The 113,351-nt window shown below is 61.4% G+C and carries 113 protein-coding genes and 1 tRNA gene (2 of these 114 cut by a window edge); 54 read left to right on the top strand and 60 right to left on the bottom strand.

The features are described 5' to 3' along the window. Together SFY93_RS03480 and SFY93_RS03475 are read left to right on the top strand one after the other, a co-directional pair. Positions 1–723: the 3' end of a heme biosynthesis protein HemY gene (locus tag SFY93_RS03480; protein WP_320446074.1), read on the top strand. Its footprint begins 993 nt before the window's first position; only the last 723 of its 1,716 coding nucleotides appear in the window; its start codon lies beyond the left edge, outside the window; it ends in the stop codon at positions 721–723. A gap of 154 nt (positions 724–877) precedes the next feature. Continuing rightward, positions 878–953, top strand: a tRNA-Thr gene (locus tag SFY93_RS03475). Between the two features lie 56 nt (positions 954–1,009). On the opposite strand, the gene SFY93_RS03470 is transcribed toward SFY93_RS03475, so the two are convergent. The 6 genes from SFY93_RS03470 to SFY93_RS03445 are packed head-to-tail and all read right to left on the bottom strand — an operon-like array spanning position 1,010 to position 5,582. Then, entirely contained in the window at positions 1,010–1,816 is an 807-nt protein-coding gene (locus SFY93_RS03470) for an ABC transporter ATP-binding protein (RefSeq protein WP_320446073.1), read from the bottom strand. Beyond that, positions 1,813–2,622 carry a pyrimidine utilization protein D gene (gene rutD, locus SFY93_RS03465; RefSeq protein WP_320446072.1) on the bottom strand — a complete coding sequence of 270 codons (810 nt, stop codon included), beginning with the start codon at positions 2,620–2,622 and terminating at the stop codon, positions 1,813–1,815. The genes SFY93_RS03470 and rutD overlap by 4 nt, the downstream gene beginning before the upstream one ends. A 31-nt stretch (positions 2,623–2,653) precedes the next feature. Next, complete coding sequence (locus SFY93_RS03460; protein ID WP_089263216.1) at positions 2,654–3,445, bottom strand: ABC transporter permease; 792 nt, start codon at positions 3,443–3,445, stop codon at positions 2,654–2,656. 1 nt (position 3,446) lies between these two features. Further along, the gene (rutC, locus tag SFY93_RS03455; RefSeq protein ID WP_093757765.1) at positions 3,447–3,833 is read right to left on the bottom strand and encodes a pyrimidine utilization protein C; all 387 of its coding nucleotides are present in this window, start codon (positions 3,831–3,833) and stop codon (positions 3,447–3,449) included. Positions 3,834–3,840: 7 nt separating this feature from the next. Then, the gene (gene rutB, locus SFY93_RS03450; protein WP_089263220.1) at positions 3,841–4,569 is read right to left on the bottom strand and encodes a pyrimidine utilization protein B; all 729 of its coding nucleotides are present in this window, start codon (positions 4,567–4,569) and stop codon (positions 3,841–3,843) included. Then, the gene (locus SFY93_RS03445; protein WP_089263222.1) at positions 4,569–5,582 is read right to left on the bottom strand and encodes an ABC transporter substrate-binding protein; all 1,014 of its coding nucleotides are present in this window, start codon (positions 5,580–5,582) and stop codon (positions 4,569–4,571) included. The genes rutB and SFY93_RS03445 overlap by 1 nt, the downstream gene beginning before the upstream one ends. Before the next feature lie 142 nt (positions 5,583–5,724). Between SFY93_RS03445 and SFY93_RS03440 the strand changes: the two genes are divergently transcribed. The 3 genes from SFY93_RS03440 (at position 5,725) to SFY93_RS03430 (ending at position 8,668) form a co-directional block, all read left to right on the top strand. Beyond that, positions 5,725–6,639 (top strand): LysR family transcriptional regulator, encoded by a 915-nt coding sequence (locus SFY93_RS03440; protein ID WP_320446071.1) that lies wholly within the window; start codon positions 5,725–5,727, stop codon positions 6,637–6,639. Positions 6,640–6,715: 76 nt separating this feature from the next. Continuing rightward, on the top strand, positions 6,716–8,008 hold the full coding sequence (locus SFY93_RS03435) for a glutamate-5-semialdehyde dehydrogenase (protein WP_320446070.1): 1,293 nt from the start codon (positions 6,716–6,718) through the stop codon (positions 8,006–8,008). Positions 8,009–8,038: 30 nt separating this feature from the next. Then, a complete protein-coding gene (locus SFY93_RS03430; RefSeq protein ID WP_256461223.1) occupies positions 8,039–8,668 on the top strand; it encodes a nicotinate-nucleotide adenylyltransferase in 630 nt (209 codons plus the stop codon). Between the two features lie 80 nt (positions 8,669–8,748). Here the strand turns inward: SFY93_RS03430 and SFY93_RS03425 are convergent, their stop codons facing one another. Then, the gene (locus SFY93_RS03425; RefSeq protein ID WP_320446069.1) at positions 8,749–9,006 is read right to left on the bottom strand and encodes a hypothetical protein; all 258 of its coding nucleotides are present in this window, start codon (positions 9,004–9,006) and stop codon (positions 8,749–8,751) included. A 4-nt stretch (positions 9,007–9,010) separates the two neighbouring features. Between SFY93_RS03425 and rsfS the strand changes: the two genes are divergently transcribed. The 7 genes from rsfS (at position 9,011) to SFY93_RS03390 (ending at position 15,234) form a co-directional block, all read left to right on the top strand. Then, entirely contained in the window at positions 9,011–9,409 is a 399-nt protein-coding gene (rsfS, locus tag SFY93_RS03420) for a ribosome silencing factor (protein WP_414717051.1), read from the top strand. A 46-nt stretch (positions 9,410–9,455) separates the two neighbouring features. After that, on the top strand, positions 9,456–9,938 hold the full coding sequence (gene rlmH, locus SFY93_RS03415) for a 23S rRNA (pseudouridine(1915)-N(3))-methyltransferase RlmH (protein ID WP_320446067.1): 483 nt from the start codon (positions 9,456–9,458) through the stop codon (positions 9,936–9,938). Between the two features lie 51 nt (positions 9,939–9,989). Further along, positions 9,990–11,396 (top strand): murein hydrolase activator EnvC family protein, encoded by a 1,407-nt coding sequence (locus SFY93_RS03410; protein ID WP_414717049.1) that lies wholly within the window; start codon positions 9,990–9,992, stop codon positions 11,394–11,396. After that, a complete protein-coding gene (locus SFY93_RS03405) occupies positions 11,393–12,769 on the top strand; it encodes a S41 family peptidase (RefSeq protein ID WP_320446065.1) in 1,377 nt (458 codons plus the stop codon). The genes SFY93_RS03410 and SFY93_RS03405 overlap by 4 nt, the downstream gene beginning before the upstream one ends. Positions 12,770–12,914: 145 nt before the next feature. Continuing rightward, the gene (locus SFY93_RS03400; RefSeq protein WP_320446064.1) at positions 12,915–14,123 is read left to right on the top strand and encodes a divergent polysaccharide deacetylase family protein; all 1,209 of its coding nucleotides are present in this window, start codon (positions 12,915–12,917) and stop codon (positions 14,121–14,123) included. Between the two features lie 105 nt (positions 14,124–14,228). Continuing rightward, positions 14,229–14,732 carry an RNA pyrophosphohydrolase gene (locus SFY93_RS03395; RefSeq protein ID WP_068730156.1) on the top strand — a complete coding sequence of 168 codons (504 nt, stop codon included), beginning with the start codon at positions 14,229–14,231 and terminating at the stop codon, positions 14,730–14,732. A gap of 7 nt (positions 14,733–14,739) precedes the next feature. After that, positions 14,740–15,234 (top strand): RNA pyrophosphohydrolase, encoded by a 495-nt coding sequence (locus SFY93_RS03390; protein ID WP_320446063.1) that lies wholly within the window; start codon positions 14,740–14,742, stop codon positions 15,232–15,234. Positions 15,235–15,277: 43 nt separating this feature from the next. Here the strand turns inward: SFY93_RS03390 and SFY93_RS03385 are convergent, their stop codons facing one another. The 5 genes from SFY93_RS03385 to SFY93_RS03365 all read right to left on the bottom strand — a co-directional run bounded on the left by SFY93_RS03385 (position 15,278) and on the right by SFY93_RS03365 (position 20,456). Beyond that, the gene (locus SFY93_RS03385) at positions 15,278–15,685 is read right to left on the bottom strand and encodes a F0F1 ATP synthase subunit epsilon (protein WP_093757757.1); all 408 of its coding nucleotides are present in this window, start codon (positions 15,683–15,685) and stop codon (positions 15,278–15,280) included. 159 nt (positions 15,686–15,844) lie between these two features. Further along, entirely contained in the window at positions 15,845–17,287 is a 1,443-nt protein-coding gene (atpD, locus tag SFY93_RS03380; protein WP_089263243.1) for a F0F1 ATP synthase subunit beta, read from the bottom strand. A 76-nt stretch (positions 17,288–17,363) separates the two neighbouring features. Continuing rightward, complete coding sequence (locus tag SFY93_RS03375) at positions 17,364–18,239, bottom strand: F0F1 ATP synthase subunit gamma (RefSeq protein WP_068730146.1); 876 nt, start codon at positions 18,237–18,239, stop codon at positions 17,364–17,366. Between the two features lie 121 nt (positions 18,240–18,360). Further along, complete coding sequence (gene atpA, locus SFY93_RS03370) at positions 18,361–19,896, bottom strand: F0F1 ATP synthase subunit alpha (protein WP_089263245.1); 1,536 nt, start codon at positions 19,894–19,896, stop codon at positions 18,361–18,363. Continuing rightward, on the bottom strand, positions 19,896–20,456 hold the full coding sequence (locus SFY93_RS03365; RefSeq protein ID WP_320446062.1) for a F0F1 ATP synthase subunit delta: 561 nt from the start codon (positions 20,454–20,456) through the stop codon (positions 19,896–19,898). Before SFY93_RS03365 ends, atpA begins: the two co-directional genes overlap by 1 nt. 693 nt (positions 20,457–21,149) lie before the next feature. On the opposite strand from SFY93_RS03365, the gene SFY93_RS03360 reads away from it, so the two are divergent. After that, positions 21,150–21,641, top strand: coding sequence for a septal ring lytic transglycosylase RlpA family protein (locus tag SFY93_RS03360; protein ID WP_068730140.1), 492 nt, complete (start codon positions 21,150–21,152; stop codon positions 21,639–21,641). A gap of 192 nt (positions 21,642–21,833) precedes the next feature. Here the strand turns inward: SFY93_RS03360 and SFY93_RS03355 are convergent, their stop codons facing one another. Further along, positions 21,834–24,032, bottom strand: coding sequence for a primosomal protein N' (locus tag SFY93_RS03355; protein ID WP_320446061.1), 2,199 nt, complete (start codon positions 24,030–24,032; stop codon positions 21,834–21,836). Positions 24,033–24,177: 145 nt separating this feature from the next. Between SFY93_RS03355 and SFY93_RS03350 the strand changes: the two genes are divergently transcribed. The 3 genes from SFY93_RS03350 to SFY93_RS03340 all read left to right on the top strand — a co-directional run bounded on the left by SFY93_RS03350 (position 24,178) and on the right by SFY93_RS03340 (position 26,572). Next, positions 24,178–24,810, top strand: a complete 633-nt coding sequence (locus SFY93_RS03350) for a carboxymuconolactone decarboxylase family protein (RefSeq protein WP_320446060.1) — start codon at positions 24,178–24,180, stop codon at positions 24,808–24,810. An 84-nt stretch (positions 24,811–24,894) separates the two neighbouring features. Further along, positions 24,895–25,878: a tyrosine recombinase XerC gene (locus tag SFY93_RS03345; protein WP_320446059.1), complete on the top strand. Its 984-nt coding sequence runs from the start codon at positions 24,895–24,897 to the stop codon at positions 25,876–25,878. A gap of 103 nt (positions 25,879–25,981) precedes the next feature. Beyond that, positions 25,982–26,572, top strand: a complete 591-nt coding sequence (locus SFY93_RS03340) for a DUF4337 domain-containing protein (RefSeq protein ID WP_068730131.1) — start codon at positions 25,982–25,984, stop codon at positions 26,570–26,572. A gap of 4 nt (positions 26,573–26,576) precedes the next feature. On the opposite strand, the gene SFY93_RS03335 is transcribed toward SFY93_RS03340, so the two are convergent. The 8 genes from SFY93_RS03335 to SFY93_RS03300 form a co-directional block, all read right to left on the bottom strand. After that, on the bottom strand, positions 26,577–27,470 hold the full coding sequence (locus SFY93_RS03335; RefSeq protein WP_320447682.1) for an alpha/beta fold hydrolase: 894 nt from the start codon (positions 27,468–27,470) through the stop codon (positions 26,577–26,579). A gap of 27 nt (positions 27,471–27,497) precedes the next feature. Then, complete coding sequence (locus tag SFY93_RS03330) at positions 27,498–28,028, bottom strand: hypothetical protein (protein WP_068730456.1); 531 nt, start codon at positions 28,026–28,028, stop codon at positions 27,498–27,500. A gap of 38 nt (positions 28,029–28,066) precedes the next feature. Next, positions 28,067–29,470, bottom strand: coding sequence for a dihydrolipoyl dehydrogenase (lpdA, locus tag SFY93_RS03325; protein WP_320446058.1), 1,404 nt, complete (start codon positions 29,468–29,470; stop codon positions 28,067–28,069). Positions 29,471–29,515: 45 nt separating this feature from the next. Then, on the bottom strand, positions 29,516–30,262 hold the full coding sequence (locus SFY93_RS03320; RefSeq protein WP_231078686.1) for an SDR family oxidoreductase: 747 nt from the start codon (positions 30,260–30,262) through the stop codon (positions 29,516–29,518). Continuing rightward, a complete protein-coding gene (locus SFY93_RS03315) occupies positions 30,259–30,690 on the bottom strand; it encodes a VOC family protein (protein ID WP_320446057.1) in 432 nt (143 codons plus the stop codon). Before SFY93_RS03315 ends, SFY93_RS03320 begins: the two co-directional genes overlap by 4 nt. Before the next feature lie 12 nt (positions 30,691–30,702). Beyond that, entirely contained in the window at positions 30,703–31,947 is a 1,245-nt protein-coding gene (gene odhB, locus SFY93_RS03310; protein WP_315839855.1) for a 2-oxoglutarate dehydrogenase complex dihydrolipoyllysine-residue succinyltransferase, read from the bottom strand. Positions 31,948–32,062: 115 nt separating this feature from the next. Beyond that, positions 32,063–35,020, bottom strand: coding sequence for a 2-oxoglutarate dehydrogenase E1 component (locus tag SFY93_RS03305; RefSeq protein ID WP_320446056.1), 2,958 nt, complete (start codon positions 35,018–35,020; stop codon positions 32,063–32,065). A gap of 174 nt (positions 35,021–35,194) precedes the next feature. Next, positions 35,195–35,878 (bottom strand): TetR/AcrR family transcriptional regulator, encoded by a 684-nt coding sequence (locus tag SFY93_RS03300; RefSeq protein ID WP_320446055.1) that lies wholly within the window; start codon positions 35,876–35,878, stop codon positions 35,195–35,197. A gap of 237 nt (positions 35,879–36,115) precedes the next feature. Here SFY93_RS03300 and SFY93_RS03295 point away from each other — a divergent pair, with 237 nt between their 5' ends. From SFY93_RS03295 to SFY93_RS03255, 9 genes are all read left to right on the top strand, one after another. Continuing rightward, entirely contained in the window at positions 36,116–36,658 is a 543-nt protein-coding gene (locus SFY93_RS03295) for an OsmC family protein (RefSeq protein WP_089263266.1), read from the top strand. Between the two features lie 67 nt (positions 36,659–36,725). Further along, the gene (locus SFY93_RS03290) at positions 36,726–37,865 is read left to right on the top strand and encodes an acyl-CoA dehydrogenase family protein (protein WP_320446054.1); all 1,140 of its coding nucleotides are present in this window, start codon (positions 36,726–36,728) and stop codon (positions 37,863–37,865) included. A 145-nt stretch (positions 37,866–38,010) separates the two neighbouring features. Continuing rightward, a complete protein-coding gene (locus SFY93_RS03285) occupies positions 38,011–38,889 on the top strand; it encodes a sulfurtransferase (RefSeq protein WP_320446053.1) in 879 nt (292 codons plus the stop codon). A 317-nt stretch (positions 38,890–39,206) separates the two neighbouring features. Beyond that, the gene (locus SFY93_RS03280) at positions 39,207–39,953 is read left to right on the top strand and encodes a GntR family transcriptional regulator (RefSeq protein WP_320446052.1); all 747 of its coding nucleotides are present in this window, start codon (positions 39,207–39,209) and stop codon (positions 39,951–39,953) included. Between the two features lie 197 nt (positions 39,954–40,150). Then, positions 40,151–41,032 (top strand): transporter substrate-binding domain-containing protein, encoded by an 882-nt coding sequence (locus SFY93_RS03275; RefSeq protein ID WP_320446051.1) that lies wholly within the window; start codon positions 40,151–40,153, stop codon positions 41,030–41,032. A 63-nt stretch (positions 41,033–41,095) separates the two neighbouring features. Beyond that, complete coding sequence (locus tag SFY93_RS03270) at positions 41,096–41,749, top strand: amino acid ABC transporter permease (RefSeq protein WP_320446050.1); 654 nt, start codon at positions 41,096–41,098, stop codon at positions 41,747–41,749. 5 nt (positions 41,750–41,754) lie between these two features. Further along, positions 41,755–42,552, top strand: coding sequence for an amino acid ABC transporter ATP-binding protein (locus tag SFY93_RS03265; protein ID WP_320446049.1), 798 nt, complete (start codon positions 41,755–41,757; stop codon positions 42,550–42,552). A 5-nt stretch (positions 42,553–42,557) separates the two neighbouring features. Further along, complete coding sequence (locus SFY93_RS03260; protein ID WP_320446048.1) at positions 42,558–43,910, top strand: amidohydrolase family protein; 1,353 nt, start codon at positions 42,558–42,560, stop codon at positions 43,908–43,910. An 81-nt stretch (positions 43,911–43,991) separates the two neighbouring features. Beyond that, positions 43,992–44,783 carry an aspartate/glutamate racemase family protein gene (locus tag SFY93_RS03255; RefSeq protein ID WP_320446047.1) on the top strand — a complete coding sequence of 264 codons (792 nt, stop codon included), beginning with the start codon at positions 43,992–43,994 and terminating at the stop codon, positions 44,781–44,783. A 363-nt stretch (positions 44,784–45,146) separates the two neighbouring features. Here the strand turns inward: SFY93_RS03255 and SFY93_RS03250 are convergent, their stop codons facing one another. Both SFY93_RS03250 and SFY93_RS03245 read right to left on the bottom strand, forming a co-directional pair. Beyond that, positions 45,147–45,326: a recombinase family protein gene (locus tag SFY93_RS03250; protein WP_320447681.1), complete on the bottom strand. Its 180-nt coding sequence runs from the start codon at positions 45,324–45,326 to the stop codon at positions 45,147–45,149. A 51-nt stretch (positions 45,327–45,377) separates the two neighbouring features. Then, a complete protein-coding gene (locus tag SFY93_RS03245; RefSeq protein ID WP_320446046.1) occupies positions 45,378–46,787 on the bottom strand; it encodes a GGDEF domain-containing protein in 1,410 nt (469 codons plus the stop codon). A gap of 616 nt (positions 46,788–47,403) precedes the next feature. Here SFY93_RS03245 and SFY93_RS03240 point away from each other — a divergent pair. From SFY93_RS03240 to SFY93_RS03230, 3 genes are all read left to right on the top strand, one after another. Beyond that, positions 47,404–48,999, top strand: coding sequence for a putative bifunctional diguanylate cyclase/phosphodiesterase (locus tag SFY93_RS03240; RefSeq protein ID WP_320446045.1), 1,596 nt, complete (start codon positions 47,404–47,406; stop codon positions 48,997–48,999). A gap of 491 nt (positions 49,000–49,490) precedes the next feature. Further along, complete coding sequence (locus SFY93_RS03235; protein WP_320446044.1) at positions 49,491–49,952, top strand: mobile mystery protein A; 462 nt, start codon at positions 49,491–49,493, stop codon at positions 49,950–49,952. Beyond that, positions 49,949–50,542 (top strand): mobile mystery protein B, encoded by a 594-nt coding sequence (locus SFY93_RS03230; protein WP_320446043.1) that lies wholly within the window; start codon positions 49,949–49,951, stop codon positions 50,540–50,542. Before SFY93_RS03235 ends, SFY93_RS03230 begins: the two co-directional genes overlap by 4 nt. 1,155 nt (positions 50,543–51,697) lie before the next feature. On the opposite strand, the gene SFY93_RS03225 is transcribed toward SFY93_RS03230, so the two are convergent. Then, positions 51,698–51,913 carry a hypothetical protein gene (locus SFY93_RS03225; RefSeq protein WP_320446042.1) on the bottom strand — a complete coding sequence of 72 codons (216 nt, stop codon included), beginning with the start codon at positions 51,911–51,913 and terminating at the stop codon, positions 51,698–51,700. Between the two features lie 424 nt (positions 51,914–52,337). Between SFY93_RS03225 and SFY93_RS03220 the strand changes: the two genes are divergently transcribed. From SFY93_RS03220 to SFY93_RS03200, 5 genes are all read left to right on the top strand, one after another. Further along, positions 52,338–52,697: a hypothetical protein gene (locus tag SFY93_RS03220; protein ID WP_320446041.1), complete on the top strand. Its 360-nt coding sequence runs from the start codon at positions 52,338–52,340 to the stop codon at positions 52,695–52,697. After that, positions 52,694–53,995 carry an amidase family protein gene (locus tag SFY93_RS03215; protein ID WP_320446040.1) on the top strand — a complete coding sequence of 434 codons (1,302 nt, stop codon included), beginning with the start codon at positions 52,694–52,696 and terminating at the stop codon, positions 53,993–53,995. The genes SFY93_RS03220 and SFY93_RS03215 overlap by 4 nt, the downstream gene beginning before the upstream one ends. A 182-nt stretch (positions 53,996–54,177) precedes the next feature. Further along, a complete protein-coding gene (locus SFY93_RS03210; protein ID WP_320446039.1) occupies positions 54,178–55,173 on the top strand; it encodes an NrtA/SsuA/CpmA family ABC transporter substrate-binding protein in 996 nt (331 codons plus the stop codon). Positions 55,174–55,328: 155 nt separating this feature from the next. After that, positions 55,329–55,946: an ABC transporter permease gene (locus tag SFY93_RS03205; protein WP_320446038.1), complete on the top strand. Its 618-nt coding sequence runs from the start codon at positions 55,329–55,331 to the stop codon at positions 55,944–55,946. Then, positions 55,943–56,788, top strand: coding sequence for an ABC transporter ATP-binding protein (locus SFY93_RS03200; protein WP_320446037.1), 846 nt, complete (start codon positions 55,943–55,945; stop codon positions 56,786–56,788). Before SFY93_RS03205 ends, SFY93_RS03200 begins: the two co-directional genes overlap by 4 nt. 43 nt (positions 56,789–56,831) lie before the next feature. Here SFY93_RS03200 and SFY93_RS03195 read toward each other — a convergent pair whose 3' ends face one another. Genes SFY93_RS03195 through SFY93_RS03185 form a run of 3 tightly spaced genes read right to left on the bottom strand, consistent with a single transcriptional unit; the run spans position 56,832 to position 59,818 of the window. Continuing rightward, positions 56,832–57,809: a HEAT repeat domain-containing protein gene (locus SFY93_RS03195; protein WP_320446036.1), complete on the bottom strand. Its 978-nt coding sequence runs from the start codon at positions 57,807–57,809 to the stop codon at positions 56,832–56,834. A gap of 3 nt (positions 57,810–57,812) precedes the next feature. Continuing rightward, positions 57,813–58,046 (bottom strand): 4Fe-4S dicluster domain-containing protein, encoded by a 234-nt coding sequence (locus SFY93_RS03190; protein ID WP_320446035.1) that lies wholly within the window; start codon positions 58,044–58,046, stop codon positions 57,813–57,815. A gap of 29 nt (positions 58,047–58,075) precedes the next feature. Then, a complete protein-coding gene (locus SFY93_RS03185) occupies positions 58,076–59,818 on the bottom strand; it encodes a fumarate reductase/succinate dehydrogenase flavoprotein subunit (RefSeq protein ID WP_320446034.1) in 1,743 nt (580 codons plus the stop codon). 264 nt (positions 59,819–60,082) lie between these two features. On the opposite strand from SFY93_RS03185, the gene SFY93_RS03180 reads away from it, so the two are divergent. The 3 genes from SFY93_RS03180 (at position 60,083) to SFY93_RS03170 (ending at position 61,741) form a co-directional block, all read left to right on the top strand. Beyond that, positions 60,083–60,418: a DUF971 domain-containing protein gene (locus SFY93_RS03180; RefSeq protein WP_320446033.1), complete on the top strand. Its 336-nt coding sequence runs from the start codon at positions 60,083–60,085 to the stop codon at positions 60,416–60,418. Positions 60,419–60,560: 142 nt separating this feature from the next. After that, positions 60,561–61,355, top strand: a complete 795-nt coding sequence (locus SFY93_RS03175) for a Crp/Fnr family transcriptional regulator (protein WP_320446032.1) — start codon at positions 60,561–60,563, stop codon at positions 61,353–61,355. A gap of 206 nt (positions 61,356–61,561) precedes the next feature. Then, positions 61,562–61,741: a hypothetical protein gene (locus tag SFY93_RS03170; RefSeq protein WP_320446031.1), complete on the top strand. Its 180-nt coding sequence runs from the start codon at positions 61,562–61,564 to the stop codon at positions 61,739–61,741. A gap of 351 nt (positions 61,742–62,092) precedes the next feature. On the opposite strand, the gene sucD is transcribed toward SFY93_RS03170, so the two are convergent. The 6 genes from sucD to SFY93_RS03140 all read right to left on the bottom strand — a co-directional run bounded on the left by sucD (position 62,093) and on the right by SFY93_RS03140 (position 68,279). Beyond that, entirely contained in the window at positions 62,093–62,977 is an 885-nt protein-coding gene (gene sucD / locus SFY93_RS03165) for a succinate--CoA ligase subunit alpha (RefSeq protein ID WP_093757749.1), read from the bottom strand. Positions 62,978–62,981: 4 nt separating this feature from the next. Then, positions 62,982–64,178: an ADP-forming succinate--CoA ligase subunit beta gene (sucC, locus tag SFY93_RS03160; protein ID WP_089263274.1), complete on the bottom strand. Its 1,197-nt coding sequence runs from the start codon at positions 64,176–64,178 to the stop codon at positions 62,982–62,984. A gap of 206 nt (positions 64,179–64,384) precedes the next feature. Further along, positions 64,385–65,350 carry a malate dehydrogenase gene (gene mdh / locus SFY93_RS03155; protein ID WP_184512450.1) on the bottom strand — a complete coding sequence of 322 codons (966 nt, stop codon included), beginning with the start codon at positions 65,348–65,350 and terminating at the stop codon, positions 64,385–64,387. Positions 65,351–65,557: 207 nt separating this feature from the next. Beyond that, positions 65,558–66,742: a cell division protein ZapE gene (zapE, locus tag SFY93_RS03150; protein ID WP_320446030.1), complete on the bottom strand. Its 1,185-nt coding sequence runs from the start codon at positions 66,740–66,742 to the stop codon at positions 65,558–65,560. Positions 66,743–66,807: 65 nt separating this feature from the next. After that, positions 66,808–67,344: an RNA 2',3'-cyclic phosphodiesterase gene (gene thpR / locus SFY93_RS03145; protein WP_089263280.1), complete on the bottom strand. Its 537-nt coding sequence runs from the start codon at positions 67,342–67,344 to the stop codon at positions 66,808–66,810. 227 nt (positions 67,345–67,571) lie between these two features. Continuing rightward, positions 67,572–68,279 carry an arylesterase gene (locus tag SFY93_RS03140; RefSeq protein ID WP_320446029.1) on the bottom strand — a complete coding sequence of 236 codons (708 nt, stop codon included), beginning with the start codon at positions 68,277–68,279 and terminating at the stop codon, positions 67,572–67,574. On the opposite strand from SFY93_RS03140, the gene SFY93_RS03135 reads away from it, so the two are divergent. The 4 genes from SFY93_RS03135 (at position 68,278) to SFY93_RS03120 (ending at position 73,319) form a co-directional block, all read left to right on the top strand. Next, positions 68,278–69,018: an ABC transporter ATP-binding protein gene (locus tag SFY93_RS03135; protein WP_089263284.1), complete on the top strand. Its 741-nt coding sequence runs from the start codon at positions 68,278–68,280 to the stop codon at positions 69,016–69,018. The genes SFY93_RS03140 and SFY93_RS03135 overlap by 2 nt on opposite strands. 4 nt (positions 69,019–69,022) lie before the next feature. After that, positions 69,023–71,593 carry an ABC transporter permease gene (locus SFY93_RS03130; protein WP_320446028.1) on the top strand — a complete coding sequence of 857 codons (2,571 nt, stop codon included), beginning with the start codon at positions 69,023–69,025 and terminating at the stop codon, positions 71,591–71,593. 312 nt (positions 71,594–71,905) lie between these two features. Beyond that, positions 71,906–72,694 carry a Bax inhibitor-1/YccA family protein gene (locus tag SFY93_RS03125; protein ID WP_089263288.1) on the top strand — a complete coding sequence of 263 codons (789 nt, stop codon included), beginning with the start codon at positions 71,906–71,908 and terminating at the stop codon, positions 72,692–72,694. Between the two features lie 100 nt (positions 72,695–72,794). After that, a complete protein-coding gene (locus SFY93_RS03120; RefSeq protein WP_320446027.1) occupies positions 72,795–73,319 on the top strand; it encodes a GNAT family N-acetyltransferase in 525 nt (174 codons plus the stop codon). Between the two features lie 15 nt (positions 73,320–73,334). On the opposite strand, the gene SFY93_RS03115 is transcribed toward SFY93_RS03120, so the two are convergent. The 3 genes from SFY93_RS03115 to acnA form a co-directional block, all read right to left on the bottom strand. Next, positions 73,335–73,709 carry a DUF2794 domain-containing protein gene (locus tag SFY93_RS03115; protein ID WP_320446026.1) on the bottom strand — a complete coding sequence of 125 codons (375 nt, stop codon included), beginning with the start codon at positions 73,707–73,709 and terminating at the stop codon, positions 73,335–73,337. A 437-nt stretch (positions 73,710–74,146) separates the two neighbouring features. After that, positions 74,147–74,899 carry a DUF1223 domain-containing protein gene (locus SFY93_RS03110; protein ID WP_320446025.1) on the bottom strand — a complete coding sequence of 251 codons (753 nt, stop codon included), beginning with the start codon at positions 74,897–74,899 and terminating at the stop codon, positions 74,147–74,149. A gap of 167 nt (positions 74,900–75,066) precedes the next feature. Continuing rightward, positions 75,067–77,787: an aconitate hydratase AcnA gene (gene acnA / locus SFY93_RS03105; protein WP_320446024.1), complete on the bottom strand. Its 2,721-nt coding sequence runs from the start codon at positions 77,785–77,787 to the stop codon at positions 75,067–75,069. Between the two features lie 230 nt (positions 77,788–78,017). On the opposite strand from acnA, the gene ccmA reads away from it, so the two are divergent. From ccmA to SFY93_RS03080, 5 genes are all read left to right on the top strand, one after another. Continuing rightward, positions 78,018–78,620, top strand: coding sequence for a heme ABC exporter ATP-binding protein CcmA (gene ccmA, locus SFY93_RS03100; RefSeq protein ID WP_320446023.1), 603 nt, complete (start codon positions 78,018–78,020; stop codon positions 78,618–78,620). Further along, positions 78,617–79,285 (top strand): heme exporter protein CcmB, encoded by a 669-nt coding sequence (gene ccmB / locus SFY93_RS03095; protein WP_089263299.1) that lies wholly within the window; start codon positions 78,617–78,619, stop codon positions 79,283–79,285. Before ccmA ends, ccmB begins: the two co-directional genes overlap by 4 nt. A 123-nt stretch (positions 79,286–79,408) precedes the next feature. Then, positions 79,409–80,146: a heme ABC transporter permease gene (locus tag SFY93_RS03090; protein ID WP_320446022.1), complete on the top strand. Its 738-nt coding sequence runs from the start codon at positions 79,409–79,411 to the stop codon at positions 80,144–80,146. Continuing rightward, entirely contained in the window at positions 80,146–80,325 is a 180-nt protein-coding gene (gene ccmD, locus SFY93_RS03085; protein ID WP_068730071.1) for a heme exporter protein CcmD, read from the top strand. The genes SFY93_RS03090 and ccmD overlap by 1 nt, the downstream gene beginning before the upstream one ends. Continuing rightward, entirely contained in the window at positions 80,322–80,900 is a 579-nt protein-coding gene (locus tag SFY93_RS03080) for a DsbE family thiol:disulfide interchange protein (protein ID WP_089263305.1), read from the top strand. Before ccmD ends, SFY93_RS03080 begins: the two co-directional genes overlap by 4 nt. 3 nt (positions 80,901–80,903) lie before the next feature. On the opposite strand, the gene SFY93_RS03075 is transcribed toward SFY93_RS03080, so the two are convergent. Next, complete coding sequence (locus SFY93_RS03075; RefSeq protein WP_320446021.1) at positions 80,904–81,299, bottom strand: nuclear transport factor 2 family protein; 396 nt, start codon at positions 81,297–81,299, stop codon at positions 80,904–80,906. Between the two features lie 132 nt (positions 81,300–81,431). On the opposite strand from SFY93_RS03075, the gene SFY93_RS03070 reads away from it, so the two are divergent. Both SFY93_RS03070 and SFY93_RS03065 read left to right on the top strand, forming a co-directional pair. Then, a complete protein-coding gene (locus SFY93_RS03070) occupies positions 81,432–81,938 on the top strand; it encodes an Lrp/AsnC family transcriptional regulator (protein ID WP_320446020.1) in 507 nt (168 codons plus the stop codon). Between the two features lie 101 nt (positions 81,939–82,039). Continuing rightward, positions 82,040–82,411, top strand: a complete 372-nt coding sequence (locus SFY93_RS03065; RefSeq protein WP_089263307.1) for a ComEA family DNA-binding protein — start codon at positions 82,040–82,042, stop codon at positions 82,409–82,411. A gap of 75 nt (positions 82,412–82,486) precedes the next feature. On the opposite strand, the gene SFY93_RS03060 is transcribed toward SFY93_RS03065, so the two are convergent. Continuing rightward, positions 82,487–83,392 (bottom strand): LysR substrate-binding domain-containing protein, encoded by a 906-nt coding sequence (locus tag SFY93_RS03060; RefSeq protein ID WP_320446019.1) that lies wholly within the window; start codon positions 83,390–83,392, stop codon positions 82,487–82,489. A gap of 237 nt (positions 83,393–83,629) precedes the next feature. Between SFY93_RS03060 and katG the strand changes: the two genes are divergently transcribed. Both katG and SFY93_RS03050 read left to right on the top strand, forming a co-directional pair. After that, positions 83,630–85,834 carry a catalase/peroxidase HPI gene (katG, locus tag SFY93_RS03055; RefSeq protein WP_320446018.1) on the top strand — a complete coding sequence of 735 codons (2,205 nt, stop codon included), beginning with the start codon at positions 83,630–83,632 and terminating at the stop codon, positions 85,832–85,834. Positions 85,835–86,054: 220 nt separating this feature from the next. After that, positions 86,055–86,660: a glutathione S-transferase family protein gene (locus tag SFY93_RS03050; protein ID WP_089263313.1), complete on the top strand. Its 606-nt coding sequence runs from the start codon at positions 86,055–86,057 to the stop codon at positions 86,658–86,660. Positions 86,661–86,666: 6 nt separating this feature from the next. Here the strand turns inward: SFY93_RS03050 and fabI are convergent, their stop codons facing one another. From fabI to fabA, 3 genes are all read right to left on the bottom strand, one after another. Next, on the bottom strand, positions 86,667–87,473 hold the full coding sequence (gene fabI, locus SFY93_RS03045; protein ID WP_320446017.1) for an enoyl-ACP reductase FabI: 807 nt from the start codon (positions 87,471–87,473) through the stop codon (positions 86,667–86,669). 4 nt (positions 87,474–87,477) lie between these two features. Continuing rightward, positions 87,478–88,704, bottom strand: coding sequence for a beta-ketoacyl-ACP synthase I (fabB, locus tag SFY93_RS03040; RefSeq protein WP_068730055.1), 1,227 nt, complete (start codon positions 88,702–88,704; stop codon positions 87,478–87,480). 82 nt (positions 88,705–88,786) lie between these two features. Further along, a complete protein-coding gene (fabA, locus tag SFY93_RS03035) occupies positions 88,787–89,326 on the bottom strand; it encodes a bifunctional 3-hydroxydecanoyl-ACP dehydratase/trans-2-decenoyl-ACP isomerase (RefSeq protein WP_210269351.1) in 540 nt (179 codons plus the stop codon). A 307-nt stretch (positions 89,327–89,633) separates the two neighbouring features. Between fabA and irrA the strand changes: the two genes are divergently transcribed. Continuing rightward, on the top strand, positions 89,634–90,122 hold the full coding sequence (gene irrA, locus SFY93_RS03030; RefSeq protein ID WP_089263317.1) for an iron response transcriptional regulator IrrA: 489 nt from the start codon (positions 89,634–89,636) through the stop codon (positions 90,120–90,122). 22 nt (positions 90,123–90,144) lie between these two features. Here the strand turns inward: irrA and SFY93_RS03025 are convergent, their stop codons facing one another. Then, a complete protein-coding gene (locus SFY93_RS03025; protein ID WP_320446016.1) occupies positions 90,145–90,828 on the bottom strand; it encodes an SGNH/GDSL hydrolase family protein in 684 nt (227 codons plus the stop codon). Positions 90,829–90,938: 110 nt separating this feature from the next. After that, positions 90,939–91,439 carry an SH3 domain-containing protein gene (locus tag SFY93_RS03020; RefSeq protein ID WP_244628687.1) on the bottom strand — a complete coding sequence of 167 codons (501 nt, stop codon included), beginning with the start codon at positions 91,437–91,439 and terminating at the stop codon, positions 90,939–90,941. A gap of 251 nt (positions 91,440–91,690) precedes the next feature. Here SFY93_RS03020 and SFY93_RS03015 point away from each other — a divergent pair, with 251 nt between their 5' ends. Next, entirely contained in the window at positions 91,691–92,692 is a 1,002-nt protein-coding gene (locus SFY93_RS03015; RefSeq protein ID WP_120287607.1) for a 2-hydroxyacid dehydrogenase, read from the top strand. 28 nt (positions 92,693–92,720) lie between these two features. Here the strand turns inward: SFY93_RS03015 and SFY93_RS03010 are convergent, their stop codons facing one another. From SFY93_RS03010 to tsaB, 11 genes are all read right to left on the bottom strand, one after another. Beyond that, on the bottom strand, positions 92,721–93,479 hold the full coding sequence (locus tag SFY93_RS03010) for a tRNA (guanine(46)-N(7))-methyltransferase TrmB (protein ID WP_320447680.1): 759 nt from the start codon (positions 93,477–93,479) through the stop codon (positions 92,721–92,723). A 78-nt stretch (positions 93,480–93,557) separates the two neighbouring features. Continuing rightward, positions 93,558–93,974 carry a helix-turn-helix domain-containing protein gene (locus SFY93_RS03005; protein WP_068730045.1) on the bottom strand — a complete coding sequence of 139 codons (417 nt, stop codon included), beginning with the start codon at positions 93,972–93,974 and terminating at the stop codon, positions 93,558–93,560. Positions 93,975–94,247: 273 nt separating this feature from the next. After that, positions 94,248–95,855 carry an apolipoprotein N-acyltransferase gene (gene lnt, locus SFY93_RS03000; RefSeq protein ID WP_320446015.1) on the bottom strand — a complete coding sequence of 536 codons (1,608 nt, stop codon included), beginning with the start codon at positions 95,853–95,855 and terminating at the stop codon, positions 94,248–94,250. Further along, the gene (locus tag SFY93_RS02995; protein WP_093757734.1) at positions 95,852–96,967 is read right to left on the bottom strand and encodes a hemolysin family protein; all 1,116 of its coding nucleotides are present in this window, start codon (positions 96,965–96,967) and stop codon (positions 95,852–95,854) included. The genes lnt and SFY93_RS02995 overlap by 4 nt, the downstream gene beginning before the upstream one ends. Position 96,968: 1 nt before the next feature. Continuing rightward, a complete protein-coding gene (gene ybeY, locus SFY93_RS02990; RefSeq protein WP_093757733.1) occupies positions 96,969–97,481 on the bottom strand; it encodes an rRNA maturation RNase YbeY in 513 nt (170 codons plus the stop codon). Between the two features lie 65 nt (positions 97,482–97,546). Then, complete coding sequence (locus SFY93_RS02985; RefSeq protein ID WP_320446014.1) at positions 97,547–98,602, bottom strand: PhoH family protein; 1,056 nt, start codon at positions 98,600–98,602, stop codon at positions 97,547–97,549. 4 nt (positions 98,603–98,606) lie between these two features. Then, positions 98,607–100,025, bottom strand: a complete 1,419-nt coding sequence (gene miaB, locus SFY93_RS02980; RefSeq protein ID WP_320446013.1) for a tRNA (N6-isopentenyl adenosine(37)-C2)-methylthiotransferase MiaB — start codon at positions 100,023–100,025, stop codon at positions 98,607–98,609. 104 nt (positions 100,026–100,129) lie between these two features. Continuing rightward, positions 100,130–100,834, bottom strand: coding sequence for an HAD family hydrolase (locus SFY93_RS02975; protein ID WP_320446012.1), 705 nt, complete (start codon positions 100,832–100,834; stop codon positions 100,130–100,132). 13 nt (positions 100,835–100,847) lie between these two features. Continuing rightward, positions 100,848–101,300 (bottom strand): Fur family transcriptional regulator, encoded by a 453-nt coding sequence (locus SFY93_RS02970; protein WP_068730031.1) that lies wholly within the window; start codon positions 101,298–101,300, stop codon positions 100,848–100,850. A 42-nt stretch (positions 101,301–101,342) separates the two neighbouring features. After that, positions 101,343–101,828 carry a ribosomal protein S18-alanine N-acetyltransferase gene (gene rimI / locus SFY93_RS02965; RefSeq protein WP_320447679.1) on the bottom strand — a complete coding sequence of 162 codons (486 nt, stop codon included), beginning with the start codon at positions 101,826–101,828 and terminating at the stop codon, positions 101,343–101,345. Next, the gene (gene tsaB, locus SFY93_RS02960) at positions 101,828–102,523 is read right to left on the bottom strand and encodes a tRNA (adenosine(37)-N6)-threonylcarbamoyltransferase complex dimerization subunit type 1 TsaB (RefSeq protein ID WP_320446011.1); all 696 of its coding nucleotides are present in this window, start codon (positions 102,521–102,523) and stop codon (positions 101,828–101,830) included. Before tsaB ends, rimI begins: the two co-directional genes overlap by 1 nt. 377 nt (positions 102,524–102,900) lie before the next feature. Between tsaB and SFY93_RS02955 the strand changes: the two genes are divergently transcribed. After that, entirely contained in the window at positions 102,901–104,580 is a 1,680-nt protein-coding gene (locus SFY93_RS02955; protein ID WP_320446010.1) for a methyl-accepting chemotaxis protein, read from the top strand. A gap of 74 nt (positions 104,581–104,654) precedes the next feature. Here SFY93_RS02955 and SFY93_RS02950 read toward each other — a convergent pair whose 3' ends face one another. From SFY93_RS02950 to murJ, 4 genes are all read right to left on the bottom strand, one after another. Next, positions 104,655–105,224: a NifU family protein gene (locus tag SFY93_RS02950; RefSeq protein ID WP_089263329.1), complete on the bottom strand. Its 570-nt coding sequence runs from the start codon at positions 105,222–105,224 to the stop codon at positions 104,655–104,657. 136 nt (positions 105,225–105,360) lie between these two features. Further along, complete coding sequence (locus SFY93_RS02945) at positions 105,361–105,855, bottom strand: universal stress protein (protein ID WP_089263331.1); 495 nt, start codon at positions 105,853–105,855, stop codon at positions 105,361–105,363. A 157-nt stretch (positions 105,856–106,012) separates the two neighbouring features. After that, positions 106,013–107,065 (bottom strand): tryptophan--tRNA ligase, encoded by a 1,053-nt coding sequence (gene trpS / locus SFY93_RS02940; protein WP_320446009.1) that lies wholly within the window; start codon positions 107,063–107,065, stop codon positions 106,013–106,015. Between the two features lie 88 nt (positions 107,066–107,153). Further along, complete coding sequence (gene murJ, locus SFY93_RS02935; RefSeq protein WP_320446008.1) at positions 107,154–108,707, bottom strand: murein biosynthesis integral membrane protein MurJ; 1,554 nt, start codon at positions 108,705–108,707, stop codon at positions 107,154–107,156. A 159-nt stretch (positions 108,708–108,866) separates the two neighbouring features. On the opposite strand from murJ, the gene SFY93_RS02930 reads away from it, so the two are divergent. Further along, entirely contained in the window at positions 108,867–109,868 is a 1,002-nt protein-coding gene (locus tag SFY93_RS02930; protein WP_320446007.1) for an adenosine kinase, read from the top strand. Between the two features lie 50 nt (positions 109,869–109,918). On the opposite strand, the gene SFY93_RS02925 is transcribed toward SFY93_RS02930, so the two are convergent. Next, complete coding sequence (locus tag SFY93_RS02925; RefSeq protein WP_320446006.1) at positions 109,919–110,950, bottom strand: ISAs1 family transposase; 1,032 nt, start codon at positions 110,948–110,950, stop codon at positions 109,919–109,921. 423 nt (positions 110,951–111,373) lie between these two features. Here SFY93_RS02925 and SFY93_RS02920 point away from each other — a divergent pair, with 423 nt between their 5' ends. After that, positions 111,374–112,312, top strand: coding sequence for an IS110 family RNA-guided transposase (locus SFY93_RS02920; protein WP_320446005.1), 939 nt, complete (start codon positions 111,374–111,376; stop codon positions 112,310–112,312). 69 nt (positions 112,313–112,381) lie between these two features. Here the strand turns inward: SFY93_RS02920 and SFY93_RS02915 are convergent, their stop codons facing one another. Next, positions 112,382–113,351, bottom strand: partial view of a serine hydrolase domain-containing protein gene (locus SFY93_RS02915; protein ID WP_320446004.1) — the 3' portion only. The gene runs 215 nt beyond the window's last position; 970 of the gene's 1,185 nt are visible here — the last part of the coding sequence; the start codon falls outside the window, past its right edge; the stop codon is at positions 112,382–112,384.

The raw sequence follows: 113,351 nt of genomic DNA, 5'->3' as shown, positions 1-113,351 counted from the left end.
GCAATCGCCCGTGCGGCTATCGATGCCGCCGAATTCACGCGCGCCCGCGAAGCACTGGCGCCGTTTACGGCCGACTCCACCCAGCGCGTTGCGATGCTGATGGCGGAAATCGAACGTACCGAACATGGCGACAGCGGCCGCGCCCGCGCCTGGACATTGCGTGCCGTGCGCGCGTTGCATGACCCGGTCTGGACGGCGGACGGCTATGTGTCGGATCGCTGGCGGCCGGTGTCGCCGGTCACCGGCCGAATTGATGCGTTCCAGTGGCAGACGCCGCTGGCCGCACTGCCGTCGGACAGGGCCTCGACGATCGAGACCGAGATTTTGCGCGAAACCGTGCTGGCTCCGCCGCCCGCGATGCCAAAACCCGTGGTGCCCGTGCCGGTCGAAGTCACACCCTCCGCGCCGGCTCAGGACCTCGCGGTGGAACCTGAAGTACCAGCACAGCCCGAGCCGGTGGCCGATGCCGCGCCCGAGCCCGCCGAAGCGCCGCCGCCGCTCCCGAAACCGGCCCCCGCGCCGCCACCGCTGTTCCGCGACCGCAGCGATATCGCCAGCGCCGTGAAGCCCGCGGTGGCTATTCCGGCCGTCATTCCCATCGTCAGGCCCCCGGACGATCCGGGCGTGGACGAGGCGGACGATTATCGCGATGAATTCGCCGAGCTGAATGCAGGCCAGCAACAGGGTGGTTGGCGCGGGTTTCTACGGCGCTGGGGCGGATAACAGCCCCGATTCAGGCCCAAATGGCCGGTTTCAGTGGGTGGTTGGTCGCGCTTTTCGGTCGCCAGATTCGCCGCGGCTTCTTGCAAAGCAACGCCCCGGGCGATATCAGATGCCCCAGCGTTTTCGGCCGAAAAGCCGAATCGCCGCTTGGTTCGCCGCAATAGCTCAGTTGGTAGAGCACGTCATTCGTAATGACGGGGTCACAGGTTCGAGTCCTGTTTGCGGCACCAATTGCGCTCCGGCGCGATCCGTTTCAGTCGCAACAGTCAGTCGCAGCTTTGGTGCCTTACGCCGCGGTGGCAGGCATTTCCAGGTCGGCCCAGATCTTGGCGAAATAGGCCTGGAAGGCAGCGTCGGTGCGCAGCGCTACGGGATCGCGGCCTGCCTTGGGCAAATCGATGACATGAAGCGCCCGCACGGTCGCCGGGCGTGCGCTGAGTACCAGAACGCGGTCGGCCATGGCGATGGCTTCGCCGATGTCATGGGTGACCAGAATGGCGCTCTTGCCGTTTTCGGCGATGATGCGTGACACGTCGGCCTGTAGCAGCAGCCGGGTCTGGAAATCCAGCGCCGAGAACGGCTCATCCAGCAGGATCACCTGCGGATCGAATGCCAGCGTGCGCATGATGGCCACGCGCTGGCGCATGCCGCCTGACAAGGTTGCGGGCTTGGCGTTCTCGAAACCGGCCAGGCCGTAGGCACGGATCAGTTTCATGGCAATGTCGCGCGACGTCTGCCGCGGCGCGCCGCGCACTTCCAAACCGAGCATCACATTGTCGATGACGGAACGCCACGGCAGGAGCAGATCCTTCTGAAGCATGTAGCCGACGTGCCCCGCGGCGTCATCGACGCGGATGCCTGCGACCTCGACATGGCCGCGCGTCGGTTTCAGCAAACCGGCGATGACATTGAACAATGTGGACTTGCCACAGCCGGACGGGCCGACGATGGCCAGCGTCTCGCCCTGCCGCAGTTCAAAGCTGACGTCGCGGATGGCTTCGACATATTGCTTGCCGGCTCCGAACGATGCGCTGACCTGTTCGGCCTTGAGTACGGTGGCCGTTGTCGAGGCCGGTGTTGCGATTTGCGTCATGGCGTCCATGCATCCACCTCGCTGCAGAAGCCGAGCAGCATGTCATTGAAAACATCGGGGGTCACGGCGGTGAAGGCATGGGCGCCCCATTCCACTTCGTGAACGCGCGCGCCCGGAATGGCGGCAGCCAGTTGTTGCGAGAGATAGGCCGGCACCAGACTGTCGTCTCGCGATGAGGCCAGCAGTGTCGGCGTTGCAATGGTCGCGAGAGCGTCGCCGGGGTCGAAGGCGAGAAACATGTCGATCCGTGCGTTCATCGTCGCCGCTGTCGGGAAGTGTGCGAGGATGCGCTCTTCTTCCGCGTCAAGCTGCGCGGCATTGTCGGAAATCCATCGCGGCGGATAGAGAAACAGTGGCTGCGCACGCACATAGGCTTTCGGGCCGGACTGATTCAGGATCTGTTTGCGCACTTCAAAACAGCGCCGCAGGAACGGATCGGCGCGACCCCAGCCGTTCACCACCACCAGGCTGCGCAAGCGCGCGGGGTCGCGCAGGGCAAGTTCAATTCCGACGATGCCGCCGATGGCATGGCCCACTACATGCGCATTGCTGACACCGGCATGGTCGAGCACATGCGCGATGTCGTTGGCCATGCCCGAGATTGATCGTGGCGGCGCGGTGTTATCAGCGCTGCGGCCGGTGCCGACGTGGTCGTAGAGGATGACCTGGTGGCGCTGCGCGAGTGCTGCGACCTGTGGCGTCCAGAACGATCCGCTGCCGCCCATGCCGGCCGACATGAGGATCGCCGTTCCGTGTCCATGAGTTTCGTAATAGATGTCGGCGTCACCGCCGCTTGCATAGGGCATGGGTTGTCTTGCGGGTTCGAGCGATGGAAAGTCAGAAGCGCAGGCGGCGTTCGAGAATGTCGATCGCGCCGTACATCAGTAGCGCCACGGCCATGAGCGCGGCGATGCCGACCCACACGGCGTTCAAATCGTAGAGCACGCCGGCATAATAGATCATGTAGCCGAGGCCCTCTTTCGAGGCGATGTATTCGCCGACGACTGCGCCGATCAGCGCGAAGCCGACATTGAGACGGAAGGCGGACACGATCCACGGCATGGCGCCCGGAATGACGACAGTACGCCAGGTCTTCCATCGGCTGGCACCGAGCGAGCGCATCAACTTGATCAGGTCGCTATCGACTTCCTTGGCGCCCTGTTGCGCGGTGATCACCGCGACGATGAAGGTAATGATGGCGGCGATGGCGATCTTCGACGAGATGCCGATTCCGAACCACACGATAATCAAGGGTGCGAGTGCGATCTTCGGCAAGCCGTTGAGCGCGATGAGATAGGGGCGCAGCACCGCCGCGCTGGTGGGAAACAGCCAGAGCAGCAGCCCGACGGCGCTGCCGGCAATAGTGCCGATCAGGAATCCGGCGATGGCTTCCCAGGCAGTCAGCGCAGCATCGCGCAGGAGTTCTCCGTTGGCGATCAGAATAGAGGCCTTGGCGAAGATGCCGCTTGGCCGTCCGTAGAGATAGACCGCGATCCATTTGAAGCTGATCGCAATTTCCCAGGCAGCAAGTAACAGAGCTAGCAGTGCCACTTGCAGCAGCGCGATCCGCAGGACCGGCGGCATCAGCCGCCGCGCGACATTGGCTTGGGTGGCTTCGATGGTCGTCACATCAAGCTCGCTTGTGTGCGATCGACGCGATCTCGACGAGGCAATCCGGTTTCACCAGTCCGCACTGGATGCAGTAGCGAGCCGGCTTCTCGCCGGGGAAGTATTCGGCATAGACCTTATTGACGGCGCCGTAATTGGCCCAATCGGTTACGAAGATGGAGTTGAAGGTGACATCGGCCATCGTGGCGCCTGCGGCAGTCAGCACGCTCTTGATCGTCTCAAGGATGTGCCGGGTCTGCGCCGCCGCATCGCCGACATGAACGACGTCGTTGTTCTTGTCGAAGGCCAGCGTGCCGGACACATAGATCACGCCGTCGGCCATCATGCCGGGCGAGTAAGGTGCGAGCGGCGGATGAGTGCCGGGCGGAATAATCGCGCGATCTGTCATGGGATCCTCAGGCTTTCGTGGAGGTTTCAGTCTGCGCGAATGCGCGGCGGAAATCGGCCGTGCTGGAAACCCAGCCGAAGAAGGTTTCGATGTTGAAGACAGCGGCCTTCTGGACGTAGTCGGGGCCGGCCTGATGCGTCGCGTCTTCGAGCATCACGCCGAAATATTCGAGATGGAAGCCGTCGCGCAGGGTCGATTCCACGCAAACATTGGTGGCAACTCCGCAGAAGACGAGATTGCGGATGCCGCGCGCGCGCAGGATGCTGTCGAACTGGCTGTTGAAGAAGCCGCTGTAGCGCGGCTTCGGTACCACGATGTCGCCGGGCTGCGGCTGGAGTTCATCGACGAGCGCATAGTCCCAGCCACCCTTGGCGAGCAGGCTGCCTTGCAATTCCGGGCGCGCGCGCATGGTCTTGAGTGCGTTCGATTTGTGCCAGTTCGGGGAGCCCGGACCGCCGGCCTCGACATAGTCGGCGTCCCAGCCGTTCTGGAAATAGATCACAGTGACGCCGGCCTCGCGCGCGACCTCCAGCGTCTCCTTGACGGCCACGATCGCTGCCTTGGCGCCGGTCACGTCGAAGCCCGCGAGATCCAGATAGCCGTTCGGCGACGCGTAGGCGTTCTGCATGTCGACCACGATGACTGCGGTCTCCTCGACCGCGAGCCGCAACGGCTCGGGGCGTGCGGGCAAGGTGACGTAGCGCCGTTCAGGCGGAAAGCTGGTTGAGACCGACATCACGCCAATCCGAATTCTTTGGTCGCTTTCTCGGCGAAGCGATTGTCGACCATTTGTGCATAGGGAAGCGTCGTTGAGACTGCGCCGCCGCCTTGTTCCAGCAACATCGCGCGATCCCATTCCTCGGCGGAGATGGTGGGGTTTTTCGGGATAGCCGTCTTGCTGCCAAAGAAGTTCTTCGTCGCATTTCCGACCACCGACGGCGAGACTTTCGGAAAGTACTTCTCTGCGACCTCGGTGAAGACAGCATTGTTCTCGTGCATCATCTTCTGCGCCTCGGCGATGGCGTTACAGAAGCCTTGCACCGCCTCCGGGTTGGAGGCGATCACGTCTTCGGTGGCCATGGCCGTCGTGAAACACAGCGGACCAAGCAGATCGGCGAATGATAGCGACGGTACGAGGCCAAACTGTTCGGCGCCGATGCTGATATCCCATTCGAATGCGGTGGCGATGTCGGCACGGCCATCCTTGACGGCTGCGGCCTGGGCGCCCGGTGGCAATTCTAGGAAGGTGACGCCCGCTTCCTTGGGGTCGAACTTGCCGACCGTCTTCATCGCGTAAGTCGGGACCTGGATCGTCGAGGACGGAAATTTCAGCGTCGCGATGGTCTTGCCGCGGAGATCATCGATGGTGGTGATCTTGGTGTCCGGGCGGGTCATTCCCCACATCGATACGCCGCCGACGATCTTGGCGATATTCTTGAGCTTGCCGCCTTCACGCGTGGCGTTGACCGACATGCCAGGGCTGGTGACGCCGATCTGGCCGCGGCCGGACAGCAGGATCGGCACCGGCAGGGCGATGCCGCCCGCGGTCGACAGGTCGGTGTCGAGGCCATGTTTGGCGAACAGGCCCTTATCGGCGGCGACATAGAGCGAGGCATACATGCCGAGCCGGATGGCCTCGGACACCAGAACCTTGCGGCCGGCGGCAAAGGCCGGGCCTCCCAGGCCTGCGAACGGTGCCGTTGCGGCGCCGATGAGCGAATATTTGAGTAGGTTGCGCCTGTCGATCATGCCTCTGTCCCTCGCCGCCATTGCCGATGTCAGATGGTGCGCTGCATAGTTTTTAGCCGCAGCGCGTTTTCGCATAAAATTCTTGCACCCGTTAATTTCATTAACAAGTCGGGAAAAACAGATATATTTATCTGTAATGCTTATGAATATTGACCTCCGGCAACTCCGTGCCTTCGCCGAGGTGGTTCAGGCTGGCAGCTTCAGCCGGGCTGCGCGGAAACTTGGCGTTTCCCAGTCCGCCCTCAGCCAGGCCGTTCGCCAGCTCGAGGACGAGCTGCAGGTCCGGCTGCTGGACCGGACGACGCGCAGCGTTCAACTCAGCAAGGTCGGTGCCGAATTCCTGCCGGGGATCCAACGCCTGCTGGCGGATCTCGATCACCAAATTCAGGATTTACGCGATCTGCGCGAGCATCGCCGCGGCCATGTTACGGTGGCCTGCGTGCCGTCGGTGGCGTTGCGTCTGATGCCGGTGGTGCTAGCGAATTTCCAGCGCGAATATCCCATGGTGAGCGTGACGCTCAAGGAAGTGTCACGGCATCAGATCATTGCCGGGCTGCGCAGCGGCGACGCCGAGCTCGGCATCGCCAATGTGCCGGGTGAGGATGCGGATCTTGACGCGACGAAGCTGCTGACGGACCGTTTTGCGCTGGTGATGCGGCGGGATCATCAGCTGGCGTCACAAAGCACCGTGAACTGGATGGACGGCGTCGCTGCAGGGATGATCGCAATGGCGACCGGCACCGGCATCCGGCTGGAAATGGAACGCGGCCTGCAGGAACTGGCGCGTAGCAACCCGCTGCACGAGGCCGAACACCCGGCGACCCTGCTCGCCATGGTCGAGGCCGGCGTCGGCGTGGCGCCGCTGCCCGGCTTGGCGTTGCCGGCGACGGACCACCCCGTGCTGACCTTCCGCAGGCTGCTCGATCCGGTCATCGAGCGCGATCTGTATCTGATCCGGCGCGTGGGGCGTGACCTGTCGCCGGCGGGTCGTGCGCTTTACCGTGGCATCCAGCTCGTGGCGCAATCGATCCGCGAGCGCACTGCTGCCGGGTGGTAGCGAACACGCTTTGACCTTGCTCTCATGAGTCCCTATTTTGGGATGAACAATCCTATTCCGCTAATTTGAGCCCCTTATGACCGCCTCGCTGAAAGCCATCGACGGATCGGCAGATTTGCCTGTCCTGATGAACGACCTCGCCCGGAGCGCCCGTGCGGCTGCGCGTGCGTTGGCGGTGGCTCCAACGGAGCAAAAGAACCGGGCGCTTGCGGCCATGGAGCGCGCGATCCGTGCCGGTGCGCCGGCGATTCTGGCGGCCAATGCCGAGGATGTCGCCGAGGTGCGGGCCAATGGCGCCACATCGGCCTTTATCGATCGGCTGACCCTGACCGAGGCGCGCGTGCATGCGATGGCCGACGGCATTCGTGTGATTCATGACATCGCTGATCCCGTCGGCGCCGTCATCGAGAGCTGGCAGCGGCCGAATGGCATGACCATCGAACGCGTGCGGGTGCCGCTCGGCGTCGTTGCGGTGATTTTCGAGAGCCGTCCGAATGTTGCGGCGGATGCCGGCGTGCTGTGCCTGAAGTCCGGCAATGCGGTGATCCTGCGCGGCGGCTCGGACAGTTTCCGGTCGTGTCGCGCGATTCACGCATGTCTGGTGCAGGGCCTGCGCGAAGCCGGTCTGCCTGAAGCTGCGATTACGCTGGTGCCAACCCGCGATCGTGCGGCGGTGGGGTTGCTACTGACCGGACTCAGTGGCGGCGTCGATGTGATCGTGCCGCGCGGCGGCAAGAGTCTGGTCGCGCGCGTCGAGGCCGAAGCGCGCGTGCCGGTGTTCGCGCATCTCGAAGGCGTCAATCACGTCTATGTCGATCACGCCGCGAGGCTCGATATGGCGAAGTCGATCGTGCTGAATGCGAAGATGCGCCGTCCCGGTGTCTGCGGCGCGACCGAAACGCTGCTGATCGACCGCGCGGTGGCAGGTACGCATCTGAAGCCGCTGGTGGAAATGCTGATCGATGCCGGCTGCGAGGTGCGCGGTGATGCTGCCGTGCAGCAGGCCGATGCGCGCGTCAAGCCTGCAACGGACGAGGACTGGGACACCGAATACGAAGATGCGATCATCTCGGCCAGGGTCGTCGATGGTGTCGATGATGCGCTCGCGCATATTCGCGATCACGGCTCGCATCACACCGATGCGATCGTCACCGAGGACGTCGCGGTGGCCACGAAGTTTCTCAACGAGGTGGATTCGGCAATCGTGCTGCATAACGCCTCGACGCAGTTCGCCGACGGCGGTGAATTCGGCTTCGGTGCCGAAATCGGAATCGCCACCGGCAAATTCCATGCGCGCGGCCCGGTCGGTGCCGAGCAGCTCACCAGTTTCAAATATCGCATTCACGGCACCGGACAGACCAGGCCGTGATGATGTGCGTTTCGGCGCGTGGAGACTGAATTGGATTTGCATTCAGTCCCGCCGGCGCAGGGCATACCGCCACATAGTCCCGGTATGCGGATCGGTCTGCTTGGCGGATCGTTCAATCCGCCGCATGCCGCGCATCGGGCTATCAGCCTGTTCGCGATGAAACGGCTGCAGCTGGATCGCGTCTGGTGGCTGGTGTCGCCGGGCAATCCGCTGAAGGATCAGCGCAATCTGCACGATCTCGCCGAGCGCGCGGCTGCTGCGAAGGCGATGGCCGATCATCCGCGCATCGATATCACCTGTCTCGAGAGTGTCATCGGTACGCGCTATACCGTCGACACCATCAGCTACCTCCGACGTCGATGTTCGCAAGCACGATTTGTCTGGATCATGGGTGCCGACAATCTCGCCCAGTTTCATCGCTGGGAGAGCTGGCAGGTGATTGCCGGAGAGGTTCCCTTTGCGGTCATCGACCGGCCGCCGCAGAGCTTCCAGGGACTGGCGTCGACCGCCGCCCAGGCCCTCGGCCGTTACCGGATACCGGAGCAGGACGCTGGGTCATTGGCCGACCTGAAGCCCCCCGCATGGGTATTTTTGACCGGTTTGAAGCTAAATCTGTCCTCCACCCGGCTGCGGAACCCGGATGGCAGCTGGAAGACGTAATTCCACAACACTCGCCCGATAAGTGCTATAGGGCGGGCGCTGGAATATTGAATCCGGCATTCCCACATGCATACTTGATCTCACCGGGCGTCGGATTCGGCGTCCCAATACAGTGAAAGGAATGGTCCTCTGGCCACTTCTGTATTGTCCAAGACGGGCGCCAAGAAAGCCCCGTCAAAGGTTGCCCCACCCAAGAAGTCCGCTTCGGTAAAGAAGGCTGCCGCGCCTAAAAAGGCTGCCGCAACCAAAACCGCAAAGCCGAAGGCTGCAGCCAAGACACCTGCTGCGGCAAAAGCTGCACCGAAGGCTGTCACTTCGAAGAAGGTTGCTTCGCCCAATGCCGTGTCCAAGGTGGCAAAGAAATCTGCTGCGGCAGTGCGCGATAGCGCGACCGAAACGCTCAATCTCGTTCTCGCCCGCCTTGACGACATGAAGGCCGAGGAAACGGTGACCATCGACCTGCGCGGCAAGTCGGCTTTCTCCGATTACATGGTTGTGACCACCGGCCGGTCGAACCGCCATGTCGGCGCGGTGGCCGAAAATGTCGCCAAAGGTCTCAAGGAAGCCGGTCAGAAGAAGCTGCATGTCGAAGGCCTGTCCAATTGCGATTGGGTGCTGATCGATACCGGCGAAGTCATCCTGCATGTCTTCCGGCCTGAAGTTCGCGAATTCTACAATCTGGAACGTTTGTGGACCCAGAGCCCGTCGGATGAACCGCGGATCGATCTGAAGGCTGTTTGAGCCAGCGGGAATTCGGCAACGGCGCGACGCGTGCTAGTCTGCGCCGATGCATCTTCTTGTGATTTCCATCGGCAAGCTCAAGCAGGGTCCGGAACGCGAGCTCGCGGAACGGTACTGTGATCGTTTCGACGATATTGGCCGCAAGCTCGGTTTTCGCGGCCTTGCGATTCATGAAATTTCGGAAAGCCGCGCACGCGATGCGGCGACCCGGATCAATGAGGAAGCAGCGGCGATTTCGGCGCTGATTCCGGAAAAGGCTGTATTAGTAGCGCTCGACGAGCGTGGCAGCAGCGTGGACAGCGCCAGTTTCGCTCGCCATATCGGGAAGTGGCGGGACGAATCGGTGCCGCATAATGTTTTTGTCATCGGCGGGGCGGACGGACTTTCGCCCGAATTGCGGCGCAAAGCCAAACTGAGCATTGCATTCGGCTCGGCGACCTGGCCGCATCAAATGGTTCGCGTCATGCTTCTGGAACAGATTTACCGGGCAGCTACAATTTTAGCTGGCCACCCGTATCACCGCGTTTAGCTCGCTATATTGAGCGTATCGCGTTTGAAAGAAGGCGCTGTCGAAACCACGATGCTATCACCGCGGTCCATTCCATCTGAACACGCCGCCGTTCGCCGCGGGATGTCGAACGCATCGTCGTTGTCGATGATGGTACTATCAGCGACTCTTGTACCTGCGACTGTTGCAGGTTTTCTTGCAGGTTTGATGACGACCTCGGTCCGGGCGCAAACCGCTACGCCGATCCAGCAAGCGAATGCGCCGTCGCCTGATATCATTCGCCAGCGCGAGCAGGAGCTTGAAGCGGTCCGCGCGCAGCAGAAGAGCGCTGCGGAGCTGCAGGCGAAATTGAAAGCCGATATCGCGGCGATCGGACAGGATCGCGGCAAGCTCAGTCAGCAGCTCATCGATATTGCCGCCCGCGTCCGCAGCGTCGAAACCCGGATCGACGATGCCGAAGTACGATTGCGGCCGCTGGATGCGCGCGAGCAGAAGATCCGCGGCACGCTGGAATCGCGCCGCGGCGAAATCGTCGAAGTGTTGTCCGCCTTGCAGCGGGCCGGCCGCCGTGCGCCGCCGGCTTTGCTGGTGCGTCCCGAAGATGCGCTGAAGTCGCTGCGCACCGCGATGCTGCTCGGCTCCGTTGTGCCCGAGATGCGCGCGCGCGCCGAGCAACTGGTGGCTGACCTCAGCGAACTCGTGAATTTGCGCAAGGCGATCTCGACGGAGCGCGATCAGCTTGCCGGCGATCGCGACAAGCTGAAGGAAGAACAGACACGCCTCGCGTCCTTTACCGAGGAGCGCCAGAAGCAGCAGTCGGCTGCGGAAAAGGACATGGAAGCGGAAGCCGCGCGTGCGCTGACGTTGTCCCGTCAGGTCGACAGTCTGCAGGGCCTGATCGCGAAGATGGAGCAGGACTCCAAGGCGGCGGCGAAGGCGGCGGCCACAGCCAGTCTGCAGGGCACGCCGGCGGCGCTCAGCAACGGCAAGCCAAATATCGGCGCCTTCAAGGACCCCGGCAGGCTCAGTCCGGCGATCGCCTTTGCTTCGGCAAAGGGCATGCTCGCACTTCCGGTCAACGGGGTTAAAATTCGCAATTTCGGCGGTTCCGACGGTGTAGGTGGCGTCGAAAAGGGCATGTCACTGGCCGCACGGGCGGGTGCGCAGGTCACAACACCGTGTGACGGCTGGGTTGTTTATTCCGGTCCGTTCCGTAGCTATGGACAACTCTTGATCCTCAATGCCGGGGGCGGGTATCATGTCTTGATCGCCGGGATGGAGCGTATTTCGGTGAACATTGGTCAGTTCGTCCTTACCGGGGAACCGATCGCTGTCATGGGATCAACATCCCGGGTAGCATCCGTCCTTGCGGCCAATGCCAGCCAGCCTGTGCTTTATATCGAGTTCCGGAAAGACGGGACTCCCATTGATCCAGGCCCATGGTGGGCCGCTAACGAAGGCGAAAAGGTTCGCGGATGATGCGCAAGACTTCCATAATTCTGCTGAGTGCTGCCACTGGCGCCGCCTTGACGCTCTTCGTGACTCAGCCACGCGCCGTGTTCATGGGCACCAGTGCCCGCGCAGCGACCTCGGATACCTACCGCCAGCTCAACCTGTTCGGCGACGTGTTTGAGCGCGTCCGCAGCGACTATGTCGAGAAGCCCGACGACAGCAAGCTGGTCGAGTCGGCGATCTCCGGCATGCTCACCGGTCTCGATCCGCATTCCAGCTACATGGACGCCAAGAGCTTCCGCGACATGCAGGTGCAGACCCGCGGTGAGTTCGGCGGTCTCGGCATCGAAGTCACCATGGAAGACGGCCTGATCAAGGTGGTGTCGCCGATCGACGATACCCCGGCATCGAAGGCCGGTATCATGGCCAACGACATCATCACCAGCCTCGATGAAGAAGCCGTGCAGGGCCTCACCCTGAACCAGGCCGTCGAGAAGATGCGCGGTCCGGTCAATACGAAGATCAAGCTGAAGATCATCCGCAAGGGTCAGGATAATCCGCTCGATGTCATCCTCGTGCGCGACAACATCCGCGTTCGCTCGGTGCGTGCTCGCGTTGAAAGCGACGATATCGCTTACATCCGCATCACGACCTTCAACGAGCAGACCACCGAAGGCCTGAAGCGCGAGATCGCGGCTCAGACCGCGGCGATCGGTGCTGACAAGGTCAAGGGTTACATCATCGACCTCCGCAACAATCCCGGCGGTCTGCTTGAAGAAGCCGTCACCGTTTCCGACGCGTTCCTCGAGCGTGGCGAGATCGTCTCGACCCGCGGTCGTAACGCCGAAGAAACCCAGCGCCGCACGGCGCATGCTGGCGATCTGACCAAGGGCAAGCCGGTGGTCGTGCTGATCAATGGCGGTTCGGCTTCGGCATCGGAAATCGTCGCTGGCGCACTGCAGGATCACAAGCGTGCGACCACGATCGGTACGCGCTCGTTCGGCAAGGGCTCGGTGCAGACTATCATCCCGCTGGGCTCCGGCAACGGTGCGCTGCGTCTGACCACGGCGCGTTACTTCACGCCGTCGGGCAAGTCGATCCAGGCCAAGGGCATCGTCCCGGACATCGAGATCGTGCAGGACGTGCCGGACGAGCTGAAGTCCCGCGACATCAAGGGCGAGGCTTCGCTCCGTGGCCATCTGAAGAACGATGGCGACGAGAAGACCGGTTCGCAGTCCTACGTGCCGCCGGATGCCAAGAATGACAAGGCGCTGAAGGCCGCTGCCGATTTGCTCCATGGCATCAAGGTGACGTCGAACGCAATCATCACGCCGCCGCCGGGAGCCGCTGCTGCTGCGGACAAGCCAGCAGACGATAAGGCGGCCGCCAAGCCGAACTGATCGGCGAATACGCATCAATTCTGCGGAAAGGGCGGCCTTCGGGTCGCCCTTTTTGTTGCAATCCTTCCAGGTGATCCCGCGCCCTTCCGGGTGCCGTGGCCGCGACCGGGCGTGTTATTGTCCGGTCGGCTGATTCGGGAGATCCATGGCAGTGTCGGCGGACGATTTGAGCGCCCCGCTTGGACAAAAATCGACGCGTAAGCGGCGGTTCCGGCTGCCTTTTTCCGGAACGCAGGCGCTTGCCACGATCCTCGCCTTGCTGCTGCTCGGCTTTCTCGGTGTTGCCATCTTCAATAACAACCCGATGGGCGGCGAGCCGGTAGCGCGCGTAGCGATCAAGGCGCCTGCCGCGACTGATGATCAGAAGGTCGCCGCCAAGCCGCCGGTCGAGGTCAAGCACGGTACGCCCGAGACGGCCAAGGCACCCGAGGTTCCCGGCCAGAAGACCATTACCATCATCGACGGCTCCAGCGGCGCCCGTAAGGATGTCGTGGTGTCGAGCGAGGGGTCGGACAACGCTGCGGCCGATGTGTCGCCGCCGGTCATGACGGGGATCGATCAGAAACTGCTGGAGAAATCCCGCCACGGCATGGTGCCGATCGCCATCGGCGCGCTGAAGCCGGTCACGGCCTATGCCGCGGGTTCCGAGGCCGAGCGCACCAGGGCGATGAAGACGCCGAGCATTTCCATCGTCATTGGCGGCCTCGGCGTCGGTGCAGCCAAGACCACCGATGCCATCATGAAGCTGCCGCCGGCCGTGACGCTGGGCTTCACGCCCTACGGATCGGATCCCGGCAAACTGGTCGAACGCGCCCGTGCGCAGCGCCACGAGGTGCTGCTGCAGTTGCCGATGGAGCCGTTCGACTATCCCGACAACGATCCCGGGCCGCAGACGCTGTTGTCCTCGGCGACGGCCGAGCAGAACCTCGATCGCATGATGTGGCATATGAGCCGCTTCCAGGGCTATGTCGGCGTCGCCAATTTCATGGGCGCGCGCTTCATCGCCACTGACACGGCGATGCAACCCATTGCGCGTGAGGCCAGTAAACGCGGGCTTGCATTGTTCGACGATGGCTCGACGCCGCGCAGCGTTGCCGCCGCAGCCGCCGAAGGGCAGGGCATGCCCTTCGCACGCTCCGATGTTGCCATCGACGCGGTGCCGACCTCCGCAGACATCGACAAGGCGCTAGCGCGGCTCGAGGGGCTGGCCAAGGAGCGGGGTGTGGCTGTCGGCGTCGCTTCGGCGCTGCCGATCTCGATCGAACGTATCAGCGTCTGGGCGAAAACCCTTGAAAGCCGCGGGGTCATGCTGGTGCCATTGACAACAGCGATGCTGAAATCAAAATCAAGCTAGCGTCTTTGGGCTAGGGTGAATTCGGCACGGCCGAATCGCTGCGATTCAGCAAGGTCGAATCGCTGCGTAAAGAGTGCTCGAACGGACGCGAGAGGCATTGACGGAATGGCGCGCTACGAAGACCTGCCCTATCGAACTTGCGTCGGAATGATGCTGATCAACCCGCAAGGGCTCGTCTTTATCGGCCGACGTGCCGGTGGTATCGAGCACGTCGATGACATGCATGTCTGGCAGATGCCGCAGGGCGGCGTCGATCCCGGTGAGGACACCTGGGAGGCCGCCAAGCGCGAGCTCTATGAGGAAACCAGTGTCCAATCGGTCGAGAAGCTCGGCGAAGTGCCGGACTGGTTGATCTATGACATTCCCCGCACGGTGGCCGGGCGGGCCTGGAAGGGTCGCTATCGTGGCCAGCGGCAGAAATGGTTCGCCGTACGCTTCACCGGCGATGACAAGGAAATCAACGTCACGCATCCACCTGGTGGCCACAAGGCCGAGTTCATCAATTGGCGCTGGGAGCCAATGAAGAACCTTCCGGAGCTGATCGTGCCGTTCAAGCGCCCCGTCTATGAGCGGGTGGTGAAGGAATTCGCCGGTCTGGCGGACGGCTAGCGCCGGAATGACGGACAACCGGCCCTATCGCCCCAATGTGGGCGTCGCACTGTTCAATGCCGACGGCAAAGTTCTGATCGGCCGTCGTTTCAAGGATGACGGGCCAGAGATCATTCTGCCGGGCCTGGAATGGCAGATGCCTCAGGGTGGTATCGATCCCGACGAAGATCCTCGCGTCGCCGTGATGCGCGAATTATGGGAAGAGACTGGCGTCAGCCATGCCGACTATCTCGGCGAGACCGGCTGGATGACCTACGACTTCATCCCGTTCGAGAATCCCAGCCATCGCTTTGGGCAGTTCCGCGGGCAACGGCAGAAGTGGTTTGCGCTGAAATTCACCGGGGATGATGCCGAAGTCGATCCGCTCACGCCGCGCAACGGTCAACCGCCTGAATTCGACGCCTGGCGTTGGGAGCGGCTGGATCGCGTCGCGGATCTCGTGGTGCCGTTCCGGCAGGAGGTTTATCGCGCCGTGGCCGAGAGTTTTGCGAAATTTGTCTGAGGCGAAGCCCTGACGAAACGAAGCGCTACCCGGGCTATAGCGCTTAGTGCATCGCCGTGGAGGTGATGTGCTGCTGGATGACCTTGAAGTGGTCGAGGCGCTCGATGGCACGGTCCAGAGCGGAGCCTTCCTTCTCGGCCAGCTTCTCTTCCATCTCCGCGATGTCCTTGGCGAAAGCTTCGCGGTCAAGCTCGGCGATCGACGTCGCGACGTCAGCAAGAACCGTCAAGCCCTTGTCCGAGACTTCGGCAAGGCCGCCGAGCACAATGATCTTCTCATGCTTGCCACCGTTGGTGACAGTCATGATGCCCGGACGTAACGCAATCACCACAGGTGCGTGGCCAGCCATCACGCCGACATCACCCTCGGCGCCCGGGATATCGACCTGCTCGACTTCGCCTGTGAAAGCGAGCTTTTCCGGTGAGACGAGATCGAAGTGGAACGTGGCCATGTCGTTATCCGCTGACTGCTCCCTCCCCCCTTGCGGGGGAGGGTTGGGGAGGGGGGTAACCAAGGGCGAAGGCGCTTGTGGCACACTCACCCCGGCGCAAATGCGCCGACCCTCCCCGCCTAGCGAAGCTTTGCTTCGCGCGGGGGGAGGGTAAGAACTTTATGCCGCTTCAGCAGCCAGCTTCTTGCCCTTCTCGACGGCTTCTTCGATCGCGCCGACCATGTAGAAGGCGGCTTCCGGCAGATGATCGTACTTTCCTTCGCAGATCGCGCGGAAACCCTTGATGGTGTCGGCGAGCTCGACGAACTTGCCCGGCGAACCCGTGAAGATTTCAGCGACGAAGAACGGCTGCGACAGGAAGCGCTCGATCTTGCGGGCGCGGGCCACGGCCAGCTTGTCCTCTTCCGACAGTTCGTCCATGCCGAGAATGGCGATGATGTCCTGCAGCGACTTGTACTTCTGCAGCACCTGCTGCACCATACGCGCGGTCTCGTAGTGCTCCTGGCCGACGATCAGCGGGGACAGCATGCGCGAGGTGGAGTCGAGCGGATCCACTGCGGGGTAGATGCCCTTTTCCGAAATCGCACGGTTGAGCACGGTCGTCGCGTCCAAATGGGCGAACGAGGTAGCAGGCGCCGGATCGGTCAAGTCGTCGGCCGGAACGTAGATGGCCTGCACCGAGGTGATCGAACCCTTATGCGTGGTGGTGATACGCTCCTGCAGCGCGCCCATGTCGGTCGCGAGCGTTGGCTGATAACCCACCGCCGAAGGAATACGGCCGAGCAGCGCCGACACTTCCGAACCCGCCTGGGTGAAGCGGAAGATGTTGTCGATAAAGAACAGCACGTCCTGGCCCTGATCGCGGAAGTGCTCGGCGACGGTCAGACCGGACAGAGCAACGCGCATGCGGGCGCCCGGAGGCTCGTTCATCTGGCCGAACACGAGAGCGCACTTCGACTTCACGGCCGGATCCGGATTGTGCGGATCGGCGTTCACCTTGGACTCGATGAACTCGTGATAGAGATCGTTACCTTCGCGGGTACGCTCGCCGACGCCGGCGAACACCGAGTTGCCGCCGTGCGCCTTCGCGACGTTGTTGATCAGTTCCTGAATGAGAACCGTCTTGCCGACGCCGGCGCCGCCGAACAGGCCGATCTTGCCGCCCTTGGCGTAAGGCGCGAGCAGATCGACGACCTTGATGCCGGTGACGAGAATTTCAGCCTCGGTGGACTGCTCAGTATACATCGGCGCTTCCTGATGGATAGCGCGGTTGCCTTCCGAAGCGATCGGACCGCCTTCATCGATCGGCTCGCCGATCACGTTCATGATACGGCCGAGGGTGCCGACGCCAACGGGAACCTGGATCGGCGAGCCAGTGTCGGTGACTTCCTGACCGCGGACCAGACCTTCGGTGGTGTCCATCGCGATGGTGCGGACGGTCGATTCGCCGAGATGCTGGGCGACTTCGAGAACCAGGCGGTTGCCACCGTTCTTGGTTTCGATCGCGTTCAGAATTGCGGGCAGGTAACCTTCGAACTGCACGTCGACGACGGCGCCGATGACCTGGGTGATACGTCCGGTCTGGTTGGCGGATGCGGCCATGAAAACTTCTCCATAAACTTCAAGGACTCGGAAGTCCGAAACTTGAACGGCGGCCCATGAGGCCGGAAGGTTGTTATTAGATCGCCTCGGCGCCGGAGATGATTTCGATCAGCTCCTTCGTAATCATCGCCTGGCGGGTGCGGTTGTAGATCAATGTCTGCTTGCGGATCATGTCGCCGGCGTTGCGCGTAGCGTTGTCCATCGAGCTCATCTGCGCGCCGTAGAACGAAGCGTTGTTCTCGAGCAGAGCGCGGAAGATCTGCACCGCAAGATTGCGCGGCAGCAGGCCGTCGAGGATCTCATCTTCGGCGGGCTCGTAGTCGTAGCTCGGCGTTGGGCCGGCATCGGCTTTAGGCGCCTCGACCACCAAGGGAATGATCTGCTGGGCAGTCGGGATTTGCGCGATCACCGACTTGAAGCGCGAATAGAACAGCGTGCAGACGTCGAATTCGCCAGTGTTGAAGAGTTCGAGAACCTTCTTGGCGATGTCGTTGGCATTGACGAAGCCAAGCTGACGCACCGAACGCAATTCGAGATGACCGACGATCTGCTTGTCGAAATTACGGCGCAGTTGCTCGTAGCCCTTGCGACCAACGCAGAAGAATTTGACCGTCTTGCCCTGGTTCATCAGCGCCAGTGCGCGTTCGCGCGCCAGACGGACGATCGAGGAATTGAAAGCGCCGCACAGGCCACGCTCGCCGGTGCAGACCAGCAGCAGATGAACCTGATCCTTGCCGGTGCCGACGAGCAGCGCCGGGCCGGAGCCTGCCGTTGTAGCGCCGGCAATGCTGGCGATCACGGTATCCATCTTCTCGGCGTAAGGACGTGCAGCTTCGGCAGCGGTCTGCGCACGACGCAGCTTCGACGCTGCGACCATCTGCATCGCCTTGGTGATCTTCTGCGTCGCCTTGGTCGAGGCGATGCGGACGCGCATGTCTTTAAGTGAGGCCATTCTCAGTCCACCCCGGCGATCTGGCCGTTTGGCCGATCGCGAACCTCTCGTTCGAAACGCCCGACCTCGTGCCGGACATCAACGCGAATGGCCGGCAGGAGCCGGCCATTCATTGACAGTATTAAGCAGCGTAGGTCTTCGCGAAACCTTCGACGACGGCCTTGAGCTGGGCGGCGACGTCATCCTTGAGATCGCGGCTGTCGCGGATCGCGTTGAGGATATCGACGTTCTTGCCGCGCAGCAGCGACAGAAGACCGTCTTCGAAGCCCCGAACCTTGGCGATCGGCAGAGTGTCGAGATAGCCGTTGGTGCCGGCCCAGATTACGCAAACCTGCTCTTCCATCTTCAGCGGCGAGAACTGCGGCTGCTTCAGGAGTTCGGTCAGACGTGCGCCGCGGTTCAGCAGGCGCTGGGTCGAAGCGTCGAGGTCCGAGCCGAACTGCGCAAAGGCCGCCATTTCGCGGTACTGCGCGAGCTCACCCTTGATCTTGCCGGCGACCTTCTTCATCGCCTTGGTCTGCGCGGCGGAGCCGACGCGCGACACCGACAGACCGACGTTCACGGCAGGACGGATGCCCTGGAAGAACAGATCGGTTTCAAGGAAGATCTGACCGTCAGTGATCGAAATCACGTTGGTCGGAATGTAGGCGGACACGTCGTTGGCCTGGGTTTCGATGACCGGCAGCGCCGTCAGCGAACCATTGCCCTGGGAATCGTTGAGTTTCGCAGCGCGTTCGAGCAAACGCGAGTGAAGATAGAACACGTCGCCCGGATAAGCTTCGCGGCCCGGCGGACGACGCAGCAGCAGCGACATCTGACGGTAAGCAACAGCCTGCTTCGAGAGATCGTCATAGATGATGACGGCGTGCATGCCGTTGTCGCGGAAGAATTCGCCGATCGTGCAGCCGGTGAACGGCGCGATGTACTGCATCGGAGCCGGATCTGAAGCGGTCGCGGCGACGACGACGGAGTATTCCATCGCGCCCTGCTCTTCGAGCACCTTCACGAATTGGGCGACGGTCGAACGCTTCTGACCAACGGCGACGTACACGCAGTACAGCTTCTGGCTCTCGGGAGCGCCAGCAACGTTCAGCGACTTCTGGTTCAGAATGGTGTCGAGCGCGATTGCGGTCTTGCCGGTCTGACGGTCACCGATGATCAGCTCGCGCTGGCCACGGCCGACCGGGATCAGAGCGTCGACCGACTTCAGGCCGGTTGCCATCGGCTCGTTGACCGACTTGCGCGGAATGATGCCCGGTGCCTTGACGTCGACGCGCATACGCTTGTCGGCCTGGATCGGACCCTTGCCATCGATCGGATTGCCGAGCGCGTCGACCACGCGGCCGAGCAGACCCTTGCCAACCGGCGCGTCCACGATCGAACGAGTGCGCTTAACAGTCTGGCCTTCTTTAATTTCGCGGTCAGCGCCGAAAATAACGACACCGACGTTGTCGGTTTCGAGGTTCAGCGCCATACCACGGGTGCCGTTCTCGAATTCGACCATTTCGCCGGCCTGGACGTTGTCGAGGCCGTAGACGCGGGCAATGCCGTCGCCGACGGACAACACCTGTCCGACTTCGGAAACTTCAGCTTCCTGGCCGAAATTCTTGATCTGGTCTTTGAGGATCGCGGAAATTTCTGCGGCGCGGATGTCCATCAGCCTGCCTCTTTCATCGAGTGCTTGATCGAGTTGAGTTTGGTGCGAAGCGAGCTGTCCACCATGCGGCTGCCGAGCTTGACGATAAGCCCGCCGATGATGGACGGATCGACTTTCACGTTGAGCGCGACGTCCTTGCCCGTCACTGACTTCAGCGCGGTCTTGAGAGCGTCGAGATTCTTGTCACTGAGCGGCTCGGCGACGGTGACGTCAGCCGTAGCTTCGCCCTTAAACTTGGCGACCAGCGCATTGAAGCCGCGCGCCACGTCACCAATGGCGAACAGGCGGCGGTTGGCGGTGAGGACCTTGAGGAAGTTGGCGGTGATGCCGGTAATTCCGGCTTTCTCCAGAACCGAAGCGAGGGCCTTGCCCTGAATCTCGGCAGAGAACACCGGGCTGCGAACCAGTCGCGCCAGGTCGGCGCTGTCGGCCAGCATCGCTGCGAATTTGTCGAGATCGGCCTTCACCGCATCGACGGACTTTTCGTCACGCGCCAGCTCAAACAGAGCCGTTGCATAACGACCGGACATTCCCGAAACCGACGGATCTTGTGTTGCCACGAATTGCGCTCTTCAGGCTGTCAAACTCGCAAGGGAATAACTATCGCCTGAATGTGGCGCCTAGCGATCCAAGTCCTTGGAATTCAAGCGGGACTTCGATTTTTAGGTCACAACAAAATGTCGTGACCCGTTCAAATCGCGGCTTTGCTAACATAGCCCGCGCGCTGGTGCAACGCGACGAAAGCGTTTGATGATGCCTTGTCGCATGCCCTCGCAAAGAATCATTTCAGGGAGATGTGACGCGCCAATCGGGTCGCTGACGGAGTGTTTCATCGTCCATCTCCGAGGCGGAATTTCTTATTCCGTATGACGGTACGCCGTGCCGATTCTTTTGAATACGCAACGTCGAGTACGGTGAGTCGGCAATTGAAATCGCGGCGGGCAGCGCGGCGTGCGCGTTTCATGTCACCGTTTCGGACTGCTTAACATTTACTTATCGAATGCTATCCATGCACGGCGAGCACTTAGCTATTCAGTATAATTATGTAATATGCAGTATATTTAATAGTTAAAAATTCATTAAAGCGGCTCATTAGGCATGTTCTGTTCCATCACAAGATATTTCATCTGATCATGGAACGATTGCGTTGCCTATTTTACGCCTCATTACGTCGTCAAACGCTCAGCCAATGAAATTGGGACGGGGGTCCACTTGCCACATTTGTGGCAATACTGTCTGAGGGACAACAACTTATGCTGCGTTACGGAAAATCGACGCTGGGCGCTATCGCCCGGCCGCGTACGGCAATCGCTGTCATGACTGCCGCTCTTGTTCTCGGGGGAACGGTTTCTGAAGCTTCGGCCAAATCCCGGCACCATCGCCATCACCACAAGCATCACACTCATCAGGCCAGCCAGCCGTCGCTGTTCGATGCCAACGCGTCGATCGCGCCTTCGACCGGCGGCCGCAGCTTCTCGGGTGTTGCGTCCTATTACGGCAATGAGTCCGGCAGCCGCACTGCGTCGGGTCAGCGCTTCAATCAGAATGCGATGACCGCCGCGCATCGTTCGCTGCCGTTCGGCACCAAGCTCCGCGTCACCCACGGCGGTCGCAGCGTTGTCGTCACCGTCAACGATCGCGGCCCGTTCATCCGTGGCCGGGTGCTCGACCTGTCCAAGGGCGCAGCGAGCGCGATCGGTCTGACCGGCCGTGGTGTCGGCCGTGTCGTTGCGGAAGTCATGTAAGCAAGACAAACGCGTCGCGTCCCTGATCTTCCAAGTTCAGTAGCGTTGTGTGTGTATTGAGTAGAGTAAGCGTTGAGTAAAAGAGCCTGCTGTCATCAAAAGACAGCAGGCTTTTTTTTGGTTTTTGCGTTGTCAGTTCACACCGTCATTCCAAGTTCGCTCGCAAGAGTGAGCCTTCCGGAATGACGAAGCTCAAAGAAAGCTCTGCGGATCGACATCGACTTCGAGCTTTAGGTTGCCTGTAGGCTTTGGGCCGTGCGCCAGCCAGTCGCGGAGATAGTGCGACAGGTCGACATTGCGCGCCGACTTCACCAGCAGTCGGAAGCGATAGCGGCCTTTGATGATGGCGAGCGGTGCTTCGGCGGGGCCGAGCACCATGATGCGCTCGTCGATCGGTGCTACGGCGGCGAGCTTGCGCGCATAGCCCTCCGTGGTTGGCCGGTCGCCGCCTGAGATGATCAGGCTCGCCAGCCGACCGAAGGGTGGATAGCCCGCGCGCTCGCGGGCCTCGATCTCGCTGGCGTAAAACGCTTCGCGGTCGTTTGCGATCAGCGCCTTCATCACCGGATGTTCCGGCTGATGGGTCTGCAGATAGCCGACGCCGCGGCCCTGTTCACGTCCGGCGCGGCCGATGACCTGATTGAGCATCTGATAGGTGCGTTCCGCGGCGCGCGGATCGCCATTGCCGAGGCCCAGATCGGCGTCGATGACGCCGACCAGATTAAGCCGCGGGAAGTTATGGCCCTTGGCCACGAGTTGCGTGCCGATGATGACATCGACACGGCCCTCTGCGATCTCGGCCAGCTCCGTGCGCATCGCATCGATCGACGTAATAAGATCGCTCGACAGCACCATGGTACGTGCATCCGGAAACAGGCTCGCCGCTTCCTCTTGCAGCCGCTCGACGCCCGGCCCGACGGCGACCAGCGATTCCTCGGCCTGACAATGGGGACACTGATGTGGACGGTGCATCGAGAAGCCGCAGTGGTGACATACCAGCCGCTGGCGAAAGCGATGATCGACCAGCCAGGCATCGCAGATCGTGCAAGCGAAGCGATGTCCGCAGCCGCGGCATAGCGTCAGCGGCGCATAGCCCCGGCGATTGAGGAACAGCAACGCCTGTTCCTTGCGCTCTATGGCGATCTGGATTTTCTCGGCGAGGCGCGGTGCGATGAAGCGGCCGCGCATCGGCCCTTCGCGGCGCAGGTCGATGGCTTCGATATGCGGCATGTGCTGGCCGCCGAAGCGCGATGGCAGAGCGATGCGATGATAGCGCCCCTTGCGCGCGTTGACCTCGGACTCGACCGATGGCGTGGCAGAAGCGAGCACGATGGGGATCTTCGCAATCGATGCGCGCACCACCGCCATATCGCGGGCGTGGTAATGCGCGCCTTCGTCCTGCTTGTAGGCTTGGTCATGTTCCTCATCGACGATGATCAGGCCGAGTTTCGCGTAAGGCAGAAACAGCGCCGAACGCGCACCGACGATGACATGGGCCTCGCCATTGGCGATCGACGCCCAGTTGCGCGCGCGGGTGCGCGGTGTCAGTTCGGAATGCCACTCCAGCGGCCGCACGCCGAAGCGTTTTGAGAAGCGCTCCAGGAATTGCCCCGTCAGCGCAATTTCGGGCATCAGGATCAGCACCTGTTCGCCGCGCCTGATCACCTCGGCAACCGCCTCGAAATAGACCTCGGTCTTGCCGGAGCCGGTGACGCCGTCGAGCAAAGCGGCGTGAAAATCCCCCTTGGCGGCGAAGGTCCGCATCGCCTCGGCCGCGACGGCCTGATCGTTTGAAAAGTCCGGTTCGGCGAAGGTGGGATCAGGCGCTGGCGGCGGTAGCGCGCGGGGCATGGCTTCAATAGCAAGCGTGCCTTCATCGACGAGGCCGTCGATTACGCCGGCGCTGACGCCGGCTTCCTTGGCGGCTTCGGATTTCGCGTGCAGCAACCCGTCCGACAGGATCTCGATCAGCCGTGCGCGTGCCGAGGTCATGCGCTTGGGCACTTCGCCGACCATGCGGACGCCCATGCGCACCCGCTCCGGGCCGAGGTGCTCGCCCATCCGCAGCGTCATCTTCATGACCATGCCGCGTGCGGACAGAGTGTAATTCGCCACCCAGTCGACCAGGCTGCGCAATTCCTGCTTCAGCGGGGGGACATCGAATTTTTCGCCAACCTCTTTCAGGCGGTTGTGCAGGCGGGGGTCGGGATTGGCATTTTCTGCCCAGACCACGCCGATCACCTCGCGGGCGCCGAGTGGCACGCTGACGACATCGCCGGGCTGCAGATCGAGGCCACGAGGCACGCGATAGGAATAAGCCTGGTTCAGCGCGACCGGCACCAGCACGTCAACGACGCCAGACGATGTTTTGGTGCGCGCAGCTTCGTCCATCGGCGGAATCAGACTCGAAATGGGGTATCCGCTAACCTAAGCTCGCGGTGCGGGCCGGACCAGTGCCGGCCGTGTGGCCCGGTCTTATGACCGATGGGCCGCCACGACAATGAAACAAAAACAATAAGCCAAAGGGAGACCCTTCATGGGCCACAGGCTCGCCGGGGCAATCGCCTCATTCGTTATGTTTTCCGCCGTCGTAATGCCTGTGCTGGCGCAGGACCGGATGCCGCCGATCCCGGCCGACAAATACACCGAAGCGCAGAAGAAAGCCGCCAAGGAGTTCGCCGGCGGCCGGGGCTACGAGGTCCGTGGCCCCTTCGTGCCGCTGATTCGCAGCCCGGAAGTGATGCTGCGCGCCAAGGCGATGGGCGATCATCTCAGGTTCAAGAGCGTACTGGCGCCGCGGCTCAGCGAAATGATCATCCTGATCACCGCACGCGAATGGACCCAGCAATATGAGTGGGTTGCGCATCATGACATCGCGATCAAGGCCGGCCTGCGCAACGACATCGCCGATGCGATTGCCGATGGCCGGCGTCCTGTTGGCATGGCCGAGGACGAAGAGGCCGCCTACGACATGTCGATCGAGATCCAGCGCACCAAACGCGTGAGTGATGCGACCTGGAACAAGGCCGTCGCCAAATTCGGCGAGCAGGGCGTCATCGATCTGCTCGGGATCAATGGCTATTACACCTTCCTGGCCATGGCCATGAATGCAGCGCGAACAGGCCTCCCGGCCGGTGTCGCGGAGCCCCTGAAGCGGTTCCCGGATTGACGATGCGGGCGGTTCACCAAAGTGAAACGAGCAGGGTGTGATAATCTCCGCCCGTTCGCGTACCGCGAACTGCAAGGCATCCCGATGGCCAAGCTTTCCGACAAAAAACCAAACGCACCCGCACCTATCGATCTCATTTGCGCCGATGCTGATGTCTCGCTGCAAATGACGCGCTGGCTGTCGCATTTGCGTGCCGAGCGACGGCTGTCGCCGAAGACGCTGGAGGCTTATGCGCGGGACGTCCGGCAGTTTCTGACATTTCTCGCCGAACACTGGGGCGCGCTCGTCTCGTTGCCGCGTTTCGCCAAACTGGAAACCAGCGATGTCCGTGCCTTCATGGCGGCACGGCGTAGCGACGACATCGGCGGCCGCTCGCTGATGCGGGCGCTGGCTGGTCTGCGGTCGTTCGGGCGATTTCTGGAGCGTGAAGGCAAAGGCAACGTCGGTGCGCTGTCAGCGATACGCGCGCCGAAAATCGGCAAGAGCCTGCCGAAACCGTTGCAGATGGTCTCGGCCAAGCGCCTCGCCGATGCGGATGAGCGCGCGGGCGAAAATCGCGATCCGTGGATCTGGGCGCGCGATGCCGCGGTGATGGCGCTGCTCTATGGCTCGGGCCTGCGCATCTCCGAGGCGCTTGGCCTCAAGCGGCGCGACGTGCCGGCAGCCGGCGCGGGCGATGTGCTGATCGTCAACGGCAAGGGTAACAAGACCCGTATGGTGCCGGTGCTGCATAATGTGCTGGAGCTCGTCGCCGACTACGCCGCGCAGTGTCCGCATCCGCTCCCTGCCGATGGCCCGATGTTCGTCGGCGCGCGCGGCGGCCCGCTCAGCCCTCGGATCATCCAGTTGACCATGGAGCGGATGCGTGGCGCGCTCGGCCTGCCTGACAGCGCCACGCCACATGCACTGCGCCATTCCTTTGCCACCCATCTGCTGACTCGCGGCGGCGACCTCCGCGCGATCCAGGAATTGCTCGGTCATGCCTCGCTGTCGACCACACAGATCTATACCGGCATCGACACCGAGCGGCTGTTCGAGGTCTACAAGACCACACACCCGCGAGCGTAGGGCCGGGCAAACCCCAGCTGTAGTAGAAGTGTCATGAGCTGCCCCTTGCGAAGTCGCCACGGTTCGGTCAAATCGACACATCGACCAACCGGAGGGGATTACGATGGGTGCGCACGAAAGTATGGAGCACGCGGAGCATGCCGAGCATGCGTCCGGCTCGAACAAGAATATTGCACTGCTGATTGCCGTGATCGCGCTGTTTCTGGCGTTCTCGGAAACCCTCGGCAAGGGTGCGCAAACCGAATCTATCAGCAAGAACGTCGAGGCATCCAACCTCTGGGCGTTCTTCCAGGCCAAAAGCATCCGCCGCACCGTCGTTCAGGCGACGTCGGACCAGGCCAGGCTCAGCCTCGGCCTGATGGGTGACGATGCCGCCAAGGCCGCACTGTCCAAGCAGATCGACGACTGGAAGAAGACCGCGGATCGTTATCGCTCCGAGCCGGAGACCGGCGAAGGCTCCGAACAGCTCGCCGCCCGTGCCAAGGAAGCCGAGCATGCGCGCGACCTCGCAATGGCGCGTTATCATCACTATGAAGTGGCCTCCGCCGCATTCCAGATCGGCATCGTGCTGGCATCGGCCACGATCATCACCGGCATGATCGCGCTAGCCTGGGTATCAGGTGCACTGGCGATTGCCGGTGTCGCCTTCACGGCGATCGGCCTGTTCGCGCCGCATGCGGTTCATCTCATGTAATGACTTAAGCCGAAGCGGTCCGGCATAGCTGCAGGATCGCTTCGGCAAAGGCCTTGGGCGCTTCCTGCGGTACATTGTGGCCAACGCCCGCGATGACGCGGCGCTCGTAAGGGCCCGTAAAATACTGGCCGTGATTCTCGGAATTCTTTACGGGTCCAATGCCGTCGTCAGCGCCGTGCAGAACGATAGTCGGGACATCGATCTTCGGCTGCGTCGCAAGCTGGGTCTCCAGAAAAGCATAATTCGGATCGCCGGCGACGCTGCCGGTACGGTGCATATAAGAGTGCACGACCACATCGACGAAGTCATCGTTGTCGAAGGCCGATGCCGAGCGCTCGAATGTGGCGTCGTCGAACGCCCATCTGGGCGACCACATCTTCCAGAGCAGTTTGGCTAGTGCGTCGCGGTTCTGGATCAGGCCGTTGCGGCCGCGTTCGGTATGGAAATAATACTGATACCACTGTCGCGCTTCCTGCTCGGGAGCGGATGGCCGCGCCGCATTCGTCAGGTCCTGGATGTTGTAGCCGGTGCAACTGACGAGACCGTGCACGCGTTCGGGCCATAGCGCAGAGACGACACAGGCCGCGCGGCCGCCCCAATCATAGCCTGCGACGACAGCCTTGCCGATACGCAGCGCGTCCATCAGCTCCAGCAGATCCTGTCCGAGCGCAGCCTGTTGCCCCGAGCGGATGGTCGCGCTGGAAAGAAACCGCGTCGGCCCATAGCCGCGCAGATAGGGCACGATGGTGCGGAAGCCGGCGGTGTTGATGATGTCGACCGCGTCGTCATAGCCTCTGATGTCATAGGGAAAACCATGCATCAGCAGGACGGGTAGGCCGTCATTCGGTCCGCTATGTTCATAAGCAATATCGAGAAGGGGAGTTTGGATGTGTGCCAGTTCAGCCAAGTCGTTCTCCCGTTCGATCTACCGTGCCGAATGCGCCCGATGACGCAGCCGTTGTACCAGACGCATCCAACGCGACGATGAATTGGAGCGGAACATCGCCATCGTCGCCTTGATTCTTGCAGTCACAGGCGCGACCAATTCGCCGGCCCGGCGGCGGATGTCGAGAACGAATTCGTAGAGCTTCCGAAACCAGTTCATCTGCAACAGCTTCGGCCGTGTCACATCGAAGATGAACGCGGCGACGCCGACGCCGAGAAACTTGCTGAATACGATGAGCGCGAAAGCGCTGATCCAATACTGATGCATAAGCAGCCAGGCGCCGGCCAGTTTCAACGGAAACAGCAGGATCGCCGGAATAACAAACACGACCAGCGTCAACATTGGCGACAGCCGCGCGATTCGCGCGGCCAGCCATTCCTTGAATGCGCGCAGCGGTATCGCTGCAACGATGCGTGCGACGACCGGTTCGAGATGATCCCACAGCCACGCTTCGATCAGGAAGATCAAAGCGAGGAAGAACCATAGCGGCTGCAGCACGCGTCGCATCATGGTGTTCGTCTCCCAGCCGGCGTCGCGCCGGCCGTGACTCACATATGGATAGCGCGCTTGGCTACCGCAAATGCCGCTTCCTTCACCGCCTCGGAGCGGGTCGGATGGGCATGGCAGGTGCGGGCCAGATCTTCGGCGGAACCGCCGAATTCCATCAGCACGCAGGCTTCATGGATCATTTCGCCGACTTCGCGGCCGATCATATGCACGCCGAGCACGCGATCGGTCTTCGCATCTGCGAGAATCTTCACGAAACCATCGGTGGTCTGGTTGACCTTGGAGCGGCCATTGGCAGTGAACGGGAACTTGCCGACATTGTAAGCGATACCGGCAGCCTTGAGCTCTTCCTCGGTCTTGCCGACGGCGGCGACTTCCGGCGTGGTGTAGACCACGCCCGGGATTACGTCATAGTTCACGTGGCCGGCCTGGCCTGCAAGAATCTCGGCGCAGGCAACGCCTTCGTCTTCCGCCTTGTGCGCCAGCATCGGGCCCGCAACGACGTCGCCGATCGCGTAGATGCCCTTCACGTTGCTCGAGAAGTGATGGTCGATCTTGACGCGGCCGCGCTCATCGAGCTCGACACCTGCTTCCTTGAGACCGAGCGCTTCGGTGTAAGCCACGCGTCCGATCGCCACGAGAATCACATCGGCTTCGAGTGCTTCAGCAGCGCCGCCTGCAGCTGGCTCGATCTGCGCCTTCAGCTTCTTGCCCGACGTATCGACACCGGTGACCTTGGCGCCGAGCTTGAAGGTCATGCCCTGCTTCTCGAGCATGCGCTGGAACTGCTTGGCGACTTCGCCATCCATGCCGGGCAGGATACGGTCGAGGAATTCCACGACGGTGACTTCGGCGCCGAGGCGGCGCCACACCGAGCCGAGTTCGAGGCCGATCACGCCGGCGCCGACCACGATCATCTTCTCCGGCACCTTGTCGAGGGACAGCGCGCCGGTCGACGACACGATGCGCTTCTCGTCGATCTCGATGCCCTTCAGCTTGGCGACGTCAGAGCCGGTAGCGATGACAATGTTCTTTGTCTCCAGCGTCTGGGCCTTGCCGTCGGCGCCGCTGACTTCGACCTTGCCGGTGCCGAGCACACGGCCGGTACCCATCACGACATCGATCTTGTTCTTCTTCATCAGGAATTCGACGCCCTTGACGTTGCCGTCGATGCCCTGCTGCTTGAAGTTCATCAGCGCGGGAAGATCGAGCGTCGGGGCAGACACCTTGATGCCCATTTTGGCGAAGGAGTGGCCGGCTTCCTCAAAAAGCTCCGACGAATAGAGCAAAGCCTTCGAGGGCATGCAGCCGATGTTCAGGCAGGTGCCGCCCAGCGTGCTGTTCTTCTCGACGACGGCGACCTTCATGCCGAGCTGCGCGGCGCGAATCGCACAGACATAACCACCGGGTCCGGTGCCGATAACAACGAGGTCGTAAGAAGCCATGATGCAGTCCTGTATTGTCTTCAGATGATATGGGGCGTCAGGGCCTCAGCGGCCACCGGACACGTCGAGAATGGTGGATGTGACGTAGGAAGCCTCGTCCGACAGCAACCAGACGATAGCATTGGCAACTTCATCCGCAGTACCGACGCGCTTCATCGGGACGTTGACGGAAAGACGATGCGCGCGATCCGGCTCGCCGCCTGATGCGTGGATATCAGTATCGATCAAACCGGGCCGAATGCCGGCAACGCGAATCCCTTCGGCTGCGACTTCGTGTCCCAATCCGATGGTGAAGGAGTCGATCGCGCCTTTCGACGCGGCATAGTCGACATAGGTGTTCGGCGCGCCCAGTTTGGCGGCTACCGATGACAGATTGACGATGACGCCGCCCTTGCCGCCATGCTTGGTCGACATCCGTTTCACGGCTTCGCGGGCGCAGAGAATGCTTCCGGTGACATTCACCGTCATCATGTTGGCGATGCGTTCGGCAGTCATCTGATCGACGCGGATGGAAGGGCCGACAATGCCGGCATTGTTGACCAGGGCGCCGAGAGGACCAAAGGCGTCCGCTGCCTTGAACAGCGCAAGAATGTCAGCCTCGGAGCCGACATCGCATTTCACCGCGATGGCCTTGCCGTTGGTCGCTTCGATCTTCGAAACGACCTCGTTGGCGGCGGCTTCGTTGCTGGCATAGCCGACGACGACCTTGAAGCCACGTGAGGCCGCCAGCAGCGCGGTGGAACGACCGATGCCGCGGCTTCCGCCGGTAATGATGACGACGTTGTCGCTCATGCGTCGCTCCCGGTGAGTGCGGCGTTGAAGGACCAGATGTGTCCGAACGGATCGCGAATGGTGCCGTAGCGGGCCCCCCAGAAAACATCCTGAGGCGCCATCACGACTTCTGCTCCCGATGTTTCCGCGCGGGCGATCGCGGCGTCGACATCTTCTGGCTTGGGCAGATTGATATTGATCGTCATGCCGGCGCCGCCGCGGGTCTGCGGCGACAGGATGTGGCCACCAAACTCGGGAAATTCGTCATGCAGCATAACTTCGCTGCCGAACATTTCGAGATTGGCGTGCATGACCCGCTTGCCGTCGTCGGCCATTGCGTGGAACGGACACTTCGCGCCAAGCGCCTTCTCATAGAAGGCAATGGCCTCAAGCCCACCCTTGACGCAAAGGTGGGCCTGAATTGGCGGAGGGTTCGGTCCGAACGCCATGGCGACCTCGGGTTAGAGATCCAGAACGAGACGGGCCGGATCTTCCAGGCTTTCCTTGACGCGGACGAGGAAGGTCACGGCTTCCTTGCCGTCGATGACGCGGTGATCGTAGGACACCGCCAGATACATCATCGGGCGGATCTCGATCTTGCCGCCGACCACGACCGGACGTTCCTGGATCTTGTGCATGCCGAGGATGGCCGACTGCGGCGCATTCAGGATCGGCGTCGACATCAGCGAACCGTAGATGCCGCCATTGGTGATGGTGAATGTGCCGCCCTGCATTTCGTCGATCTTGAGCTGGCCGTCACGGGCGCGCTTGCCGAAATCTGCAATGGTCTTTTCGATGTCGGAGATCGACTTGGTATCGCAGTCGCGCACCACGGGAACGACGAGGCCCTTGTCAGTGCCGACGGCAACGCCGACGTGATAGTAGTTCTTGTAGATGAGGTCGGAGCCATCGATCTCGGCATTCACGGCCGGAATATCCTTCAGTGCCTGCACGCAGGCCTTGGTGAAGAAGCCCATGAAGCCGAGCTTGGTGCCGTGCTTCTTCTCGAACACATCCTTGTACTGCGAGCGCAGCGCCATCACGTTGGTCATGTCGACCTCGTTGAAAGTCGTCAGCATCGCGGCGGTGTTCTGCACGTCCTTGAGGCGGCGCGCGATGGTCTGGCGCAGGCGCGTCATTTTCACGCGCTCTTCGCGGGCAGCGTCGTCAGCGGGTGACGGCGCACGTACCTGCACGGCGGCGGCAGACTGATTGATCGGCGTCGGTGCCGACGCAGCCTTTTCGATCGCAGCGAGCATGTCGCCCTTGGTCACGCGGCCATCCTTGCCCGAGCCGGGGACGGTGGCGGCATCGATGCCGCTCTCTGCCGAGATCTTGCGGACCGACGGCGCCAGCGGTGCATCGACGGGTGCGGACTTCTGAGCGGGAGCAGGTGCAGCCGCGGCGGGTGCGGCGGCCGGAGCCGGGGCAGCGGGCTTTGCGGGAGCTGCAGCCGGCTTGGCGCCGCCGGCGCCATCGGTGATCTGGCCGAGCAGTGCGCCGACGGCGACGGTCTCGCCGTCCTTGGCAACGATCTCGCCGAGCACGCCAGCGGACGGCGCGGGCACTTCGATCGTGACCTTGTCGGTCTCGAGTTCGACCAACGGCTCGTCAACGGCGACGGCATCGCCAGCCTTCTTGAACCAGCGGCCGATGGTGGCTTCCGTCACGGATTCGCCGAGCGTGGGAACGCGAATTTCAGTCATTGTCTATTTCCTCTTGTGGCGTGGCGACCGCTCGGTCATCCCTGCCTGAACTTGAAATCAATGGGGATATGCGAATGCCCCGCGGGTGCGGGGCATTCGCCAACAGAATGGAGGCTTAGCCGAGCGCTTCGTCGAGGAAGGCCTTGAGCTGGGCGAGATGCTTGGACATCAGGCCGGTGGCGGTCGCCGCAGATGCGGCGCGGCCGGCGTAACGCGGACGCTTGTGGGTGGCGTTGATCTGGTTGAGCACCCATTCGAGATACGGCTCGATGAAGTGCCAGCCGCCCATGTTGCGCGGCTCTTCCTGACACCAGACGAATTCCGCACCCTTGAAGCGGGTCAACTCCTGCACCAGCGTCTTCAGCGGCACCGGATAGAGCTGCTCGATGCGCATCAGGTAGACGTCGTCGATGCCGCGCTTCTCGCGCTCCTCGTAGAGATCGTAATAGACCTTGCCGGAGCACAGCACGACGCGACGGATCTTGTTGTCGGCGGTGAGCTTGATCTTCTCGTCCGGCAGCTTCTCCGCATCGTCGAACAGCACGCGATGGAACGAGGTGTCGGCACCGAGTTCGCTGAGCTTCGACACCGCACGCTTGTGGCGCAGCAGCGACTTCGGCGTCATGACGATCAGCGGCTTGCGAATCTCACGCTTCAACTGACGACGCAGCATGTGGAAGTAGTTGGCCGGAGTGGTCGGATAGACCACCTGCATGTTGTCTTCCGCGCACATCTGCAGGAAACGCTCAAGGCGTGCGGAGGAATGCTCCGGGCCTTGGCCTTCATAGCCATGCGGCAGCAGGCAGACGAGGCCCGACATACGCAGCCACTTGCGTTCACCCGAGGAGATGAACTGGTCGAACAGCACCTGTGCGCCGTTGGCGAAGTCGCCGAACTGCGCTTCCCAGATGGTCAGCGCCTTCGGCTCGGCCAGCGAGTAGCCGTATTCGAATCCGAGCACGGCTTCTTCGGACAGCAGCGAGTTGATGACCTCGTAGTGACCCTGGTCGGGCTTGAGGTGGTTGAACGGCGTGTAGCGGCTTTCGTCTTCCTGGTCGAACAGCACCGAATGGCGCTGCGAGAAGGTGCCGCGCTCGCTATCCTGGCCGGACAGGCGAACGTGGTGGCCTTCTTCCATGAGCGTGCAGAAGGCGAGCGCCTCGCCCGTCGCCCAGTCGATGCCTTCGCCACTATCGATCGCCTTGGCGCGGGTATCGAGGAAACGCTGCACCGTGCGATGAACGCGGAAACCATCGGGCACCTTGGTGATCTTGGCGCCAATCGCCTTCAGCGTGTTGACGTCGACACCGGTGATGCCACGGCGGGGATCTTCTTCCTGGTCGGCATATTTGAAGCCAGCCCACTTGCCGTCGAGCCAGTCAGCCTTGTTCGGCTTGTAGCCGGCGCCGGCTTCGAGTTCGGCATCGAGACGGGCGCGCCAGTCGGCCTTCGCCTTATCGACTTCGCCTTCGGTCATCACGCCATCGGCGATGATGCGCTTGGCATAGATATCCAGCGTCGACTGATGCGCGCCGATCTTCTTGTACATCACCGGCTGGGTGAACGCCGGTTCGTCGCCTTCGTTATGGCCGTGGCGGCGATAGCAGAACATGTCGATGACGACAGGCTTGTGGAACTTCTGCCGGAACTCGATCGCGATCTTGGCGGCGAACACCACCGCTTCCGGATCGTCGCCGTTCACGTGGAAGATCGGAGCATCGATCATCTTCGCGACGTCGGACGGATAGGGCGACGAACGGGAGTAACGCGGATAGGTGGTGAAGCCGATCTGGTTGTTGACGATGAAGTGGATCGAACCGCCGGTGCGATAGCCCTTCAGGTCCGACAGCGCGAAGCATTCCGCGACCACGCCCTGGCCTGCGAAGGCCGCATCGCCATGCATCAGCAGCGGCAGCACGGAAATGCGCTGGTCCGGCGGATCGCCGTTCTGGTCCTGCTTGGCGCGGACCTTTCCGAGCACCACGGGATCGACGATTTCGAGATGCGACGGGTTCGCCGTCAGCGACAGATGGATATTGTTGTTGTCGAACTCGCGATCCGACGAGGCGCCGAGGTGATACTTGACGTCACCCGAGCCTTCGACCTCGTCCGGATTGGCCGAACCGCCCTTGAATTCATGGAACAGCGCGCGGTGCGGCTTGCCCATCACCTGGGTCAACACATTGAGGCGACCGCGATGTGGCATGCCGACGACGATGTCACGGACACCGAGGCTGCCGCCGCGCTTGATGATCTGTTCCAGCGCCGGGATCAGTGATTCGCCGCCGTCGAGGCCGAAGCGCTTGGTACCGGTGAACTTGACGTCGCAAAACTTCTCGAAGCCGTCGGCTTCGACCAGCTTCTGGAGGATGGCGCGGCGGCCTTCCGGCGTGAAGCTGATTTCCTTGTCCGGGCCTTCGATACGTTCCTGGATCCACGCCTTCTGTGCCCGGTTGGAAATGTGCATGAACTCGACGCCGAGGGTCTGGCAGTAGGTGCGCTGCAGGATCGCAACGATCTCGCGCAGCGTGCCGTATTCGAGGCCGATGACGTTATCGAGGAAGATCTTGCGGTCGTAGTCGGCATCGGTGAAGCCGTAGGAGCGCGGATCGAGTTCCTCATGATCCTTCTGGCCTTCGATGCCCAGCGGATCGAGATTGGCGTGGAAGTGACCGCGCATGCGGAAGGCGCGGATCAGCATAAGCGCGCGCACCGAATCGCGGGTCGCCTGATTGATGTCGCCGGTCGGGACGGCAGCACCGGGCTGCGCGGTCTTGGCGGCGAGCTTCGCGCCCATCACCTTCTCGACCTGGGCCCAGTTGCCGTCCATGGCGGAGGTCAGGTCGTCCTTGGGCGTCAGCGGCCAGTTGGCCTTCTCCCAGGACGGGCCTTCGGCGTTCTTCTGAACGTCGGCGGGCGAGTCCTTCAGGCTCTTGAAGAACTCCTGCCACTCGGCGTCGACCGAGGAGGGGTCCTTTTCGTAACGGGCATAGAGTTCGTCGATGTAAGTGGCGTTTGCGCCTTGCAGAAATGAGGAGAGTGCAAAGGCGGCGTTCGCGTCCTGGCGAGACATGATGGCGTCCTGATTTGGTATCGCGCGGAAATTTTAGCGAGGGCTGATCCGGTTGCCGGACCATCCTAAAGTCGAGCGAGCTTCTACCCTATTTAATCCGAATGTGCGCCCTGAAAAGCACGAAGAACTGAATATTTCGTCAATTCTTTGTGCGCGAGATTTTGTCCGCTGATTTCAGTCGACGACACTAAGGTCTTCCTTGGCCAAAGCTGCAGCGCCTCCTTGCAGTCCGGCGCGCCGGGTGCGGCGGATTTTGGGCGGTCCGCAGGCCTCGTCGAGCAGGGCATTGGCGGCCAGGCCGGCGGCATCCGCGACTGAGGGATCGCGGGTCACCATGGCGGCGACGATGGCGCCGTCCATCAGGAGGCCGATCTGGTGCGCGAGAAAGTCCGGCTTCTTGGCGCCGGCAGCCTCGGCCAGTCCGGAAATGTGCTTGAGAACGAACGATTTATGCCGGATCGTGATGTCGCGCAGCCGGGTTTCGTCCTTGGCGTGCTCGCCGACTGCATTGATGAAAACACAGCCGTAATAGGTCTCTTCGGCAAACCAGCTCTTCAGCGCGGGGAAGATCGAATCCAGCTTTTCACGCGGGGTTTTGGCGCGTTCCACGGCTGCAATGAACCAGCCGCGCCAGGTCTCGCTCTCCGCCCTGAGCACGGCGTCGACCAGATCGTCCTTCGATTTGAAGTTCTTGTAGAGCGTGGTTTTGGCCGTTCCGGCCTCGCTGACAATGGCGTCGATGCCGGTGGCATTGATGCCATTTTTGCAGAACAGCCTTGTCGCTGCGACCATCAGCCGCTCGCGCGGCGTCACCTGCGGAATACTGCTGTCGACGGCCTGCGGCATCGCATCGGTCATGCCCTGTCATATGTCATGCGGCGCGCGACGTGCAAGCGATCATCGGTTCCTGACCAATATTCGAGCCGGTAAGCGCCGATTTGGCGCGTTAAGCGGCAACCCAGCCGCTGCACGTTTCTTCACCAAACGCCCAACTCGCTGATATGGCGATGTTTTCTCCATTGGCGGTCGCTGGCACGCTTTCTGCAAAGCTACAGAACGTTCTGTATCTTTGATCTTTCCAAGGGAGAAAACCACATGACCGCTGTTGCCGCCAAAACCGCCCTGACCGGCTGCCTCGCGCCGATCGACAAAGGCGGCCTCGAACAGCTGATCGCCAACGGCAAAGCCAATCCCAATGTCATCAAGACGCTGAAGTGCAAGACGGTGGCCGAGGGCAAATTCCGCCACGCCAACTACATCCGCAACCTGCCGCCCTACATCGTCGATGAGCCGCCGGCGCTGCTCGGCGACGACACCGCGCCGAATCCGTCGGAAGCGTCCCTGGCAGCGCTCGGCTCCTGCATCGCCGTCGGCCTGCACGCCAATGCCGTGCATCGCGGCTGGACCGTCAACAAACTCGAACTGCAGCTCGAAGGCGATCTGAATATCACGGCTGTCTGGGGCACCGGCGACATCAGCGAGAAGCCGGTCGGCTTCACCGATGTGCGCATCAAGGTCGACATGGAATGCGAAGGCGTTCCCCAGGCCGAGATCGATGCGCTGATCACCCACGTCAAGAAGTGGTCGCCCGTCGCCAACACGTTTACGCGCCCGGTCAATCTCGAAGTCTCTGCCTGAATGTGAGTTAGCGCGGCCGCAGCGATGCGGCCGCGGTCTCTCTTCCCTGTGCGTGACGGAGATCGACATGACCACGACGGCAGTGCTGCGGAAATCGGATGATGTTGAGGTGACGGACGACACGCCGTCGCTCGTCGAACGAATAGCTGCCGTCGCGCGCACCGATCTTTCACCGATCGCATTGGAGATCGATGAAGGCACGATCTATCCGGATCAGGCGCTACGTCATCTCGGCGATGTCGGTGCCTGGTCTGCGCACGCGGATCTCCGCGAGACGATCGCGGGCATCACCACCATCGGCGAAACCTGTGGTTCGACTGCTTTCATGGCATGGTGTCAGAACACGCTGGTCTGGTACATCCTCAACTCCGATAACGCCGCGCTGAAGGCGAAATATCTGAGCGATGCCGCTGGCGGTAAACTGCTCGGCGGCACCGGCCTCTCCAATCCGATGAAGAGCTTCTTCGGCATCGAGAAGCTGAAGCTGAAAGGCCGACGCGCCGATGGCGGCTATATCGTGCGCGGTGCACTGCCATGGGTGTCGAATCTCGGCCCCGACCATCTGTTCGGCACCATCTTCGAACTCGATGACGGCTCCGGCGAGAAGGTGATGTTCCTCGCCGATTGCGCCGACGAGAATCTCTCGCTGACCCCGTGCAAGCCGTTCCTCGCGATGGACGGCACCGGTACCTATGCCGTGCAGTTCCGCGATGTCTTCATTCCCCACGATCAGGTGCTCGCGGCACCGGCGATGCCTTTCGTGAAGAAGATTCGCGCGGGGTTTATCCTGATGCAGATGGGCATGGGCCTCGGGCTGGTGCGCGATTGCGTTGCCATCATGGAGAGCGTCAAGCCGTCGCTCGCCCACGTCAATTGCTTCCTGCCGCAGCAGCCCGAGGATTTCGCAGGGCTTCTCGCGAAGATGGAGGCCGAGACGATGATGCTCGCGGCCACACCCTTTGACACGAGCAATGCCTATTGGCGCAGCGTCGTCGAACTGCGTCTGCGCGCGGGTGATGCCGCCGTCGCCGCAGCCCATGCCGCGATGCTGCATTGTGGCGCGCGCGGCTATCTCAAATCGCACCGCGCCCAGCGCCGGCTGCGTGAAGCCTATTTCGTGGCGATCGTCACCCCCGCCACCAAGCAGCTCAGAAAAATGCTCGCAGACAATGCGCGCGACACTCAGGGAGACCAGGGCGGGGCGTGATCCCGATCATGGCAATGATCCCGGTCATGCCAATGATCGCGATCATGCGAATGATCGATCACGCGAACGGAAGGCGAATTGACTTAAGTCACGGCGAAACGACAGGCGATCCAGCACAAACGGTTCAACACAGTGGAGGCTTTCAATGGCTGAAGTTCTCATTTCCGCAGACGACCTCGTCACGTTCATGAAGTCAGAACCGTGTGTCATCATCGACACGCGCAATCCCGACGCCTATGCGGCCGGGCATATTCCCGGCGCCGTCAATCTCCATGAGATTTTCACGTTCCTCGCCACCTCGACGCCGGAAGGCATGGACGAGCTGAAGACAAAATTCGCTGCCGCCTTCGGCGGTGCCGGCCTGTCCGGCAGCGAGACTGCGGTGATCTACGAACAGTCGATGAATTCAGGCTTCGGCCAGTCCTGCCGCGGTTACTTCCTGCTGGAATTCCTCGGCTATCCCAGGATCAAGGTGCTGCATGGCGGCTTTGAAGCCTGGACCATGAAGGGCCTGCCGACCACCACGGATGTTCCGACACCGACAGCAGCATCCTTCGCCATCAAGCCGGAAGCCGGTTCGATCCTGATCGATGCCGCGACCATGCAGGCCGCACTTGGCAATCCGTCGATCGCGATCCTCGACGTGCGCGATGTCGACGAGTGGATCGGCGAGAGCTCGTCGCCCTATGGCCGGGATTTCTGCCCGCGCATGGGCCGCATTCCCGGCGCCGTCTGGATCGAGTGGTACCGCATGATGAAGCCGACACCGGAAGGCCCGCGCTTCAAGTCGAAGAACGAGATTTTGGCCGAATGCGCCACCGTCGGCATCACGCCGTCGACGACTGTCTACCTCTACTGCTTCAAGGGCGCGCGGGCGTCCAACACGTTCCTCGCGCTGAAGAATGCCGGCGTCGCCGATGTGCGGATGTATTTCGGCTCGTGGAACGAATGGTCGCGCGACACGAAGTATCCGATCGAGGAAGGCTTGCCGGTGGTCGGCGAGAAACAGGCCGTGGCAGCGTAACGCCTACGCGTGTATTCACTCAACTATCGTCGCCCGGCCTCGCGCGCTGTTGCGCGCTTGGACCGGGCGATCCAGTATTCCGTGGTGTTTGTGACTGATCACAGGCGATAGAGTTTATCGGAGCGCCCCTGCTTGTCCGCCAAGGGCTCGTCATTGACCTACATGGTGATGTGAAGTTTCGGCAGGTCGAGATGCCGACGCGGGATATCGGATTGCATACGTAAATCGTGTGGGGGGTCTCCATCAAACACGTTTCTTTGCAATAAGGCGGGTGCACGCTAGATTGCCGCGCGCCTGATACTGAAAGCGGAGAAAACATGAAACCGGTCGCGGTGCCTACGGCGGGAACGCGTGCTCAGCTGCCGCAACCAATGCTCTCGCGCCGAATCCCTTTCGCCAGGCAGGTCGCCGATACGCTGCGGGACATGATCATTCGCGGCGAGATACCGCCCGGCGGACGCATTATCGAGCGGACACTGTGCGAGCAAATCAAGGTGTCGCGGACACCGCTTCGCGAAGCGCTCAAGCTCCTCGAAGTCGAAGGCCTTGTCGAGCTCTCCCAAAACAGGGGCGCTCGCATCATGTCCTTCACACAAACGGAAGCGCGCAACCTGTTCGAAGTCATCGCGGGGCTTGAGAGCCTCGCTGCGGAGTTGGCCGTCACGCGCATTGGAGCGGCCGACCTTGCCACGCTGGACGACATGCACGAACGGATGTGCAGACACTATGCGCGCCGGGAGAAGGATCCGTATTTCGAACTCAACAGTGCCATTCATGACACGATCGTGCGGGCATCCGAAAATCCCGAGCTCATCGCAACCCACGCGGGCTTGATGCTGCGGGCCCGTCGCGGGCGGTATATGGCGATCCTTGATCCATTTCGCTGGCAAGAGTCGGTCGCGGAGCACACAGCCGCGATGGCGGCTTTTCATGCGCGCGACCCGGAACGCGCACGGTTGGTTTGGCGTAAGCACCTGTTACGAACAGGCGAAACCGTGTGCAGCGTATTGAACAGCGAGACGAAACCGTCCGCTGCTGCGACTGAACCTGACGCTGCCGGTTAGACCCATGTCCCGGCTACGATCGTGCTCGGCTGGCTAGCCGTCGCTCGTGGCGCCTAATTGGGCGAGCGCTGCACATCGAAAAGTCGGGCCTCCCCCGCCAATCAATCAATGTAATGAAATTATTCGTATATTTACGATGGCATGCAATTTGAAGGATTGGGCGCAACCAGATCCAGCGAGCAGAAAAGAGAGACGTTATGGACTTGAAGCATCCCCAAGCCAGTGTCGCCCGCCGCCAATTCTTGAAGATATCGGCACGCACCCTCGCTCTGACGTTGGCCGTTCCGTCAGCCATCACGGCCCTGACGAGGAATGCCTTTGCCGCCACGACCATGAACGACATCAACAAGGCCGGTGTCGTTCGCGTGGGTTGCGAGGCCGCCTATCGCCCCTTCACCTTTCGCGAGGGTACCAAGATCGTCGGCTACGATGCCGACCTCGCTGCGCTGCTGTTCGCCCCGCTGGGCGTGAAGGTTGAAATGATTGATACGGCCTGGGCTGGGGTGATCCCGGCGCTCTATGCCGGCAACTTCGATCTCATCATGACATCGCTCACCTATACCAAGGAGCGCATCGAGAAAGTCGGCTACACCATCCCCTATGCCGAAGCGACGCAGGAAATGCTGGTGCGCGCCGGCGATGCCGGCACGATCAAGAGCCTGAACGACATGGCGGGCAAGATTCTCGGCGTCAAGCTGGGCTCCGCCGGCGATACCATGAAGACGAAGCTGCAGGACACGCTCAAGTCGGCGACGGGCAAGGGCTTTGCGGAAGTGAAGACCTATGACGATCACCCGGCCGCCTATCTCTCGCTGGCGCAGGGTTCGGTCGATGGCGTCATCAATTCGCTGGCAACCTTGACGCAGGTCGTCAAGGACGCGCCGGGCAAATACGCCATCGTGCGCAATATCGGCCCGCTCAACTGGGCCGGAATCGGCACCCGCAAGGAAGACAGCGAGATCATCGCGTTCCTGAACGAGCGCATCACGGCCTTGAAGGCCAGCGGCGAAATCTACACCCTGCAGGAAAAGTGGTTCGGCGTGCGCATGCAATTGGCCGACGCCATCCCCAGCCTGTAATCGTCGCGCCCCACCGCCGCTTGCGTCCCTTTCCCTCGTCTTTCCGCCGAGCACAGCCTTCTTATGACCATCGATTGGCCCATCGTCGAAATGGCAATTCCGCTGCTGGCGGGAGGTGCAGTGACGACCCTGAAGATCGCAGCTTTCGCAGCGGTCTTCGGATTCCTCGGCGGCATCGCGCTCGGCCTGATCTCGCTGGGAAGCTGGGCGTGGGCGCGCTGGGGCGTGCGGGCCTATGTCGACTTCATCCGCGGCACGCCGCTGCTGATCCAGATCTTCGTGGTATTCTTCGGTCTGCCCATGGCGGGATTCCGGCTTGGCGAATTCTGGGCAGGCGTCATCGCGCTGTCGCTGAATTCGGCGGGCTATATCGCGGAGATCGTCCGCGGCACGGTCGGCTCGGTCGAGAAGGGCCAGACCGAAGCCGCGAAGTCGATCGGCATGACGCGCGGCAAGATCCTGCTCTACATCCTGCTGCCGCAGTCGATCCGGCCGATGCTGCCCGCGCTGACCAATGACGTGATCACATTGGTCAAGAACACCTCATTGCTATCAGTGATTTCCGTCTATGAGCTGACGCGGTCGGGCCAGGCGATCATCGCATCGCACTTCGTGCCGCTGGAAATCTTCGCGCTGCTGGCGATCTACTATTACGTCATCGTTTCGGTGCTCTCCTACATCTCGCGGCTCATCGAGCGGCGCATGCCGGCATGGTGAGCGCCTTGAAAAAGCCCGTGCCAGCGTCGGACAAGCCCCTGCTCTCGGTCCGCGAGCTCCGCAAGACCTACGGCGAGCGCGAGATTCTCAAGGGCATCTCGTTCGACCTGATGGCGGGGGAGACGCTGGTGCTGATCGGGCCGTCCGGATCAGGCAAGACCACGGTGCTGCGTTGTCTCAACCATCTGGAAACGCCGTCCGGCGGCGAGATCACCCTGGATGGCGACACCGTCGGCGGCAGTTATGTCGGTGAGGCCGCGCACTGGGAACCCATGAGCGAACAGAAGCTCGCCTTGCAGCGTCGCAAATTCGGCTTCGTCTTCCAGCGCTTCAATCTGTTCCCGCATCTCACGGCATTGCAGAACGTCGCCATCGGCCCGCGCAAGGTGCTGGGCCTGCCAAAAGTCGCCGCCGACGCCAGAGCCGCGGAGCAGCTCGCACGCGTTAGTCTGGCTGAGCATATGGACAAGCTGCCGTCGCAATTGTCCGGCGGGCAGCAGCAACGCGTCGCCATCGCCCGCGCGCTGGCCATGGAGCCACGCCTGATCCTGTTCGACGAGCCGACCTCGGCGCTCGATCCGGAGCTCGTGCATGAAGTCCTGGATGTCATGGGCGCACTCGCCCGCGAAGGCATGACCATGATCGTGGTCACCCATGAAATGAACTTCGCCCGCAAGGCTGCCGATCGCGTGGTCTTCATGGCCGACGGCCACATTGTCGAGCAAGGACCACCCGAGGAAGTTTTCTCCGCTCCGCGCGAGGAAAAGACCAAACGCTTCCTGACCCACGTCCTCAACAGGTGATCGCGATGTCGTCCACATTCCCTCTCGATCTGCTTCTGACCGGCGCCACGCTGCTGACCGCCAATCCGGGGAATCCGTCGATCGAGAATGCCGTAATCGGCATTTCGGATGGCCGCTTCGTGCTGATCGAAGCGGCAAGCGCGGACAAGCCACTGCCGCCGGCGCGGCGTGTCGTTCATCTCGAGGGACGTGTGATCACGCCGGGCCTCGTCAATATCCACACCCACGCCATTCTAACCATGGTGCGAGGAGTAGCCGAAGATCTGGGCTTCGCTCCGGCCTACACCCCGGGCATTCCGCAGGGCCACATGGTCACCCCGGACGAGGCGTACGCGATCTCGCGCCTGGGCGCATTGGAAGCCCTGCTGTTCGGCTCGACGCTGATCAACGATACGTTCGTGCATGCCGACATCATCACGCCGGGGATGGCGGAGGTCGGCCTTCGCGTGTGGTCATGCGGGCGTATCCATGACGTCGACTTCAGCGGCGTCTCGACCGGACGATGGGAGCACAGGGACGAGATCGGCGACCGGACGCTGCGCGCGGCGCTGGATCTGGCGGAGCGCTATAACGGCAAGAGCCACAGCCGCATCGGCGTGCAACTGGCGGCACACGCGCCCGACACCTGCTCGACGCCGTTTCTGAAACGCATCGGTGAGGCGGCGCGCGCGAATGGCCTCCGGGTGACGACGCATCTTTCCCAAAGCAAGGTGGAACTGGCGCGCATTCACGAACGCGATGGCATGAGCCCGCCTGAACTCCTCGAGGATGTCGGACTGCTCACCGATAAGCTGCTTGCGGCGCACTGCATCCACGTCAGCGAGAGCGATATCGCCCGCATCGGCCGGGCCGGCATCAACGTCGCGCACATCGCAAAGGGCAATGCGACGGGCGCAACCATTGCGCCGACGTCCAGATTGCGTGCGGCCGGCGCGCACTTGACTCTCGGCACCGACAACATGCACGCCGACATGGTGGAAGTCATGCGCTGGGCGCTGGCGGTGGGGCGAATCCAGGAGGGCGCGGTCACTGACGCCTGGCAGCCCGAAACCGTTTTCCAGATGGCAACCATGGGCGGCGCGCGCGCCATGGGACTGCAAGATGAAATAGGGAGCATCGAAATCGGCAAGCGTGCCGATCTGGTCGCCTTCGATTTCCGCCGCCCGCATCTCACTCCCAACATCAACCCGCTTGGCAACATCGTTCATGCCGCGCAAGGACGCGATGTCGAGATGGTCGTGGTAGACGGCGATATCGTCGTCGCCGACGGGCAGCCGACGAAGGTCGATGCTGAAGCCATCCGCCGCGACGCGGACCTGGCGATCAGGGCGCTCTGGACCCGCGCGCGTGCCGGATAGACCGCTGCCGACAGATCGCCAGCCGGCAAATGCCGGCGACATTCATTTCACGCGGACGTGCTCCGAGCAGAAAATTGCACCATGAAAATCCTTCTGATCAATCCCAACACATCCGCCGACATGACGGATCGCATGGCCAGGACGGCGGCAAATGTCCTTGCGCCCGATGTCGAACTGGTGGCGATCACGGCAACGCGCGGCATGCCCTACATCGCCAGCCGCGCCGAAGCCGTGATCGCCGGCACGATCACGCTGGAGATGATCGCGGAGCATCATCGCGGGAACGACGCCATCATCATTGCGGCGTTCGGCGATCCCGGTCTGATCGCGGCGCGTGAATTGTTCGAAGTGCCGATCACAGCCATGGCGGAGTCCGCCATTCTGACAGCCTGCATGCTGGGCAAGCGATTTTCCATCCTGACCTTTTCCCGGACGCTCGTGTCCTGGTATGAGGACGCGGTCGCGCTGGCCGGGCTGGAGGCGCGGTGCAGCAGCATCCGCGTGCCTGATGTCAGCTTCCAGTCGGTCGCCACTGTTCAGGACGAACTCGAGGGCGAGTTGGTGGCGCTCGCCGAGCGCGCCGTGAAGGAGGATGGCGCCGACGTCATCATTCTGGCCGGCGCCCCTCTGACTGGGCTTGCGGAGCGCGTCGCCGATCGTATTTCGGTGCCGGTCGTTGATCCACTTTCGGCAGCTGTGGGCCACGCACAGACGCTGATCCGGTTGAAGCCGCGCGCCGCCCGCGCAGGCCGCTTCGCCCGGCCCGGCCCAAAACCAGCGGAAGGCTTGCTGCCGTCCTTGGCCGATTGGATCGAGCATCGTCCTGCGATGGGTTATCCGATTGCAAAGTCCTCCGCAGCCCGGAAGAGCTAACAATAGCAAGCACGACCGACCACCCCGAAAACAGTTCGGCTCTGCCGAGACATGCCGCCTGTCATTCTATCACGCACTGATCCTTGCCGCCGCGCTCGAAGCCGGCTGCGACACACTCTATTCAGAGGACATGCAGTACGGCCAGCTCATCGGCGCCCTCGCATCCAGAACCCCTTCGTCGAAAGCCAGCTGTGAACGCCGTGCCCGGTGGCCAAGGACGTGCAGCTGGTAGATCACCACGACGAGATTCCGGGTTCGCTCGCAGCTGACGCTGCGCCCGCCCCGGAATGACAGTAACTCATCAAGCAAAAGGCCCGCTCTCACGAGCGGGCCTTTGTTGTTCTCACTCTGTCGAGCTTCAGCTTAGCCCAAGGCTCTTTCCAGTTCCAGCCGATCGCGGCGTCGGCCACTCTCAACCTCTGTAAACTCCGAAACAATCACCCACGAACTTGCGCCTAGATTGCTGACGACGGCAGCTCTTTGTGCATCCACGCCAAGCCCGGACGCCCCCTGCCTCCGTGTAGACACGCGATAGTAGGCGATAAGCTTTCTCTTGGTTGCGATGATGCCCTGTACATCTCGGTCAACGACGGCCTACGCTGCAATCACGCGATTGCGGCCTTGATGTTTTGCGCGATACAGCCGCTGATCGGCGACACGCAAAAATGCGTCAAGGGTGTCTCCATCGCGTCCAAACTCCGACACCCCAATACTGATCGTGACGTCGATCGACGGTCGGTTTCCGACCTCGAAAGCATTGCGTTCGATAGCCAATCGAAGACGTTCGCCAACCGCGCAAGCCGCGTCGAGCGTCGCCCCAGGCAATAACACCATGAATTCTTCACCGCCTACGCGTGCGACGGAGTCGTATGGGCGGATCGCCTCGAGACACTTTCGGACGAATTCGCACAGGACCTCATCGCCGACAATGTGACCGCGTGAGTCATTGACGTCCTTGAAATGGTCGAGGTCCAGCGACAGGAGGGACAACGGAGCGCCGCTTCGTTTGGCCCGCGCGATCTCGGTGCCGATGCGCTCGATGAACTGGCGCCGATTTCCGGCACCGGTCAGCGGATCGGTGGCGGCAAGACGTTCCAACATCTGATTGCTCCGTTGCACTTCTCGCAACGCACTTTGAGTGCCGGCCATTGCCTCGGCCAGCCGGGCCGTTAATTTTTCCTGGCTATAGATGGTCGAGAATGATCGCGTCGTTCGGAAAGCGTGGACAACACCATAGCTGAGCAGGAAGAACCCGCCAGCAAAGACCGCGTGGGCGAGCCACCACATATGATTCCAAGGTCCCCCCAGCATGAATGCGAGCGACGATAGGGCGAACCATGTGACCGAGATCCCGAAGATCGTCATGAGCGGCGAATGAATCTGGCGCGACAGCATGACCGCAACGTTCAGCACGCAGAAGACCAGGGCACCGCCCTCCATAGACAAGCGCACCGCCGGGTGGCCGGCATAGGCGGAGTAAGCGACCCAGGCGATGACCAGATCCACCATCAGGAACAAGCCGGCCCATATCAGCCATGGGCGTACATTCGGGCGCGTCGCGACGTCGTCTGATGGCCGGCCGTAGGAGAGCAGCCCAACGAAGAGCAGGATCGACATCGCGAGGCGCGACGCCGGTCCGTAAAGCAGAAACAGCCATATATTGTGGTGCGCCATCTCGGTGAAAGCGCCGTGCGGTGCATAGATCAGCACGAAGCCCATGAAGCCCAGCGTCATCCAACGTAACAAAGGTTCCCCCGAAGACTGGTAGCAGCGCCACGTCACATATGTGACGAACAGTCCTTCGAGGGTGGCAACCGCGATCGCAATTTCGTGGAACAGGTGATCTTCGAATCTTAGGGTGGGATCCTGGTAGAAATATAGATAGGCGATGAGCAGGACGGGCATCAGGGCGAAGGCGATGCGGAGAAGGCTCGCATAAGCCTGCGTGACGAGCTGGAGTGCGGTCGGCGGCTCGTATATCGCGATATCGGTACTGATATGCATCTGCCGTCTCCAATGAGAGTACCTACGGTCGTTTCTTGGACCGCGGCGACGCGTTCGCCGCGAGGGCGCGGCCAAACTCAGGACGATTTTGGAAGTCGCATAGCCAGCTAAAACAGGGTGGGATGGCCGGGAGCTTGCGATGGCCACAGTTGCCGCGGAGGAAGCCAGAATCTGACGAGGAAGGTTGACAACGTCAGCAATAACAACCCAGGCCCTTTGTCGTTCCAAGACGTTTCATGACCTCCCGAAAGGTAAGCCGATGTCGCCCTCAAAGCCAGCGGTAGCATGGCGTCCTGCTTGCCGCGCGACCGTCGGGAGCCGGATATTGTCTTCACCTGTTGATTTGCCGCTGGCCGGCAGCATCCTCCCCCGAATCTTGAGCGGTATCTTCAAGGCCTGCATTCAGCTTTGATCGAGCGCTGCGCAAGACGGCATGTTGAGCGCAATCCACCTTGGCAGGGAGCTACTATTCGCCATGCGGCCGCGCGTTCGCCGGCATGACCTGAGTAGTGGAACTTCCGACAATGAGCGCAGAACATCTGCCACTTATTTAACCTCTATGCTGCCAGCTAAGAATTCCACTGGGGCGGCCGGCGTCAGCGAAGGTTCGACTGTGATGAATTTGTCAGCCCCATTGTTGCGCGTATTCCGCGCCGATTGGTTCGACCGGCGCAGATCCGCGACAAGGGATTCCATTGTTCTTTTTGGGGGCACCGTTCTCGCTTCGGTCCTGGCGCATGTCTATGAGCTTGGTTCTCATTTGTCTCAGCTTGGAATGGCTTACGCCGAATGGGAACTCGACGACATTCTTTTTGCCGCGTTCGCCGTGAGCATTGCGCTGATGATCTACAGCGTTCGTCGCTATCGAGATCTCGCCAATGAAATCAAGGCACGAGCCATTGCGGAACGAGACGCGCGCGATCTGGCGCGGCACGACCCTCTGACCGGATTGCCTAATCGTCGCCTGTTCGATGAAAAACTTGATGCATGCCTTGGCGGCGCCAGCGACACGCACCAGGTGGCTGTTCTGATGCTTGGCCTTGATGATCTCAAGAGAATTAAGGACACGCATGGCCACGTAGCTGCGGACAAGGTGCTGTGCGAATTTGCCAACAGGATTGCCGATCTCATGCGCAAGGGTAGCGTCCTGGCAAGGATTGGAGGGGACGAATTCGGGATTGTCATGCCAGACATTCGCTCCCTCGACGATCCCACGAATCTGGCGAGCCGTATTGTGACGTCCACCGCCGAGGCTTTCGCGATCGAGAAGGTGTCAGCCGAGCTTGGTGTGGGAATTGGCATCGCGATCGCCCCGAGTGACGGTATCAATCGCGACGAATTGGTCAGGCGCGCACATCGTGCACTTTATCGCGCAAAAGGCGATGCCAGGTCGCGCGTTCGTTTTTTCGAAACGGAGATGGACGCGCATGTCGAGCGGCGCGTCCAGATCGAGCGGGAACTTCGCAGCGCGACCACGGCCGACATTATCGAGCCGCACTATCAGCCGTTAATTTCACTCAAAGATGGTCGCATCATCGGATTCGAGGCCCTGGCGCGCTGGGAAAACAGGACTTTGGGGCATATTCCGCCCGACGTGTTTATTCCGATTGCGGAAGAAACCGGTCTCATCCACTCTCTAGGAGATCAGCTTTTTCGCCGCGCATGCTCCGATGCCAGCGCGTGGCCTGAGACGTTCATTCTTGCTTTCAATATTTCGCCCATTCAATTGCGCGATCCCAAGCTTGGTCTGCGCATTCTATCGATCCTTGGGCAAACCGGGTTCAACCCGCGACGCCTGGAGATTGAAATTACCGAGAGCGCCTTCCTGGATAACATCGGGGTTGCGAAAACCGTGATTGATGAACTCCGTCAAGCCGGCGTCCGCATAGCGCTCGATGATTTCGGAACAGGCTATGCCACCCTCAGCCAGTTGCTTTCGTTTCGTCTCGACAAGATCAAGATAGACCGAAGCTTCGTATCGCGCCTCAACGAGAACGAAGAAGGTCGAGTGATCGTCCGCGCGATCCTCGGACTTGCAAAGGGATTTGGCTTGTCGACCACGGCCGAGGGCGTCGAAGACACAGAGCAGCTGACATATCTCAAGGCCAACGGATGCACGGAGGGACAAGGCTACCTCTTCAGCAAGGCCATCCCTGCGACAGATGTCCCCGCCCTTCTGAACCGTATGCCCAGCGAGTCTGCCGCGGCTTGAATCGGTCTCCGCACGCAGAAGGCCCGCTCTCACGAGCGGGCCTTTCTTATCCCCGGTCACTCAGTCGCTGGTGAGACGAGAATTTGCTAGTTTGCTCGCGAGACGATCCTAATTGAATGCCGATATTCTGCGCGCGATGAGCTTGCGAAGTGGTTTCGATAGCGATCGGTCCACGAGGTTCGAACATGCGGTGCATTGTTTGCCATGCACTCTACTTAGCGATGGTCGTTGTCGGATCTGGTCTGTTCTTCGCTTTCTTCATGAGCGGAGGGAGAGGCATAATATTCATCGCAGGAGGTTTTCTGGCCACTTTCGGGATGGACCTGATCTGGATTTATTTCCTCTCTCCCAATACGGAGCATCTTTGAAGCCATTCCTGATATTTAGACTGCAGTCTAATGACTTCGATAAAAAATTAGGCCAGGGCATTATGTTAATTGATTAAAAATAGATTATAGCCTAATATCATTGCTGGAATATTAGGCCACGCTATGAAATCCGACACCCGCAAACGTGCCCGCGAGCGCCTTGATGAACGTCTCGCTCCTCTGAAGCCAGCCGAACGCTTCCGTGCGCCGCCCAAGGGCTGGGTGCGAGCCATACGCGATGCCCTCGGCATGAGCGGCGTGCAATTTGCCCGCCGTTTGCGGGTCCAGCCTCCGAGCGTCGCGGCCCTCGAAGCCTCGGAAGAGAGCGGGGCGATCCAGCTCAACACCCTGCGCCGCGCGGCCGAGGCGCTCGATTGTACGGTCGTCTATGCATTCGTGCCGAACGATTCCCTCGAAGGCGCGGTATCCGCCCGCGCGCGCAAGCTTGCCCTGCGCGATCTCGGCCGAGCTGCGCACACAATGAAACTCGAAGCGCAGGGAACGCCGGACAGCAGCACCGACGAACGCCTTGAAGCGTATATCCGCGACAAGCTCAGGGAGCGGGATCTCTGGAATGAACCATGACGGATCTGTTTCAGGAGCCCGATGACGCAACGCCGCTCGATCCGGCGCTGCGCGGCGATCTCATTCAGACATGGATCACGACTCGCGCCGATCTTAACGAGGCCGAAGAGGACAACATCGTCAACGGCGCTGCTTGGGGGCGCCGCCGCCGTGGTGGCGCAGAGGCTCTGCTCAATGAGGGCTTCTCGAAATCGCTGCACAAGCAGTTGTTCGGAGAGGTCTGGAAATGGGCGGGCGGCTACCGTCAGCACGAACTCAATATCGGTATCGCGCCGCATCTGGTTCCGGCCGAGATGCCGGTGATGTTCGACAACGCGCGCTTTTGGGTTGAGAACAAGACGTTCCCCCCAGACGAAATCGCGGTGCGACTTCATCATTGCCTCACGCAGATCCGCGGCTTCCCGAATGGTAACGGCCGCCACGCGCGGATGATGGCCGATTTACTGATCGATAAACTCGGCGCCGAGCCATTCACTTGGGGCAGTGGCAGCATTCACGATACCGGGACGCTTCGCACCACCTATATCAACGCGCTTAAGGCTGCCGACAATCACGACTTCGGGCCGTTACTGGCGTTCGCACGCGCATAAGAGAGGGGCATTCCCGCAACAGGGGGCGCTCGGCGAGTCATTTCAACCAGAAGCTCGTTCGTAAGTGCATCCCGCCCCTGGGCGCCGCCCTTTCAAAATCAGACCTCTCCGCACGCAAAAGGCCCGCTCTCGCGAGCTGGCCTTTGTTGTTCTCAGCTCTACGAGCTTCAACTCAGCCCTTCAGCACATCCGCCAGCGTGGTGCCGAGGCGGGCGCTAGCCGGTGTGATGATGGAATGACCGTTGTGGGTCCGACGCATCTCACATCTCAGTCAACCAGCGTTGACACAGTAGTTTTCGCTGGAGGCGGGCGACAAGGTGCATGGCGTAAGTCAAATTGACTCATCAAACTGAATGCAAGGATTAGAGCAGGCAGGTGGGTTTTGCGCGGTGCAGTGAATCGCAACACAGCTCCGATCGTGTTAAGGCCGGGCACGGGGGGGAAGGTGAGCTGCCGCGCCTATGAGGTCACGTCTCAGATGCGAGGCCCTTTTTGAATTTCGTCCGGGCGACGTCCTGCCATATCCAACCAGCATTACACTTGCAGGTGATGGTGGCGGCCTATCGCCCATCGCTTTCTGAGTGGATAAAGCCCGCATAAGGCTGCCATCCATCTTGAAGGAGATGGGCTCGCGGGCAGGTCGCCATGCGATAGCGAGCGTTGTTTGCGTCAGGCTCGGCATGAGTGGTCACGATAGACTCGCTAAGGACGTTAGCCGACGCTCGCGGTTCTTATGCGCATACCGCCGCCGAGTTAGCACACTTCACAGATCGAAAAAGAGCCAAGCACCCGATGACGCCCGAGAAAGCGCGCGAGATCGTCGGCGACTGTTTGAGATTGTGTCTCAAGATCGCGGACGACGCTCTGAAAATCGTGGAGCCTGTCCCGGCTTCCGTTGCAAAGGAAGTGACTGTCGCCGGCGCGTCATGAAAGTGGTTGAAACGGCAAGCCGCAGCTTTGAGAATGGCACGCAGATCATTCGGTCGGGTTCTTGTCTGTGTAACAGGGCTGGCAAACAATGTTGGATTTAGGTAAGAAAAACGTAGATAAATCAACGATGCGAGTGTGAACCGGCACAACCCGCCCCTGGGCACCAGTCAGTCCATCAACCCGCACGCAAAAGGCCCACTCTTTCGAGCGGGCCTTTCTTATTTCTCAACTCTGTCGAGTTAGTCTCAGCCCTTCAGCACATCCACCAGCGTGGTGGCCAACGAAGCCGCGTTTTCCGTTTAAGTGAACCTTTTCGATCCCGTCGCTGATCAGTTTTGAAAGATCAACGCGACTTAGCATTTCGATGTTCGACATCAAGTCGGCCATAGGCTTGCGGAGGTTCGGCGGGAACTGTTCGAGGAAAGAAGAGATGCTGGCCATCGAAATGCTCCAACCTCCTTGCCCATTGAAGTCTCGAAGAGCTGAGTGGATCTTCTGCAATAGCCTTGTGTCGATATCGAGCGGGGCAAGCCTTGGGTTGAGATCAAAATAAGAGGCGCTGCTAGCTGCGCGAATTATTTCATCCACCCGATCGTAATTTAGTCGAATACGCCGCGTTACGGCCGATGGATCGAGGAATAGTCTTCGGCGCATGGAGACTGTTCGATTATGATCCGCGTAGGGCGTAAGCGTCACGTCAGCGATATTTACATTGCGGCGGTAAGCCGCTTGGAATGTCCGCGAGGAGAGTTAAGGGGCTCGAGTGACAATTAATTGCTACTGATTGTCCTGGAAATGTCCGACCTTTCCGCAAAGCAATACAGATCCCTTGCCACTACGGCAGATTGTGCGCGGCTATTGATTGATGACGACGTTTCCGGATGAGCGAACCTTCTTGATTACTCTGATTGCCGGAGTTTTCGGAGGATTTGTTCGTGGTTATTCGCGATTCGGTTTCTCGCTTGCGGTTATGCCGATCCTAATGATCGCCGTTGTCGCCTGGACCCGCCACTGGCTGTGCACTTGGCCTGTTCGCCTTCTCATATGGTCCGCACCATCGCTGTCGCTTCTCGCCATCGTCACGGCGAGTATCTCCCTATCCAATGAGTCATTGAAGACAGGCACCCGCGTGCCGGAGGAAAATCTATCATGGATATCGCTTCGCTCGACTTCAGTTTTTCTTCAATCCGATCTGCGCTGGCATACGGTCTCTCGGCCGATTTGATCGTCGCCGAAGCGTGCCGCCGCGCGCAGACATGTGCGGCGGACGGCGTCTTCACCTCGTTCGTGCCACCGCAGCAGGCCGTAGAGCGCGCCCGGCAATTGCAGGCCAGGGCAGATGCCGGCGAAACCCTGCCGCTGCTGGGTTTGCCGTTTTCCGTCAAGGACAGCATTCACGTCGCCGGGATGATCACGACCAGCAATTGTCCGGCGCTACAGCTGAAGCCGGAGCAATCCGCTTTTGCCGTCACGCGGCTGGAGGACGCCGGCGCCGTGCTGATCGGAAAGAACACGCTGGATCAATTCGCTACCGGATTGAACGGGACGCGAAGTCCCGATCCGCTGTGCCGCAACGCCATCGATCCCGCTTACATTCCGGGCGGTTCGAGCTCGGGCTCGGCGGTTGCGGTGGCTCGCAGCGTTGTCGCGTTCTCGCTGGGTACGGACACAGGAGGGTCGGGACGCGTGCCGGCGGCATGCAACGGCATCGTTGGCCTGAAGCCGACGATCGGGCTCGTGAGTTCGCGCGGCCTACTTTACAATAACCGAGCGTTCGATTGCATTCCGGTTTTCGCCAGGCTCTCCGACGAAGCCTATGAAATTCTCGAGCATATCGCGGGGTTTGATGTTCAGGACCCGTTGAGTCGTACGGATGCGGATGAGATCGACCTCCGGTTGCGGCTGCCGGAGCGTTTGACTCTCGCGATTCCGCGCTCAGAGCAGCTCAAGTTCTTCGGCGATGACGAGGCCCGCAGGACTTACGAGAGCAACCTGGCGACGCTTGAAAGCCTGGGGCACCGGTTGAAGCCGGTGGATTTTACGGTCTTTGAGGAGGCCGGCCGCTTGGTCTTTCAAAGCGCCATGGTTGCCGAGCGGCTCATCGACTATGCCGATGTCGTCCAGAACAATCCGGAAGCCATCCACCCCGCCGTCTGGGCCTCGATCGAGCCCGGCTTCAAATACACTGCGAGAGATGCGTTGACAGCGATCTACGCGATGAAGGTGGCCCAGCGGCAGGCCAGTCTTGTGTTGCAAGGTTGCGACGCCATGGTGGTCCCGACGGTGCCGACCATCTTCACCATCGAACAGATGTTGTCCGATCCGATGGCGCTCAACACCGCGATGGGAACGTACACTTATTTCGTCAACCCGCTGGACATGTGCGCCGTCGCGATTCCCGGTCGGGCGCGCTCGGACGGTTTGCGGTCTTCACTTTGTTTCGTTTCGCGCGCGGGCGAGGATGGGTTGGTGCGTACGCTTGGGCGTTCGTTTGAAGGCGCAGTCGGATCGAAGTCGGGCTAGGATTTCGCGCGGCGCCGTTGCCTTGGAACGAATATATCGTGCCGCTTAAATTGGCGCGTCAGCGCTTCCTTTGTGCATCGGCTCGCGCTTCTTCATGTCAACGATGTGGATTAATTGCTTTGAGTTTTCTTCTCGCTAAATAAATTATCCCGACATCAAACTCGAGTGTTCGGAGGCTGGGTATGTTGAACGCTAGATCGGCTGCTTTCACCGCTGCGATGCTGCTAACGTACGTCTTTCACCCCGGTCAGGCGCATGCCGAGCTGCTCAAGGCCAGGCTTGCGCAGAACCTGGGGCCAATATCCGGAATTGTGATCGTTGCGAAGGAGAAGGGATTCTTCGAAAAACGAGGTCTCGACATCTCGGTCACCAATTTCACCTCCGGAAAACAGTGTCTCGACACGGTGGCTGGCGGAGGTGCCGACATTGCCACGACCGCGGAGGCGCCCGTCACGGCGGCCGCGATGGCCGCACAGCCCATCGCGTTTCTGGCGCGCATGGAATATTCCGACCTCAAGACCGTGGTTGCCAGCAAGGCCGGCATCAAGAGCAAGGCCGATCTAAAAGGCAAGAGGATCGCCTTCACGGCCGGCACCGGCAGCGAGGTCTACACCTCGGCTTTGCTGAGCAGAGCCGGGCTGAAGAAGGATGATGTCACGCTCGTCAATTTGCGACCCCAGGAAATGCTGCCGGCGCTTGTTGCCGGCAGCATCGATGCATTCGACACTTGGGAGCCGCATATCGCCAACGCCAAGAAGACGTTGGGCGCGGATGTTGCCGAGATCGACACCAAGGGCATCTATTCAGAAACCTTCAACATCGTCGTGATGCAGGACTATCTTGCCAAGAACGGCCCGCTGGTGGAGAAATTCCTCGCCGCTGCGATCGATGCAGAAACCTGGATGAAGGCGAACCCCGAGGAGGCGATTACGGTCGTCGCGAAGGCCGTTGGGATCAAGCGTGAGGATCTGGCGCCGATCTGGTCCGACTACGTCTATCGCCTGACCCTCGACGACAAGCAGATCGATACTCTCAAGACCCATGCGGCGTGGCGGCTCGAAACCGGTAATCATCCGCCAGGCGCGGCGATGCCCGATTTTCTCAAGATTCTGTCGCCAGGGCCTTTGAAGAGTATTGATGCCAAGCGGGTTACCTATTCGAACCAGCCCGGCGGTTAAAGAACGTTGCCATGACAATCAGGCAAGCGCAACGGCTCAACACGACGATCTCGATCCTCTCGATTCCGCTGTTCTTTCTGGTATGGGAGCTGGTTTCCAGATCGCATATCGTGAACATTATCTTGTTTCCGCCGCCCTCGGTGGTTGCGGTCGCGATGATCGAGTGGATCAGGAGCGGACAGTTCGCAATTGATCTCGCCGTAAGCGTCTGCCGTGTCGTCATCGGCTTCGTTCTGGGCGCGTCGATCGGGGTTCTGCTTGGTGTGTTGACCGGCCAGTTCCAGTTGATCTCCAGTTTCCTTTCACCGATCTTTCATATCCTGCGACCCATCCCACCGATTGCCTTTGTCCCGATCGTCATCCTTTGGTTTGGCTTGTCCGAAACTGGAAAGATATTTCTTGTTTTCTGGGGGGTCTTCTTCACAGTCTGGCTGACCACGCATATCGGCGTGCAGAAGATCGATCGCGGCTTGATCCGCGCCGCGCGCATGCTGGGTACCACGAAGCGCCGGATGCTCAGTGAGATCGTGCTGTTGGGCGCGCTGCCCTACATCGCCGTCGGGCTGCGCACCGCGGTCAGCATCTCGTTCTACACGCTTGTGGCGGCGGAGCTGGCCGGCTCTTTTGCCGGCATTGTCTACCGCATCGAAATTGCCCAACAGAATCTGCAGACCGGGCAGGTGATGGGCGGGCTGATCGCGCTGGGCGCAGTGTCCTTCATTGCCGATCGCAGCTTTGCTGCAGCGACGCAGCGATTGGTCTGGTGGCGATGACGGTGTCCCTTGTCTCCAATCGCGCGAAGATCGACAGCCATCCGATCTCTGCCCAGGTCGAGATCGATGTCGTCGACGTCAGTATCATCTTCGACTCTCCCAAGGGACAGGTGATCGCCGCCGACCGCGTGTCCTTCCAGATCATGCGCGGCGAATTCGTCTGCCTGCTCGGCCCGTCCGGCTGCGGCAAGTCGACCGTATTGAATACGATCGCCGGCTTCGAGACGCCTTATTCCGGCTCGGTCAGTGTCGGTGGCCTGCCGGTGACCGGCCCCGGCCCCGATCGCGGGATGGTGTTTCAGCAGCCGCATCTGTTTCCGTGGAAGTCGGTCCGCGCCAATATCGCGCACGGACCCAGCATGCTCGGTAAGACGTCCAGGGAGGCCCGCGCGATTGCGGACGATCTGATCGCCATGATCGGCCTGACGAAATTTGCCGACGCCTATCCGCACACGTTATCGGGCGGCATGCAGCAACGCGTTGCCATCGCCCGCGCGCTGGCTAACCGGCCCGCTGTGCTGCTGATGGACGAGCCCTTCGGCGCACTCGATGCTCAGACCCGCATCGTCATGCAGGAGAGTCTGCTCGCCCTCTGGGAGCAGGTCGGCACCACCATCGTCTTCGTCACCCATGATATCGATGAAGCGATCTTCCTGGCCGACCGGGTGTTGCTCATGAGCGCCGGACCCGGCCGTATCCTGCGCGACCTCCGCATCGACTTGCCGCGGCCGCGAACCAGCGAGGTTGTGCTCGACCACGCTTATATCAGCTTGAAGAAAGAGTGCCTCGATCTGATCCGCACCGAAAGCCAGCGCTCCTTCGAGCAGCAGGCGATCAGCTAGGCGTCACGCAACGAGCGCCAGCCGCGTGACCGAGAAGCCTTTGTCAGGATCCGGTGGCGCTCTGGTTGGCGAGGATGCGCTGCATCGCCCAGCGCGCGTTCTTGCGAACTTCCGGATCAGCGTCGTTGGCGATCGGTTCAAGGAACTTCAGCCCGGCGAGATCGGCGATCTCTCCGAGTGCCGCCGCCCCTTCCTTGCGAAGGTTGGCCTGGCTGTGGCCGATGCACGCGCCGATCGCGGACACTGCCCGCACCACCCTCATCTTGCCGAGGCTGCGCACTGCCTTCAGTCGCACCTGCCAGTAGTCGTCCGTGGTCGCCTGGATCAGCGCGTCCGCGGCCTGGATGCCGTTGACATTGGTGCCGAGCGTTTCGGCGGCAATCTCGCGCACCATCCAGTCGGTGTCGGACAGCGCGCGGGTGATCGATTCCGTCGCCGGCTTGACGTGCGAAAAGGCCAGTGCGCTGACCGCGGCGCGGCGCACGTGTGGATCGCCGTCGGAGGTCGCCGAGGTCAAGGCAGGGATGGACCCCTCCAGTTTGAGAAAGCCGATCACGCCGATCGCCTGCACCCGCACCGACGCATCGACATCGCGAAGCGCATCGAGCGCGGGTTTGAGGGAATCCTTGCGGCGCAATTCCTTCAACGCCCGTAGCGTTGCCATACGCACGAAGGCATGTGGATGACTGACTAGCGGCAGGATTGCGTCGGCGCTGGCCGGATCCTTCAATTCCGCCATGCCATCTGCGGCAGCCGTCGCCACCGCATGCTCGTGATCGACAACGACCTTGGCCAAGGCCGCGGCAGCTTCCGGCCCATCGAATTCACCGAGCGCCAGCGCCACCTGCTGACGCACGCCGGCGTCGGGATCGTCGGTCATTCCCGCAAGATACGCGACAGCGGCCGGATCGCCGGAATGGCCGAGTGCAATGATGGCGACGCGACGCTCGCCAGGATCAGCCGCATGCAGGCGATCGTCGACGTCATCGACGTCGTCATAGGCTTCAAACGGGTCCGCCATGGCTCACCTCAGGAGATAGGGGATGTTGACCTTGACCGCGCCGGTCGGGCAGTCGGCTTCGCACGGCATGCAGTACCAGCATTCATCATAGGCCATGAAGGCCTTGCCGGTCATGTCGCTGATGCGCAGCACGTCAAGCGGACAAACATCGACGCAGACGGTGCAACCCTTGTCGGCAATGCACTTGGCTTCGTCGACCACGACCGGAACAGACGTTTCATAACTGGCGAGAGGCATCGTTCGACTCCTTGAAATTGTTGCGGGCGTCAAGCGCTGGCGCGGATTCGCTGTTTGTCATAGAGGTCCTTCTCATCGTCGGCGATCGGGACGATATAGGGCTCGACGGCACGCTTCTCGCTGCTCATCTTGCCATCCTTCTTGCTCAGCAGCGTATGGCAGAACCAGTCGGCATCGTTCTTCTCAGGATAGTCCGTGCGCAGGTGGTAGAGGCCCCAGCGGCTTTCAGTGCGATACAATGAGGCGTGCGCGGCCATGTCCGCGCAATCGAGGATCGACTGGGATTCGAGTGCGCGCAGCAACTCATGAGCATTGCGCGCGATCATCTGGGTTTCCATGTCCTCGCGTACTTCGCCAAGGCGCTTCTGCCCGATTTCAAATTTCCGCGTGACCTTCGGCGGCTGCAGGTAATCGTTGACGAGACGGCGCGTCTTGTACTCGATCTGGTTCGGCGGAATGCCGTCCTCGCGCTTGGTCGGCGCGAGTACGCGGTCGCGCTCCAGCGCGACGTCGGCGGCGTCGAACGCGGCGAAGTCGGTATTGTCTGCATATTCCATGGCATGCTCACCGGCCACCGAACCATTGGTAAAGGCGCCGAGCATATAGTTATGCGGCACGCTGGCCATGTCGCCCGCGGCATAGAGGCCGGGCACCGTGGTGCGGGCGAATTCGTCAACGAATACGCCGGATGCGCTATGGCCGGAGCAGAAGCCGATCTCAGAGATGTGCATCTCGATCGGCTCGCTGCGATAATCAGTGGTGCGTCCCTCATGGAAAATTCCGCGGGTCGGCCGCTCGACCTTGTGCAGCGTAGTTTCGATCTCGCTGATAGTATCTTCGTGCAGGTGGTTGAGCTGCAGGAACACCGGTCCCTTGCCGGACTGCAATTCGTTGTAGAATTCGAGCATCATCTGGCCAGACCAGTAATCGCATTCGATGAAGCGCGCGCCTTCGTTGTTGGCTGTGAAGGCGCCGTAGGGCCCGGCGACATAGGCACAGGCCGGGCCGTTGTAATCCTTGATCAGTGGATTGATCTGAAAGCATTCGAGGTTCGCGAGCGCCGCGCCGGCGTGATAGGCCATCGCATAGCCGTCGCCGGAATTGGCGGCGTTCTCATAGGTGCCGAACATGTAGCCGGAGGTCGGCAGGCCGAGGCGGCCGGCGGCGCCCATGCACAGGATCACCGCCTTCGCCTTGATCACGAGGATCTCTGCCGTGCGGGTGTTGACGCTGACGGCGCCGGCGATACGGCCGTCGCTGCTCTTCAGCAGGCGCGTCGCCATGTAGCGGTTGGAAATCAGGATGCGGGCGCGGCGCAACTGGCGATAGATCGCCTTTTTGACGGTCTCGCCATTGGGCATCGGCAGCACATAGGTGCCGATGTGATGCACCTTCTTGACCGCGTAGTCGCCGTTCTCATTTTTCAGGAAGCGGATGCCGAAACTATCGAGTTCCTCGATGATCGAGTAGCACTTCTCGGCATATTTATAGACGGCCTTCTGGTCGACGATGCCGTCATTGGCGATGGTGATTTCCTTGGTGTACTGCTCCGGCGTCGCGTAGCCAGGGATCACCGCGTTGTTGAGTCCGTCCATGCCCATGGAGATGGCACCGGAGCGCTTCACATTGGCTTTTTCCAGCAGCACGACATTGGCCTTCGGATTCTTCAGCTTTGCCTTCAGCGCCGCCATCGGCCCCGCAGTTCCGCCGCCGATCACCAGGACGTCGCAGGATACTTCAGAAAGGCCGTCGACAATTTCGTCCATCGCCATCGCTCGATCCTTTGCCTCGTTCGGAGCAAATTCCATTCCGGCATTGCGGAAACGGCTCCGGGGTCAGGATAGACAGGCGGGCCCAGCGTGATAGCAATTAGTTGTCAGCGGGAAGGAAACAATGACCTTTCCGGTCTCGCGCCAGAGTTGAACATAGCATCTCGGCGTTATGGGAGCCTTAGGGGCAATGCTGTCAGTTCCGGCAATTAATTGCTCTGAGGCACCTGCAGATGATGATCGAGTGCTGACGTCGGAGATATTGTCATGGCACAGTCTGCTACACCTTCAGCTCTCGTAGCGTCGATCGGTGTGGAACCCACGCAGATTTCCGTCAGCGACGATCTCAGCTTTCTTGATCTTGCTTTTGCGGAAGGTGATGCGATCCGGCTCTCGGCCAAGCGTCTGCGCAGTGCATGCAAGTGCGCGCATTGCCTGCGTGCGCGGATTGAAGGAGTATTTCCGAACAAGTTCGACAGTATCGCAATCGCGCTGGTTGCGCCGATCGGCGGTTACGCAATCAACATTGCGTTCTCGGACGGGCATGCGCGCGGAATTTATCCGTGGGCCTTTCTGCTCGACCTGAACGAAGCCGGGACCTGACAGAACTTGGCCTGACTGAAAGCGCTTATTCTTTTCTCCAATTCCCCCTTGAGGCGGTCGGAAGCTGCTTCAAACGCCGCGGACTTTGGATTGGCACAAGGCTTGCTCCGCATTTAGACTGATTTTAAGTCTGGAGCGCACGATGCAAATTTATGCGGCGATCAATGCGACATCAAATCAGGGAACCACGGCGCCGCCGGTCGTGATACCGGCAGCGGCGAGCGGGCAGTCACTGTTGCTCACAGAAAGCGCGCGATCGCTCGGCGGTTCACCCTCATTGTTGTTCGATACATTGTCGCTGCGGGAGCGCGAGACCGTACTCAAGCACGGCCGGCGCAAAGTGTTTTATCGCGGCCAGCCCCTGTTCAATCAGGGTGCGAAGCATGACGGCATCTATCTGATCGAGACCGGCCGCATTCGCGTCTTCTACTCCGCGCCCTCGGGCCGGGAAATTACTCTGGCATACTGGCATCCGGGCAATTTCGTCGGCGGGCCCGAAGTGTTTGGCGCCGGTGTGCACCAGTGGTCGGGCGTCGCGACCAGCAATTCAAGCGTTGTGCAGCTTCCCGGCAAGGAGTTACGTGCACTCGTGGTCGAAGTCCCCAATCTTGCTATTGGATTGATCGAAGGGCTGACCTTCAAGGGAAAATGTTATTCGGCGCTGGCGCAAATGCTCGGCACCCGGTCGATTACCGAACGCCTCGCGCATCTGCTGCTGCATCTGGTTGAGCTTTACGGGGTAGAAGATTCCGACGGCATTCTGATCAGCGCGGCGTTTACCCATGCCGATCTCGCACACATGGTCGGCGCGACACGCCAATGGGTGACCATCAGCCTCAAGCGCATGCAGGACAGGGATATTGTGACCTCGCGCAAATCGCAGATCATCGTGCGAAGGCCTGATCTGCTGCGGGACATGAAGGGCCTGGGCGACTGAGGCAATGCCTACGGATATGGCTACCCCAGGCCGAGCTGCTTAAGGACTGAGCATCAGATATTTCACGGCAACTAATCGACCATTTGCGTGCGACGGCGTTTGCTCGATCGAAGGTATCGACGAAGGATATCAACGACAACGAGGCCATACCCGAAGCGCATCTCATACCAAGAGGGTCTGCAATGGTTCACAAGCTGGGATATCGGATGTTTTACGCAACCACCGTCATCGCGGCAGCGCTGCTCCTAGCCGGCAAGGCGGATGCGCAAACGACAGTGACGATCGGCATCGGTACCCAGGACACCACGACCAACACCGCGACCGCCGGTGTGATCATCCGCCAAAGCATCGACCTTCATGGCCAATCGCTCGCCGACGTCGTCTAATCATGGTGACAGCAAGTTGCAGATGGAGTCATTGACCCAAAATGGCCAACTCGCGTTTCTCTTCTTGATTGATTTGGGGAACTGCGACCGTGAGATCAACGCCAAAGCTAGGGCCTTGGACGCTCGTTCGATTACCTTATCGGGCGCTCGTAAGTCTGCGTAACGTGTCTGGTAAACATCTTGCGGACTGATCTAGAAAATCTTATATTTTCAATAAGTTAAACTTCGCCATCGCAATCCTTTCCTGGGCACCAGTTGCCGCACCGCCAATCGAACTAGCGCTCTCGCGCAAAACAAAAGGCCCGCTCTTTCGAGCGGGCCTTTCTTATTCTCACTCTGAAGTCGTGAGCCTCAGCCCTTCAACACATCCACAAGCGTGGTGCCGAGACGCGCCGGAGACGGCGAGACGCGGATGCCGGCGGCTTCCATGGCTGCGATCTTCGACTGGGCGTCGCCCTTGCCGCCCGACACGATGGCGCCGGCATGGCCCATGCGACGGCCGGGAGGTGCGGTGACGCCGCCGATGAAGCCGACCATCGGCTTCTTGCGGCCGCGCTTGGCTTCGTCCTTGATGAACTGTGCCGCGTCCTCTTCTGCCGAGCCGCCGATTTCGCCGATCATGATGATCGAGGTGGTCTTGGGGTCGGCCAGGAACATCTCGAGCACGTCGATGAATTCGGTGCCCTTGACCGGGTCGCCGCCGATGCCGACCGCCGAGCTCTGGCCGAGACCGGCCTGGGTGGTCTGGAACACGGCTTCATAGGTCAGCGTGCCGGAGCGCGACAGGATGCCGACGCTGCCGGGCTTGAAGATGTTGGCCGGCATGATGCCGATCTTCGATTCGCCGGCGGTGACGACGCCCGGGCAGTTCGGCCCGATCAGGCGCGACTTCGAACCCGACAGCGAACGCTTGACGCGCACCATGTCGAGCACCGGAATGCCCTCGGTGATGCAGACGATCAGCGGGATTTCCGCGTCGATGGCTTCGCAGATTGCGTCGGCTGCGCCGGGCGGCGGCACATAGATCACCGATGCATCGGCGCCGGTCTTGTCGCGGGCTTCGGCCACGGTGTCGAACACCGGCAGGCCGATATGCGTCGAGCCGCCTTTGCCCGGCGAGGTGCCGCCGACCATCTTGGTGCCGTAGGCAATCGCCTGTTCGGAGTGGAAGGTGCCGTTCTTGCCGGTAAAGCCCTGGCAGATGACCTTGGTGTTCTTGTCGATCAGGACGGACATCAGCTTACTTTCCCTTCACGGCGTTGACGATCTTCTGAGCGGCGTCGTCGAGATCGTCGGCGGGCAGAACGTTGAGACCGGATTCACGGATGATCTTCTTGCCTTCCTCGACATTGGTACCTTCGAGGCGGACAACCAGTGGCACCTGGAGGCCGACAGCCTTCACTGCGGCGACAACGCCGGCAGCGATGACATCGCACTTCATGATGCCGCCGAAGATGTTGACCAGGATGCCCTTCACGTTCGGATCGGCAGTGATGATCTTGAACGCTGCAGTCACCTTCTCCTCGGAAGCGCCGCCACCGACGTCGAGGAAGTTGGCCGGGCTTTCGCCATAGAGCTTGATGATGTCGAGCGTGGCCATTGCGAGGCCGGCGCCGTTGACCATGCAGCCGATGGTGCCGTCGAGCGCGATGTAAGCGAGGTCATATTTCGACGCCTCGATTTCCTTGGCGTCTTCTTCGGTGGTGTCGCGCAGCGCGACGATTTCCGGGTGACGATACAACGCGTTCGAGTCGAACGACATCTTGGCATCGAGGCACTTCAGCTCGCCCTGCTTGGAGATGATCAGCGGATTGATCTCCAGCATGTCCATGTCCTTGGCGATGAATGCGGTGTAGAGCTGCGACACCAGCTTCTCGGCCTGCTTGGCGAGATCGCCCTTGAGGCCCAGCGCCTGAGCCACGGTGCGGCCGTGGTGGCCCATCACGCCGGTGGCCGGATCGACCGAAAAGGTCACGATCTTGTCCGGGGTGTTGTGCGCGACTTCCTCGATGTTCATGCCGCCTTCGGTCGAGACGACGAAAGCAACGCGCGAGGTTTCACGGTCGACGAGCAGCGAGAGGTAGAATTCCTTTTCGATGTCCGAGCCGTCTTCCAGATAGATCCGGTTGACCTGCTTGCCCGCGGGGCCGGTCTGTTCGGTCACGAGGGTCGCGCCGAGCATTTCCTTGACGAACTGCTTGGTCTCGTCGATCGATTTGGCGAGGCGGACGCCGCCCTTGTCGCCGGCCGATGCTTCCTTGAACTTGCCCTTGCCGCGGCCGCCGGCGTGGATCTGGCTCTTCACCACCCACAACGGACCGCCGAGCTGCTTGGCGGCAGCCTCCGCTTCCTCGGCCTTGAGGATGGGCACGCCTTTGGAAACGGGCACGCCGAATTCCTTCAGCACGGCCTTCGCCTGATATTCATGGATATTCATAAGTCGCTCCCGAACCCCGGTTGGTGAACTTGGAATTCACGTCGTTTTCTTTGAACTGGCATACCGTATACCAAGCATGCTGCATGTCAAAGTCGACGATAATTCCGCGTGACGGACGAATTGGCTGAGGGGTTCGTTGCAGTGTTTGCCAATGTCGTCAAATGCAAAACCGGCACCCCTAGGGTGCCGGTGAAGTGAGCTTGATCTTAGCCGAGCAGGTCGGGCGCGATCTTCTTGCAGGCGTCCATCAGGCCGACCACCGAAGCAACCGACTTGTCGAAGCCTTCCTTGTCCTTGCCGGCGAGTTCGATCTCGACAATGCGCTCGACGCCCTTGGCACCGATCACCACGGGAACGCCGACATACATGTCCTTGACGCCGTATTCGCCGTTGAGGTGCACGGCGCAGGGCAGCACGCGCTTCTTGTCCTTGAGGTAGCTCTCGGCCATCGCGATGGCCGACGCGGCCGGCGCGTAGAACGCCGAACCGGTCTTCAGGAGGTTGACGATCTCGGCGCCGCCGTTGCGGGTACGGTCGACGATCTCGTCGATGCGGGCCTGCGAGGTCCAGCCCATTTTCACGAGATCCGGCAGCGGGATGCCGGCAACGGTCGAATACTTGACCAGCGGAACCATGGTGTCGCCGTGGCCGCCGAGCACGAAGGCGGTGACGTCCTCGACCGACACATTGAATTCATCGGCCAGGAAGTAGCGAAAGCGCGCCGAGTCCAGCACGCCCGCCATGCCGACGACCTTGTTTGCCGGCAGGCCGCAAGCCTTCTGCAGCGCCCAGACCATCGCATCGAGCGGGTTTGTGATGCAGATGACGAAGGCATTCGGGGCGTACTTCTTGATGCCTGCGCCAACCTGCTCCATCACCTTGAGGTTGATCGAGAGCAAGTCGTCGCGGCTCATACCCGGCTTGCGCGGCACGCCGGCGGTGACGATGATGACGTCCGAACCTTCGATCGCCTCATAGGAGTTGGCGCCGGTCAGCTTGGAGTCGAAGCCGTCGACCGGTGAGGACTGCGCGAGATCGAGCGATTTGCCCTGCGGCACACCTTCCGCAATGTCGAACATCACGACGTCGCCGAGTTCTTTCAGGCCGACGAGGTGAGCAAGTGTTCCGCCGATCTGACCAGAACCAATCAATGCGATTTTGTTACGCGCCATGGGAAATCTATCCTTTAAGCCCGAAGGGGTAGGGAGGGAGCAGGAAATGCTGACAGGCTGGTTATCCCTTTCGCGGACACCGTTCAAGTCGGAGCCTGCCCAATTGTCGAGCGCCGGCCTGCAATGCAAATAATTATGAGTGAACTGGAAATTGGAATCGCTCGCGAAAGTACCGATTCCGCTTTGATATCGATCTGATCGCGCGCGTCAGGTTTCGACCAGGCCCGTGGTGGCGCCTGACGCCGTGGAATCGCTGCGGCCATGGGGCAGGGCCAGATATGTTTCTGAACCCATCTCGAACAGCCGCGACGCGGTCCGCGCGAATTCCATTGCCTCGAAACCTTCGCTGGCCTGATACAGCGCGTGTGGTTCGCCGGCGGCCGAGGCCATCAGCTTCACGGCATTGTCATAGAGCGTGTCGATGAGAGCGATGAAGCGTTTGGCGGCGTTGCGGTCGCCGTAGTCCATCATCGGAATATGTTCGATGAACAGCGTGTGATAGTCGTGCGCCAGTTTCAGATAGTCTGATGCGCCAAGCGGCTTCTCGCAGAGGTCGCCAAATGAAAACCGGGCCACGCCCTGTGCTTCCAGGGGAACACGCAGCTTGCGACCCTTGATCGAGATATCACGCGACCTTGCCGGTGCGCCGCCCGTGAGCTTTGCCCAGGCCTTGTCGAGCGCGGCCTTTGCTGCATCATCGTCCGGCACCAGCCAGCTCTTTACGCCGGCCAGCTTTTCCAATCGATAGTCTGTGCGCGAATCCAGTTTGCGCACTTCCATATGATCTTCGATCTGTTTGATGAACGGCAAAAACAGCGCGCGGTTGAGGCCGCCTTTGTAAAGATTGACGGGTTCGACATTGGACGTCGCGAAGACGACGGTGCCGAGTTCGAACAGCCGTGCGAACAGTCGGCCGAGGATCATCGCATCGGCGATGTCGGTGACGTGAAATTCGTCGAAGCAGAGGAGCCAGGCTTCGTCGAAGATCGAATTCGCCGTCAGCGCGATGACATCGCCGTCGGGCAGCTCGCCGCTCGCGATTTTCTGGCGAAAATTATAGATGCGCTCATGGGTGTCGGCCATGAACTCATGGAAATGAGCGCGACGCTTGTGCGTGACCGCGCTGGCTTCGAAGAACAGGTCCATCAGCATGGTCTTGCCGCGGCCGACCTCGCCATGGACGTAGAGACCGCGCGGCGGTTGCATATCCTTGTCGCCGAACAGGCGTCCAAAGAAGCCCTGCTTGCGCGGTGGCTTATAAGTGGACAGCGCAACGTCGAGCGCCGCGATGGCCTCGACGGCGCCGGCCTGCGCCGGGTCAGCCTCGATGGCGCCGGAGGCTACGAGGGCTTGATATTGTTCGCGGAAGGATTGCGGAGGGCTGGACGACATGGGGCCCTAACGGCCCCATACGCCCGGAAAATGCAAGATGCGAATTGGTCGAAGCGGATATGCGCTCATGCGCAGAGCGCGTAGGAATCCTCGACCAGATAAGGGCCGCCGCCCGTGGATGCCCGCGACGAGAACAACACGAAGCGCGAGGCGGTGAAGATCTTCGTCGGGAAGTAGCCCCGCACCGAAAGATAGTCGGCGACGTCGCGGTCGCAGGAATCGCGCAGCCGGGCCAGCGTGACATGCGGCGTGAATTTGCGGCCCTCGGGCTCGAGCCCGCAGCGGCGCACCAGCCGTTCCAGTTCGGATTGCAGTTCAAGCAGCGGACGGCTCGGCTCGACCGCAGCGACGACAGCGCGGGGTTTCTTGCCGCCGAAGCTCGAAAGGCCACGCACCGCGACCTCGAAGGGTCTGCGCTCCACGCGTGACATCAGATCGGCGATTTCGTTGGCGGAAACGCCATCAATATCGCCGATGAAGCGAAGCGTGACATGATAATTTTCGGGATCGATCCAGCGTGCGCCTGGCAGGCCGCCACGCAAATTGGCCAATGTCTGGCCGATCTCGGCTGGTATCTCCAGTCCGGCGAACAAACGCGGCATAGTCAGCTCCTCTTTGCCGGGGCGCGATTTTCGCCGAAAGGTGCTGACTACGGTGTGCTTATGCACGCCCGCACCCCTCGGCGAAAATCATGCCCGAACAAACGAGCCGGTGACGAATCACCGATGTCTTTTTTTACCCGACTTCTGTGACTCTGCGAAGCAGATGCCGCGCTCGGTGCATGAAGGTTCCGTGAAAAACCGTCATTAAGGTTGAGGCTGCCTGTTTCTCAACTGCGTTGCCCAGCGATCGTGCCGACAAATGCCTCGACGCTGGGCAGGATGTTTTTCACGACGATGTCGACGCCATCCGCTGTCGGATGCATCGCGTCGGCCTGGTTGAGTTTACTGTCACCGGCGACGCCTTCGAGAAAGAACGAATAGAGCGGCACGCCAAATTGCTTGGCCAGATCCGGATAGATCGAATTGAACTTTTCCGCATAGTCGGCGCCATAGTTCGGCGGTGCTACCATGCCGCAGAGGAGCACGGCGACGTTGCGGGCCTTCAGCCGCGTCAATATCTCGGTCAATGCCGCGCGCGGGACTTTCGGATCGGTACCGCGCAGCGCGTCGTTGGCGCCGAGTTCGATGATCACGCCCTGCGTCCCCTCGGGCACCGACCAGTCGAGCCGCCCGAGGCCGCCCGAGGTGGTATCCCCGGATACACCGGCATTGATCATCTCGACCTCTATCCCCTTGTCCTTCAGGGCCTTTTGTAGCCGGACCGGAAACGCGGCTGCCGCCGGCAGGCCATAACCTGCGCTCAGGGAGTCCCCCAGTACGACCAGTTTGACGGGCTTGGCCGTGCCGGCGGCGGCCGTCTGCGCCGTGGCGGTGGGGATCGGAAGTGCGACCGTCAGCCCGGCGACGACCAGCCACATAAACGTGCGCAGTAGCCCCTCGACCGCCGCAAACGAAGTGCCATATGAAGCACGCATGGATACTTTCATTGAAGCCTCATCATCGGCCGGCGTTTCGCCGGACACCATTTCAATCTCGAACATCAACCTCTCGCTCGGCACCGGCGCCGCGCGCGTGCATATCCTCAAGGATATCAGCCTGCGCGTCGGATCGGGTGAAGCGATCGGGCTGATTGGCCCGTCGGGCTCCGGCAAGTCCACGCTGCTGATGGTGATGGCGGGGCTGGAGCGTCCTGACTCCGGTCAGGTGGTGGTCAATGGCACCTCTTTCAATGATCTCGATGAGGACGGATTGGCGCGGTTTCGTGGCCGTCATGTCGGCATCGTCTTCCAGTCCTTTCACCTGATCCCGACCATGACGGCGCTGGAGAATGTCGCGGTACCGCTGGAGCTGGCAGGTCATCCCGACCCAGCCGGCCGTGCGGCGCGCGAGCTGGAAGCGGTCGGTCTCGGCGCCCGTCTGCATCACTATCCGACTCAGCTTTCCGGTGGCGAGCAGCAGCGCGTCGCGCTGGCGCGCGCATTGGCGCCGGATCCTGCGATCCTGGTCGCCGACGAGCCGACCGGCAATCTCGACGAATCCACCGGCGGCCAGATCGTCGATCTCTTGTTCGCGCAGCACGCGCAGCGCGGTATGACGCTGGTGCTGGTGACCCACGACAATACGCTGGCGCATCGCTGCGACCGCGTGGTGCGATTACGTTCCGGTCGGATCGATGGGCCCGCCACCGAGCGCAACTGGGTCGAGACGGCCTGATCCGATGACCACCATCACCGAGACCATTCCTAACAGCCGAGGCCCGTCGCTGGCGTTGCGTTACGCTTTCCGCGAGATGCGCAGCGGCCTGCGCGGGTTCTACGTTTTCATCGCCTGCATCGCGCTGGGCGTCATGGCCATCGCCGGCGTCGGCTCGATCGCGGCAAGTTTGGGCGAGGGCGTGGCGCGCGAAGGCCGTACGCTGCTCGGCGGCGACGTGGCATTCTCGCTGATGCAGCGTGAGGCCAAGCCGGACGAACTCGCCTTCTTGCGCGCACGCGGTGCAGTGTCGGTTGCCGCAACGCTGCGCGGCATGGCGCGCGCGCCGGACGGCAATCTTGCGCTTGTTGAGCTGAAGGCCGTCGATGGCAGCTATCCCTTGCTCGGCAAGGCGACCCTGGCGCCGGATATGCCGATGAGCGATCTGCTCGCCGAACGCGACGGCGCCTATGGCGCCGCGACGGATACGACATTGATGGCGCGGCTAGGCCTCAAGGTCGGTGACCGCCTCACGGTCGGTAATGCGACGTTCCAGATTCGCAGCGAAATTTCAGCGGAGCCCGACAAGCTCGCCGGCGGTGTCGGTTTCGCGCCTCGCTTCCTCACCAGTGAGGACGCTCTGCGCGCCACCCAGCTTCTGCAGCCCGGCAGTCTGGTGCGCTGGATCTATCGTGTTCGCCTGCCGGACACCGTTTCCGGCGATCGCGCTGCCAAGGCGCTCGCCGACGATGCACGTGCCCAATTGCCGCAAGCAGGCTGGGAAATCCGTTCGCGCGACAATGCATCGCCGCAGCTCGAGCGCACCATCACGCGATTCACCCAGTTCCTGACGTTGGTCGGCCTTGCGTCACTGCTGGTCGGCGGCGTCGGTGTCGCCAATGCGGTGAAGAGCCATATCGATCGCCGCCGCGATGTCATCGCGTCGTTGAAAGCGCTTGGCGCGACCGGCCGCGACGTATTCGCGATCTACCTCACCCAGGTACTGGTGCTGGCGGTGATCGGCTCGCTGGTCGGTATGGTGGTCGGTGCGTCCCTGCCGTTTGCCATTGTCGGCCTGTTCGGCAAGCTGCTGCCGCTGCCGGTGGTGCCGGCGCTTCATCTCGGCGAGCTGGCGCTGTCGTTGTTGTACGGGCTGCTGACGGCGCTGGCTTTTGGGCTGTGGCCCTTGGCCCGAGTGCATGACGTCCCGGTCGCGGCGCTGTTTCGTGATGCGGCATTGACGGAATCGCACCGGCCGAAGCTGCGCTACATACTCTGGATGGCACTCGTGGTCGGGGTGCTGATCGCGGTGGTGGTCGGGCTCGCTTACGACAAACGCGTCGCTGCCGTATTTGTGGTGTCGTCGATGGTCGTTTTCGCCTTGCTGCGCGGTATCGCCGGCGCATTGATGGCTTTTGCGCGCAAATTACCGCGGCCGAGCATGACCATGCTGCGGCTGGCTATTGCCAATATCTACCGGCCGGGCGCGCTGACGCCGTCGGTGGTGATGTCGCTCGGGCTCGGCCTGACCGTGCTGGTGACCGTCACCCAGATCGACGGCAATCTGCGCCGGCAGTTCATGGCAGCGCTGCCGGAGAAGGCGCCGTCGTTCTATTTCATCGACATTCCCTCCACCGAGGCCGACCGCTTCAGCGCGTTTCTCAGGGAGAAGCAGCCGCAGTCGACCGTCGAGGATGTGCCGATGCTGCGCGGCCGGATCGTCGCCGCGCGCGGCGTCAAGGCAGAAGACCTCAAGCCGTCATCCGATGCCGAATGGGTACTGCAGAGCGACCGCGGCCTCAGTTACACCAACGAGGTTCCGCGTGGCTCCAAGCTGGTCGAGGGCGAATGGTGGGCGCCCGACTATAGCGGCCCGCCACTGGTGTCGTTCGAGAAGAAGCTGGCCGACGGGCTCGGGCTCAAACTGGGCGACGAGGTCACCGTCAACGTGCTCGGCCGCGATATCACCGCCAGGATAGGCAATATGCGGTCCGTCGACTGGCAGAGCCTCGGCATCAATTTCGTCCTGGTGTTCTCGCCCAATACCTTCCGCGGTGCGCCGCATACCCATATTGCCACGCTGACCGAACCGAAGTCCGATCCGTCCCAGGACGCCGGTCTGGTCAAGGCGGTGGCCGACGCATTCCCGATGATCACCACCGTGCGGGTCCGGGAAGCGCTCGACACTGTGGGATCGGTTGTCACAAATCTCGTGCTGGCGATCCGCGGTACCAGCGCGGTGACGCTGCTCTCGGCCATCCTCGTGCTCGGTGGCGCGCTGGCCGCCGGTCACCGGCATCGCGTCTATGACGCCGTGATTCTCAAGACCCTCGGCGCAACGCGTGCGCGGCTTTTGGGTGCCTATGCCCTCGAATATCTGATGATCGGCCTGGCCACGGCGGTGTTTGGGGTCATCGCCGGCTCGGTGGCGGCGTGGCTGATCGTCACGCGCCTGATGACGCTGAGCTTTGTCTGGCAGGCTGGCAGCGCGGCTGGCGTCGTGCTGGCGGCGCTAATTGTCACAGTGGGTTTGGGCCTGGTGGGTACGTTGGTAGCCTTGAACCAGAAGCCTGCCACCGTGTTACGGAATTTGTGACCTGTTTTGACACGAAGCAGCCTTTGCACGGGCTGATTCGTGCAAAATGACTGAGAAATCGCCAAGCTTGCGTCAGGCTGAAAGTTTACCCGGTTGCCTGAATGCAAATCGGAGCGACATTCCGCCACGCGTGGAAGCTTGCAGCGAATGTGTTAGTTTACCACATACCCTATGGGTCAGGCATCGAGCGCAGATGACATCGATTTTTTATGAAATCGAGTTTAGTGTCAGGAAGCGCAGATATCTGGGATATAATTCGAACCGGCGACGCGAACCCTTTGCGATCAGCCGGACAACATCGAGGTTTCGACCATGTCGGATCTAGACCGTAACTATGCTTCCCCCTTCGGCCGGGCCGGCGCGCGCGATGCCGCTGCCGTGGACGCCGGACTGCGCTCCTACATGCTGCGCATCTACAACTACATGACGATCGGTCTGGCCATCACCGGCCTGGCTGCTCTCGGCGTGTACATGGCCGCCGTGACTACCGACCCGTCGGGCGCCGCTGCCCGGATCGGCAGCTCCTACCTGACGCCGTTCGGCTACGCGATGTTCGTGAGCCCGCTGAAATGGGTGTTCATCCTGGCGCCGCTGGTGATGGTGTTCGCCATCTCGTTCGGCATCAACCGGCTGAAGCCGGCTACTGCGCAGTTGCTGTTCTGGGCCTTCGCGGCTCTGATGGGCATCTCGCTGTCGTCGATCTTCCTGGTGTACACGCACACGTCGATCGTGCGGGTGTTCTTCATCACCGCTGCCTCGTTCGGTGCGCTGAGCCTTTACGGCTACACCACCAAGCGTGACATGACGGGCATGGGCTCGTTCCTGCTGATGGGCCTGTTCGGCATCATCATCGCGAGCGTCGTGAACATCTTCGTCGCTTCGTCGATGCTGCAGTTCATCGTGTCGGTCGTCGGTGTGCTGATCTTCGCGGGCCTCACTGCCTACGATACCCAGCGGTTGAAGAACGACTACATCTACGGTTACGCCTCGCAGGGCGGCGATATCGCCGAGCGCGCGGCGATCACCGGTGCCCTGTCGCTCTACTTGAACTTCATCAACCTGTTCACGCTGCTGCTGCAGCTGCTCGGACAGCGCGAATAAGCTCAGAGCATAGAGAAGATCTTAGCCCCCGGCCGAAAGGCCGGGGCTTTTCTTTTGCGGAGGCTTTCCTTTTGGGTCGGGCAAAAATAGTCTCAGCGCCATGTCCGATATTGAAATCAGGCCCGCCACGGCGGCAGATCTGCCCGCGATCACCGCGATCTATGCCGAGGAGGTGCAGTTCGGCACGGCCACGTTCGAACTGATCCCGCCAGATTTGGCCGAGATGACGCGGCGTTTCGAGGCGCTGGTGAGCGGGGGCTATCCGTATCTCGTGGCTGTGCTGGAAGGCCGGGTTATCGGCTATGCCTATGCCAGCGCGCATCGCCCGCGACCGGCCTATCGCTTTACAGTCGAGAATTCGATTTATCTCGATCCGAAAGCCCAGCGGCGAGGCGTTGGCGGCAAACTTCTGGCGCGGCTGATCGCCGAATGCGAGAGCCGCGGCTACCGCCAGATGGTCGCCGTGATCGGGGACAGCGCCAATGCTGGCTCCATCGCGGTTCATCGCAATGCCGGGTTTCAGATGGTTGGGGTGCATCCCGATGTCGGTTTCAAGTTCGATCGCTGGCTTGATACCGTTTCGATGCAGCTCGCACTTGGCGACGGCGCCCGCACGCTGCCCTGACACTCTGCGAATCGATTACACCACCGTCAGCTTGCGATCGATCACCAGGAGCACGCGGTCGAGTTCTTGGCCGCGGCGCAGAATCATGCCGCTGGCCGAAATCACGCTGTACATGCCCTGCTTGCGCGCCAGTCGCGGATCTTTCTCGATGCGATAGAGCGGCACTTCCGACGAGCGGCGGAACACCGAGAACACCGCGCGGTCGCGCAGAAAGTCGATGGCGTAATCGCGCCACTCGCCGTCGGAGACCATACGGCCGTACAGGTTGAGGATGCGGCTGAGCTCAAGGCGGTTGAAGCTGACGACGGGCCCGGCGGCGGGTGATGCGGCGGCTTGGCCCGTCGCCGCGCGATTCTCGGTGGGCTCAGCATCTCCCGGAATCACATTCATACAGCGCCTCCTGTCATATCGCCGACATGATCGCGCCGACCGCGGTCCTCTGCAAGGGCCGATCCGCAGGCCTGATGGTAGAAATTTCCCGTCACGGGAACGTCAGGTGAATCTTATTGCCGCCAAATTTTGGCCCATCGGGCGCCCTTCTGGATTGCGACAAGAAGATACTGCGTCGGGTCCGGTTCTTCCGGTCTCGGATTCCTCAGCCCCCAGCCCCCCGCGGTCGTCGGGATCGGACCCTGCGCAGGAAGTTAATCCCCACTGGGCCAACGCAAGTTGGTCCTTTTCTTTTTTGGTGGATGCTTTTGCGAGACCATCAAGCGTCATTGCGATAGGCGAAGCGACGAAGCAATCCAGCCTTCGCAGAGGGGTCACAATGATGCAGGCATGCCACGCATAAGCGCAGCAGCTATCGAAGTTATCAATCTGAAGACTTACTGTAGCGACGTATAGGCCGCGCCGCGCATCGCGCCGGGCTTGTCGCGCGTGCCGTCTTGCACATAAACGACGGCGGCATCGACGCCATCTCTGGAAATGTTCTCCAGCGGCAGCGTCCAGTTGGCGGCGTTGCCGGTCCAGTCACCGACCTTCAGCCAGTTCCGGACGACATTGTAGTAGGTCAGTTGCTTGCCGCGATTCTCGCCGCGACCGACCGTGATCGGCACTGCCTTCGACACGGAACAGATCCAGACTTCGCCATGCGCTGTATCGGGCGCATTGCCCGATGCGGCAACGGACACGTTGACGTGTTTCCCGGAGACCGACATCGACACCGGCACCGTCATCACGGTGCCTTTCTTGGTTTCGCTGATCGCGCCCTGGATACGATCTACATCGCTGCCGATCACCTGAGTGGCGCCGTTGACGACGACTTGCGGCGTGTAGACGTCGCGATCGCCGCGCATCTGTGAATAAGCCTTCTGCCGTGCGCTGAAACGCGAGTCGGCCAGCGTGTCCTTCCAGCCCAGGTAGTCCCAGTAGTCGATCGGCATGCTCAATGCGATCACGGACGGGTCTTTGGCGAGGTCGCCGATGATCTTGTCTGCAGGCGGGCAGGAGGAGCAGCCCTGCGACGTGAAGAGCTCCACCACGGCCCGGGGCTGAGCCAGCGCGCTACCGCTCGCTGCAATGGCGGCGCACACGCTGAGCGCGCCTGTCCACTGCGATATGCCGCCAAAGGATTTCATGAGGTTTTGCCACGCTCGAGGTGAGACACATAACAGACGGTGTCGCACATTGGTGTCGCTAACACGTTCATGCCCTCAAATGCCAGAAGGCGGCCCTTCATAGGCCGCCTTCTGTTCACTAGCCACTCACTTCGCGGTGAGGCACTACGTCACACCACGTATGGGCGTCAGGCTGCAAGCTGACGCAGCACGTAATGCAGGATGCCGCCATTGCGGTAATATTCGAGCTCGTCCAGCGTATCGATGCGGCAGAGCAGCGTCTCCTTGTGGAGTGAGCCATCGGCCGACACGATTTCCGCCACCATCTGCTGGCGCGGCTTGATGTCGCCGGTCAGGCCGCGGATCGTGACCTTCTCGTCGCCCTTGAGGCCGAGCTTCTTCCACGATGAGCCGTTCTCGAAGGTTAGCGGCAGAATGCCCATGCCGACTAGATTGGATCGGTGAATACGTTCGAAGCTTTCGGTAATCACGGCGCGAACGCCGAGCAGACGGGTGCCCTTCGCAGCCCAGTCGCGCGACGAACCGTTGCCGTATTCGGCACCGCCGAACACGACCAGCGGTACCTGCTCGGCCTGATACTTCATCGCGGCGTCGTAGATCGACATCGCTTCGCCATCGGGCCAGTGCTTGGTCATGCCGCCTTCCGGCACGTTGCCGTCGGCGCCCTGCATCATGAAGTTCTTGATGCGGATATTGGCAAAGGTGCCGCGCATCATCACTTCGTGGTTGCCGCGGCGCGTGCCGTACTGGTTGAAGTCGGCCGGGCGCACCTGGTGCTCCGACAGATACTTGCCGGCGGGTGAGGTGAGCTTGATCGAACCGGCCGGCGAGATGTGGTCGGTGGTGATCTTGTCGCCGAACAGAGCCAGGATGCGCGCATCGACGATGTCGGTGGTCGGCTCCGGTTCCTTCTTCATGCCTTCGAAGTAGGGTGGGTTCTGCACATAGGTCGAACCCATGTTCCACTTGTAGGTCTCGCTCTCGACCGTCTTGATCTTGCGCCAGTTGGCGTCGCCGTCGAACACGTTTGCGTACTTCTTCTTGAAGATCGTCGACGTCACGTACTTCTTGATGAAGGCGTTGATATCCTTCGTGGTCGGCCAGATGTCTTTCAGGAACACCGGCTTGCCATCCTTGCCTTCGCCGATCGGCTCGACCGCTAGATTCTTGGTCACCGTACCGGCAAGTGCGTGCGCGACGACCAGTGGCGGCGAGGCGAGATAGTTTGCCTGCACGTCCGGCGAGACGCGACCCTCGAAGTTACGGTTGCCCGAGAGAACCGCTGCGGCAACGATGCCGTTGTCGTTGATCGACTTCGAAATCTCCGGCGGCAGCGGGCCGGAATTGCCGATACAGGTGGTGCAGCCGAAGCCGACGAGGTTGAAGCCGATCTTGTCGAGGTCGAGCTGCAAGCCGGAATTGGCGAGATATTCAGCGACCACCTGCGAGCCCGGTGCCAGCGAGGTCTTCACCCACGGCTTGGTCTTGAGGCCCTTGGCCACGGCGTTACGTGCCAGCAGGCCGGCGGCGATCAGCACGCTCGGATTCGAGGTGTTGGTGCAGGAGGTGATGGCAGCGATCACCACGTCGCCATGGCCGACATCGAAGTTCTTGCCCTCGACGGGGAAGCGCGCGTTGTGGTTATCCGGCTTCTTGTATTCGGTGGTTAGCGCGGCAGAGAAGCCTTCGGCAATGGCGGGCAGTGCGACGCGGCCTTCCGGACGCTTCGGGCCGGCCATCGAGGGTACGACGTCGCCGAGATCGAGCTTCAGCGTTTCGGTGAACACCGGATCGGGCGACTTGGCGGTGCGGTACAGGCCCTGCGCCTTGGCATAAGCGGCAACCAGTGCGACACGCGCCGATTTGCGGCCCGAAGTTTTCAGATAGTCGATGGTGGCGGCATCGACCGGGAAGAAACCGCAGGTCGCGCCATATTCTGGTGCCATATTTCCGATTGTCGCCTTGTCAGCGACCGACATGGCGTCGAGGCCGGGGCCGTAGAATTCCACGAACTTGCCGACGACGCCCTGCTTGCGCAGCATCTGGGTGACAGTGAGCACGAGGTCGGTGGCGGTGACGCCTTCCTTGAGTGCGCCCGACAGCTTGAAGCCGACCACGTCGGGCAGCAGCATCGACTGCGGCTGGCCGAGCATCGCGGCTTCCGCCTCGATGCCGCCGACGCCCCAGCCGAGCACGGCGAGGCCGTTGACCATGGTGGTGTGCGAGTCGGTGCCGACCAGCGTGTCCGGATAGGCGACCTCGAAGGTGGCGGTCTTCTTGCCGACCGTCATCTTCTGCTTCTTCGTCCAGACCGTCTGGGCGAGATATTCGAGATTGACCTGGTGACAGATGCCGGTGCCGGGCGGCACGACGGAGAAATTCGAGAACGCGCTCTGGCCCCACTTCAGGAACTCGTAACGCTCCTTGTTCTGCTTGTATTCTTCGGCGACGTTCTTGCCGAACGCCTTGTTGTCACCGAAGAAGTTCACGATCACCGAGTGGTCGATGACCAGATCGACCGGGACCAGCGGGTTGATCTTCTTGGGATCGCCCTTCAGCGCCTGCATCGCATTACGCATGGCAGCAAGATCGACTACCGCGGGGACGCCAGTGAAGTCCTGCATCAGCACGCGCGCAGGGCGGAACGAGATTTCGTGCTCGAGCTTGCGCTTCTTCAGCCATTTCGAGAAAGCAACGATGTCTTCCTTCTTGACGCTGCGGCCGTCCTCGTTGCGCAGCAGATTCTCGAGCAGGACCTTCATCGAATACGGCAGCTTCGAAATGCCCGTGAGACCGTTTTTCTCGGCCAGCGGCAGGCTGTAGTACACGTAAGTTTTAGCGCCCACCTTGAGGGTTTTTTGGCACTTGAAACTGTCGAGCGAGGTCATGTGAAGGGGTCCCAATTCAGTTGACCGATACCCGAAAAAGGGTATCGAGACACCGTCGGCGGAGAAGGCCGGTTTGCTTGCAGGCGCCGATTGTGTGCTGCATCAAGTTCCGACTTATAGAATCTTTCTAGAACCGCTGCCATATCGACAATCGTTTGCAGCCCTGCGAAATGATGCAACAACGCCGCGGCGAGCTCTGGACCAAATCAGATGGTCATGGAAGGGTTAAGATGCGGCTCTCGGGGCGCAATTTGAGATGCCTGCGGGGTGGCCGCGAAGTCTTCGCCGGGCTCGATTTCGATGCCACGGCAGGTGAGGCCGTGGCGGTCATTGGCCCTAACGGGGCAGGCAAAACCTCATTGCTGCGGTTGATCGCAGGCCTGCTGGCGCCGGCCGAGGGCTCCATCACTATCGAGGGCGGCGACGGCGAAATGACCGTTGCCGAACAGGCCCATTACCTGGGCCACCGCGACGCCATGAAGCCGGCTTTGACGGTGACGGAAAACCTGACCTTCTGGGCCGACTTCCTCGGTGGCACGCCGGCCGATCCAGCCACGTGCATTGCAGCAGTAGGTCTCTCCCATGCCGCAGCATTGCCCGCGGGTTTCTTGTCGGCCGGCCAGCGTCGCCGGCTGTCGATCGCGCGATTGCTGACCGTTCGCCGGCCGATCTGGCTGCTCGACGAGCCGACAGCGGCGCTCGATCTGGTCAGTCAGCGGGTATTCGCGGGACTGATGACGGATCATCTCGCAACCGGCGGTCTGATTATCGCTGCGACCCATGGCCCACTTGGTATTCCTGCACGGGAGTTGCGCATCGGGGGCGAGGCGTGAGTGCCCTTGGCGCGTTGATTCGACGCGACATCCGCATTGCCGTCCGGGTCGGCGGCGGGGCGCTGATCGGTGTGCTGTTTTTTCTGACGGTTGTCGTGCTGATGCCTTTCGCGCTGGGGCCGGATCTGGCGTTGCTGGCACGGCTGGGGCCGGCGATTCTATGGCTCGGGGCGCTGCTCGCGAGCCTGCTGACGCTGGACCGGTTGTTTACCGCCGATCACGACGATGGCTCGCTGGATCTCATTCTGATGAGCCGGACGCCACTGGAACTCGCCTGCGCCGCCAAGGCTCTTGCACACTGGCTGGCCGCGGGCGTGCCGCTGATCGTCGCGACGCCAGTGTTGGGGCTGCTGCTCAATCTCGACGGACCGGCGACGCTGGCGGTCGCCCTGACGCTGTTGGCGGGCACGCCGGCGCTGACCTTCACCGGCATGATCGGGGCCGCGCTGGCGGTGACCCTGCAGCGCGGAGGGCTCTTGCTGGCGGTGCTGGTGTTGCCGTTATCGATACCGGTGCTGATTTTCGGCGTTGCGGCCTCCAATGCGGCCATCGCCGGACAGTTGTCATTCTCGACGCCATTCTCGATCCTCTGCGCGCTATCGCTGGCGAGCCTCGTGATCGGGCCTTTCGCGGCGGCGGCGAGCCTGCGGCATGGACTGGATTGAGACAGTTGGATGGATCACGACAGGCTGAGACACTGGATTGACCTGGGTCAACTCGTCGCGAGCCGTGTTGAACGAGAATAAGTTGCATTGATCGCGGACAGGGCCGCGACTATTGGAAATGTCATGACGCTGACCGAACTCGCCAATCCAACCCGGTTCCTGTCGCTCGCCACCCGCATCCTGCCGTGGCTGGCGATGGCGACGGGCATTCTGCTTGCGATCGGCTTGTATCAGTCGGCCATAGCCCCCGATGACTATCAGCAGGGCGCCACCGTCAAGATCATGTTCATCCATGTGCCGAACGCCTGGCTATCGATGTTCGTCTGGGGGGTCATGAGCGTGGCATCGCTGGGCACGCTGGTGTGGCGGCATCCGCTCGCCGACGTCGCCGCCAAATCCGCAGCACCGATCGGCGCGGCCTTCACCTTTCTTGCGTTGGTCACGGGTTCGCTGTGGGGCCGGCCGATGTGGGGCACCTATTGGGAATGGGACGCCCGACTGACTTCGGTGCTCATTCTGTTTCTGATGTATCTCGGCCTGATCGCGCTGTGGCGTGCCGTTGAAGACCCATCGCGGGCGGCGCGCGCCGCGGCGGTGCTGACCTTGGTCGGTGCCATCAATATTCCGATCATCAAGTTCTCGGTCGATTGGTGGAATACGCTGCATCAGCCGGCGTCGGTGATGAAGATGGGCGGCTCGTCGCTCGACAAGTCGTTTCTGATTCCCCTGCTGGTGATGGCGGTGGCATTCTCGCTGCTGTTCATCACACTGCATCTCGCGGCTATGCGTAACGAGATCCTGCGGCGCCGCCTGCGTGCGCTGCAGATGCTGCAGGCCTCAAAGCCGGTGGCACTCCCGTGATGGCGCTTGGTCCCTACGCATCTTTCATCGTCACGTCCTACGCGCTGGTCGCAGCGGTGGTGCTGATCCTCATCGTGTGGATCGCCATCGATCACCGCCGCGTCCGCGCACGGCTGCATGAGTTGGAATCCTCCGGCGTGGCGCGGCGCTCGGGTCGTGGCGCGACGGATCTCACATGACCACGCAAGCCACTCCAAAGCGCCGCTGGGTGCTGGCACTGCCTCTGCTGATCTTTGCCGCGCTCGCAGGGCTGTTCTGGTTTCGGCTCGGAGCCGACCCTGCGAAACTGCCCTCGGCATTGATCGGCCGCGCCGCCCCGCAGACGGCGTTGCCCGCGCTGGATGGCCTCACCGATAGCGGCGCGCCGGTGCCGGGCCTCGATCCCGCGGCCTTTAAGGGCAAGGTCAGTCTCGTCAATGTCTGGGCGTCGTGGTGCGTGCCGTGCCACGAGGAGGCACCGCTGCTGACAGAACTCGGCAAGGACAAACGGCTGCAACTGGTCGGCATCAACTACAAGGACGCACCGGACAACGCGCGCCGCTTTCTCGGCCGTTACGGCAATCCGTTCGGCATCGTTGGCGTCGACGGCAACGGACGCGCCGCGATCGAATGGGGTGTCTATGGCGTGCCCGAAACCTTCATCGTCGGCCGCGACGGTCGCATCGCCTACAAGATGGTCGGCGGCATCACGCAGGAGAATTACGAGCGCGTGCTGAAGGTCGAGATCGACAAGGCGCTGCAGGCAGGGTCCTGACGCCTATTGATCGGTCGCCACGAGCCGCCGGGCAATATGAAACGACTTCGCGGTCACCAGCCAGGCATCGCCGATGCGATGATAGGACAGGTAGTCGCAGTACCAGAGCGTATCGATCCGGACGAGAACCTTGACCAGCGCCTGGGTCGGTGCGGCGAAGTCCACCAGCAACACCGCCTGCTCGCGCGGCGCGCCCTTGCTCTTTGGCGATGGTGTAGAGGCCAGCATCGCCTTGTAGTCTGCGGCCGGCAGCAAACGTAGGCTGCCGTCGCGCAGTCCATGCAGTTGTGCACTTCCGGCAAATACCTGATCGAAATGCGAGACGTCGTTGTCGAACATCAGGTCGAAGTAGCATTCGACGGCATCGAGCAGTGATTGCGTTATCAGTCGGTCGGGCATCGGGATGCTCTTTCGTTGGGAGAGTGAGTCCGACGATGACACTTGACCCCTGCGCATGTCCTTGCGAACTTGGCTAATATCGAGCGTCCTCGCGCAACGAATGGTCCTTTACTGACCTTAGATTGGTGGATCATGCCAGAAATCCAGTTGGACGATATTGATCGCCGAATTATCACAGAGCTTCAGGCCGACGGCCGCCTGAGCAACATCGAACTGGCCGATCGGGTCGGCTTGTCGCCGTCGCCGTGCTTGCGGCGGGTCAAGAACCTGGAGCGAGCGAGATACATCGATGGATACCGTGCGGCGTTGCGGCGTGAGCGCGTTGGATTGGGGTTTACGGCCTTCGTCGGTGTGAAGATCGACGGGCATGCCAACAAGCGTGCAATCGCTTTCGAGAAGGCCGTCGTGGAGATGCCCGAGGTGGTCGCGTGCCATCTCGTATCGGGTGAGTCCGACTACTTCCTTGAAGTCGTCGTGCCCGAACTGGCCGACTATCAACGTTTCCTTGTCGGCAAGCTTCTCAACCTGTCCATCGTGCGCGAGGTGCGGAGCAATATCGCGATTCAAACGCTGAAGGCGGGCGCGCCGCTCCCGCTCCAACACTTGAAACCGGTCGCTCCCGAAGTACGCACGAAATAAACTTCAGCTTTTATCTGCGGTTCATTTTCGCGCCATGGCGGCGCCATGAATCCGCAGCTAGCTTGATGGCGTTACTTAACCGTCCTTGGAGGGACACCACGATGCGCCATTTCAAATTTGCTACTTTGACCGCTGCCGCTCTCACTCTGGGTCTGCTCGCATCCGCGCCGTCGATGGCGCAGTCGCCGCAGCCTGCTGCTCCCGCCGGCAAGATGGCTCCGGCCGCCACATCCAAGATGGCGCCTGCCAGCGAATCGAAGATGGCTCCGGCACCGAAGGCTGAACTGCTTGATCTCAACTCGGCGAGTGTCGAGGCGCTCGAGGCTCTGCCCGGCATCGGCAAGGCCTATTCAGCGGCCATCGTCAAAGGTCGTCCGTATAAGGGCAAGGACGAACTCGTGCAGAAGAAGATCGTGCCCGAGAAGACCTATGACGGCATCAAGGACAAGGTCATCGCCAAGCAGAAGAGCTAGGCGCGATCGCTTCGCTCGTCCGGAAACGCATCGGCGCAGCCGCGCCGGTGCGTTTTCTTTTGCGATCCATCACGATCAGCCGATAACGCTGTCCTTCACCACATCGCCCAATGCGGCGAAGTCCGCCTTGCGCGGAGACGTCCGGCGAAAGGCGAGGCCGATGGTGCGGCCGGGCTGCGGATTCTCCAACCGCAGGAATTTGACGCGCTGGTCGCGTTGTTCGACATCGGCGGCGATCTGCGGGATCAACGTCACGCCATAGCCGCTGGCGACCATCTGCATCACCGTGGAGAGGCTGGACGCAGCGAAGGCCATGCCGTTGCTGCCGGACTGATGGCCGCGCGCTGCGGTGGCGCAGAAGGCCAGAGCCTGATCGCGCAGGCAGTGGCCGTCTTCCAGCAGGATCAGTCGACTCTGGTCGATCTCCATCGCCTTGATGCGTTTGTCGGCGGGGCGGGGATCGTCTGCCGGCACCGCGAGCAGGAACAGATCGTCGAACAGCTTGGCCGTGTCGATCTCGGGCTCGCCAAGCGGCAGCGCCAGCATCGCAGCATCGAGTGCGCCTGACTTGATATCGTCGACCAGTTGCCTGGTCTGCGTCTCGCGCAGCTCTAGCCGCAATTCCGGAAACTGTTTCTGTAGCACCGGCAGGATCCGCGGCAGCAGATACGGCGCCAGCGACGGGATCACGCCGAGCGTCAGCCGCCCGGTCAAGAGTCCGCCGCGATGCCGCGCAAAGTCCACCAGGTCGCGCGAGGCCGCCAGCACGTCCTCGCCGCGCCGCGCCACTTCGCGCCCGACATCGGTCAGCATCACCTCGCCGGGCCGGCGCTCCACCACCTTGACGCCCAGCGTCCGTTCGAGATCGCGTATCTGCATCGACAGCGCAGGCTGGGTGACGTTGCAGGCCTCGGCCGCGCGGCCGAAATGGCCGTGTTTGGCGAGCGCGGCGAGATAGCGGAGCTGGCGGAGCGTGATCATGGATCATCAGATAAACTGATCGGGGGGAGAAGACAATTCGACTGGACCTGATCTAAGAATTCTTCCAATCTCTCGTCACGAAATCCAATTAGGGTGAGCGCCAGGCTCGCCGAGGAATTCGGCAGACAACTGAAATTAGACAGCTTTTGGAAAATTTGAGCGGGTTTTTGAAGGCGATCCGGTGTGTCGGTGTTGCCTGGGACGGCTCATATTCCAAACAGCCAGAAGGAGAGACTGATGGACACGACGAATGAGAATGGCGCCGGCAAATGCCCCGTTGCGCATGCCCCCGCTGCCCGGGCCAATCGTGACTGGTGGCCGAACAAGCTAGACCTGTCGATTCTCCACCAGCACTCGTCGCTGTCCGATCCGATGGGCGATGCGTTTAACTACGCCGAGGAATTCAAGAAGCTTGATTACGAGGCGTTGAAAAACGACCTGCGCAAGCTGATGACCGATTCGCAGGATTGGTGGCCGGCTGATTTCGGACATTACGGTCCGCAGTTCATCCGCATGTCGTGGCACGCCGCCGGCACCTATCGGCTCAGCGATGGCCGCGGCGGTGGCGGTCGCGGTCAGCAGCGTTTCGCTCCGCTCAATTCCTGGCCGGACAACGTCAACATCGACAAGTCACGCCGCCTCCTGTGGCCGATCAAGCAGAAATACGGCAACAAGATCTCGTGGGCCGACCTGCTGATCCTGACCGGCAACGTCGCGCTGGAGACCATGGGTTTTCGCACCTTCGGTTTCGCTGCCGGTCGTGCCGACGTCTGGGAGCCTGATCAGGACGTGAACTGGGGTCCCGAAACCACGTGGCTGTCCCACCGGTCGCTCGACAAGTTCGAAGTGCCGCTTAGTGCCACGGAAATGGGCCTGATCTATGTGAATCCCGAAGGCCCGGGTGCCAGCGGCGATCCGGTTGCGGCCGCCAGCTTCATCCGCGAGACCTTCAAGCGCATGGCGATGAACGACGAGGAAACAGTGGCGCTGATCGCCGGCGGTCACACCTTCGGTAAGACCCATGGCGCTGCGCCTGAGTCCCACAAGGGTCCGGAGCCTGAAGCTGCCGGCCTGGAAGCGCAGGGTCTTGGCTGGGCGAGCAACTACGGTACTGGATCCGGTGCAGACGCCGTCGGCAGCGGCATCGAAGTCACCTGGACGCAGACGCCGGCGCAGTGGAGCAACTTCTTCTTCGAGAACCTGTTCAAGTATGAATGGGTGCAGACCCGCAGCCCCGGTGGGGCCATCCAGTGGGAGGCCAAGGACGCCGAGGAAGTGATCCCCGACGCGCATGATCCATCGAAGAAGCACAAGCCGACCATGCTCACGACGGATCTGTCCCTGCGTCTGGACCCGGCCTATGAGAAAATCTCACGCCGCTTCCTACAGAATCCGCAGGCTTTCGCTGAAGCTTTTGCTCGGGCCTGGTTCAAGCTGACTCATCGCGACATGGGTCCGCGCGTGCGTTATCTCGGTCCGGAAGTGCCCAAGGAAGAGTTGATCTGGCAGGATCCGATCCCTGCGGTTGACTATCCGGTGATCGACGACACCGACGTCTCTGCGCTCAAGGCCAAGCTGCTGGCATCGGGCCTGACCGTGTCCGAATTGGTCAGCACGGCCTGGGCTTCGGCCTCCACCTTCCGTGGCGGCGACAAGCGTGGCGGTGCCAACGGCGCGCGCATCCGTCTGGCCCCTCAGAAGGACTGGGAGGTTAACCAGCCGGCTCAGCTAGCCAAGGTGTTGCAGGTGCTCGATGGAATCCGGAAGGAGTTTAACGCGGCGCAATCCGGTGACAAGCAGGTTTCGCTTGCCGACCTGATCGTCCTCGGCGGCAGCGCGGCGGTCGAGAAAGCCGCGAAGGATGCTGGCCTGGATGTGACCGTTCCGTTCTCTCCGGGGCGCGGCGACGCCTCGCAGGCGCAAACCGATGTGGAATCCTTCGAGGTGATGGAACCGGTCGCGGACGGCTTCCGTAACTACCTCAAGGGCACGTCGGCCGTACCGGCCGAAGTATCTTTGGTGGATCGCGCGCAATTGCTGACGCTGACTGCTCCGGAAATGACGGTTCTCGTCGGCGGCTTGCGAGTACTTGGTGCGAATTCCGGGCAGTCCGTGCGCGGTGTCTTCACCAAGACACCGGAGACGTTGACCAACGACTTCTTCATCAACCTGCTCGACATGAGCACGGAGTGGAAGGCGGTCGATGGCTCGAACAATGTGTACGAGGGACGTGATCGCAAGAGCGGCGAAGTCAGGTGGACCGGTACACGCGCCGATCTGGTCTTCGGTTCGCACTCGCAGCTGCGTGCCTTCGCGGAGGTCTATGCAAGCGCCGACGCCAAGCAGAAGTTCGTGAAGGACTTCGTCAAGGCTTGGGTGAAGGTGATGAACGCGGATCGTTTCGATCTTGTCGAGAAGCCGATACTGCAGGCGGCTGAGTAACCTCGGCCCGCCATCGTGAATATGAAAGCCCCTGCGACTATGTCGCGGGGGTTTTTTCTTGTCGCGCCGCGTCATACTCAACTGTCATCACTGACACTGCCGGTTACTGGATCCCGCTTTCGCGGCGATGAGAGTTTCGAAGAGTCTGAGCGCTCTGCGTCTTGCAGCTTTCTCCGAATCCCCGCACAAATGGCAAAATGTTTCTCCGGAGGATCTCCAGATGATGAAACTCTACTGGTCGCCGCGCTCGCGCTCATTCACGGCGCTTTGGCTGATGGAGGAAACCGGCGTCGCCTATGAGCGCGTGCTGACCGATATCTCCACCGGTGCGCAGCGCACGCTGGAATTCCTCGCCGTCAATCCGATGGGCAAGGTGCCGGCTCTGCAGGATGGCGACGCCACCATGGCCGAGGCTGCGGCAATCTGCGCTTATGTGGCCGAGCGCTATCCCGAGGCGAAGCTTGCACCTCCACTCGGCGATTCTCATCGCGCGAAATATCTCTATTGGTTGTTCTTTGCGCCGGGCTGTATCGAACCGGCGATCGCACAGATCGCGACCAAGATGGAGCTGAATCCGGTGGCCGCGGGCTGGGGCGATGCGCAGCGCGTGTTCGATGTGCTCGAAGCCGCGCTTGATGAAGGTCCATGGATTCTTGGCGCACAATTCTCTGCCGCCGATATCGCCATCGGTTCAGGACTGAACTTTGCCGTGCGCAATTTCAAGATGGTCCCGTCGCGCCCGGCGTTCGAGCGCTATCTCGACCGTTGCAGCGCTCGTCCGGCCTTCCAGCGGGCAATGGAATTTGCATCGGGGGAAAAGACGTAAGGCGAATTACTCGCTTGCGTCTGCCTTCAACGCATCCGGATGCGGCATCGAGATGATGTTGTAGCCGGAGTCGACGAAATGCGTTTCGCCGGTCACGCCGCCGGAAAGATCCGACAGCAGATACAGCGCAGTGCCGCCGAGTTCTTCCAGTGTTACGCCGCGGCCGAGCGGCGAATGTTTCTGCTGGAATGCGAACATCGCGCGGGAATCGCCGATGCCCGAGCCGGCCAGTGTACGTACCGGGCCAGCCGACACCGCGTTGACGCGAATGCCCTGGCGGCCAAAGTCAGATGCGAGATAACGCACCGAGGCTTCGAGAGCGGCCTTGGCAACGCCCATGACATTGTAGTTCGGCATCACGCGGGTCGATCCGCCAAAAGTTAGCGTGATCATGGCGCTGCCGGGCTTCATGATTTCCGACGCGCGTTTGGCGATTTCGGTGAAGGAGAAGCAGGAGATTACCATGGTGCGCGAGAAATTGGTGCGCGTGGTGTCGGCGTAGCGGCCCTTGAGTTCGTTCTTGTCGGAGAAACCGATGGCGTGGACCAGGAAATCCAGCCCGCCCCATTTCTCCTTGATCGTAGCAAAGGTCGCATCGACGCTGGCGATGTCCTCGACGTCGCAGGGCAGGATCAGATCCGCATTGAGCGATTCCGCCAGCGGCTTGACGCGCTTGCCAAGTGCATCGCCCTGATAGGTGAAAGCCAGTTCGGCACCCTGCGCATGCAGGGCCTTGGCGATTCCCCACGCGATAGAATGATCATTGGCGACGCCCATGATCAGTCCGCGCCTGCCCTGCATCAGTGATGGCATCGCGTTATGCATCCATCCGCTTGAAGACCAGCGTGGCGTTGGTGCCGCCGAAGCCGAAGGAATTCGACAGCACGGTGCCGACCTTCACATTGTCGATGCGCTTGCGCACGATCGGCATGTCGGCGAACACCGGATCAAGTTCGGTGATGTTGCCGCTCTCGCAGATAAACCCGTTCTGCATCATCAGCAGCGAGTAGATTGCTTCCTGCACGCCGGTGGCGCCGAGCGAGTGGCCGGTGAGGGCCTTGGTCGCCGAGATTGGCGGGCATTTCTCGCCCGTGCCGAACACGTTGCGGATCGCCTGCATTTCCGGCGGATCGCCGGCAGGCGTCGACGTCGCATGCGGGTTGATGTAGTCGATCTTGATGCCGCCGGTGGTGGCCAGCGCCATCTTCATGCAACGCTCTGCGCCTTCGCCGGATGGAGCGACCATGTCGTAGCCATCCGAGGTGGCGCCGTAGCCGATGATTTCGCCATAGATCTTGGCGCCGCGTGCTTTCGCGTGCTCGAGTTCTTCGACCACGACCACGCCGGCGCCGCCGGCGATGACGAAGCCGTCACGGCTGACGTCATAGGGACGCGAGGCCGTCGATGGGGTGTCGTTATACTTCGAGGACATTGCGCCCATGGCGTCGAACAGCACCGAGAGCGACCAGTCGAGCTCTTCGCAGCCGCCGGCGAATACGACGTCCTGCTTGCCCCACTGGATCATCTCATAGGCATTGCCGATGCAGTGGTTCGAGGTCGCGCAGGCCGAAGAGATCGAATAGTTCACGCCCTTGATCTTGAACCAGGTCGCGAGCGTGGCGGATGCCGTCGAGGACATCGCCTTCGGCACCGCGAACGGACCAACGCGCTTCGGACCCTTCGTTCGCGTGATGTCCGCGGCTTCGACGATAGTGCGTGCGGAAGGTCCGCCCGAGCCCATGATGATGCCGGTGCGCTCGTTCGAGATGTCCGACTCTTCGAGACCGGAGTCCTGGATCGCCTGTTCCATGGCGATGTGATTCCATGCGGCGCCTTCGCCGAGGAAGCGCATCGCGCGGCGGTCGATCACATCGGCCGGATTGATGGTCGGTGCGCCTTGCACCTGCGAACGGAAACCGAGCTCTGCGTATTTGTCGGCGCGCGTGATGCCCGACTTTGCCTCATGGAGGCTCGCAAGCACTTCCTGAGTGTTGTTTCCGATAGATGAGACAATGCCCATCCCCGTGACGACAACCCGCCTCATGATCGCCTCGCCCTTTGAATTACGTTGTTGTGGAACTGGCGGTCGCCCCCTCGGAGACCGCCGTTGAATGGCACCCGGTAGATCACGTTCCCGGCTGCAATGCGGCAGGTGCTTCCTGCTTGAACAGGCCGACCTTCAGGTCCTTGGCGCGATAGATAATCTCGCCATCGGCCGAAAGCGAGCCGTCGGCAATCCCCAACCACAATTTTGAACGCATCACGCGCTTGATATCGATGGTGTACACGACCTTTTTGACGTTCGGGAGAACCTGGCCGGAAAACTTCAGCTCGCTGAGCCCGAGCGCACGTCCGGGGCCGATGCCGCCCGACCAGCCCAGAAAGAACCCGACCATCTGCCACATGGCGTCCAGGCCGAGGCAGCCCGGCATGACCGGATCGCCCTTGAAGTGGCAGGCAAAGAACCAGAGGTCCGAATTGACGTCGAGTTCAGCGCGCACGAGACCCTTGCCGAATTCGCCGCCATCAGCCGTGATCTCGGTGATGCGGTCGAACATCAACATCGGCGGCAGCGGCAATTGAGCGTTGCCTGGTCCGAACAGCTCGCCGCGGCCGCAGGCCAGCAGGTCTTCATATGCGTAGCTGTTGCGTTGTTCCTGGATCATGCCGGCTTTCTGGGTCCATCGATGGTGGTGGCTACCCCGGGTGGAGTCGCCACATATAGAATTGTTCCAAATGACACGGGAACTTGCCCCGGTTGGGCGCTCTCTATCATAGGCTTATGGGGCGGCAAAGCGGCGGATCGCCTGCTTTTGGCGGGTTATTGACCATGTTGCGATGCACTGCGAAGCATCCCTTCTGATGCATGGCTCCTAGTTGCGAAAACCTTGCATCTGAGGCCCCGCCTTTCTATAATAGAAGGCTAATTCAGTGTTCTTTTTGAGTGTGAACGGCAGGATTACTGACGTGGATATGAGCGACAGCGTTTCAGTTCTGGATGACGCAGCTGCGGTTGCGGAAATCAATCACGGCCGCCAGCCGGCTTTGACTGGTTGCCCGTGGCATGACGTCAACGAGATGCTGCAGTCGGTCGGCCTGCGTCCCACCCGTCAGCGCATGGCGCTGGGCTGGCTGCTGTTTGGCAAGGGCGCGCGTCATCTCACTGCGGAAATGCTGTACGAGGAAGCGACCCTCGCCAAGGTGCCAGTGTCGCTGGCCACCGTTTACAACACGCTCAATCAGCTCACGGATTCCGGCCTGCTTCGTCAGGTCAGCGTCGATGGTACGAAGACCTATTTCGATACCAATGTGACCTCGCATCACCACTACTATCTCGAGAACAACCACGAGCTGGTCGATATTCCGGACCAGAACCTCGTGCTGACCAAGATGCCGGAAGTCCCCGAGGGCTTCGAGATCAGCCGCATCGACATGGTCGTTCGCCTGCGCAAAAAGCGCTAACGACTTTATCCAAATTCTGAAGTTATTTGCGCCGCCGAACCGTTTTCGGCGACGCTTGCTCATCAGCTGCAGCCGTCGCCACGATCGCGCGCGCCAGTGCGCGACCTATGCATTCGTAGCCGGCGGCGGAATTGTGTAGTCCGTCCCAAGCCGTCAGCGCTCCCATGGAGAGCCCTGCGTCCACTGCACGGCGCATCAGCTCGAAGCGCGAGAACAGCGGTACGCGCTCCTGCCGGGCGGCGTGAGCTATGCTCGCCTGCATCTTGGAATATTGCGATGCAAGAATGACCGGCGCGTATTGCTGATCCATCAGGATCACGTCGGCCCCGTCAGCCTTCAGCAGGCGGATGCCCTCGACGATCCTGTTGGTCAGGCTGTCCGCGCTTTGCAGCCAGGTCACGTCATTGGTGCCGATCTGCCAGATCACCAGATCCGGGCGATGCGCCAGCACATCGCCGTCGAAGCGGGCGATATTGCCCGGGATCGTGTCGGCGTTCCGCCCACTATTGATGACCTCCAGCCGCAGTCCCGGCTTCAGGCGTTGCAGCTCGCTCTGCAGCATCCCGGGATAGGTTTTGGTGGGGTCGGATTGCCACAGGCCGAGCGTCGAGGACGAGCCCATGGCGACGATCTTGAGCGGGCCACCGGTTTTGAGCGCAGCCACGGTGCGCGGAAGGGTCGCATCGCCAGACAGCCGCTGATCCACTGCCAGACACGTCTCAGTGACGGATTGCGCACGAGCCCGGCCGGACCATGACAGCGCTGCAACGGCGATCACTGCGCCGGCGCAGGCCAGGCTCCCGATGCGGGATGTGCTCAGTTCACCTTCTCGTCGGCGTAGACGCCCCATAGCCGTTGCTGTTCGATCCAGCCATCAAAGCCGTTGCCGATCACCCGGCACCAGCCATTATTACAGCGCTTTACCTGCGCCACGACACCCGCCTGTAACCGCGCTGCGACGGCGCTGGTCGCATCCGGATTGTCGTAGATCGAGGCGAGTTCGTCCTTGGATTTCATGGTCACGACCGCGGTGCGGCGGCCGGACAGCAGCGAGTGATAGACCCAGCCCTCGGCGCCCTCGGAATCGCGGACGCGGCGCCAGTTCTCGTATTCGGCGGTGATCTCGACCGGCAGTCCGGAGCGAGTATAGACCCAGGCGACATCGTTGTCCTTGGTGGGGCCGGCGCGGACATTAACGTGATCCGACTTGAGGCTGACGTAGCGCGGCACCGGCAGGCCGCTGGCGCCTAGCGGCGTGTCCTTGGCAGCGAGAGCCGGATCGATTGCTGCCGCGATCAGAATACCCATCGCCAACATCGCACACGCAAATCGCCGGAACGCCATCAACCCCACCTCAACCCAATCCAAAGAACGCAAGTGTCGCCGCGCCGCACGCGCCTGTTGGGTTCTTGTTTTGGCTTGGTCTTCTGCTAGAGAGGACCCAAGGCCAAGGCACCAAAAAGGGTGTCGGGGAACCCGAGGAAACGGTGAATTCGCGGCTGCGGCAGTTTCGAACAACCGGGTTAATGCGGACTGAACGGATTAGCCAAAGCGCGAGAGAGCAGGACATGTCGGTCAAGAAAAAGCCTCTCGTCATCGTCACGCGCAAGCTGCCGGACTCGATCGAGACCCGCATGCGCGAACTGTTCGATGCGCACATCAATCTCGACGACACGCCTCTGACGCCTGAGCAACTCGCTGAAGCGACCCGCACCGCCGATGTGCTGGTGCCGACCGTCACCGACGAAATTACCAAAGAGCTGCTCGAGCATCCTGACTGCAAGCTCAGGCTGATCGCCAATTTTGGCAACGGCGTCGACAATATTGACGTCACCGCCGCCCATGCCCGCGGCATCACGGTCACCAACACGCCGAAGGTACTCACCGAAGACACCGCCGACATGACCATGTCGATGATCCTCGCAGTGCCGCGCCGGCTGATCGAGGGTGCCTCGATCCTGACCGAAGGCAAGGACTGGCAAGGCTGGTCGCCGACCTGGATGCTGGGCAAGCGGTTAGGGGGCAAGCGGCTCGGCATCATCGGCATGGGCCGCATCGGCCAGGCTGTGGCGCGCCGCGCCCGCGCCTTCGGGCTACAGATCCATTATCACAATCGCAAACCGGTGGCACCGAAGATTGCCGAAGAACTCGGTGCGACCTATTGGGATTCGCTCGACCAGATGCTGGCGCGCATGGACATCATCTCGGTGAACTGTCCGCATACGCCGGCGACGTTTCATCTGCTGTCAGCACGCCGCCTCAAGCTGATCCGCAAGGACGCCTATATCGTCAACACCGCGCGCGGCGAGGTGATCGACGAAGAGACGATGATCAAGCTGATCGAGTCGGGCGACATTGCCGGTGCCGCGCTCGACGTGTTCGAACATGAGCCCGCGGTGAGTCCGAAGCTGGTGCGGCTCGCGCGCGCCGGCAAGGTGGTATTGTTGCCGCATATGGGCTCGGCGACGATCGAAGGCCGTGTCGAGATGGGCGAGAAAGTCATCATCAACATCCGTGCTTTCCTCGACAATCACAAGCCGCCGGATCGTGTGCTTCCGAACATGCTGTGAGGCGAAGCGCTTACGCTCGCCGCTTATCTTACGAGATCAGTTTGAAGATGAGATAGGCCGAGATGCGGCCCTCGCGCGTGGCTTTGTGGCCGTAGCGCGTCATGGTGTAGTTCGGCCATGGCAGACGCCAGTCATCGGCGCGCTCTGCAGTCCAGGTGAAATCCGGCGATCGCGACACATGCCAGAGTGTCCACGCGACGTAATCCGGAATATCATGCACGAAACGAAATTCGCCTGACGGCTTCAGCACGCGCGCCATCGCAGCCAGTGTTGCGTCCTGCACGAAGCGGCGTTTCCAGTGACGCTTCTTCGGCCATGGATCCGGATGGATCAGATCGATGCGTGACAGCGATTGCGCCGGTGCCCATGTGAGAAGTTCGGCGGCGTCGCCGGCGACGAGGCGGATATTGCCGATGTTCTGCGCCTCGATCTGCGTCAGAATCTTCGCCATGCCGTTGATGTAGGGCTCGCAGCCGATGAAGCCGATGTCAGGATGCGCCAGCGCTTCCGCGACCAGATGCTCGCCGCCGCCGAAGCCGATCTCCAGACGCACGGTCTCGACATCAGTGCCGAACAGCGTGCGGATATCGTCAGGTGCGGGATGTGCGATGTCGACGGTGAGCGCCGGCAGTAGCGTCGCCATCAGGTCGGCTTGATGGTCGCGCAGCTTGTGGCCCTTGCGGCGTCCGAAGAACGAGCCGGTGTAATGGCCGCTCTCGGCAGGCGTGGACGCACCCGCATCAGCGGGGGCATCGTCATCGTTATGATTGGAATTGGCTGTGGTCATCGCGCGCGAGTGATACAGCCGAAACGCCATCGGCGCCATCAGGCGCGATGACGAATTTCCGTTGAAACTACCGTGATTTTAGCGCTGATCCGGGGCTTCGCGCGAAGCGATCTGTTCGACCAGGTCGACGATGCTGCGGCGGAGCTTGGCATCGGTGATGCGCGTGAAGGCGCGGGTCAGAGCGAGGCCTTCGGAGGTGGCGAGGAAGTCGGAGACATAGGCAGGCGAGGACGCTTCAGCGAAGCCTTCGCCGTTATGGATCGCGCCGGGGCCGCCTTCGAACAGGAACGAGACGGGGACCTGCAGAATTTCCGAAATCTGCTGCAGCCGGCTGGCGCCGACGCGGTTGGTGCCCTTCTCGTATTTCTGAACTTGCTGAAACGTCAGACCGAGGGCTTCGCCCAGCTTTTCCTGACTCATGCCGAGCATAATGCGCCGCATGCGCACACGGCTGCCGACATATTTGTCAACAGGATTGGGCGCTTTCGTCGACATCTCAATTACTCCTGGATCACATCAAGGGAGACGGATCATGCGTGGCAATCCGTCATTTAGGGCGGCTTCGGTTGTAACCAAAGGTATCCTAGTGGATTATAACAACCGCGCAAATTTTCCTAAGCGGAAAATTTAAGCCACTGCACCTTTATTTCTCAATAGGTGAGAAATAAAGCTTACAAAGCTAGCTTAAAAAGCAATCACATCGAGAGGGTTGTTCGGTAGGCGGCGAAAGCTAGCTTGCAAGCTATATCAAATGCTTCAAGTATCAAGCTAGTGGCGTACCGGCGTACGCCGCCGAACGGCGAAAATGATCGCGAGCGCGACAAACATCGCGGCGGGAATATCGCCGATTTTCGAGTAGACCGTCGGCGAAATGGCCGCTGGTAATCCCGAATCCAGCACGCCTTCGACACCGAGATCGAGCCGCGCGATCAGGCGGCCGACAGGGTCGACCACGACGGAAATGCCGGTGTTCGCAGCGCGAACCAGCGGCAGGCCTTCCTCGATGGCGCGGACACGGCTTTGCTGCAGGTGCTGATAGGGGCCCGTGGAAATCCCGAACCAGCCATCATTGGTGAGATTGACGATCCAGCCCGGCCGATCGTTGCGCGTGGTGATATCGTCCGGGAAAACCGCCTCGTAGCAGATCAGCGGCAGCATGCGCGGCGCGCCGGGAATGTCCATTGGCTTCCGGCGCGTGCCGGGAATGAAGCCGCCATGGACTTTGGTCAATTGCTGGAAGCCGATCTTCTCCATGAAGCTCTGGAACGGCAGATACTCGCCGAACGGCACCAGATGAAGTTTGTCGTAGGTCGACAGGATGCTGCCGTCATGGTCGATCACGTAAATGGAATTATAGGCCTGCGTGATGCGCGCGCCGAGTGGCGCATCCGGCGGGCGCACGGCTCCGGTGACCAGCACGGTGCCTTTCGGCAGCAGATTGGCGATCTGCGCCATCGCATCGGGTTCGCGCGACAGGAAGAACGGGAATGCCGATTCCGGCCAGATCAGGATGTTGGCTGCGCCGACGCCTGAATTCTGTGGACCGGTCGCGCGGTCCGATAGCGCAAGATATCTGCTCATGACATCCGCCTTGGCGGAATAGTTGAAGCGCGTGTCCTGCGACAGATTCGGCTGCATGATGCGCAGTTTCACATTGGCAACCAGTTGCGTCGGGGTGCGTGACAGCCGGGCCATGCCATAGGCGCCCATCGCGACGAGCAGCACCAGCGCAAGCGCCGGCGCCAGCCAGGGCCGCTGCGTGCGCGAGCGTCCGTCGATCAGCACCGCAGGCGATGCAAAGATCGCTACAGTGATAAATGTCAGTCCCCATAGGCCGACCAGCGATGCGCTCTGCGCGAGCGCGAGCGGTTCGGTGAGTGCATAGCCGAACGCATTCCAGGGAAAGCCCGTCAGCACGTGGCCGCGCAGCCATTCGCCGATCGTCAGGCTCGCGGCGAGCGCGAAGATCCGCGCGACATCCTTGGTCCAAAGCAGGCGTGCCAGCGCGAAGCCGATCGCAGTGAACAGCGCGAGATAGGCGGGCAGGCCGCAGATCGCGGCGGGCAACAGCCATGCGAAGGTCTGCGCGTCGACGAGGAAAGCGTAGCCGATCCAGTATAGGCCCGGCACGAAATAGCCGAAACCGAACCACCAGCCCGCCATGGCGGCCGCGGGAATGCCGCGCATCTTGCCGGCGGCGGCGCCCTCGATCAGCCAGACGACGACGGGGAACGTGATGAACAGCACCGGCCAGGCGTTGAACGGCGCCATCGCCAGCGACGATACCGCGCCGGCCAGCAGCGCGATGCCTGCGCGCTTCCAACCCCAAGCGAGAATGATGCTGAGTGCGACCGAGCGCAGGCTGCGTGATGTCACGGCGTTCCCGCGCTGTCGCCTGATGGAGGCGTATTCACATTGTCATTGGACGGTGCCGCGCCGGTGTCCGATGACGCATCGCGGCGGCGTGGTTCGCGGGCACGCGGCGCAGGTCGCTCCTTGCGGGGGCCGACGCGCAGCCGCTTGACGCGGCGCGGATCGGCATCGAGCACTTCGATCTCGAAATTGCCGGGGCCGGAAATCACTTCGCCGCGCACGGGCAAGCGGCCGACATGGGTGACGAGATAGCCGCCGAGCGTTTCGACTTCCTCGCCGTCTTCGCCGGTCTCGAATTCTTCACCGATCATGGCGCGCACGTCATCGAGGCTGGCGCGTGCATCGGCGATGAAGCTGTCGCCCTGCCTGACAATGGATGGCGGCTCGTCGCTGTCGTGTTCGTCATCGATCTCGCCGACGATCTGCTCGACGATGTCCTCGATAGAGACGAGGCCGTCGGTGCCGCCATATTCGTCGACAACGAGTGCGAGATGGATGCGTGCTGCCTGCATCTGCGCGAGCAGATCGATGGCGCGCATCGATGGCGGCACGTAGAGCAGCTTGCGGATGATGCCGGTGTCAACGACGGTCTGCGCCAGATCGACCGAACGCAGGTCGAGGCCCGCGGGAAACACTTTCTTCTTCTTGGCTGTCGACGGCACGACGTTGCGCGCCTTCACGGTCATGTATGCCAGCAGGTCGCGGATATGAACGATGCCGACGGGATCGTCGAGGGTTTCGTTGAATACGACCAAGCGCGAATGCGCCGCGCTCTCGAACAGGCCCATCAATTCGCCGAGCGAGATATCCTGCTTCACCGCGATAATATCGGCGCGATGCACCATGACGTCGGCGATGCGGCGCTCGTTGAGCCCCAAAATATTGCGCAACATCGTGCGCTCGATGGTGGAGAAGCCGGTCTCGTCAGGCGCGGAGGCGTCGAGCACGACTTGCAGGTCGGCACGCACCGAGCCCGGCTTCCAGCCGAACAGCGAGCGGATCGCGCGGGTCAGCCAGGTCTCCGACGTCGGGCGCATGACCTCGCCGTCGTGAACCACCGCAGGCAGATTGCTTGAGGTCTTCGAATGATCGCTTCTAGTGTCGCCGTCCGGCATCTCAGGTCACCCGATCCTGATCTGCATAGGGGTCCGGGATCCCGAGCGTTGCCAGGATCTCGCGCTCCAGCGCTTCCATCTCTTCGGCTTCGTCGTCCTTCTCATGATCGTAACCGACCAGATGCAGAAAACCGTGAATGGCGAGATGGCTGAGATGGTTGGCGAAGCTCTTCTCTTCTTCGTCAGCCTCGCGGCGCGTGGTCTCGTAGGCAATGGCGATGTCGCCGAGCATGCGCGGCATGTCATCGGGCTCGTCCGCGCCTTCGGGCGGCTGCAGCGCCGGGAACGACAGGACGTTGGTCGGCTTGTCGATGCCACGCCAGTTCTGGTTCAGCGTGCGGATGCCGGCATCGTCGGTGAGCATGATGGCGAGTTCGGCGTCGGCCGTATCGGTGTCGACCATGGCGGCGGCAGCTTCGATGGCGCGGTGAATCACGGCGTCAGCATCGGCCTCTGCAGACCAGCAATCGGCGACAACAAGAACCTCTGTCGCGGGAGATGAATAGGTCGGCATCGGTATCGAACTTCTTTCGCGAACGGACCCGATCCCGGGTCCGTCGTCAGCGTATGAGTATGTCATCAGGTCTTTGTAGCGACCGCCTTCTGCGGCGTTCCTTCGTAAGCGGCGACGATGCGAGCCACGAGTTCGTGGCGAACCACGTCTTCGCCGGTGAATTTCACCTGCGAGATGCCTTGCACGCCGTCGAGCAGACGCGCGGCCTCGGCGAGACCCGAGGTCTGGCCGTTGGGCAAGTCGACCTGCGAGGGATCTCCGGTGATGATCATGCGGCTATTCTCGCCAAGACGCGTCAGAAACATCTTCATCTGCATCGAGGTGGTGTTCTGCGCTTCGTCGAGAATGATTGCGGCATTGGTCAGCGTGCGGCCGCGCATGAAGGCAAGCGGCGCGATTTCGATTTCGCCGGTCTGCAACGCGCGTTCGACAATGCGCCCGTCCATCAGGTCATACAATGCGTCATAGATCGGGCGCAGATAGGGATCGACCTTCTCGCGCATGTCGCCGGGCAGGAAGCCGAGCCGTTCGCCTGCTTCTACCGCGGGACGCGACAGGATGATGCGATCGACTTCCTTGCGCTCGAACAGCATCGCCGCCTGCGCAACCGCAAGCCAGGTCTTGCCGGTACCGGCGGGGCCGATGCCGAACACCAGCTCGTTGCTCTTCAGCGCGCGGATATAGGCGTCCTGCGTCGCAGTGCGGGCGCGCACCGGGCGCTTGCGCAGATTGATGGTCTCGAAATTCGAGGCGGCTGCTTTCGATCCCTTGGGATCGAACGGAAACAGCGTACCTTGCGCCAGCGTCGCACGGATCGTGCCTTCGACATCGCCGGGGGCAAGGTCATGGCCCTGCACTGCCTGCGCATAGAGCGTTTCGAGTACACGCCGTGCGGCATCGCAGGCGTCGCGGGTGCCGGTAAGGGTGATGTGGTTGCCGCGGGAATCGACGACGACATTCAGCCGGCGTTCGATGATTGCGAGGTTCTGGCCATAAGGCCCGACCAGCGAAGAGGCCGCCCGGTTGTCATCAAAGTCGATGACGACCTGCGTCTCGGCCTGCGGTGGAGTATCGAGTTTACGAACAGCGAGCGTAGACGAATCCGATGCGCTTTTGGCCAAGAATTCAGGCTCCCGTGACGGTGTGAGAACGGACTGGCTGCAACACTGGTGGTACTGGAGAACTAGCAACTGGAGGTGACGCGAGGCTGCCGAGCAGGCTGTAGCGCTCAAGGCTCTCAATGGTGATCGGAAGCACCTGGCCGATGATGTCGTCAGAAGCCATCACATGGGCCGGTTGCAGGTAAGCGGTGCGGCCGACGATCTGGCCGGGATTGCGCGCGGGGCGTTCGAACAGCACATCCACAGTGCGTCCAATCGTGGCCGCGTTGAAGGCCGATTGCTGGCTGTCGATCAGGTTCTGAAGCCTCACCAATCGCTCGTCCATGTCAGCCTGTGACACCGTCTCCTGCAAATCCGCGGCCGGCGTTCCCGGACGCGGCGAATACTTGAACGAATAAGCGCCAGCGTATCCGATTTGTGTGACGAGCGCGAGCGTGGCTGCAAAATCTTCCTCGGTCTCGCCCGGGAAGCCCACGATGAAATCAGAAGTAAAAGCAATGTCTTGCCGCGCGCCGCGAAAACGGTCGATGACGCGGCGATAATCTTCGGCTGTATGTTTGCGGTTCATGGCCGCCAGAATGCGGTCGGAACCCGACTGCACCGGCAGATGCACGAACGGCATCAGCTCCGGCAAATCGCGATGCGCCGATATCAGCGTGTCCTCGACGTCTCGGGGATGGCTGGTGGAATAGCGCAGCCGGGCGATGCCGGGAATTTTTGCGAGGCGATAGAGCAGCGTGCCCAGTGCCCACGGACGGCCGTCGGGACCCTCGCCGTGATAGCCGTTGACGTTCTGGCCGATCAGCGTGATCTCGCGCACGCCGTTATCGGCGAGCCGCTGCACGTCGTCGATGATCTTCGCCACCGGGCGCGAGACTTCGGAGCCGCGGGTGTAGGGCACGACGCAGAAGGTGCAGAACTTGTCGCAGCCTTCCTGCACGGTAACGAAAGAGGAAATGCCGCGGGCACGAATCGCTGCCGGCTTCGGCGGCGGCAGGAAGCCGAACTTGTCCTCGATGGGAAATTCAGTGTCGAGCGCGCGGCCACCGGCTTTCGCCTGTTTCAGCAGCGCCGGCAGGTTGTGATAGCTCTGCGGCCCGACCACGACATCGACCACGGGCGCGCGGCGAATGATTTCGTTGCCTTCGGCCTGCGCGACGCAGCCGGCGACGACCACGTTCATCTTGCGTCCGGCCTGCGCGGCTTCTGCCTTGGCCACGCGCAGCTTGCCGAGCTCCGAATAGACCTTCTCGGACGCCTTCTCGCGGATGTGGCAGGTGTTGAGGATCACCAGATCCGCGTCGTCGACATTGGCCGTCTCGACGAAGCCTTCAGGCGCCAGCGTGTCCACCATGCGCTGGGCATCGTAGACGTTCATCTGGCAGCCGTAGGATTTGATATGCAGCTTACGCGGCGCGGTCATGGAACCTGTAATGGGCTGGAAATGCGCTTGCTGCGCAGCGCTCAATTATAGGCTAACGTCCGGAAAATCCAGCATTTCTGCAAAATATAAGTGCTCGCAATGGCTTAGGCGAGGCCGACGGGCTCGCCAGCCAGTGCGCCCCTGACCACCAGGCCAGGGAGCTGCCGCATATCGTCGAATACGAGATGGGCTCCAGCGGCCGTCAGGGCTGCCGCGGTGGCTGGGCTGCAATGGCCGCCGCCGTGATAGCCGAACACGGTCATGCCGGCGGCGACGCCCGCCGTAACGCCGGGAATGCTGTCCTCGATCACGACGCAGCGCTCGGGTGCGGCATTCATTTGCGCGGCGGCAAACAGAAACAGATCGGGCTGCGGCTTGCCGCGCTCGACCTGCAGAGCGGAAAACAGATGCGGATCGAAACGATCGAGCAGCCCGGTCGTAGTGAGGCTGCTGCGAATGCGTGTCGGTGTGCCCGAGGACGCTACGCAAACCGGCTGTGACAATATTGCGAGTGTCTCGGCGATATGCGGGATCGGCTGCAGCTTCGCGCCGAACACCTCGTCGATCGTGGCTTTCAGCGTCGCGGTGTAGTCATCGGGCAGCACGCGGCCGAGCTCGGTCTCGACTTCCAGGCGCGCCTCGCGCGCGGACCGGCCGAGGAAACGCTCATGCACCTGATCGGCGGTGATGGGATAACCGAACTGGGTCAGGACATCCGCGTGGACGACGCAAGCGAGGGACTCACTGTCGACGAGCACGCCGTCACAATCGAAGATGACGAGATCGAAGCGCGAAGAAACTGAACTCACTTGGTTGATTCGCTCACTTGGTGGTTTTGTCCTCGTCGAGCGGCACGCAGTACAGCTCCAGCCGGTGATCGACCAGCTTGTAACCGAGCTTCGCGGCGACTTCAGCCTGCAATTTCTCGATCTCTTCAGACGTGAATTCGATGACGGTCCCGTCACGCAAGTTGATCAGATGGTCGTGATGGCTGTCACGCATCGTCTCGTAGCGCGCGCGGCCTTCGCGAAAATCGTGACGCTCGATGATGCCGGCGTCTTCGAACAGCTTCACCGTGCGATACACCGTCGAGATCGAGATCTTGTCATCGACCGCAACGCAGCGGCGATACAGTTCCTCGACATCGGGATGATCGTCGGCTTCCGCCAGAACGCGCGCAATCACGCGGCGCTGTTCCGTCATGCGCATGCCGGTCGCGGCGCAGCGCGCCTCGATACCAGCAGACTTCATCGCAGATGATTTCAGTGCAGTCATGATCCGAGTCCCATCGTAGCTTCTTTTGCCACTCCGCAGGCGTCAGGACAAGTCGCGCCGCATCACCAGCGCATTCAATTCCGCTCCATCCGCTTCCTTATAGTAACGTTCCCGGCGTCCCGCGACTGCGAAGCCGGTTCTGTCATAAAGCCGCCGCGCCGGTAGATTGTTTTCCTCGACTTCGAGGAACACGGTACGCACGCCGCGACCGGCCAGATGACCGAGATGGGTGAGGAACAGGTCGCGCGACAGGCCGCGGCCGCGATGAGCGGGCGACACCGCAACGGAGAGAATCTCGGCTTCATCGGCGGCGATTCGTGAGACGGCGAAGCCGATGAGGCGGCCGCGCAGTTTCAGCCGATGCACGAGGGTGTTTTGTTCGCGCAGCATCTGTTCGAATTCCCCGGCACCCCAGCCGCGATGGAAGGATGCCGCATGCAGTTGTGCGAGTTGTCGCGCGTCGCGCAGCGTGGCGGGCTCGACCACCGCGTTGCCGCGGCTGAACAGGCGCAGCAGCCAGGCCGGCATCATGATGCGGCTAGTGCGGCCTGCTGCATCAGGCTGCTTTGCGGCTTGGCATCAGGGGCGCGCAGATAGTAGGGACGCGCCAGCGCGGTTTCCGGATTCACCGCGGCGCCAAGCCATGCCACCCATGAGATTTCGGGAGCGGGTTGCATGTCGACGTGCAACGGCGCCGGCGCATCGGACGGCCAACGCGCGGCCAGGATCTCTGCGGCATTGCCGACCAGATACGGTGCGCCGAACTGCACGGCCTCAAGGGCCTCGTCGATGGGGATGACGCCCGGCCGCACCAGCGAGGTGCCGTTACCGCTGACGACCTGGAAATAGACATGGTCATGCCGCGCATCGATGGCGGCGATGACAGGCGCATCCATGTTCTCACTGACGACGGATGCCGCATAGGCCGTCAGTGTGGTGATGCCGACCACAGGCTTGCTCGCCGCCAGGCCGATGCCGCGCGCCGCCGCCAGGCCAACGCGCAGGCCGGTAAAGCTGCCCGGACCAGTGGTGACGGCAATGCGGTCGAGGTCGGCGAAGGCGATGCCAGAGCCCGCCATGACGCGCCCGAGCAACGGCATCAGCGCCTCGGCATGTCCGCGCTTCATCGGCATGGACTCATGCGCAATGAGCTTGCTGGTGCGGGTGTCGAGGATGGCTGCGGCGCAGGCATCAAGGGCGGTATCAATGGCAAGGATCAACATAAAAGAGACGCTACCACGGCTTGCGAGGGTTTGCGCCTGCCACTCGCAGAATATCGCTCCATGCGCAATGGTGCTGTGATTCGCTTTGCTGCCGGAGAGGGGCGGCAGCTTTGGCGTGCATCCACTACTCGCTTTCTCATAAAGATATTTCACAAGATACGATAGCGAGACCACGAAAGTTCTCGTGAGCGAAATGGGCTCGTGGAACAGCTTCAGTTTCACTCTGGTTAAAAGCTTCACTTAATAAATTCTTCGGAGATCGATGAGATAAGCATACCGTTTGGAAGCGACATTTCGCGGATGCGTGTGGCTTTCATGCGGGCTGAAATTATTCGTCTAATTTTTTGGATACGATTATATTTATGGGAGGCGATCCGATGCTGCATTGGTTGAGCAGTTCAGAGGCGCGCGAGGGGCGGGCCCTGGCGGCAGCGATCAAAAAATCGCAAGCCGTGATCGAATTCAGCGCTGACGGCACGATCCTCGGAGCCAATCCAAACTTCCTGTCCGCCCTTGGATATACGCTGGAAGAAATCGTCGGCAAGAACCACAGCATGTTCGTGACGCCGGAAATGAAGAGCAGCGCGGAATATCGCGCGTTCTGGAATAACCTCAATCGCGGCGAGTACCAGGCCGGCGAGTTCAAGCGTCTTGGCAAAGGTGGCAAGGAGGTCTGGATCCAGGGTTCCTACAACCCGATCCTGGGGAATGATGGCAAGCCCCTGAAAATCGTCAAGTTTGCCATGGATACAACTGCAGTGAAAATCCGCAGCATGGACGATGCCGGCAAGATTGCAGCCATCGGTCGTTCGCAGGCTGTCATCGAGTTCAAGCTCGATGGGACGATTGTCACGGCCAATGACTTGTTCTTGAATGTCTTGGGTTACAATCTCGCGGAAATCGAAGGCAAACATCACAGCATGTTTGTCGATTCTGCAACTCGCGACGGCGCGGCCTATCGCGAATTCTGGGCCAGCCTCAATCGTGGTGAATATCAGGCCGCCGAATACAAGCGGATCGGCAAGAACGGCAAAGAGGTCTGGATTCTCGCGACCTACAATCCAATCCTTGATGAGACAGGCCGGCCAATCAAGGTAGTCAAGTTCGCGTCAGACGTTACCGAACAGAAGCTGCGCACGGCGAATTTCTCAGGTCAGATCGAGGCCATCGGCAAGTCGCAGGCCGTGATCGAATTTAGCATGGATGGCATCGTTCTCAGCGCTAACGAGAATTTTCTGGGCGTGCTCGGTTACGCGCTCTCGGAAATACAGGGCAAGCACCACAGCATGTTCGTTGTGCCGAGTGAGCGCGACGGTGCCGACTATCGCGAATTCTGGGCGGCGCTCAAGCGGGGTAATTACCAGGCGGCGGAGTACCAGCGGATCGGTAAGGGCGGCAAACAAGTCTGGATACAGGCTTCGTACAATCCGATCCTCGACCTCAATGGCAAGCCCTACAAGGTCGTGAAGTATGCCACCGACACCACGGCGCAGGTGATCGCGCGCATGAAGAGCGAACGCGTCCGCGCGATGATGGAATCGGTCGCCGCTGGTGCTGAGGAACTGAACGCGTCGGTGCGCGAAATCTCTGAGGCCATGATGAAATCAAAGACCACGGCGATGTCTGCGGTGGGCAAGGTCGAGTTGGCGGACGATCAAGCGCAGCGTCTCAGCACGGCAGCGCAGGCGATGAGTGGGATCGTCGAGCTGATCGGCAACATCACCGGGCAAATCAATCTGTTGGCGCTGAATGCCACCATCGAATCGGCGCGTGCCGGTGAAGCCGGTCGTGGCTTTGCGGTCGTTGCATCGGAGGTGAAAAATCTGGCCAACCAGGCCAAGCAGGCGACCGATAAGATCGCCAGCGAGATCGGCAGCCTCAATGGCATTTCGAGCGATGTGGTCGACGCGCTGAGCGCGATCAAGCAGGAGATCCAGAACGTCAGCGAATATGTCACCGCAACGGCGGCTGCCGTCGAAGAGCAGAGCACGGTGACGAACGAAATGTCATCGAGCATGCAGCGGGCCGCAGAAGAAGCCGCAAGTATCGGCCGCTAAACGAAGGCTGGTTCCAGAAACGAAAATGCCCGGGATTGTCCCGGGCATTTTTATGTGTCGCGGTGCGACCGAACTTACATCGGGCGGACTTCGACAACGTCCGGCACGAAGTGCTTCAGCAGGTTCTGTATGCCGTGCTGCAGGGTCGCTGTCGATGACGGGCAGCCGGCGCACGACCCCTTCATGTTCAGATAAACGATGCCGTCCTTGAAGCCGCGGAAAGTAATGTCGCCGCCGTCATTCGCAACAGCCGGGCGCACGCGGGTCTCGATCAGGTCCTTGATCGTATCGACCGTCTCGGCGTCTTCCTCGTTGAAGAATTCGGCCTCGTCGTCGGAGATCACGTCGCCGCTCACGCTGCCGTCGGCCATCAGCGGCGCGCCGGACATGTAGTGCTCCATGATGGCGCCGAGGATCGCCGGCTTGAGGTGCTGCCAGTCGCTGTCGTCCTTGGTCACGGTGACGAAGTCGGAGCCGTAGAACACTGACGTGACGCCCTTCACGGCGAACAGCTTTTCGGCCAGCGGCGAACGCGTTGCGGCTTCCGGTGAGGTGAATTCCATGGTGCCGCTGTCGAGCACGTCGCGGCCGGGAATGAACTTCAGCGTGGCGGGATTGGGGGTAGCTTCGGTCTGGATGAACATCGGTCTCTCCTGCGTCGCCGGTTCAAGGCCGGCGCGTGAGTATCCCCTAGCAGATGGCGACGAAAAACGCACGGTCAAGGCATGAAATTGCCGAATTCGGCCTATTTCGCAGTCCCTTAGCGGTTCGGCAGGTTGCTTACGACAGCGCGTCGATGTCGAGGTCGCTCAGGGCGCCCGACACGATAACGACCGGCACCGGGAAAGAGCCGACCAGCTTGGCCATCATGGTGACGATTGGACCGGGACCCTCCGCGCCGGCCGATGCAGCCAGCACCAGCATGGAAATGTCGACGTCCTTGTCGATCACGTCGAGGATTTGCTCGGTGGGATCACCCTCGCGGATCACGCGTTCAGGGGTGATGGCAGCGATGCCATTGGCACGGCCCGAGGCGCGGTCCAGCGCGGCATTGGCGCCTTCTTCCGCTTCGGCCTTCATGACGTCGGCAACGCCGAGCCATTGCTGGTTGCGATCTTCGGTGTCGATGATGCGCAGCATTACCACGCCGCCACCGACACGAATGGCCCAGCGACTGGCGTAATACACTGCGCGGTCCCATTCCTCGCTGTCATCGACGACCACGAGGCATTTCGGCTTGTGGCCGCTTTCATAACTACGTCGCTGGGTGCTCATGCATGTCCCGATGCTGTGGCGCTTCTGATGCGCCAGAATGTGAGCGGCTTGGCAATCGTGTCATGCTGCCACGGCGCAGCGGCGTTCGACAAGCGCGACGCAAGGATGGCTTGCGTCGCGTCGATTGTGGCGGAGAAAAGGAATGCGATAGCGAAAATTACCGCTTGTGGATGAAGCCGATGATGTCCTTCACGGACTTGATGGTTTCGGCGGCGATGACACCTGCGCGTTCACCGCCATCGGCCAGAACCTGATCGACATAGGTCAGGTCGGATGTCGTCAGCCGCTTCATCTCGCCGGCGATAGGCGACAGTTTTTCGACAGCGAGATCGACGAGGCTCGATTTGAAGCCGGAAAACTGCGCGCCGCCGAATTCGCTGAGAATGTCAGCCTTCGACCGGTTGGACAGTGCGGCATAGATACCGACGAGGTTGTCGGCCTCGGGACGCGGCTCCAGGCCCTTCTCTTCCGACGGCAACGGTTCCGGATCGGTCTTCGCCTTGCGGATCTTCTGCGCGATGGTGTCCGCATCATCCGTAAGGTTGATGCGCGAATTGTCCGACGCGTCCGACTTCGACATCTTCTTGGTGCCGTCGCGCAGGCTCATCACCCGCGTTGCCGGGCCAGTGATGACAGGCTCGGGCATCGGGAAGTAAGGGCCGTCATGGCCCTGCGCTGCGATGGACTCGGAGAAGTCGTTGTTGAACTTCTGCGAGATGTCGCGGCACAGTTCGAGGTGCTGCTTCTGGTCCTCACCGACCGGAACGTGCGTGGCGCGATACAGCAGAATGTCCGCAGCCATTAGCACTGGATAGTCGTAGAGACCCACGGACGCGTTTTCGCGGTCCTTGCCGGCCTTTTCCTTGAACTGGGTCATGCGGTTCAGCCAGCCGAGGCGGGCGACGCAATTGAAAATCCAGGCCAGTTCGGCATGGCCGGACACCTGGCTCTGGTTGAAGATGATCTGCTTCTTCGGATCGATGCCCGAGGCGATGAAGGCCGCAGTCACTTCACGGGTGTTACGGCGCAGTTCATCGGGCCCGCCCCAGACAGAAATCGGCACGGTGACGGCATGCATATCGACCACGCAGTAGATGCAATTATGCGTCTCCTGCAGTTTGACGAAATTCACGATCGCGCCGAGATAGTTGCCGAGGTGCAGATTGCCCGTCGGCTGGACGCCCGAAAAGACCCGTTGGGTAAAAGCCATAACCAAGTTCCTGTGCGCCCGTGGTGGAATGCGGGCCAAGGGGCGTGACTTGCCATAGGCGCCGGGCGGCGTCCATTGCCAATCTGCCCTAGCCAGCCGCTGGTGATCGCTTGAGGGCGCCGCGGACCTCGGCCCAGCGCACGGCCCCCGTCAGCGTCAGTAACGCGGCGTAGATTGCCAGCCCGCCAACGATCAGGAGGCCGAGCAGGCTCGCTCGTACGAGGGTGTGGGCCTGCGCCGTCCAGGGCAAGGCAATATGCGCGGCGAGCCATAGCAGGCCGCCCATGGCCAGCGACGACAGGACAATGATCGGCAGTCGGCGTCTTGCATCATGGTCGGGCGAGAAGCCGAAAGCTGCTGCGCTCCGGACGATCAAAAAGATCGCGCTGCCCCACGCCGCCAGAGCGATCGCCGCTGCGATGCCGCTCGCACCGAATGGCCTATTCAAAACCAGTGCAGAGATGGTTGCGATTACCAGGCCGATAAGCGTCGCCAGCAGCGGCGTCGTCGTGTCCTCGCGGGCGAAGAAGGCGGGCGACAGAGCTTTCACAAGCACCTGCGCGGGCAAGCCCAGTGCCAGCCATATCAGCGCACCTGCAGTCGAGATCGTGTCGCTCGCGCTGAACGCGCCGTGTTGAAACAGACACTGCACGATGAGATGGCTCAATATCATCAGTCCGAGCGTAGCCGGTAATGCGAGACCAATAGCGAGTTCAAGCCCGCGCGATTCCGCCTGCGCGATGGCGGCGTGATCGTCTGATCGCACAGCGCGCGTCAGTGCGGGGACCAGCACAGCGCCCATGGCTGTGCCGACGATGCCGAGCGGAAGTTCTATCAAGCGGTTCGCGAAATACAGCCACGATACTGCGGCCGGAGTCGTCGATGCGATGATTGCGCCGGTGACGATGAGAAGCTGCGGCCCGGAATTGGCAACCATGCCAGGCAACGCCTTGCGGAAGAAGCCGCGCATCTCGCCATCGAGCGACAGCCGCAAGGGCGTCGCAAGATTGCCGCCAGATTTCCGCAAGATCAGCATCAGCAATTGCAGCAGCCCGGCAACGCCCACAGTAGCCGCCATGGCCATAGCGGCAGTGTCTGGCTCTTGCCGCCACACCAGCAGTAGGGTCATGACGGCGATCAGGGCGATGTTGAAGAGCAGCGGCGAAAATGCGGTCAACGCGAAGCGTTGTTGCGCGTTCAGCAGTCCCATCATGACAGTGACGGGGCCGGCGAAGGCGAGATAGGGTAGCATCAATCGCGCATTCTCGACGGCGAGCTGCAGCGTCGGCTGGCCGACGAAACCCGGGGCAAGCATTGCGATCACGAGCGGCATCGCAAAGCCGATCAGGATCGTCGCGACGATAAGCGCAACGCTGATGGTGCCGAGCACACGACCCGCAAAAGCTGTGGCTGCGACTGCGCCCCGCGTCGTCTGGATGCGCAGCCAGGCCGGAATCAGCGCCGCGTTCAGCGCGCCCTCGGTGAGCAGCCGCCGGATCACATTGACGAGCTGGAATGCGACCAGAAAAGCATCCGCGACCGGGCCTGCGCCGAGCAGCGCGGCGACCATCGCGTCGCGGGCAAAGCCCAGCAACCGCGACGCCAAAGTGCCCGTGGAAACGGTCAGGATGGAACGGATCATAGGACCATCGTAAGGGGCTGTCCTTGCTGGTGCGGGGCAGAACGTGATAGTCGCTGCAGCCATCAAACCGGCCTTTACGGCGGCTCAACTTGGGCGACCGCGAGACGAGTTGAAACGGATTTTCAGCCTCATCGCAATTGCCGCAACGGGATATTCTTAATGACCTCAGCGAAATATGACGTGCTCGGAATCGGCAATGCGATTTTCGACGTGCTGGTGCAGGCCGATGACAAGTTCCTTGCCGCGCATGAGATGACCAAGGGTGGCATGGCACTGATCGACGAAGCCCGCGCCGCCGCGATCTACAACGCGATGGGCCCGGCCACCGAAATGTCCGGCGGTTCAGCCGCCAATACCATCGTCGGTCTCGCCAGCCTCGGCGCCCGCGCTGCCTATGTCGGCAAGGTCAAGGACGACCAGATCGGCGCGCTCTACACCCACGATATCCGTGCTGCCGGCGTTGCGTTCGACACCAAACCCGCCACCGGCGGTCCGGCCACCGGTTGTTCCTACATCCTGGTGACACCCGATGGCGAGCGCACCATGAACACCTATCTCGGTGCTGCGCAGGATCTGACACCCGACGATATTGACGCCGCTGCAGTCGCAGCCTCGTCGATCGTCTATCTCGAAGGCTATCTGTGGGATCCCGTCAGCGCCAAGGAAGCCTTCGTGAAGGCCTCGAAAATCGCCCATGACGCCAAACGTCAGGTCGCATTGACGCTGTCGGACGCGTTCTGTGTTGGTCGTTATCGTGCCGAGTTTCTCGACCTGATGCGTTCCGGCACCGTCGATCTCATCTTCGCGAACGAGGCCGAGCTGACCTCGCTCTACGAGACCACGGATTTCGATGCCGCGCTCAAGCAGCTCGGTAAGGACATCAAGCTCGGCGTCGTGACGCGTAGCGAGAAGGGCTGCGTCGTGACATCAGGCGATGGCGTCGTTGCGGTGCCTGCACACAAGATCGAGAAGCTCGTCGACACGACGGGCGCTGGCGATTTGTTCGCTGCGGGCTTCCTGTTCGGCCTGGTGCGCAACGCCGGCTATGAAAATGCCGGCAAGCTCGGCGCGATGGCCGCCGCTGAGGTCATCCAGCATATCGGCGCGCGTCCCCAGGTTTCGCTGAAGGACCTGGCGGGCAAGAACGGATTGCCGGTTTAAGCTTAGGCCAAGAACGACGTCGTTCTTATCCCTCCCCCTTGTGGGGAGGGCTATCGCATACGGCCGAGAGCGGCGACGAGGTAGTCGTCGTTCCAGGCGCATTTTTTGATGCGGTGGCTGATTGGGACCTTGGGGCGGTCGGAGATCTCAAGGATGTTCTTCGCGATCCGCTTGAGGATGGCGACGTTGGCAGGAGCGTGGTCCTTGTGCGCGCGGTTCATATCTTCGCCGAGATGAACGTCGAGCATCCAGTGCAGTCCGTTTTCGACCTGCCAATGCGACCGGGTCATCTCGAGTGCCTGTTGCGGCGAGAAGACGCGCGAAGCCATGAACAGGCGGACTTGCGGTTTGGTGGCGTCGCGGCGGGAGGTCACGCGTATGAAGGCCTGGTGGCCCAACATCAGTTCCTGTGGCGCACCCGCGACTTCGGCCCTGCGCCATTCCTCGCGGCCATGGCTGCGCTCGATCTGTTCGGCCGCAGGCGCCATTGCAGGGCATTTAAACGCGGCTTCGGCCTCGCGGCGCCAATTGCGGCGATTGCCCTTGAGCGCCAGAATGTAATCCGCCTTGCGCTCGATCACAGCCTCCGCCATGCGGCGGTGACAGTGCAGTGCATCCGCCGTGACGATCTTGTCCGTCAGATCGAGCAGGGCGATCACCCGCAATGCGGCTTCGATCTCGTTCTCGGCCGCCGTCGGCGAAGCCGCGCCAAGGCAGAGCCTGGCTTGTACTGCAAAAGCCGATACCGTCATTGGTGGGCACGCCTGATGGCCCCGCGCATAGGCCCGCCGCAGCGCCTTGCCGTCGATCGCCACGACCTCGTCCGGGCCGGCTGCCTCGCCGAGCGCTTTGGCAAAACCTGCGGCAAAGGCCGCAAAAGCCCGCTCGAATGCCTGTGGGTCCATCAGGCGCAGCAGCCGCGAGAAGGTGTCGTGGCTCGGCGCTTCGTCGTAATCGATCAGGCGGCACAGCGCCGCCCTGCGGGTTTCCGCAAACAACGCAAATTCCGTCGCCGTATTGGCGCCGCACAGGCTCGCCGGCACCATCATCACGATCAAATCGCCGAACCGATACGACGGCATTGCCGGCACGCGGGTCTGGCACCGTTCCAAAACAGGCTTCGAGGCAAATGGCGGTCTCTCCTTCCAGATAACCGCTTGTCAAGAATCCTTATTCGCTGTCAACGCAAGCCCATATGCGATTCCCCTGCCCTGGAGGGGGAGGGTGGCCAGCCGTCAGGCCGGTCAGGTGGGGGTGCTACAAGCGACGCTCTCACGTGGGGCACCCCACCCGTCACATCACTCGCTTCGCTCGTAATGCGCCACCCTTGTAACTTGCCGAATGCCGTTTCTGCTAAGCTTGGCGAAGCGGTGGCAGGTGGGAGACCGCATCACCCGAGAGACATCAAGCCCGCTGGGGAGCATGGGTCCTCGCCTGCCGTTCCATCGAACCCGGACAGTCGCTTGGGCCGCTTGGCGAGCCCGGTTGCGCAAGGATGGGATCGGATGGACGCGATTTATGTTGGCATCGATGTATCGAAGGATCGGCTGGACGTGGCGGTGCGTCCATCTGGTGAGAGCTTTGCGGTGGGCCGCCATGGGGCCGGCATCGACGAGCTTATCGAACGGCTGAGGCTCTTCTCGCCGCAACGCGTGGCCGTCGAGGCCACGGGTGGCTTTGAGACGGCCGTGGCGGCAGGCCTCGCCGGCGCCGGACTGCCGGTCGTCGTGGTCAATCCGGCGCAGGTGCGCGCCTTTGCCAACGCCCTCGGCAAGCGCGCCAAGACCGATCCGATCGATGCCATGGTGATCGCGCATTTTGCCGAGGCGACCCAACCGCAGCTGCGCCAGCTGCCCGACGAGATGACGCGTCTGCTCGCCGACCTCGTCGCGCGCCGGCGCCAGATCGTCGAGATGATCGCCGCGGAAAGCCAGCGGGCCCGTCGCGTCAGCAATCCGCGCCTGAAGAAGAGCATCGCGCGGCTGCGCAAGGCGCTCGAGAAGGAGCTGTCGGAGCTGGACGACGACATCGGCGATCACGTGCGGAGATCACCGGTGTGGGCCGAGAAGGAAGATCTGCTAGCCTCGGTGCCGGGCATCGGGCCGACCATCGCGCGCAGCCTGATTGCCGAACTGCCAGAGCTAGGCACGCTCGATCGCCGTCAAATCGCAGCGCTCGCAGGTCTGGCGCCATGGACCCGGCAATCCGGCCAGTGGCGCGGCAAGAGCTTCATCGGCGGCGGAAGAGCAAGCGTCCGCGGCGTGCTGTTCATGGGCGCCATGGTCGCCGCACGCTTCAATCCAACGCTCAAAGCGTTCCGCGACAGGCTCATCGCTGCCGGCAAGCCAAAGCTCGTGGCCATCATCGCCGTCGCACGCAAGCTGCTCACGATCCTCAACGCCATCCTCCGGGAAAAAACGCCATGGCAACCCAAAAACGCTTGACCCGAAAGACAGTCGCTCCCCACTGCGCGTAGCTTCGCTGCGCTTGGGAGAGGGATTAGACAGCGGCTCTCACGCCGCCTTCTTCGCGCCGAGCCCCGCATAGACCGCCCGCTCGAAATCCGAAAACACCTTCAAACAAGTCGAATCCGCAAACGGCAGCACCTGCATCATGATGGCGCCGGTGATATCTAGCGCGGGATCGATCCAGTAGTAGGTGTTGGCGAGGCCGGCCCAGGCGAGGCTGCCGGCGCTGCGGCCTTCGGGTGACTGCGCCGTATTGATCATGAAGCTGAGGCCGTATTTCTTGTCGATACCCGGAAGGAAGTCGACATTGTTACTGGCGGTCGGCACCGCTGAAGCCATCGGCGTCATGTTAAGTTCGCCGATGTGGTTTTGACTCATCAGCGCGACGGTCTCTGACTTTAATATCCGATTGCCGTTGCCGGTCCCGTTATTCAGCATCATTTGCGTAAACTTGATGTAGTCGGGGGCGGTGCCATAGAGCCCCCCGCCACCGGCGAAGAATTCCGGATCCTGCTTGATCTCGAACGGGATCGGGGTCAGTGCACCGTCGGCGCCGCGGCTGTGCATGGCAACAAGGCGCTTGCGCCGGTCGCCGCCAATCACGAAGGCGGTGTCGTTCATCCCAAGCGGCGCCAGCAAATGGTTCTGGAAATAGGCGTCAAGACGCTCGCCGCTGACGGCCTCGACGACTTTGCCCACGAAGTCGATATTGGTGCCGTACTCCCAGCGGGTCCCGGGATCGCGCATGATCGGCACCTTCATGGCGGCGTTCAGTCCGGACCGAAACGGCGGAATGCCGGTTGTCTCGAGATAGCGCACCATGTCGCCGTTCCACATGTCGTAGCAGAAACCGGCGGTGTGGGTCAGCAGATGCCGCAAGGTGATCGGTTGGCGCGGCGGACGTAGTTTCGGAGCGCCTTCGCTGTCGAAGCCATCCAGCACCTGCGTCTCCGCGAGGTCCTGAAGCACGGTCGCCAGCGGTGCATCCAGCGTCAATTTGTCCTGCTCGACCAGC

Source organism: Tardiphaga sp. 42S5, from assembly GCF_034044155.1.
Lineage (GTDB): Bacteria > Pseudomonadota > Alphaproteobacteria > Rhizobiales > Xanthobacteraceae > Tardiphaga > Tardiphaga robiniae.
This window is presented reverse-complemented; position numbering and strand designations above follow the sequence as displayed.

Coding starts and splice junctions, on each gene's coding strand:
- sucC (WP_089263274.1), bottom strand. CDS start 64,178: ATGAATATCCATGAATATCAGGCGAAGGCCGTGCTGAAGGAATTCGGC.
- ccmD (WP_068730071.1), top strand. CDS start 80,146: ATGGCGCTTGGTCCCTACGCATCTTTCATCGTCACGTCCTACGCGCTG.
- SFY93_RS03200 (WP_320446037.1), top strand. CDS start 55,943: ATGACGGTGTCCCTTGTCTCCAATCGCGCGAAGATCGACAGCCATCCG.
- SFY93_RS03270 (WP_320446050.1), top strand. CDS start 41,096: ATGACCATCGATTGGCCCATCGTCGAAATGGCAATTCCGCTGCTGGCG.
- SFY93_RS03305 (WP_320446056.1), bottom strand. CDS start 35,020: ATGTCTCGCCAGGACGCGAACGCCGCCTTTGCACTCTCCTCATTTCTG.
- SFY93_RS03010 (WP_320447680.1), bottom strand. CDS start 93,479: ATGACCACAGCCAATTCCAATCATAACGATGACGATGCCCCCGCTGAT.
- atpD (WP_089263243.1), bottom strand. CDS start 17,287: ATGGCCGCATCCGCCAACCAGACCGGACGTATCACCCAGGTCATCGGC.
- SFY93_RS03275 (WP_320446051.1), top strand. CDS start 40,151: ATGGACTTGAAGCATCCCCAAGCCAGTGTCGCCCGCCGCCAATTCTTG.
- rutC (WP_093757765.1), bottom strand. CDS start 3,833: ATGACAGATCGCGCGATTATTCCGCCCGGCACTCATCCGCCGCTCGCA.
- SFY93_RS03340 (WP_068730131.1), top strand. CDS start 25,982: ATGGGTGCGCACGAAAGTATGGAGCACGCGGAGCATGCCGAGCATGCG.
- SFY93_RS03400 (WP_320446064.1), top strand. CDS start 12,915: ATGGCAGTGTCGGCGGACGATTTGAGCGCCCCGCTTGGACAAAAATCG.
- SFY93_RS03005 (WP_068730045.1), bottom strand. CDS start 93,974: ATGTCGACGAAAGCGCCCAATCCTGTTGACAAATATGTCGGCAGCCGT.
- SFY93_RS03350 (WP_320446060.1), top strand. CDS start 24,178: ATGGGCCACAGGCTCGCCGGGGCAATCGCCTCATTCGTTATGTTTTCC.
- rlmH (WP_320446067.1), top strand. CDS start 9,456: ATGCATCTTCTTGTGATTTCCATCGGCAAGCTCAAGCAGGGTCCGGAA.
- SFY93_RS03060 (WP_320446019.1), bottom strand. CDS start 83,392: ATGATCACGCTCCGCCAGCTCCGCTATCTCGCCGCGCTCGCCAAACAC.
- SFY93_RS03175 (WP_320446032.1), top strand. CDS start 60,561: ATGCAAATTTATGCGGCGATCAATGCGACATCAAATCAGGGAACCACG.
- SFY93_RS03375 (WP_068730146.1), bottom strand. CDS start 18,239: ATGGCCTCACTTAAAGACATGCGCGTCCGCATCGCCTCGACCAAGGCG.
- SFY93_RS03125 (WP_089263288.1), top strand. CDS start 71,906: ATGTCGGATCTAGACCGTAACTATGCTTCCCCCTTCGGCCGGGCCGGC.
- SFY93_RS03440 (WP_320446071.1), top strand. CDS start 5,725: ATGAATATTGACCTCCGGCAACTCCGTGCCTTCGCCGAGGTGGTTCAG.
- SFY93_RS03405 (WP_320446065.1), top strand. CDS start 11,393: ATGATGCGCAAGACTTCCATAATTCTGCTGAGTGCTGCCACTGGCGCC.
- SFY93_RS03255 (WP_320446047.1), top strand. CDS start 43,992: ATGAAAATCCTTCTGATCAATCCCAACACATCCGCCGACATGACGGAT.
- SFY93_RS03140 (WP_320446029.1), bottom strand. CDS start 68,279: ATGCGTGCTTCATATGGCACTTCGTTTGCGGCGGTCGAGGGGCTACTG.
- SFY93_RS03130 (WP_320446028.1), top strand. CDS start 69,023: ATGACCACCATCACCGAGACCATTCCTAACAGCCGAGGCCCGTCGCTG.
- katG (WP_320446018.1), top strand. CDS start 83,630: ATGGACACGACGAATGAGAATGGCGCCGGCAAATGCCCCGTTGCGCAT.
- SFY93_RS03300 (WP_320446055.1), bottom strand. CDS start 35,878: ATGACCGATGCGATGCCGCAGGCCGTCGACAGCAGTATTCCGCAGGTG.
- SFY93_RS03390 (WP_320446063.1), top strand. CDS start 14,740: ATGACGGACAACCGGCCCTATCGCCCCAATGTGGGCGTCGCACTGTTC.
- SFY93_RS02945 (WP_089263331.1), bottom strand. CDS start 105,855: ATGAGCACCCAGCGACGTAGTTATGAAAGCGGCCACAAGCCGAAATGC.
- fabB (WP_068730055.1), bottom strand. CDS start 88,704: ATGAGGCGGGTTGTCGTCACGGGGATGGGCATTGTCTCATCTATCGGA.
- SFY93_RS03080 (WP_089263305.1), top strand. CDS start 80,322: ATGACCACGCAAGCCACTCCAAAGCGCCGCTGGGTGCTGGCACTGCCT.
- SFY93_RS03385 (WP_093757757.1), bottom strand. CDS start 15,685: ATGGCCACGTTCCACTTCGATCTCGTCTCACCGGAAAAGCTCGCTTTC.
- SFY93_RS03260 (WP_320446048.1), top strand. CDS start 42,558: ATGTCGTCCACATTCCCTCTCGATCTGCTTCTGACCGGCGCCACGCTG.
- fabI (WP_320446017.1), bottom strand. CDS start 87,473: ATGCCATCACTGATGCAGGGCAGGCGCGGACTGATCATGGGCGTCGCC.
- SFY93_RS03075 (WP_320446021.1), bottom strand. CDS start 81,299: ATGCCCGACCGACTGATAACGCAATCACTGCTCGATGCCGTCGAATGC.
- SFY93_RS03180 (WP_320446033.1), top strand. CDS start 60,083: ATGGCACAGTCTGCTACACCTTCAGCTCTCGTAGCGTCGATCGGTGTG.
- irrA (WP_089263317.1), top strand. CDS start 89,634: ATGAGCGACAGCGTTTCAGTTCTGGATGACGCAGCTGCGGTTGCGGAA.
- SFY93_RS03470 (WP_320446073.1), bottom strand. CDS start 1,816: ATGACGCAAATCGCAACACCGGCCTCGACAACGGCCACCGTACTCAAG.
- SFY93_RS03135 (WP_089263284.1), top strand. CDS start 68,278: ATGGATACTTTCATTGAAGCCTCATCATCGGCCGGCGTTTCGCCGGAC.
- SFY93_RS03230 (WP_320446043.1), top strand. CDS start 49,949: ATGACGGATCTGTTTCAGGAGCCCGATGACGCAACGCCGCTCGATCCG.
- SFY93_RS03110 (WP_320446025.1), bottom strand. CDS start 74,899: ATGAAATCCTTTGGCGGCATATCGCAGTGGACAGGCGCGCTCAGCGTG.
- SFY93_RS03280 (WP_320446052.1), top strand. CDS start 39,207: ATGAAACCGGTCGCGGTGCCTACGGCGGGAACGCGTGCTCAGCTGCCG.
- SFY93_RS02920 (WP_320446005.1), top strand. CDS start 111,374: ATGGACGCGATTTATGTTGGCATCGATGTATCGAAGGATCGGCTGGAC.
- SFY93_RS03090 (WP_320446022.1), top strand. CDS start 79,409: ATGACGCTGACCGAACTCGCCAATCCAACCCGGTTCCTGTCGCTCGCC.
- SFY93_RS03210 (WP_320446039.1), top strand. CDS start 54,178: ATGTTGAACGCTAGATCGGCTGCTTTCACCGCTGCGATGCTGCTAACG.
- SFY93_RS03360 (WP_068730140.1), top strand. CDS start 21,150: ATGCTGCGTTACGGAAAATCGACGCTGGGCGCTATCGCCCGGCCGCGT.
- sucD (WP_093757749.1), bottom strand. CDS start 62,977: ATGTCCGTCCTGATCGACAAGAACACCAAGGTCATCTGCCAGGGCTTT.
- SFY93_RS02955 (WP_320446010.1), top strand. CDS start 102,901: ATGCTGCATTGGTTGAGCAGTTCAGAGGCGCGCGAGGGGCGGGCCCTG.
- SFY93_RS03195 (WP_320446036.1), bottom strand. CDS start 57,809: ATGGCGGACCCGTTTGAAGCCTATGACGACGTCGATGACGTCGACGAT.
- trpS (WP_320446009.1), bottom strand. CDS start 107,065: ATGGCTTTTACCCAACGGGTCTTTTCGGGCGTCCAGCCGACGGGCAAT.
- SFY93_RS03330 (WP_068730456.1), bottom strand. CDS start 28,028: ATGATGCGACGCGTGCTGCAGCCGCTATGGTTCTTCCTCGCTTTGATC.
- thpR (WP_089263280.1), bottom strand. CDS start 67,344: ATGCCGCGTTTGTTCGCCGGACTGGAGATACCAGCCGAGATCGGCCAG.
- SFY93_RS03065 (WP_089263307.1), top strand. CDS start 82,040: ATGCGCCATTTCAAATTTGCTACTTTGACCGCTGCCGCTCTCACTCTG.
- SFY93_RS03185 (WP_320446034.1), bottom strand. CDS start 59,818: ATGGCGATGGACGAAATTGTCGACGGCCTTTCTGAAGTATCCTGCGAC.
- acnA (WP_320446024.1), bottom strand. CDS start 77,787: ATGACCTCGCTCGACAGTTTCAAGTGCCAAAAAACCCTCAAGGTGGGC.
- SFY93_RS03445 (WP_089263222.1), bottom strand. CDS start 5,582: ATGATCGACAGGCGCAACCTACTCAAATATTCGCTCATCGGCGCCGCA.
- ybeY (WP_093757733.1), bottom strand. CDS start 97,481: ATGCCGACCTATTCATCTCCCGCGACAGAGGTTCTTGTTGTCGCCGAT.
- ccmA (WP_320446023.1), top strand. CDS start 78,018: ATGCGGCTCTCGGGGCGCAATTTGAGATGCCTGCGGGGTGGCCGCGAA.
- SFY93_RS03290 (WP_320446054.1), top strand. CDS start 36,726: ATGACCACGACGGCAGTGCTGCGGAAATCGGATGATGTTGAGGTGACG.
- SFY93_RS02930 (WP_320446007.1), top strand. CDS start 108,867: ATGACCTCAGCGAAATATGACGTGCTCGGAATCGGCAATGCGATTTTC.
- rimI (WP_320447679.1), bottom strand. CDS start 101,828: ATGCCGGCCTGGCTGCTGCGCCTGTTCAGCCGCGGCAACGCGGTGGTC.
- SFY93_RS03120 (WP_320446027.1), top strand. CDS start 72,795: ATGTCCGATATTGAAATCAGGCCCGCCACGGCGGCAGATCTGCCCGCG.
- SFY93_RS03190 (WP_320446035.1), bottom strand. CDS start 58,046: ATGCCTCTCGCCAGTTATGAAACGTCTGTTCCGGTCGTGGTCGACGAA.
- SFY93_RS03050 (WP_089263313.1), top strand. CDS start 86,055: ATGATGAAACTCTACTGGTCGCCGCGCTCGCGCTCATTCACGGCGCTT.
- SFY93_RS03435 (WP_320446070.1), top strand. CDS start 6,716: ATGACCGCCTCGCTGAAAGCCATCGACGGATCGGCAGATTTGCCTGTC.
- SFY93_RS03245 (WP_320446046.1), bottom strand. CDS start 46,787: ATGCATATCAGTACCGATATCGCGATATACGAGCCGCCGACCGCACTC.
- SFY93_RS03395 (WP_068730156.1), top strand. CDS start 14,229: ATGGCGCGCTACGAAGACCTGCCCTATCGAACTTGCGTCGGAATGATG.
- murJ (WP_320446008.1), bottom strand. CDS start 108,707: ATGATCCGTTCCATCCTGACCGTTTCCACGGGCACTTTGGCGTCGCGG.
- odhB (WP_315839855.1), bottom strand. CDS start 31,947: ATGACTGAAATTCGCGTTCCCACGCTCGGCGAATCCGTGACGGAAGCC.
- SFY93_RS02950 (WP_089263329.1), bottom strand. CDS start 105,224: ATGTTCATCCAGACCGAAGCTACCCCCAATCCCGCCACGCTGAAGTTC.
- SFY93_RS03240 (WP_320446045.1), top strand. CDS start 47,404: ATGAATTTGTCAGCCCCATTGTTGCGCGTATTCCGCGCCGATTGGTTC.
- fabA (WP_210269351.1), bottom strand. CDS start 89,326: ATGATCCAGGAACAACGCAACAGCTACGCATATGAAGACCTGCTGGCC.
- SFY93_RS03345 (WP_320446059.1), top strand. CDS start 24,895: ATGGCCAAGCTTTCCGACAAAAAACCAAACGCACCCGCACCTATCGAT.
- SFY93_RS02970 (WP_068730031.1), bottom strand. CDS start 101,300: ATGACTGCACTGAAATCATCTGCGATGAAGTCTGCTGGTATCGAGGCG.
- SFY93_RS02925 (WP_320446006.1), bottom strand. CDS start 110,950: ATGCCGTCGTATCGGTTCGGCGATTTGATCGTGATGATGGTGCCGGCG.
- miaB (WP_320446013.1), bottom strand. CDS start 100,025: ATGACCGCGCCGCGTAAGCTGCATATCAAATCCTACGGCTGCCAGATG.
- SFY93_RS03225 (WP_320446042.1), bottom strand. CDS start 51,913: ATGGCCAGCATCTCTTCTTTCCTCGAACAGTTCCCGCCGAACCTCCGC.
- SFY93_RS03220 (WP_320446041.1), top strand. CDS start 52,338: ATGACGACGTTTCCGGATGAGCGAACCTTCTTGATTACTCTGATTGCC.
- SFY93_RS03295 (WP_089263266.1), top strand. CDS start 36,116: ATGACCGCTGTTGCCGCCAAAACCGCCCTGACCGGCTGCCTCGCGCCG.
- mdh (WP_184512450.1), bottom strand. CDS start 65,350: ATGGCGCGTAACAAAATCGCATTGATTGGTTCTGGTCAGATCGGCGGA.
- SFY93_RS03410 (WP_414717049.1), top strand. CDS start 9,990: ATGCTATCACCGCGGTCCATTCCATCTGAACACGCCGCCGTTCGCCGC.
- atpA (WP_089263245.1), bottom strand. CDS start 19,896: ATGGACATCCGCGCCGCAGAAATTTCCGCGATCCTCAAAGACCAGATC.
- SFY93_RS03170 (WP_320446031.1), top strand. CDS start 61,562: ATGTTTTACGCAACCACCGTCATCGCGGCAGCGCTGCTCCTAGCCGGC.
- SFY93_RS02995 (WP_093757734.1), bottom strand. CDS start 96,967: ATGCCGGACGGCGACACTAGAAGCGATCATTCGAAGACCTCAAGCAAT.
- SFY93_RS03205 (WP_320446038.1), top strand. CDS start 55,329: ATGATCGAGTGGATCAGGAGCGGACAGTTCGCAATTGATCTCGCCGTA.
- SFY93_RS03315 (WP_320446057.1), bottom strand. CDS start 30,690: ATGGCGTTCGGACCGAACCCTCCGCCAATTCAGGCCCACCTTTGCGTC.
- SFY93_RS03020 (WP_244628687.1), bottom strand. CDS start 91,439: ATGTTGGCGATGGGTATTCTGATCGCGGCAGCAATCGATCCGGCTCTC.
- tsaB (WP_320446011.1), bottom strand. CDS start 102,523: ATGTTGATCCTTGCCATTGATACCGCCCTTGATGCCTGCGCCGCAGCC.
- lpdA (WP_320446058.1), bottom strand. CDS start 29,470: ATGGCTTCTTACGACCTCGTTGTTATCGGCACCGGACCCGGTGGTTAT.
- SFY93_RS03070 (WP_320446020.1), top strand. CDS start 81,432: ATGCCAGAAATCCAGTTGGACGATATTGATCGCCGAATTATCACAGAG.
- SFY93_RS03355 (WP_320446061.1), bottom strand. CDS start 24,032: ATGGACGAAGCTGCGCGCACCAAAACATCGTCTGGCGTCGTTGACGTG.
- SFY93_RS03235 (WP_320446044.1), top strand. CDS start 49,491: ATGAAATCCGACACCCGCAAACGTGCCCGCGAGCGCCTTGATGAACGT.
- SFY93_RS03320 (WP_231078686.1), bottom strand. CDS start 30,262: ATGAGCGACAACGTCGTCATCATTACCGGCGGAAGCCGCGGCATCGGT.
- rutD (WP_320446072.1), bottom strand. CDS start 2,622: ATGCCCTATGCAAGCGGCGGTGACGCCGACATCTATTACGAAACTCAT.
- SFY93_RS03015 (WP_120287607.1), top strand. CDS start 91,691: ATGTCGGTCAAGAAAAAGCCTCTCGTCATCGTCACGCGCAAGCTGCCG.
- rutB (WP_089263220.1), bottom strand. CDS start 4,569: ATGTCGGTCTCAACCAGCTTTCCGCCTGAACGGCGCTACGTCACCTTG.
- SFY93_RS03285 (WP_320446053.1), top strand. CDS start 38,011: ATGGCTGAAGTTCTCATTTCCGCAGACGACCTCGTCACGTTCATGAAG.
- SFY93_RS03115 (WP_320446026.1), bottom strand. CDS start 73,709: ATGAATGTGATTCCGGGAGATGCTGAGCCCACCGAGAATCGCGCGGCG.
- zapE (WP_320446030.1), bottom strand. CDS start 66,742: ATGTCGTCCAGCCCTCCGCAATCCTTCCGCGAACAATATCAAGCCCTC.